The 114,654-nt window shown below is 64.0% G+C and carries 106 protein-coding genes and 1 pseudogene (2 of these 107 running past the window's edge); 34 read left to right on the top strand and 73 right to left on the bottom strand.

Features of this window, described 5'->3' with window-relative positions; translation table 11 throughout:
- From ACX3OZ_RS07720 to ACX3OZ_RS07675, 10 genes are all read right to left on the bottom strand, one after another.
- Positions 1-1,513, bottom strand: the 5' portion of a protein-coding gene (locus ACX3OZ_RS07720) for an ABCB family ABC transporter ATP-binding protein/permease (protein WP_459096991.1). It extends 386 nt beyond the left edge of the window; 1,513 of the gene's 1,899 nt are visible here — the first part of the coding sequence; the start codon lies at positions 1,511-1,513; its stop codon lies off the left edge, out of view.
- A complete protein-coding gene (locus ACX3OZ_RS07715) occupies positions 1,513-1,833 on the bottom strand; it encodes an ArsR/SmtB family transcription factor (protein WP_459096992.1) in 321 nt (106 codons plus the stop codon). The genes ACX3OZ_RS07720 and ACX3OZ_RS07715 overlap by 1 nt, the downstream gene beginning before the upstream one ends.
- A 127-nt stretch (positions 1,834-1,960) precedes the next feature.
- Positions 1,961-3,646 carry a LysM peptidoglycan-binding domain-containing protein gene (locus tag ACX3OZ_RS07710; RefSeq protein WP_459104211.1) on the bottom strand — a complete coding sequence of 562 codons (1,686 nt, stop codon included), beginning with the start codon at positions 3,644-3,646 and terminating at the stop codon, positions 1,961-1,963.
- A gap of 175 nt (positions 3,647-3,821) precedes the next feature.
- The gene (gene cimA / locus ACX3OZ_RS07705; protein ID WP_459096994.1) at positions 3,822-5,438 is read right to left on the bottom strand and encodes a citramalate synthase; all 1,617 of its coding nucleotides are present in this window, start codon (positions 5,436-5,438) and stop codon (positions 3,822-3,824) included.
- Between the two features lie 4 nt (positions 5,439-5,442).
- A complete protein-coding gene (locus tag ACX3OZ_RS07700; RefSeq protein WP_459096995.1) occupies positions 5,443-5,931 on the bottom strand; it encodes a GFA family protein in 489 nt (162 codons plus the stop codon).
- Positions 5,931-6,404, bottom strand: a complete 474-nt coding sequence (locus ACX3OZ_RS07695) for a GFA family protein (RefSeq protein ID WP_459096996.1) — start codon at positions 6,402-6,404, stop codon at positions 5,931-5,933. The genes ACX3OZ_RS07700 and ACX3OZ_RS07695 overlap by 1 nt, the downstream gene beginning before the upstream one ends.
- On the bottom strand, positions 6,391-6,774 hold the full coding sequence (locus ACX3OZ_RS07690) for a VOC family protein (protein WP_459096997.1): 384 nt from the start codon (positions 6,772-6,774) through the stop codon (positions 6,391-6,393). The genes ACX3OZ_RS07695 and ACX3OZ_RS07690 overlap by 14 nt, the downstream gene beginning before the upstream one ends.
- A gap of 110 nt (positions 6,775-6,884) precedes the next feature.
- On the bottom strand, positions 6,885-7,277 hold the full coding sequence (locus ACX3OZ_RS07685) for an endonuclease domain-containing protein (protein ID WP_459096998.1): 393 nt from the start codon (positions 7,275-7,277) through the stop codon (positions 6,885-6,887).
- Positions 7,278-7,435: 158 nt separating this feature from the next.
- Entirely contained in the window at positions 7,436-8,848 is a 1,413-nt protein-coding gene (gene cysS, locus ACX3OZ_RS07680) for a cysteine--tRNA ligase (protein WP_459104210.1), read from the bottom strand.
- 369 nt (positions 8,849-9,217) lie between these two features.
- Positions 9,218-10,219, bottom strand: a complete 1,002-nt coding sequence (locus ACX3OZ_RS07675; protein WP_459104209.1) for a fumarylacetoacetate hydrolase family protein — start codon at positions 10,217-10,219, stop codon at positions 9,218-9,220.
- 133 nt (positions 10,220-10,352) lie between these two features.
- Between ACX3OZ_RS07675 and ACX3OZ_RS07670 the strand changes: the two genes are divergently transcribed.
- A complete protein-coding gene (locus tag ACX3OZ_RS07670) occupies positions 10,353-11,504 on the top strand; it encodes a DUF2865 domain-containing protein (protein ID WP_459097001.1) in 1,152 nt (383 codons plus the stop codon).
- On the opposite strand, the gene gltX is transcribed toward ACX3OZ_RS07670, so the two are convergent.
- The 3 genes from gltX to ACX3OZ_RS07655 form a co-directional block, all read right to left on the bottom strand.
- Positions 11,449-12,774, bottom strand: coding sequence for a glutamate--tRNA ligase (gltX, locus tag ACX3OZ_RS07665; protein WP_459097002.1), 1,326 nt, complete (start codon positions 12,772-12,774; stop codon positions 11,449-11,451). The two genes, ACX3OZ_RS07670 and gltX, sit on opposite strands and share 56 nt — an antisense overlap.
- Positions 12,771-14,438 (bottom strand): NAD+ synthase, encoded by a 1,668-nt coding sequence (locus tag ACX3OZ_RS07660; RefSeq protein WP_459104208.1) that lies wholly within the window; start codon positions 14,436-14,438, stop codon positions 12,771-12,773. The genes gltX and ACX3OZ_RS07660 overlap by 4 nt, the downstream gene beginning before the upstream one ends.
- Positions 14,439-14,558: 120 nt before the next feature.
- Entirely contained in the window at positions 14,559-15,542 is a 984-nt protein-coding gene (locus ACX3OZ_RS07655; protein ID WP_459097004.1) for a hypothetical protein, read from the bottom strand.
- A gap of 225 nt (positions 15,543-15,767) precedes the next feature.
- On the opposite strand from ACX3OZ_RS07655, the gene ACX3OZ_RS07650 reads away from it, so the two are divergent.
- Positions 15,768-16,193: a response regulator gene (locus ACX3OZ_RS07650; RefSeq protein WP_459097005.1), complete on the top strand. Its 426-nt coding sequence runs from the start codon at positions 15,768-15,770 to the stop codon at positions 16,191-16,193.
- Here the strand turns inward: ACX3OZ_RS07650 and ACX3OZ_RS07645 are convergent.
- From ACX3OZ_RS07645 to rpiA, 5 genes are all read right to left on the bottom strand, one after another.
- Positions 16,190-18,091, bottom strand: a complete 1,902-nt coding sequence (locus tag ACX3OZ_RS07645) for a PAS domain-containing sensor histidine kinase (RefSeq protein ID WP_459104207.1) — start codon at positions 18,089-18,091, stop codon at positions 16,190-16,192. The two genes, ACX3OZ_RS07650 and ACX3OZ_RS07645, sit on opposite strands and share 4 nt — an antisense overlap.
- 107 nt (positions 18,092-18,198) lie before the next feature.
- Positions 18,199-19,575 carry a class II 3-deoxy-7-phosphoheptulonate synthase gene (locus ACX3OZ_RS07640; RefSeq protein ID WP_459104206.1) on the bottom strand — a complete coding sequence of 459 codons (1,377 nt, stop codon included), beginning with the start codon at positions 19,573-19,575 and terminating at the stop codon, positions 18,199-18,201.
- A gap of 940 nt (positions 19,576-20,515) precedes the next feature.
- Positions 20,516-21,895 carry a glutathione-disulfide reductase gene (gor, locus tag ACX3OZ_RS07635; protein WP_459097008.1) on the bottom strand — a complete coding sequence of 460 codons (1,380 nt, stop codon included), beginning with the start codon at positions 21,893-21,895 and terminating at the stop codon, positions 20,516-20,518.
- Between the two features lie 111 nt (positions 21,896-22,006).
- The gene (locus ACX3OZ_RS07630; RefSeq protein WP_459097009.1) at positions 22,007-22,534 is read right to left on the bottom strand and encodes a DUF2059 domain-containing protein; all 528 of its coding nucleotides are present in this window, start codon (positions 22,532-22,534) and stop codon (positions 22,007-22,009) included.
- A gap of 14 nt (positions 22,535-22,548) precedes the next feature.
- The gene (rpiA, locus tag ACX3OZ_RS07625; protein ID WP_459097027.1) at positions 22,549-23,250 is read right to left on the bottom strand and encodes a ribose-5-phosphate isomerase RpiA; all 702 of its coding nucleotides are present in this window, start codon (positions 23,248-23,250) and stop codon (positions 22,549-22,551) included.
- Positions 23,251-23,564: 314 nt separating this feature from the next.
- Here rpiA and ACX3OZ_RS07620 point away from each other — a divergent pair, with 314 nt between their 5' ends.
- The 6 genes from ACX3OZ_RS07620 to ACX3OZ_RS07595 all read left to right on the top strand — a co-directional run bounded on the left by ACX3OZ_RS07620 (position 23,565) and on the right by ACX3OZ_RS07595 (position 27,009).
- Positions 23,565-24,098, top strand: coding sequence for a L,D-transpeptidase (locus ACX3OZ_RS07620; RefSeq protein ID WP_459097010.1), 534 nt, complete (start codon positions 23,565-23,567; stop codon positions 24,096-24,098).
- A gap of 102 nt (positions 24,099-24,200) precedes the next feature.
- Entirely contained in the window at positions 24,201-25,214 is a 1,014-nt protein-coding gene (gene moaA, locus ACX3OZ_RS07615) for a GTP 3',8-cyclase MoaA (protein ID WP_459097011.1), read from the top strand.
- 25 nt (positions 25,215-25,239) lie between these two features.
- Positions 25,240-25,914, top strand: coding sequence for a dienelactone hydrolase family protein (locus ACX3OZ_RS07610; RefSeq protein ID WP_459104205.1), 675 nt, complete (start codon positions 25,240-25,242; stop codon positions 25,912-25,914).
- Positions 25,907-26,347 carry a hypothetical protein gene (locus ACX3OZ_RS07605; RefSeq protein ID WP_459097013.1) on the top strand — a complete coding sequence of 147 codons (441 nt, stop codon included), beginning with the start codon at positions 25,907-25,909 and terminating at the stop codon, positions 26,345-26,347. Before ACX3OZ_RS07610 ends, ACX3OZ_RS07605 begins: the two co-directional genes overlap by 8 nt.
- A gap of 25 nt (positions 26,348-26,372) precedes the next feature.
- Positions 26,373-26,606, top strand: a complete 234-nt coding sequence (locus tag ACX3OZ_RS07600) for a DUF4160 domain-containing protein (RefSeq protein WP_459097014.1) — start codon at positions 26,373-26,375, stop codon at positions 26,604-26,606.
- Positions 26,593-27,009 carry a DUF2442 domain-containing protein gene (locus tag ACX3OZ_RS07595; protein WP_459097015.1) on the top strand — a complete coding sequence of 139 codons (417 nt, stop codon included), beginning with the start codon at positions 26,593-26,595 and terminating at the stop codon, positions 27,007-27,009. The genes ACX3OZ_RS07600 and ACX3OZ_RS07595 overlap by 14 nt, the downstream gene beginning before the upstream one ends.
- A 4-nt stretch (positions 27,010-27,013) precedes the next feature.
- On the opposite strand, the gene ACX3OZ_RS07590 is transcribed toward ACX3OZ_RS07595, so the two are convergent.
- Complete coding sequence (locus tag ACX3OZ_RS07590; protein ID WP_459104204.1) at positions 27,014-27,415, bottom strand: VOC family protein; 402 nt, start codon at positions 27,413-27,415, stop codon at positions 27,014-27,016.
- 3 nt (positions 27,416-27,418) lie between these two features.
- Positions 27,419-27,898: an Lrp/AsnC family transcriptional regulator gene (locus ACX3OZ_RS07585; protein ID WP_459097028.1), complete on the bottom strand. Its 480-nt coding sequence runs from the start codon at positions 27,896-27,898 to the stop codon at positions 27,419-27,421.
- Between the two features lie 324 nt (positions 27,899-28,222).
- On the opposite strand from ACX3OZ_RS07585, the gene ACX3OZ_RS07580 reads away from it, so the two are divergent.
- Positions 28,223-29,749, top strand: a complete 1,527-nt coding sequence (locus tag ACX3OZ_RS07580) for a sensor histidine kinase (RefSeq protein WP_459097017.1) — start codon at positions 28,223-28,225, stop codon at positions 29,747-29,749.
- Positions 29,750-29,893: 144 nt separating this feature from the next.
- Positions 29,894-30,862, top strand: coding sequence for an IS30 family transposase (locus tag ACX3OZ_RS07575; RefSeq protein WP_459104203.1), 969 nt, complete (start codon positions 29,894-29,896; stop codon positions 30,860-30,862).
- Between the two features lie 140 nt (positions 30,863-31,002).
- Here ACX3OZ_RS07575 and cobT read toward each other — a convergent pair whose 3' ends face one another.
- Complete coding sequence (gene cobT, locus ACX3OZ_RS07570; protein WP_459096421.1) at positions 31,003-32,025, bottom strand: nicotinate-nucleotide--dimethylbenzimidazole phosphoribosyltransferase; 1,023 nt, start codon at positions 32,023-32,025, stop codon at positions 31,003-31,005.
- 65 nt (positions 32,026-32,090) lie between these two features.
- Here cobT and ACX3OZ_RS07565 point away from each other — a divergent pair, with 65 nt between their 5' ends.
- Both ACX3OZ_RS07565 and ACX3OZ_RS07560 read left to right on the top strand, forming a co-directional pair.
- Complete coding sequence (locus tag ACX3OZ_RS07565) at positions 32,091-32,921, top strand: adenosylcobinamide-GDP ribazoletransferase (protein ID WP_459096420.1); 831 nt, start codon at positions 32,091-32,093, stop codon at positions 32,919-32,921.
- 115 nt (positions 32,922-33,036) lie between these two features.
- Positions 33,037-33,723, top strand: coding sequence for a retropepsin-like aspartic protease family protein (locus ACX3OZ_RS07560; protein WP_459104202.1), 687 nt, complete (start codon positions 33,037-33,039; stop codon positions 33,721-33,723).
- A gap of 142 nt (positions 33,724-33,865) precedes the next feature.
- Here ACX3OZ_RS07560 and dusA read toward each other — a convergent pair whose 3' ends face one another.
- The 10 genes from dusA to ACX3OZ_RS07510 form a co-directional block, all read right to left on the bottom strand.
- Positions 33,866-34,873 carry a tRNA dihydrouridine(20/20a) synthase DusA gene (dusA, locus tag ACX3OZ_RS07555; RefSeq protein WP_459096429.1) on the bottom strand — a complete coding sequence of 336 codons (1,008 nt, stop codon included), beginning with the start codon at positions 34,871-34,873 and terminating at the stop codon, positions 33,866-33,868.
- A gap of 77 nt (positions 34,874-34,950) precedes the next feature.
- Entirely contained in the window at positions 34,951-35,751 is an 801-nt protein-coding gene (locus ACX3OZ_RS07550; RefSeq protein ID WP_459096428.1) for an IclR family transcriptional regulator, read from the bottom strand.
- 40 nt (positions 35,752-35,791) lie between these two features.
- Positions 35,792-36,988, bottom strand: a complete 1,197-nt coding sequence (locus tag ACX3OZ_RS07545; RefSeq protein ID WP_459104201.1) for an aminotransferase class V-fold PLP-dependent enzyme — start codon at positions 36,986-36,988, stop codon at positions 35,792-35,794.
- Between the two features lie 39 nt (positions 36,989-37,027).
- Positions 37,028-37,519, bottom strand: a complete 492-nt coding sequence (locus tag ACX3OZ_RS07540; RefSeq protein ID WP_459096417.1) for a RidA family protein — start codon at positions 37,517-37,519, stop codon at positions 37,028-37,030.
- Positions 37,520-37,535: 16 nt separating this feature from the next.
- On the bottom strand, positions 37,536-38,507 hold the full coding sequence (locus ACX3OZ_RS07535) for an ABC transporter ATP-binding protein (RefSeq protein WP_459096416.1): 972 nt from the start codon (positions 38,505-38,507) through the stop codon (positions 37,536-37,538).
- The gene (locus tag ACX3OZ_RS07530; RefSeq protein WP_459096427.1) at positions 38,504-39,511 is read right to left on the bottom strand and encodes an ABC transporter ATP-binding protein; all 1,008 of its coding nucleotides are present in this window, start codon (positions 39,509-39,511) and stop codon (positions 38,504-38,506) included. Before ACX3OZ_RS07530 ends, ACX3OZ_RS07535 begins: the two co-directional genes overlap by 4 nt.
- 8 nt (positions 39,512-39,519) lie before the next feature.
- Positions 39,520-40,731 (bottom strand): amidohydrolase/deacetylase family metallohydrolase, encoded by a 1,212-nt coding sequence (locus tag ACX3OZ_RS07525; protein WP_459104200.1) that lies wholly within the window; start codon positions 40,729-40,731, stop codon positions 39,520-39,522.
- Positions 40,731-41,594, bottom strand: a complete 864-nt coding sequence (locus ACX3OZ_RS07520; protein ID WP_459096414.1) for an ABC transporter permease — start codon at positions 41,592-41,594, stop codon at positions 40,731-40,733. The genes ACX3OZ_RS07525 and ACX3OZ_RS07520 overlap by 1 nt, the downstream gene beginning before the upstream one ends.
- Positions 41,594-42,535 carry an ABC transporter permease gene (locus ACX3OZ_RS07515; protein ID WP_459096413.1) on the bottom strand — a complete coding sequence of 314 codons (942 nt, stop codon included), beginning with the start codon at positions 42,533-42,535 and terminating at the stop codon, positions 41,594-41,596. Before ACX3OZ_RS07515 ends, ACX3OZ_RS07520 begins: the two co-directional genes overlap by 1 nt.
- Positions 42,536-42,710: 175 nt before the next feature.
- Complete coding sequence (locus tag ACX3OZ_RS07510; protein ID WP_459096412.1) at positions 42,711-44,246, bottom strand: ABC transporter substrate-binding protein; 1,536 nt, start codon at positions 44,244-44,246, stop codon at positions 42,711-42,713.
- Positions 44,247-44,513: 267 nt separating this feature from the next.
- On the opposite strand from ACX3OZ_RS07510, the gene ACX3OZ_RS07505 reads away from it, so the two are divergent.
- Both ACX3OZ_RS07505 and ACX3OZ_RS07500 read left to right on the top strand, forming a co-directional pair.
- On the top strand, positions 44,514-44,963 hold the full coding sequence (locus tag ACX3OZ_RS07505; RefSeq protein WP_459096411.1) for a universal stress protein: 450 nt from the start codon (positions 44,514-44,516) through the stop codon (positions 44,961-44,963).
- A 74-nt stretch (positions 44,964-45,037) separates the two neighbouring features.
- Positions 45,038-46,396 carry an FGGY-family carbohydrate kinase gene (locus ACX3OZ_RS07500; protein WP_459104199.1) on the top strand — a complete coding sequence of 453 codons (1,359 nt, stop codon included), beginning with the start codon at positions 45,038-45,040 and terminating at the stop codon, positions 46,394-46,396.
- On the opposite strand, the gene ACX3OZ_RS07495 is transcribed toward ACX3OZ_RS07500, so the two are convergent.
- The 3 genes from ACX3OZ_RS07495 to ACX3OZ_RS07485 all read right to left on the bottom strand — a co-directional run bounded on the left by ACX3OZ_RS07495 (position 46,393) and on the right by ACX3OZ_RS07485 (position 51,079).
- Complete coding sequence (locus tag ACX3OZ_RS07495) at positions 46,393-47,313, bottom strand: DMT family transporter (RefSeq protein ID WP_459104198.1); 921 nt, start codon at positions 47,311-47,313, stop codon at positions 46,393-46,395. The genes ACX3OZ_RS07500 and ACX3OZ_RS07495 overlap by 4 nt on opposite strands.
- Positions 47,313-48,227 (bottom strand): DMT family transporter, encoded by a 915-nt coding sequence (locus ACX3OZ_RS07490; protein WP_459096408.1) that lies wholly within the window; start codon positions 48,225-48,227, stop codon positions 47,313-47,315. Before ACX3OZ_RS07490 ends, ACX3OZ_RS07495 begins: the two co-directional genes overlap by 1 nt.
- Positions 48,228-48,559: 332 nt before the next feature.
- Complete coding sequence (locus ACX3OZ_RS07485; protein ID WP_459104197.1) at positions 48,560-51,079, bottom strand: beta-mannosidase; 2,520 nt, start codon at positions 51,077-51,079, stop codon at positions 48,560-48,562.
- Positions 51,080-51,334: 255 nt separating this feature from the next.
- Between ACX3OZ_RS07485 and ACX3OZ_RS07480 the strand changes: the two genes are divergently transcribed.
- Complete coding sequence (locus ACX3OZ_RS07480) at positions 51,335-53,314, top strand: putative bifunctional diguanylate cyclase/phosphodiesterase (RefSeq protein ID WP_459104196.1); 1,980 nt, start codon at positions 51,335-51,337, stop codon at positions 53,312-53,314.
- Between the two features lie 37 nt (positions 53,315-53,351).
- On the opposite strand, the gene ACX3OZ_RS07475 is transcribed toward ACX3OZ_RS07480, so the two are convergent.
- Both ACX3OZ_RS07475 and ACX3OZ_RS07470 read right to left on the bottom strand, forming a co-directional pair.
- Positions 53,352-55,208: an ABC transporter ATP-binding protein gene (locus tag ACX3OZ_RS07475; protein WP_459104195.1), complete on the bottom strand. Its 1,857-nt coding sequence runs from the start codon at positions 55,206-55,208 to the stop codon at positions 53,352-53,354.
- Between the two features lie 312 nt (positions 55,209-55,520).
- On the bottom strand, positions 55,521-57,371 hold the full coding sequence (locus tag ACX3OZ_RS07470; RefSeq protein WP_459096404.1) for an ABC transporter ATP-binding protein: 1,851 nt from the start codon (positions 57,369-57,371) through the stop codon (positions 55,521-55,523).
- A 297-nt stretch (positions 57,372-57,668) separates the two neighbouring features.
- On the opposite strand from ACX3OZ_RS07470, the gene pepN reads away from it, so the two are divergent.
- From pepN to ACX3OZ_RS07455, 3 genes are all read left to right on the top strand, one after another.
- Positions 57,669-60,308 carry an aminopeptidase N gene (gene pepN / locus ACX3OZ_RS07465; RefSeq protein WP_459096403.1) on the top strand — a complete coding sequence of 880 codons (2,640 nt, stop codon included), beginning with the start codon at positions 57,669-57,671 and terminating at the stop codon, positions 60,306-60,308.
- 256 nt (positions 60,309-60,564) lie between these two features.
- Positions 60,565-62,181: a sensor histidine kinase gene (locus tag ACX3OZ_RS07460; protein WP_459096402.1), complete on the top strand. Its 1,617-nt coding sequence runs from the start codon at positions 60,565-60,567 to the stop codon at positions 62,179-62,181.
- Between the two features lie 2 nt (positions 62,182-62,183).
- Positions 62,184-62,354: a hypothetical protein gene (locus ACX3OZ_RS07455; RefSeq protein WP_459096401.1), complete on the top strand. Its 171-nt coding sequence runs from the start codon at positions 62,184-62,186 to the stop codon at positions 62,352-62,354.
- Here ACX3OZ_RS07455 and ACX3OZ_RS07450 read toward each other — a convergent pair.
- The 8 genes from ACX3OZ_RS07450 to ccmI form a co-directional block, all read right to left on the bottom strand.
- The gene (locus tag ACX3OZ_RS07450; protein ID WP_459104194.1) at positions 62,351-65,227 is read right to left on the bottom strand and encodes a bifunctional [glutamine synthetase] adenylyltransferase/[glutamine synthetase]-adenylyl-L-tyrosine phosphorylase; all 2,877 of its coding nucleotides are present in this window, start codon (positions 65,225-65,227) and stop codon (positions 62,351-62,353) included. The genes ACX3OZ_RS07455 and ACX3OZ_RS07450 overlap by 4 nt on opposite strands.
- 203 nt (positions 65,228-65,430) lie before the next feature.
- On the bottom strand, positions 65,431-66,846 hold the full coding sequence (locus ACX3OZ_RS07445; RefSeq protein WP_459104193.1) for a sensor histidine kinase: 1,416 nt from the start codon (positions 66,844-66,846) through the stop codon (positions 65,431-65,433).
- A 3-nt stretch (positions 66,847-66,849) separates the two neighbouring features.
- A complete protein-coding gene (locus ACX3OZ_RS07440) occupies positions 66,850-67,521 on the bottom strand; it encodes a winged helix-turn-helix domain-containing protein (RefSeq protein WP_459104192.1) in 672 nt (223 codons plus the stop codon).
- Positions 67,522-67,575: 54 nt separating this feature from the next.
- Complete coding sequence (locus ACX3OZ_RS07435) at positions 67,576-69,126, bottom strand: Do family serine endopeptidase (RefSeq protein ID WP_459104191.1); 1,551 nt, start codon at positions 69,124-69,126, stop codon at positions 67,576-67,578.
- Positions 69,127-69,266: 140 nt separating this feature from the next.
- On the bottom strand, positions 69,267-69,707 hold the full coding sequence (locus ACX3OZ_RS07430; protein WP_459104190.1) for a cytochrome c-type biogenesis protein: 441 nt from the start codon (positions 69,705-69,707) through the stop codon (positions 69,267-69,269).
- On the bottom strand, positions 69,704-71,677 hold the full coding sequence (locus tag ACX3OZ_RS07425; protein WP_459104189.1) for a heme lyase CcmF/NrfE family subunit: 1,974 nt from the start codon (positions 71,675-71,677) through the stop codon (positions 69,704-69,706). Before ACX3OZ_RS07425 ends, ACX3OZ_RS07430 begins: the two co-directional genes overlap by 4 nt.
- Complete coding sequence (gene ccmE, locus ACX3OZ_RS07420) at positions 71,674-72,147, bottom strand: cytochrome c maturation protein CcmE (protein ID WP_459096394.1); 474 nt, start codon at positions 72,145-72,147, stop codon at positions 71,674-71,676. The genes ACX3OZ_RS07425 and ccmE overlap by 4 nt, the downstream gene beginning before the upstream one ends.
- Positions 72,144-73,229, bottom strand: a complete 1,086-nt coding sequence (gene ccmI, locus ACX3OZ_RS07415; RefSeq protein WP_459104188.1) for a c-type cytochrome biogenesis protein CcmI — start codon at positions 73,227-73,229, stop codon at positions 72,144-72,146. Before ccmI ends, ccmE begins: the two co-directional genes overlap by 4 nt.
- Before the next feature lie 123 nt (positions 73,230-73,352).
- Between ccmI and ACX3OZ_RS07410 the strand changes: the two genes are divergently transcribed.
- Positions 73,353-74,420 carry a hypothetical protein gene (locus ACX3OZ_RS07410; protein ID WP_459104187.1) on the top strand — a complete coding sequence of 356 codons (1,068 nt, stop codon included), beginning with the start codon at positions 73,353-73,355 and terminating at the stop codon, positions 74,418-74,420.
- Complete coding sequence (locus ACX3OZ_RS07405) at positions 74,417-76,408, top strand: FAD-dependent oxidoreductase (RefSeq protein WP_459104186.1); 1,992 nt, start codon at positions 74,417-74,419, stop codon at positions 76,406-76,408. The genes ACX3OZ_RS07410 and ACX3OZ_RS07405 overlap by 4 nt, the downstream gene beginning before the upstream one ends.
- Before the next feature lie 15 nt (positions 76,409-76,423).
- Here ACX3OZ_RS07405 and ACX3OZ_RS07400 read toward each other — a convergent pair whose 3' ends face one another.
- The 12 genes from ACX3OZ_RS07400 to ACX3OZ_RS07345 form a co-directional block, all read right to left on the bottom strand.
- A complete protein-coding gene (locus ACX3OZ_RS07400; RefSeq protein ID WP_459104185.1) occupies positions 76,424-77,653 on the bottom strand; it encodes a hypothetical protein in 1,230 nt (409 codons plus the stop codon).
- 64 nt (positions 77,654-77,717) lie between these two features.
- Positions 77,718-78,191 (bottom strand): hypothetical protein, encoded by a 474-nt coding sequence (locus ACX3OZ_RS07395; RefSeq protein ID WP_459104184.1) that lies wholly within the window; start codon positions 78,189-78,191, stop codon positions 77,718-77,720.
- Between the two features lie 58 nt (positions 78,192-78,249).
- Entirely contained in the window at positions 78,250-79,626 is a 1,377-nt protein-coding gene (locus ACX3OZ_RS07390; protein WP_459096388.1) for an ATP-binding protein, read from the bottom strand.
- 14 nt (positions 79,627-79,640) lie between these two features.
- Positions 79,641-80,300: a response regulator transcription factor gene (locus tag ACX3OZ_RS07385; RefSeq protein ID WP_459096387.1), complete on the bottom strand. Its 660-nt coding sequence runs from the start codon at positions 80,298-80,300 to the stop codon at positions 79,641-79,643.
- A gap of 25 nt (positions 80,301-80,325) precedes the next feature.
- Entirely contained in the window at positions 80,326-80,604 is a 279-nt protein-coding gene (locus ACX3OZ_RS07380) for a PepSY domain-containing protein (protein WP_459104183.1), read from the bottom strand.
- Between the two features lie 67 nt (positions 80,605-80,671).
- Positions 80,672-80,866 (bottom strand): type II toxin-antitoxin system HicA family toxin, encoded by a 195-nt coding sequence (locus tag ACX3OZ_RS07375; RefSeq protein ID WP_459096385.1) that lies wholly within the window; start codon positions 80,864-80,866, stop codon positions 80,672-80,674.
- A 2-nt stretch (positions 80,867-80,868) separates the two neighbouring features.
- Positions 80,869-81,111, bottom strand: coding sequence for a DUF1902 domain-containing protein (locus ACX3OZ_RS07370; RefSeq protein ID WP_459096384.1), 243 nt, complete (start codon positions 81,109-81,111; stop codon positions 80,869-80,871).
- A gap of 66 nt (positions 81,112-81,177) precedes the next feature.
- The gene (locus tag ACX3OZ_RS07365; protein ID WP_459104182.1) at positions 81,178-81,942 is read right to left on the bottom strand and encodes a glycoside hydrolase family 108 protein; all 765 of its coding nucleotides are present in this window, start codon (positions 81,940-81,942) and stop codon (positions 81,178-81,180) included.
- Positions 81,935-85,849 carry a baseplate multidomain protein megatron gene (locus tag ACX3OZ_RS07360; protein ID WP_459104181.1) on the bottom strand — a complete coding sequence of 1,305 codons (3,915 nt, stop codon included), beginning with the start codon at positions 85,847-85,849 and terminating at the stop codon, positions 81,935-81,937. The genes ACX3OZ_RS07365 and ACX3OZ_RS07360 overlap by 8 nt, the downstream gene beginning before the upstream one ends.
- Positions 85,827-86,249 carry a hypothetical protein gene (locus tag ACX3OZ_RS07355; RefSeq protein WP_459096382.1) on the bottom strand — a complete coding sequence of 141 codons (423 nt, stop codon included), beginning with the start codon at positions 86,247-86,249 and terminating at the stop codon, positions 85,827-85,829. Before ACX3OZ_RS07355 ends, ACX3OZ_RS07360 begins: the two co-directional genes overlap by 23 nt.
- Positions 86,250-86,574: 325 nt before the next feature.
- Complete coding sequence (locus ACX3OZ_RS07350) at positions 86,575-87,831, bottom strand: Hsp70 family protein (RefSeq protein ID WP_459096381.1); 1,257 nt, start codon at positions 87,829-87,831, stop codon at positions 86,575-86,577.
- 303 nt (positions 87,832-88,134) lie between these two features.
- On the bottom strand, positions 88,135-88,785 hold the full coding sequence (locus ACX3OZ_RS07345; protein ID WP_459096380.1) for a diguanylate cyclase domain-containing protein: 651 nt from the start codon (positions 88,783-88,785) through the stop codon (positions 88,135-88,137).
- 240 nt (positions 88,786-89,025) lie between these two features.
- Here ACX3OZ_RS07345 and ACX3OZ_RS07340 point away from each other — a divergent pair, with 240 nt between their 5' ends.
- Complete coding sequence (locus tag ACX3OZ_RS07340) at positions 89,026-89,487, top strand: mobile mystery protein A (RefSeq protein WP_459096379.1); 462 nt, start codon at positions 89,026-89,028, stop codon at positions 89,485-89,487.
- Positions 89,399-90,067, top strand: a complete 669-nt coding sequence (locus ACX3OZ_RS07335; RefSeq protein ID WP_459104243.1) for a mobile mystery protein B — start codon at positions 89,399-89,401, stop codon at positions 90,065-90,067. Before ACX3OZ_RS07340 ends, ACX3OZ_RS07335 begins: the two co-directional genes overlap by 89 nt.
- Here the strand turns inward: ACX3OZ_RS07335 and ACX3OZ_RS07330 are convergent.
- Entirely contained in the window at positions 90,064-90,519 is a 456-nt protein-coding gene (locus tag ACX3OZ_RS07330) for a YcgN family cysteine cluster protein (RefSeq protein WP_459096377.1), read from the bottom strand. The genes ACX3OZ_RS07335 and ACX3OZ_RS07330 overlap by 4 nt on opposite strands.
- Before the next feature lie 133 nt (positions 90,520-90,652).
- Here ACX3OZ_RS07330 and ACX3OZ_RS07325 point away from each other — a divergent pair, with 133 nt between their 5' ends.
- The 3 genes from ACX3OZ_RS07325 (at position 90,653) to ACX3OZ_RS07315 (ending at position 94,013) form a co-directional block, all read left to right on the top strand.
- A complete protein-coding gene (locus ACX3OZ_RS07325; protein WP_459096376.1) occupies positions 90,653-92,809 on the top strand; it encodes a transglycosylase domain-containing protein in 2,157 nt (718 codons plus the stop codon).
- An 89-nt stretch (positions 92,810-92,898) separates the two neighbouring features.
- Positions 92,899-93,471, top strand: coding sequence for a DUF1214 domain-containing protein (locus ACX3OZ_RS07320; protein WP_459104180.1), 573 nt, complete (start codon positions 92,899-92,901; stop codon positions 93,469-93,471).
- Entirely contained in the window at positions 93,468-94,013 is a 546-nt protein-coding gene (locus ACX3OZ_RS07315; RefSeq protein ID WP_459096374.1) for a DUF1254 domain-containing protein, read from the top strand. The genes ACX3OZ_RS07320 and ACX3OZ_RS07315 overlap by 4 nt, the downstream gene beginning before the upstream one ends.
- Position 94,014: 1 nt before the next feature.
- On the opposite strand, the gene ACX3OZ_RS07310 is transcribed toward ACX3OZ_RS07315, so the two are convergent.
- Positions 94,015-94,659: a CatB-related O-acetyltransferase gene (locus ACX3OZ_RS07310; protein WP_459096373.1), complete on the bottom strand. Its 645-nt coding sequence runs from the start codon at positions 94,657-94,659 to the stop codon at positions 94,015-94,017.
- A gap of 16 nt (positions 94,660-94,675) precedes the next feature.
- On the bottom strand, positions 94,676-95,491 hold the full coding sequence (locus tag ACX3OZ_RS07305; RefSeq protein WP_459104179.1) for a hypothetical protein: 816 nt from the start codon (positions 95,489-95,491) through the stop codon (positions 94,676-94,678).
- Between the two features lie 363 nt (positions 95,492-95,854).
- Between ACX3OZ_RS07305 and ACX3OZ_RS07300 the strand changes: the two genes are divergently transcribed.
- Positions 95,855-97,003 carry a DUF2336 domain-containing protein gene (locus ACX3OZ_RS07300; RefSeq protein WP_459104178.1) on the top strand — a complete coding sequence of 383 codons (1,149 nt, stop codon included), beginning with the start codon at positions 95,855-95,857 and terminating at the stop codon, positions 97,001-97,003.
- A 4-nt stretch (positions 97,004-97,007) separates the two neighbouring features.
- On the opposite strand, the gene ACX3OZ_RS07295 is transcribed toward ACX3OZ_RS07300, so the two are convergent.
- Genes ACX3OZ_RS07295 through ACX3OZ_RS07285 form a run of 3 tightly spaced genes read right to left on the bottom strand, consistent with a single transcriptional unit; the run spans position 97,008 to position 100,245 of the window.
- Positions 97,008-97,346 (bottom strand): DUF1491 family protein, encoded by a 339-nt coding sequence (locus tag ACX3OZ_RS07295; protein WP_459096370.1) that lies wholly within the window; start codon positions 97,344-97,346, stop codon positions 97,008-97,010.
- On the bottom strand, positions 97,346-98,473 hold the full coding sequence (locus ACX3OZ_RS07290; protein ID WP_459104177.1) for a peptidoglycan-binding domain-containing protein: 1,128 nt from the start codon (positions 98,471-98,473) through the stop codon (positions 97,346-97,348). The genes ACX3OZ_RS07295 and ACX3OZ_RS07290 overlap by 1 nt, the downstream gene beginning before the upstream one ends.
- A complete protein-coding gene (locus ACX3OZ_RS07285; protein ID WP_459104176.1) occupies positions 98,470-100,245 on the bottom strand; it encodes a PAS domain-containing sensor histidine kinase in 1,776 nt (591 codons plus the stop codon). Before ACX3OZ_RS07285 ends, ACX3OZ_RS07290 begins: the two co-directional genes overlap by 4 nt.
- 358 nt (positions 100,246-100,603) lie before the next feature.
- Between ACX3OZ_RS07285 and ACX3OZ_RS07280 the strand changes: the two genes are divergently transcribed.
- From ACX3OZ_RS07280 to ACX3OZ_RS07265, 4 genes are all read left to right on the top strand, one after another.
- Positions 100,604-100,897 (top strand): hypothetical protein, encoded by a 294-nt coding sequence (locus tag ACX3OZ_RS07280; protein WP_459096367.1) that lies wholly within the window; start codon positions 100,604-100,606, stop codon positions 100,895-100,897.
- A gap of 339 nt (positions 100,898-101,236) precedes the next feature.
- Positions 101,237-101,446 carry a cold-shock protein gene (locus tag ACX3OZ_RS07275; protein ID WP_459096366.1) on the top strand — a complete coding sequence of 70 codons (210 nt, stop codon included), beginning with the start codon at positions 101,237-101,239 and terminating at the stop codon, positions 101,444-101,446.
- A 105-nt stretch (positions 101,447-101,551) separates the two neighbouring features.
- Positions 101,552-101,893 carry a hypothetical protein gene (locus ACX3OZ_RS07270; RefSeq protein ID WP_459096365.1) on the top strand — a complete coding sequence of 114 codons (342 nt, stop codon included), beginning with the start codon at positions 101,552-101,554 and terminating at the stop codon, positions 101,891-101,893.
- Between the two features lie 68 nt (positions 101,894-101,961).
- Positions 101,962-102,387, top strand: coding sequence for a SufE family protein (locus ACX3OZ_RS07265; RefSeq protein WP_459096364.1), 426 nt, complete (start codon positions 101,962-101,964; stop codon positions 102,385-102,387).
- 1 nt (position 102,388) lies between these two features.
- Here the strand turns inward: ACX3OZ_RS07265 and ACX3OZ_RS07260 are convergent, their stop codons facing one another.
- From ACX3OZ_RS07260 to mbhE, 11 genes and pseudogenes are all read right to left on the bottom strand, one after another.
- The gene (locus tag ACX3OZ_RS07260; RefSeq protein WP_459104175.1) at positions 102,389-103,456 is read right to left on the bottom strand and encodes an acyltransferase family protein; all 1,068 of its coding nucleotides are present in this window, start codon (positions 103,454-103,456) and stop codon (positions 102,389-102,391) included.
- A 53-nt stretch (positions 103,457-103,509) separates the two neighbouring features.
- Entirely contained in the window at positions 103,510-104,016 is a 507-nt protein-coding gene (locus ACX3OZ_RS07255) for a DUF6456 domain-containing protein (RefSeq protein ID WP_459096361.1), read from the bottom strand.
- Complete coding sequence (locus tag ACX3OZ_RS07250) at positions 104,006-104,377, bottom strand: helix-turn-helix domain-containing protein (RefSeq protein ID WP_459096360.1); 372 nt, start codon at positions 104,375-104,377, stop codon at positions 104,006-104,008. The genes ACX3OZ_RS07255 and ACX3OZ_RS07250 overlap by 11 nt, the downstream gene beginning before the upstream one ends.
- A 171-nt stretch (positions 104,378-104,548) precedes the next feature.
- Complete coding sequence (locus ACX3OZ_RS07245; protein ID WP_459096359.1) at positions 104,549-104,974, bottom strand: Ros/MucR family transcriptional regulator; 426 nt, start codon at positions 104,972-104,974, stop codon at positions 104,549-104,551.
- A 126-nt stretch (positions 104,975-105,100) separates the two neighbouring features.
- Complete coding sequence (gene mnhG, locus ACX3OZ_RS07240; RefSeq protein ID WP_459096358.1) at positions 105,101-105,454, bottom strand: monovalent cation/H(+) antiporter subunit G; 354 nt, start codon at positions 105,452-105,454, stop codon at positions 105,101-105,103.
- Positions 105,454-105,750 (bottom strand): annotated as a pseudogene (locus ACX3OZ_RS07235) (cation:proton antiporter); the annotation flags it as partial. The pseudogene ACX3OZ_RS07235 and the gene mnhG, both read right to left, overlap by 1 nt.
- The gene (locus ACX3OZ_RS07230; RefSeq protein WP_459096357.1) at positions 105,747-106,226 is read right to left on the bottom strand and encodes a Na+/H+ antiporter subunit E; all 480 of its coding nucleotides are present in this window, start codon (positions 106,224-106,226) and stop codon (positions 105,747-105,749) included. The gene ACX3OZ_RS07230 and the pseudogene ACX3OZ_RS07235, both read right to left, overlap by 4 nt.
- Entirely contained in the window at positions 106,223-107,785 is a 1,563-nt protein-coding gene (locus tag ACX3OZ_RS07225) for a proton-conducting transporter transmembrane domain-containing protein (RefSeq protein WP_459096356.1), read from the bottom strand. Before ACX3OZ_RS07225 ends, ACX3OZ_RS07230 begins: the two co-directional genes overlap by 4 nt.
- Before the next feature lies 1 nt (position 107,786).
- Positions 107,787-108,164 (bottom strand): Na+/H+ antiporter subunit C, encoded by a 378-nt coding sequence (locus ACX3OZ_RS07220; RefSeq protein WP_459096355.1) that lies wholly within the window; start codon positions 108,162-108,164, stop codon positions 107,787-107,789.
- Positions 108,164-108,589, bottom strand: coding sequence for an MnhB domain-containing protein (locus ACX3OZ_RS07215; RefSeq protein WP_459096354.1), 426 nt, complete (start codon positions 108,587-108,589; stop codon positions 108,164-108,166). The genes ACX3OZ_RS07220 and ACX3OZ_RS07215 overlap by 1 nt, the downstream gene beginning before the upstream one ends.
- Positions 108,586-110,925 (bottom strand): hydrogen gas-evolving membrane-bound hydrogenase subunit E, encoded by a 2,340-nt coding sequence (mbhE, locus tag ACX3OZ_RS07210; RefSeq protein ID WP_459104174.1) that lies wholly within the window; start codon positions 110,923-110,925, stop codon positions 108,586-108,588. The genes ACX3OZ_RS07215 and mbhE overlap by 4 nt, the downstream gene beginning before the upstream one ends.
- Before the next feature lie 203 nt (positions 110,926-111,128).
- Here mbhE and ACX3OZ_RS07205 point away from each other — a divergent pair, with 203 nt between their 5' ends.
- The 4 genes from ACX3OZ_RS07205 to ACX3OZ_RS07190 all read left to right on the top strand — a co-directional run.
- Positions 111,129-113,225, top strand: a complete 2,097-nt coding sequence (locus ACX3OZ_RS07205; protein ID WP_459096352.1) for a S9 family peptidase — start codon at positions 111,129-111,131, stop codon at positions 113,223-113,225.
- 74 nt (positions 113,226-113,299) lie between these two features.
- On the top strand, positions 113,300-113,905 hold the full coding sequence (locus ACX3OZ_RS07200) for a superoxide dismutase (RefSeq protein WP_459096351.1): 606 nt from the start codon (positions 113,300-113,302) through the stop codon (positions 113,903-113,905).
- A gap of 158 nt (positions 113,906-114,063) precedes the next feature.
- Complete coding sequence (locus tag ACX3OZ_RS07195; RefSeq protein ID WP_459096350.1) at positions 114,064-114,609, top strand: response regulator; 546 nt, start codon at positions 114,064-114,066, stop codon at positions 114,607-114,609.
- Between the two features lie 3 nt (positions 114,610-114,612).
- Positions 114,613-114,654, top strand: partial view of a DUF6958 family protein gene (locus ACX3OZ_RS07190; RefSeq protein WP_459096349.1) — the 5' end (the start) only. It continues 258 nt past the right edge of the window; the window shows 42 of its 300 coding nt (coding positions 1-42); the start codon lies at positions 114,613-114,615; the stop codon falls past the right edge of the window.

Genomic DNA, 114,654 nt, shown 5'->3' with positions numbered 1-114,654 from the left:
ACAGTTTCAGGCCGCGCTCGCCGACCGGGGTTTCGTAACCTTTGGGCAGGCTTTCGATGAAGTGACCGACCTGCGCCATGTTGGCAGCGGCGTGGACCTCGTCCGGGGTGGCGCCGGGGCGGCCATATTCGATGTTGTAGCCGACCGTGTCGTTGAACAGCACGGTATCCTGCGGGACCATGCCGATGGCCGAGCGCAGGCTCTTCTGGGTGACGTCGCGCAGATCCTGCCCGTCAATGGTGATCGAGCCGCCGGTGACATCGTAGAAGCGATAGAGCAGCCGGGAAATGGTGGACTTGCCGGCGCCGGTGGGGCCGACAATGGCGACGGTCTTGCCGGCCGGCACTTCGAAGCTGACGCCCTTGAGGATCGGCCGATCAGGATCGTAGTGGAAGGTGACATTGTCGAAGCGGATGGTGGGATTGCTCACATCGAGCGTCCCGGCCGCTGGCTTGTCGGTGATCTCGGGCTCCTGATCGAGCAGGCGGAACATTTCCTCGATATCGGTGAGGCCCTGACGCAGCTCGCGATAGACGAAGCCGATCTGGTTGAGCGGCCGGTAGATCTGGATCAGGAAAGTGTTGAGCAGGACGAAATCGCCCACGGTCAGCGTGCCGCCGATGACGCCATAGGCGGCCATCACCAGGATGACGACGGTGCCGGCATAAAAGATCAGCGCCTGGCCGAAATTGAGGGTGCCGAGCGAGGTCCAGATGCGGACAGCCGAGCGCTCATAGCCGGCCATGGCGGCGTCGTAGCGCTTGGCTTCCATGTCCTCATTGGTGAAATATTTCACCGTCTCGTAATTGAGCAGGCTGTCGATGGCCTTGGAATTGGCATCGGTATCGCTGGTGTTCATGTCCCGGCGAATGGAAATGCGCCAGTTGGACGCCTTGATGGTCCAGACCAGATAGCCCCAGATCACCAGCACCAGCACGCCGAGATAGCTGATCCCGAACATGACGACAAAGATGATGGCCGTCACCACGAACTCGATCATCGTCGGGACGATGTTGAGCATGGTGAAGCGGACGATGGTTTCGATGCCCTTGATGCCGCGCTCGATGACCCGGCTCAGCCCGCCCGTGCGGCGCGCCAGATGGAAGCGCAGCGACAGCTTGTGCATATGCACAAAGGCCTCATAGGCCAGCTGGCGCACGGCATTCTGGCCGACGCTGGCGAACCACACGTCGCGCAACTGCTGGAAACCGGCATCAATCAGGCTGGTGACGCCATAGGCGACCACCAGCATGATCGGGATGGCGACGCCCATGATCAGCGCCGAATTGGGATCGGTGCCATCGAGGGAGTCGATAATGCCCTTGTAGAGGAAAGGAATGAAGGTGGTGGCGACCTTGCTGACGATCAGCGCGGCCAGCGCGATGACGACGCGCCAGCGCAGATCGGCGCGATCGGCCGGCCACATATAGCGCCACAGATTGCGGATAGTAGAGACGATCGAGCCTTCGTCCGCGCTAACGGACGGCTTCTTATCAGCGCTATCAGAGGACATCAGGCGGTTTCCGATTCCAGATTGACTGGCGCGGGGCTGAAGCCCGCGATCATGCCGGCATAGGCGGCCCCGAGGGCGTTCAGCCGGTCATGCTGAACGATGTAGCAATTGCGCGTGCCACGCGGCTTGCGCTCGATGAGGCCGGCGTCGAGCAGCACCTTGATGTGCTGGGACACGGTGGACTGGGCCAGCGTCAACTCGTCAGTGACATCGGCGCAGCAGCACTCGCCGCGCTCCTGCTTGGCCAGGATGCGCAGAATATTGAGCCGCACGGGGTGGCCCATCGCTCGCATGATGGAGGCAATGTCGTCGTCGCGCATGGTCTGTCTGTCTTTAATCGTCATTTGACGATAAAATGGGGTTTCTCGCGCCAATAATCAATGGCCCGCCGAGTGGCGGGCCATGTTGTGCGCATAGTTTTTCGTGTTTTGCGTCCAAACCGCAAAATTAATTCGGCAGCTCGAACACCTGGCCGGGGTAAATCCGGTCCGGATCGCGGATCTGGCCGGTATTGGCCTCATAGATCGTGGTGTATTTGATGCCCTCGCCATAAACGCGGCGGGCAATAGTCCAGAGATTGTCACCACGCCGGATGATGGCCTTGCCCGAAGCAAAGCGCTGGGCATCGGGCGAGCCGACAGCCACCGCAACCAGAGTGGGCACGGCGGGCTCCGCGGATGGCGCCGGCTGGGCCGCAGGAGTTGCGGGGGCAGTTGGCGTGGCCGCAGGCGTTGCGGGCGAAGCGGCTGGCGTGGGCTCGGCAGCAGCTGGAGCGGGCTCTGCCGTGGCCGCAACGGGCGCAGGCGGGGTTGTGGCTGGTGCGGTGGCAGCCGGAGCGGCTGTGGCCGCAGCGGGCGCGCTGGGCTGTGCGGCGGGGGCCGGAGCGGCGGCAGGAGACGTTGCCGGGGCCGGTTCGGCTGGGGCGGCGACGGCAGGGGCGTCAGCGACGGCGACTGGGGCGGCGTCGGCGGGAAGGTCGACCTGGAAGTCAACTTCGGCGCGGGCGGCGACGCTGGCGCTATTGGCTTCGAGCAGGTCGACGCGGACGCGCTGTTGCGGCGCAGTCAGCACCTTGCCGGCTTCAACCAGCCAGCGACCATCGGCGACGATGGTGTCGGCGATGAAGGCGTCATCGACATAGAGGCGGATGGTGGCACCGTTGGGACCAGCACCGGCAAAGAAGGTGCGGTCACCCTCGATTTCGATGGCGTCGATGGTGGGCGGCGCGACGGTAGATGCGACAACGGGCGCAGCCGGTGTCGGGGCAGCGGGAGTGGCTGCCGCAACGGCTGCTGGCGCGTCGGCGGCTGGGGCCGGCGCGACGGAAGGGGTCGGGGCAGCGACGGCCGGAGCCGGCTCAGTGGCGGGCACCGGCTCAACTGCGGGGGCAGCGGCAATCGCGGGCGTTGAGGGCTCGACGGCAGGCGCGGCCGGGGACGCCGTGGACGGCTCGGCTGCCGGTGCAGGCGTTGCTGTGGCAGGGGCTTCGGCCGCAGGGGCCGGCTCCGTAGCAGCGGGTGCGGCGGCAGCGGGTTCGGTTGCCGGAGTGGGCGCAACTGCGGCAGGTGCTGCCGGTGTCGAAGCAGGCGCGACCGGATCGGCGGCGGCCAGTTGGGTGGTGGTTGCGGCGGCGGGGCCCTCGAGGCCCTGCAGCACCTGGCTGATGGCGCCCGGCGTGCTGGCGACGACCAGCGGTTCGCTGGTCTTGTCGTCATTGATGACGACCACGAAGGACTGAGCCGCCTGGCCGGTCTTGCCGACTTCGGCCAGAGTAATTTCGGTGCCACCGGGGGCGATGGGCGCGTCGGGCACCAGTACCCAGTCGCCGCTAGGCTCCACCACGGTCTTGCCCAGCAGTTCGCCGTTGGAGAAAATTTCAACTTCGCTGCCTGGCGTGCCGCTGCCGGCGATGACCACCGAGCCGTCCGGCTCGGCGCGGAGCAGGCCGAAAGTGGCGGCGATCAGATCGTCGGGAACCTCGAGGCCTGGCGCGACATCGAGCGCGGGTTCGCCGACCGATGTTTCGGCGGCGGGCGCAGCATTGGCGGCTGGGGTTGCGGCGTCGGTGGCGGCAACGGCCGTCGGCGGCAGGATCCCGGATTCGACCAGCTTGCCGCGCAGACAGGCGCCCATGCCGTCAGCCGAATTGAAGCAACTGACCACGGACGGACCGGTGAGCACACCGATGATGACAGCAAGGGTAACCGCCGCTGCCCCGATGGTGAGCGCTAGAGGTTTTTTCGGAGCGGTTTCGGCCAGTTTGTCCTCCCGGACCGTTAGGGCAATTCCTGCTGCGCAGGCTGCCCGGTTAAGCCAGTTTTGCTGTCGTGTGCTGCGCCGCTTCAGTTTTCAACAGCTTGTAGGTGATTGATTCATACAGAGCTTCAAAGGACGCATCAATGATGTTGGGCGAAACGCCCATGGTGAACCAGCGCTCGCCGCTACCATCGCGGCTTTCGACCTGTACACGGGTGATCGCGCCCGTGCCGCCATCGAGGATACGCACCTTGAAGTCGACCAGCTCGAGATCTTCGATGCGGCTGGAAAACTTGCCCAGATCCTTGCGCATGGCCAGATCGAGCGCGTTGACCGGGCCATTGCCCTCGGCCACCGACATCAGCAATTCGCCCTCGACGCGCAGCTTGACCACCGCCTCGGTGACGGTGATTTCCTCGCCCTGCGCATTGTGGCGACGCTCTACGCTGGCGCGATAATTTTCCACGGTGAAGAAGCTGGGCAGCGTACCGAGCACTTCATGGGCCAGAACGGCGAAGGACGCATCGGCGCCGTCATAGGAATAGCCGCGCGATTCGCGGTCCTTGACGGTGGCGAGCAGGGTTTCGAGACGCCGGTCATCCTTGGCCAGTTCGATGCCGTGGCGAGCCAGAGCGGTCAGCAGATTGGACTTGCCGGCCTGCTGGCTGACCATGATGGCGCGCTCATTGCCGACGCTTTCGGGCGGGATATGCTCGTAGCTGGAAAAATCCTTGAGCAGGGCCGAGGCATGGATGCCGGCCTTGGTAGCGAAGGCCGAAGCGCCGACATAGGGCGCCTGCTTGAACGGCGCGCGATTGAGGCGGTCATCGAAGGCGCGGGAAATCTGCGCCAGCCGGGTCAGGCGGGCCGCGTCGATGCCGGTTTCGAAGCGGTCGGCATAATAGGGTTTGAGCACCAGGCTGGGGATCAGGGTGATGAGATTGGCGTTGCCGCAGCGCTCGCCGATGCCGTTGAGCGTGCCCTGAATCTGGCGCACGCCGGCTTCGACGGCGGCCAAAGTGTTGGCGACGGCCTGGCCGGTATCATCATGGGCGTGGATGCCGATGCGGTCGCCGGGAGCGACTTCCAGCACCTGGCCGACAATGGCGCTCACCTCGGAGGGCATGGTGCCGCCATTGGTGTCGCAGAGCACGACCCAGCGGGCGCCGGCATCGAGCGCGGTCCGGATGCAGGACAGGGCGTATTCCGGATTGGCCTTGAAGCCATCGAAGAAATGCTCGCAGTCGATCAGCGCTTCCTTTCCGGCGGCGACGGCGGCGGCCACGGTGTCGCGCAAATTGGCGAGGTTTTCCTCGAGGGTGATTTCGAGCGCGGTCTTGACCTGATGATCCCAGGTCTTGGCGACGAAACAAGTGGCGTCGGCCTTGGAATTGAGCAGCGCCTGCACGCCGGGGTCGTTGGCGGCGGAACGCCCTGCCCGCTTGGTCATGCCGAAGGCGGTGAACTTGGCCGTGCTGGTGCGCTTGGTTTCGAAGAACTCGGTGTCCACCGGATTGGCGCCGGGATAGCCGCCTTCGACATAGTCGACCCCCAGCTCTTCCAGCAGACGGCAAATGGCAATCTTGTCCTCCAGCGAGAACTCGATGCCGGCGGTCTGGGCGCCGTCGCGCAGGGTGGTGTCGAAGATGTAGAGGCGGGTTTTGGTCATGAAACTACTCGGGCCAACGTTCGGTGTCGTGGTCAGGATGCTGGTGATTGGTGGATTTGATGGCGGCGGCCCAGGCTTGCTGGTCGCCGGATTCAGTGGCGCCGCCGTTGTCGATGCTGGTCAGCGTGGTGAACCAGGGCACCTGCGCTTCCTGGCCGGTATTGGCATGGGGCGGGAACAGCTCGGGATGGTCGAGCGAACCGATGGTGAGGTTGATGCGGCTGCCTTCGAGATTGTCGTAGAACAGCGGCGTGCCGCAATCGCGGCAATAGCCCCGGTCGACATGCTCGGAACTGCGGAACCGCGCCGGGGTGCCGCGCGTCCACACCAGGGCCTCGCGCGGTGCGGCGACCAAGGCGGCAAAGATATTGCCCATGGCTTTCTGGCACATGCGGCAGTGGCAGATGTGCGCATTGTCCAGCATTTCACTGGTGTGATAGCGCACGGCACCGCATTGGCAACCGCCGCTGACCTCCATGGCATAGCGCTGCATCACTTGGTCTCCCTCGGTGGCCAGTCTTCGGTATCGTGGTCGGGATGCTGGTTGGAATGGATGCCGGCGAGGAAATCGCGCCATTCGTCGCTGGCTTCGGTGCGCTCGGGCAGCGAGGTCAAATCCTTGAAGAAGGGCAGCCGGTCGTGGAGATTGACCTGCAGCACCGGAGCGGCCACCGTCGGATCGTCAAAGGCGCCGATGGCCAGTTCGAGCCCGAAGCGGGTTTCATAGGCCAGCGGCGTGCCGCACTCGCCGCAAAAGGCGCGGCGGGCGGCGTTGGATGACTGGAACCATTTGGGTTCGCCACGGGTCCAGTGCGCATTATGCGCGGTGACCAGCGGGCCGAAAAACCCGCCAAACGCCTTTTGGCACATGCGGCAATGGCAGATCGACGGGCGGCCGAGGCGGGTGACGCTGAAGCGCACCGCCCCGCACTGGCACCCGCCGGTATGGGCCTCAACCGGGGGCATGACACACCGCCTCGATATTGTTGCCATCCGGATCGATCACGAAGGCAGCGTAGTAATTGGGGTGATAATCGGCGCGTAGGCCGGGCGCACCATTGTCGCGCCCGCCAGCCGCCATAGCCGCCGCGTGGAAGGCATCGACCTCGGCACGGCTCTGGGCGGCGAAGGCATAGTGGCGGCCGCCGCCGGGCGTCTGGCTTTCGGTCATCCAGAAATCGGGCTTCTGGCGGCCATAGCCCCCCACCTTGACGCCGCCGGTGTATTGCTCGGGCACCAGTTGCAAGAGCGTCGCGCCGAGAGCGCCCAGGGTCGCGTCATAGAACGCCTGCGACTTGGCCCAGTCCGAAACCAAAATACCAACGTGATCAATCATTTCAATCTCCTGTAGTGGATGGGCCGTCAGTGAAATGTCGTGCTGTCAGGCGGTGTCAGTAGTTGTCGGATTGAAGGGAGAGAGTGTGGAGAAACGGGGAGCCAGCGCGATCAATCATGGGGGACCTCCTGAGCGGGATTGAGGGCGTTCCAGACGGCATCGAGGACAGTATCGGGGCGGGCGAGGATGTCGTGATTCCACAGGCGGAGGAGATGGAAGCCCTGCGCCCGGAGATAGGCATCGCGGGTCGCGTCATAGGTGGAATCGGCGTGCTGGGAGCCGTCGAGTTCGACGATGAGCTTGGCGGACAGGCCGACGAAATCAGCAATGTAGTCGCCAATTGGGAGCTGACGGCGGAATTTGTAGTTCACCAGGCGGCGATTACGGAGGAGCGCCCAGAATTTGGCCTCCGCCTCAGTCGGTTCGTGGCGCATGGTTCGAGCGAAGTTACGCAGACGGGGCGTCTTGGCGGTACGCCATTCGGTTCGCGCTCGCTTTGGCATCGCTGACCCCTCATCCGCCCTTCGGGCACCTTCTCCCTCAAGGGGAGAAGGGGGCATCGTGGCTTCCCCAGCACCGGGCCTCCCCTCTCCCCTTGAGGGAGAGGGTGGATCGGCCGCAGGCCGAGACGGGTGAGGGGTCGCTTCCGCGCGGACCAATCTCACCGCTTCATCTCCCATTTGGTCGCGCGTGCGCCGGCTTCGTCCTTGTAATCCATCAGGGCGATGCCCTGTTCGGACAGAGTGTTGCGGATGGTATCGGCTTTGGCGAAGTCTTTGGCGTTGAGGGCTGCTAGGCGCTCGGCGATGGCGGTGGCGATGTGGGGGGGCTCTTGCCAGCCGTCGTCGGAGGTCAGCAGGCTGTCGAGGCTGAAGCCGAGGAAACGCAGGGTGGCGGCGAGGCAGTGGCGGGCGTTGCCTTCGTCGCGATTGGCTTTCTTGGCGATGACATCCAGCGTCACCGAGGCGCGGTGAAAGTTGAGGTCGTCGGCCAGTTCGGCGATCACCGAGGCGTCGGGGGCGTCGTCGGGGCCGAGTTCGGCGCCGCGGGCGGCGCGTTGCCAGTCGGCCAGCTTGGCTTCGGCCTGTTCCAGGCGCTTGACTGAGAAATCGATCGGTTCGCGGTAATGCGTCATCAGCATGGCCAGGCGTAGCACGTCGCCGATCCAGGCGCGGCCGCCCATGGCGCCGGTTTCCAGCAATTCGTTGATGGTGACGAAATTGCCCAGGCTCTTGCTCATCTTCTGGCCTTCGACCTGCAGGAAGCCGTTATGCATCCAGATATTGGCCATGGCGTGGGTGCCGTGGGCGCAGCGCGACTGGGCGATTTCGTTTTCGTGGTGCGGGAAGATCAGGTCGAGCCCGCCGCCGTGAATATCAAAGGTCTGGCCGAGATAGCGCTCGCTCATGGCCGAGCATTCGATATGCCAGCCGGGGCGGCCGCGGCCCCACGGGCTGTCCCAGCCCGGCTCATTGTCGGCGGACTGCTTCCACAGCACGAAATCGGCCGGGTTCTTCTTGTGGACGTCGACGGCGATGCGGGCGCCGGCCAGATTGTCTTCGAGATTGCGGCCGGAGAGCTGGCCGTAATCAGCCATGGAGGTGGTGTCGAACAGCACTTCGCCGGCGGCCTGATAGGCGTGACCATTGCCCAGCAGCGCGCTGATCAGGGTCTGCATTTCGGCGATATTGTCGGTGGCGCGGGGCTGGATGGTCGGCTCCAGCGTGCCCAAGGCGGCAACATCGGCAAGGAATTGCTGCTCGGTGCGCTCGGTGACGCGGCGGATGGCCTCGTTCAGCGGCAGCTCGGGGAAATCGCGCAGAGCACGGGCGTTGATCTTGTCATCGACGTCGGTGATGTTGCGGACATAGGTGACGTGGCTGGCGCCATAGACATGGCGCAGCAGGCGGAACAGCACGTCGAAGACGATGACCGGACGGGCATTGCCGATATGGGCGAAGTCATAAACCGTCGGGCCGCAGACATACATGCGCACATTGGCGGCATCGAGCGGGGTGAAGACCTGCTTGGCGCGGGTGAGCGTGTTGTAAAGCGTGAGCTGCGGCGTGGTCATAAGCGTCCGTATCCTGGCCATGCGAAATTGCGCTGGCAGACGGCTCTTCGGGTATCAGAATGAGAATGAAGAAAACCGCGCCGCCAACGAGTGGTTAGCAGGTAATAATGCAGCGGTTAATCAGAATGATCTGGCTCTTCATGGGGCCATGATTGGCCGGAGCGCCGGCAGAAATCAAGCCGAAAAGAAAAAAGGGCGGCCCCAAGGGGCCGCCCAAATGCTTTGGAGGCGCTGAGGGGCACCGGAACCGGGCCCCTCACTAGTCGCCCGAGACTGGCACGACGCGCCCCAAGGCCCAACGGCTACACGGGAATGTTACCAGCGCTGGCAACGGGTTAGGCCGAGGCCAGCATGTGGAGATTCACTTAGTTAAACCACCGCTACGGTCTGGACGATATCGCCGAAGACGGCGGTGCCCTCGGCGTTGACGGCGCCGATGCGCACGCTGTCACCGGGCTTGAGGAACGGGGTGCGGGCGCGACCATATTTGAGTTTTTCGACGGTGCGGGCTTCGGCGATGCAGGCAAAGCCGATGCCGTCGCGCTTGATCGGCAGGGTTTCATCGTGCCGGTTGGAGACGGTGCCACCGCCGATAATGGTGCCGGCGGCAAGGGTACGGGTGCGGGCGGCTTCCACGATCAGATCGGCGAAATCGAAATGCATGTCGGTGCCGGCATTGGGCTGGCCATAGAGGGTACCATTGACCTCGATGCGCAGCGGCAGATGCAGGCGATTGTCGCGCCAGGCGCCATTGAGGCTGTCGGGGGTGATGACGATGGGGGCGAAGCTGGTGGAGGGCTTGGCGTGGAAGAAGCCGAAGCCGTTTTGCAGATCGTCCACGACCAGCCGGCGCAATGATACGTCATTGCAGACGGTGATCAGGCGAATGGCGGCTTCGGCCTGGGCGCGGGTGGCGCCCATCGGCACCGGGCCGGTGATGACGGCGACTTCCGCCTCGAAATCGATGGCCAGATCGGGATCGGTGACGCGAATGGGATCGGTCGGAGCCGACAGCGAATCGGAGCCGCCCTGATAGAGCAGCGGCCGGGTGGATTGCAGTTCCTCGTCCTTGCTGCCCTTGAGGCTGCGGACGCGTTCGAGATGGCTGAGATAGCCGGCGCCGTCGATCCACTGATAGGCGCGCGGCAGCGGGGCCAGCGCCTGGGCGGGATCGAAGACCTGGCCGGCAATGGCCCCGGCGTCGAGCTGAGTGGCCAGCGCGGTCAGGGCCGGCACATGGGCCTCCCAGTCATCAAGGGCGGCCTGCAGCGTCGGGGCGATGCGGCCGGCGGAGACGCAGCGGCTCAGATCGGCCGAGAGAACGACGAGCTGCCCATCAGGGCGACCATTGCGGAGCGTGGCGAGTTTCATTTTGGGGACGCAATCTCGGAGTTGTGTGGCCTTGCAGCGCTACCATGGGGCCGGTGTGACCACTATAATGTTGCCAACGGTCCTAGCGTTGTCTTAAGGCCGGGGCAGGCGCAGTTTGAAGAGGATAGCCAGCTTGGGCAGGAACGGCGCACGCGCCCTGATGATGATGGTGCTGGCGGCGGTCTGGCTGAGTCTGGACGTGAACGCGGCCTATGCGCAGGCGGCGCAGTGTCGCCAGCTGGAAGCAGCGCTCCGTCAGTTCGATAACAATGCCTCCTTCCGGCAGATGGGCAATAATTCGCAGGCAGCGCGACAGGCCGCACGCGACGTGCAGCAGATGGAAAGCCGCTATGTGCGCGATGGTTGCAATGATGCGGCCAAGGCCGGGCAGCAGCTGACGCGGCAATGCCAGCAGATTGGCCGCGAAGTGCTGCGCCTGCGCGATGTCGCCGCCGAAGTCGGCCGGCAGGTGGAGACCGCCAATGCGGTGGCCGGGCAGCGCGAAGCGATCCTACAGGAAATGGCGCGCTTTGGTTGCGGCGCCGATCAGGGGTCGAGCGCCACCTTCACCAATCAGCGCCAGTCGGTGTTCGACCGCATTTTCGGCTCCACCTCGGAAGGCGACTTCACCGATGGGCAGATGGTCGATGGCGGCGATTACTGGGGTTATCAGGGCTATCAGACGGTGCGCACCGTGTGTGTGCGCTTGAGCGACGGCTATTTCTGGCCGATCAGCTACGCCACCCTGCCCGACTATGTGAGCAATGACGCCCAGCAATGTCAGGCCAGCTGTCCGACCACGCCGGTGGCCCTCTATTTCTACGACAATCCGGGCCAGGAGCCCGAGCAGATGCGCAACCAATATGGCGAGCCCTATACGGCGCTGGCCAGTGCGTTCCGCTATCGCGACGAACTCGACACCAGCGCCAGTGCCAATTGCAAGGTCGCGCCGCAATCGGACGGGTCGCTGAAGGTGGCGACGCGGCTCGATGGCTCGACGCGGGTGCTGATGGAGGTCAATGGCGTGACCATTCCACTGCCGTTGCGCGATCCGCGCGGGGTGGCTCCGGTGCAGGCGCCGATCATGGCGCCGCTGGAAACGGCAACGCTGGTCAATGTCCCCCTGCCCCGTCCGCGCCCGGCCGGCCCCGGCGAAACGCCGGTGGCCCGCCCGCTTCAGGCGCCGGCCGAAACGGCGCTGCGGCTGGTGCAGTTTGGCGACAAGACCGTCAGGGTAGTCGGTCCAGACACGCCTTACGCCCAACCAGTGGGAGCAGGGACTTAAGCTCGGGTCCGTCGTGACGTCCGGTCAAGGCCAGGCGCAGGGGCAGGAACAGGGCTTTGCCCTTGCGGCCAGTGGTGGCTTTGAGCGCGTCGGTCCATTGGCCCCAAGTGGTCAGGTCCCAGGGCTCGGCCGGCAATAGCGACTTGGCCAGCGCCAGGAAATCGCGGTCTTCATCGGCAATGACCGGCTCCACCGGACCAGTGACCAGCCGCGCCAGATCGGCGATATCGGCGAATTTGTGCAGATTGTCGCGCAGCAGCAGCCAGAGGGCTTCGCCCTCCAGCCCCAGAACCGAGAGTCGGCCGACAGCGCCTTCATAGGGCAAAATGTGCAGCAGGCGGGCATTGAGGCCGTCCAGCTCGGCCGGGTCGAAGCGGGCCGCGCCGTGGGAAATCATCGAGAAATCCAGCCGATTGGCGATTTCGTCGAGGGCTTCATAGGGCTCGATGGGCAGGCTGGTGCCGGTGAGGCTGGCCATGATGGCGATGGCCATCGGCTCATAACCCTCAGCGCGGAAATCAGCGATCGACTGGCTGCCGAGGCGCTTGGAAAAGCCCTGCCCGGCGGCGTCCGTCAGAAGATTGTGGTGGGCGAAAATCGGCACGGCACCGTTGAGCGCCTCGAAGATCTCGATCTGGGTGCCGGTGTTGGAAACGTGGTCCTCGCCGCGAATAACGTGGGTGATGCCCAGCTCGATATCGTCGACCACCGAGGGGAGCGTATAGAGATAGGAGCCATCCTCGCGCACCAGCACCGGGTCGGACATCGAGGCGGTGTTGACGGTTTGCGGGCCCTTGATCATGTCCTCGAACTGCACCGGGCGCCCATCGAGCTTGAAGCGCCAATGCGGTTTGCGGCCTTCGGCTTCGAGGCGGGCACGGTCCTCGTCGGTGAGCAGAAGCGCGGCGCGATCATAGATCGGCGGCTTGTTCATGGCCCGGGCGCGGGCGCGGCGGCGGCCGAGCTCGTCCTCGGTCTCGTAGCAGGGATAGAGCCGGCCAGCGGCGATCAGCCGGTCGCGGGCCGCGTCATAAAGCGCGGTGCGGTCGGACTGGCGCACCAGCAGATCGGGCGTGATGCCGAGCCAGGCCAGATCGACCTCGATGCCATCGGCAAACTCGCGGGTGGAGCGGGCCTGATCGGTATCGTCCATGCGCAGCACATAGGTGCCGCCATGGCGACGGGCAAAGAACCAGTTGAGCAGGGCCGGACGGGCATTACCCAGGTGAATGCGGCCAGTGGGGGACGGTGCCCAGCGAACAATGGTCATAAGAGGTTGCGATCCTTGTAGCCATTGGTGATGGGATAACGACGGCCCAAGCCAAACGCCTTGGCAGTGAGCTTGGGACCGGGCGCCGATTGGCGGCGCTTATATTCGGCAAGATTGACCAGCCGCTCGATGCGCTCGACCAGCGCCAAATCGTGCCCCATGGCAACGATGTCGGCAATAGAGCGCTCGTCCTCGACCAGGGCGGTGAGGATGGCGTCAAGCTGCGGGTATGGCGGCAGGCTGTCCTGATCCTTCTGGTCCGGACGCAGTTCGGCGCTGGGGGCCTTGTCGATGATCGCCTGGGGAATGACCTCGCCGATAGGGCCGAGGCAGTCGCCGGGCCGGTGGCTGTTGCGCCAGGCGGCGAGGCGGTAAACCTCCATCTTGAACATGTCCTTGAGCGGATTGTAGCCGCCATTCATGTCGCCATAGATGGTGGCGTAGCCGACGCCCATTTCCGACTTGTTGCCGGTGGTCAGCAGCATCGAGCCAAGCTTGTTGGAGACGGCCATCAGGATGACGCCGCGCATGCGCGACTGGATGTTTTCCTCGGCGAGGTCAGCCGGGCGATTGTCGAAAATCGGGGCCAGCTCGGTCAGCGCGTCATCGACCGGATTGCCGATGGCGACGATGTCGTAGCGGACGCCCAGCGCCTCGGCGCAGTCCTTGGCGTCCTTGAGGCTGGCCTCGGAGGTGTAGCGGTAGGGCAGCATGATGGTGTGGACGTTTTCAGCCCCCAACGCATCGACCGCCATGGCCGCGACCACGGCGCTGTCGATGCCGCCGGAGAGGCCGAGCACCACCTGCTTGAAGCCGTTCTTGTGCACATAATCGCGCAGGCCGAGCACGCAGGCCAGCCACGGAGCTTCGTCGGTGGTGGTCAACTCGGTGACTTCGCCCGAGGTGCAGGTCCAGCCATTCTCTTCGCGCACCCAGTCCGAGACGATGAAGTCGGTGGCGAAGGACTTGCCCTGGAACACCAGCTTGTTGCCCGGTTCGATGCCGAAGGAGGCGCCGTCGAACACCAGCTCGTCCTGGCCGCCGACCTGGTTGAGATAGAGCATGGGCACATCGTCTTCGGCGACGCGGGCGCGGACCAGATCCTTGCGGACATGTTGCTTGTTGGCCCAATAGGGCGAGCCATTGGGGCACAGCATGATTTCGGCACCGCGCATGGCCAGATGCTGGCACACATTGGGGTGCCAGATATCTTCGCAGATGGGGATGCCGATGGGCACGCCCTTGATCAGCACCGGATCGGCCGGCGGGCCGGCGGTGAAATAGCGCTGCTCGTAGAAGACGTCGGAATTGGGCAGTTCGCGCTTGAGGCGGGTGGCGGTGATCAGGCCGTTCTCGGCGACCAGCACGGCATTGTGCAGGCCGGTCTTTTCCAGCCAGACGGTGGGCAGCACCAGCGCCACGCCAGTGCCGGCAGTGTCGGCCGCCAGATCGCGCGCCGCCTGCATGGCGTCAGCGAGGAATTTCGGCTTGAACAGCAGATCATCCGGGAAATAGCCGGTGAGGAACAGCTCGGACAGCATGAGGATGTCGGCCTTGGCGGCGACGGCGTCGGCCAGCGCGCCACGGGCCAATGCGAGATTGCCGGCGAGATCACCGACCTTGGGATTGAGCTGCGCGAGCGCAATTCGGAGGCGGTCTGTCACGGGGCTGGCCTACGTAGTGGTTGGGCGGATGCCCTGCCATACCCTCCTCCCAAGCGTCACCGCAAGAGGAGAGGTGCCGCACCGAGTGCCGCTGCAGCGATTGTGTTCAGGGCCGGCGGATCAGAACTTGCCGGTGAGTTCGGCCCGCAGGCCGTAGCGGAACAGTGAGGCGTAGGTTGACGGTAGGGTCATAGCGGGTTGGGCAACGCCGCCGGCGGTACCGTTGAACACCGCATCCAGATTACCCTCGAGGTACCAGGCACGGCCGCCCACCCGCAGCGTCAGGTTCTCAGTGGGATGAAAGCCAACCATGGTTTCGGCCATGACGCCGTAACCGCGACCCGAGAGGGTGGTGGGAGCATTTTCGTAAACCGGGACCGGGACGCCGGGGAAATTGAAGCCGCCGCCACCGACCGAGGCGCTGCCGCCGACCGTGCCCGAGACATGAGCATAGGGAATAGCAGCGACTTCGGCCTGAACGTCGAACATGTCGAAGTCAGCAGCAGCCTTGACGCCGAGGCGCAGGGCATGAATGTCAAAATTATCGCGGGCCTCGCCCAGCGACGATGGGTTCCCCAGGCCATCAAACGCCGTGGCGTACTTGCCGGTGCCGATATCGGGAGCATCCTTCCAGTACTGGTAGCCAACCAAGCCGCCAAAGGCGAAGCCGTTTTCCATGGTGCCCAGAGGGAGCCAGCCAAAATCGGCGCCGGCATAGCCGATGCGCGAATTGCGGCCGATATCTCCACCGGCTGCCGGCGAAATATCATAGGTGCCGGTGGTGTGCAGACCCAGCCCTGCCCGGGCGGCAACGTAGGTCTGGGTAGACAGATCCTCGATCTTGCCGTGCAGCTCGCCGATATGGGTCTGATCTCGAACAGACAGGCTCACTGGGCCGAAGGGCGAGGTGAAGCCGGCGTCCTGGCCGCCCCAGGAATACCAATAGGCGGTGCCGAATTCGAAGCGGATGGAATCGTCCGGGTTCTGCCAGCTTTCGGGATAGGCCGGACGCAGTTCGGGGTATTCGACGTAGTCGGCGGCCAGAGCAGGCACGGCCGCACTCAGGGCCAACATGGCTGCGGCGCCATAGAGTGAGCGCTTCATCGAAACCTCCGGGGTCGATACCCATCCTGGGTGACTGGAAAATTTATCGGGCATTAGGGTTAAGTTTCCCCTAAGCGCCAAACCAGCGCCGGGTTGGGACTTTGGTAACCTGAGGCGCGCAGATTTGATCGACCGGCGCATGGATAAGCGCCGATGGGGGCAACTGACTAGGCTCTGAGGAGTTGCCCTGAAGCCAGAAGGCGTAGTGCTGAAAGAGTGTGATGTATGACGCGCAATATACTGGTGGTTGAGGACGAGATATTCGTCGCTACCGAAATGGAACATGTGATCGAGGATATGGGGTTCACCGCCGTTGGCATTGCGGCCGACGAACGCTCGGCGCTGTCGATGGCGGCGCTGGCCGATGTGGCGCTGGTTGACCTCAATTTGCAGGATGGCCCCACCGGCATCCGCATCGGTCGTATCCTGGCGCAGACGCATGGGGTGACCGTATTGTTCATGACCGCCAACCCGTCCCAGCTGGGCGACGGGGTGCCCGGCACGGTGGGGGTATTGCCCAAGCCGGTGACCGACCGCGAATTGCGTGCCGCCGTGCGCTATGCCGTGGCAAGGCACGAGGCCGCCACCGCGACCCCACCTGCCCGGCTGCAATTATTCGACCAGCCCAGCCTACGCCGCGTCGCCAATTAGGACCGCAGCCGGGCCGAGCGCCGCAGGGCTTCCGCCGGCAGATCGATTTCGACGCGCAGGCCATCAGTCTCCCAATGCCGCTCCAGCTTGCCCTGCAACTGGCCTTCGATGCTGAGACCGATCAGGCGGGAGCCAAAGCCGCCGAGATCGCCATCGCTGCCGACCGCGGGGCCACCCCGCTCCTTCCAGGTCAGATGATAGCGCTCGCCATCGGCCCGGCCGGTTAGTTCGACCTGCCCGCCGGCTGCCGATAGCGCGCCATATTTGGCGGCGTTGGTGCCCAGCTCATGAAACAGCAACGCCAGCGGCGTGGCGGCGCCGTCGTCAATGGTGGCATCGTCGCCGTGAAACACCAGGCGGTCATTGTCGCCCTGCCGATAGGGCTGCATGAGGCGGAGGATCAGTGATTTGAGCGAGCCCTTATTTTCAGGGGCGCGGGACACCTGACTATAGGGGCGCACGAAATCATGGGCTTCGCCCAATGCGTAGATGCGCTGGCGCAATTCGTCGGCAAAGCCCTTTACCTCCGGCCGGCTGCGCGCCGAGAGGCTAATGATGCCGGTGAGCACGGCGAAGATGTTCTTGATGCGGTGGCTGAGTTCCTGGGCCACCAGCTCGCGCTCATCCCCGGCTAGCCTCGATTGATGGATATCGGTGGAGGTGCCGATCCAGTGGACGATGCTGCCGGCGGCATCGCGCAGCGGCAGTGCCTGGGCCAAAATCCAGCGATACTCGCCACTGTGATGGCGCAGGCGGTGTTCGTGCTGATAGGGCTCGCCGCTGGCCAATGCTTGGCCAAATGTCTGCAGCGTCCCTTCCCGGTCGTCGGGATGGAGCAGGTCGGGCCAGGCAATCCCACCGCTCGGACCGGGCGGCAGGCCGGTGAATTCGGTCCAGCGGGCGTTGAAATAGTCGTAAACACCCTCGGGGTTAGTCGACCACACCATTTGCGGCACCGCGTCGGCCAAGGTGCGGAAGCGCAATTCGCTATCGGCCAGGGCCTCAAGGATCTGGTGCTGCTCGGTGACGTCGACGACGACGCCGGGGAAACGGCTGGGACGCCCGTCACTGCCCATGCGGGGGCGGCCAGTGGCGACCACCCAGCGGATGCTGCCATCGAGTCCGACCAACCGATATTCGCAATTGACGGGTGTCCCATTGGCCAGGGCGGTATTGATGTCCGCGGTGACCCACGCCTTGTCATCGGGATGGATGGCATCGAGAAACGCCTCGATCGGCAGGCCGAGGCCGGCGCGCAGTGGATCGAGATTGAACATCACCGCAAATTTGTCGTCGGCGGTGACCAGGTTCTCGCGGACATCCCAATCCCAGGTGCCAATCAGGTTGGAGCCGCTCAGGGCCAGCGACAGCCGCTCCTCGCTGCGCGCCAGGGCATGTTCGGCCAGCACGCGGCTGGTGGTTTCGATGACGATGCACAGCGTGCCCAGCGGGGTGCCATCATCGTCGAGCAGCGGGCTGTAATGGAGGTCCATCCAACCGGATTCCAGATGACCGTGGCGGTTGAGCACCAATTCATGATCGCGCAGAATCAGCGATTTCCCCGCCAGGCCCAGAGCGATCTTGTCGTTGTTGAATTCGGCGATCTCGGGCCAGGCCTCGACCGAGGGCTTGCCGAAAATGGCAGGGTGGCGGTCACCGGCGAAGCCAGCATAGGCGTCGTTGTAGATCAGGATGCCATCGGCCCCGATCAGCATGACCATCGGCGAGGACGCGGCCAGCATCACCCGGACGGCGCCTTTGAGACTTTCAGGCCAAGCGGGGATCGGACCGAGCGGGGTAGAGGACCAATCGAAGTCATTGGCCAGCTTGAGCGTCGGGTCCTGCTCCAGGCGTGCGCGGGTCTCAGTGCTGGCGGTCGGGAACAGGGAGCTTGGCATGCGCGACTTTCGTGAGGGGACGACGACAAGGCGCGCAGGCTGCCTTGGCAACACCGCGCGCTGTTTTGCAACGCGCGGCTTCATCACGAGTTCAATAGGCGGCCGAATTATTCTCCGGCGGCAAGGCTTTGGCGCGGCGGGGTCTGGGCGTGAACTTCCTCAGCGACGAGGAAGGCCAGCTCCAGCGCCTGGCTGGCGTTGAGACGCGGGTCGCAATAGGTGTTGTAGCGATCCGACAACGACGCTTCGGTGACAGCGGAGACGCCGCCGACGCATTCGGTGACATCGTCGCCGGTCATTTCGATATGCACGCCGCCGGCATAGGTGCCCATCTCGCGGTGGATCTCGAAGAAGGACTTCACTTCGGACAGCACGCGGTCAAAGGGGCGGGTCTTGTAGCCGGTCGACGCCTTGATGGTGTTGCCATGCATCGGATCGGAGCACCAGACGACGGTGCGGCCGGCCTTCTGGATGGTCTCGATCAGGCGCGGCAGATGATCGGCGATCTTGTCGGAGCCGAAGCGGCTGATCAGGGTGATCCGGCCGGCTTCGTCAGTCGGATTGAGCCGGTCAAGCAGGCGCAGCAGGTCGTCGCTGCTCAGGGTTGGGCCGCATTTGATGCCGATCGGATTGTGGATGCCGGCGAAATATTCGACATGGGCCGCATCGGGCTGGCGGGTGCGATCACCGATCCACAGCATGTGGCCGGAGGTGGCGTACCAGTTATTGGTGATGGAGTCGCGACGGGTCAGCGCCTCCTCATAGCCGAGCAGCAGGGCTTCGTGGCTGGTGAAGAAGCTGGTTTGGCGCAGAGCCGGCGTGTTGTCGGGGTTGAGGCCGAGCGCGCCCATGAAGGTGATGGCGTCGTCGATCTTGCGCGCCACTTCCTCGTAGCGCGGATACCAGTTGGAGCCCTTCATGAAGCCCACGGTCCATTCATGGATGCGGGTCAGTTCGGCATAGCCGCCCATGGAAAAGGCGCGCAGCAGATTGAGCGTGGCCGCCGACTGGCGATAGGCCATCAGCATGCGCTCGGGATCGGGCACGCGCGAGGCTTCGGTGAAGGCGATGTCGTTGATGATATCGCCGCGATAGGAGGGCAGTTCCACACCATCGATGGTTTCGGTATCGGCGGAGCGCGGCTTGGCGAACTGGCCGGCGACGCGACCGACCTTGACCACGGGCTTGGAGGCGCCATGGGTTAGCACCACCGCCATCTGCAGGAAGACGCGGAAGAAGTCGCGGATATGGTCGGCGCCATGCTCGGCAAAGCTCTCGGCGCAGTCGCCGCCCTGCAGCAGGAAGGCTTCGCCCCGGGCAACGGCGGCCAGGCGGGTCTTGAGGTCGCGGGCTTCGCCGGCAAACACCAGCGGCGGGAAGGTGGCGAGCTGGCGCTCGGCGGCGGCCAGGGCGACGGGGTCAGGATAGGCCGGCACCTGGGAAATCGGCTTGCCGCGCCAGCTATCGGGGGTCCAGGTGGTCATGTTCGGAGTTCCTAACGCAGGTCACAGTTTACCTTTGAGGCGGCAATACCAAGGCTGGCGATGGGGGACAAGGGCCAAGGCAACCGCCATTGGTCGCACGAAGGCGCCGGGCGGTCCGAAAACCCTCGGTTGATGAACGAGCGGAGCCCCGAGGCGGCTGTCGCCTCGATGTAATTTAAGTAGTGAGACGGCAATCGCCTCGGGGCGTCGGGTTTTTCTCGGAAGGCAGACCGCAAGCCCCAGCATGGACCCGTAGCCCCATGCCAGAAAGCCCCATCCGCGCAGCCCAGGGCGGAGCGCGACCTCCCCCCTCCCGACCGTCAATCCGGACACCGGTCGCTGCAGCGCCGCTCGTATCCCGGAAGATGAGGGGAGTATGCGGGAGGAATTGGGAGGGGGGATAAGATGGATAAGTGGCGGGGCACTGCCACCTCCTCACACCCGAGCGTCACCCTCGGGCTTGACCCGAGGGGGTTGCACTAACCTTGCCGCCGGAAGTGTAGAGCCCTCGGGTCAGGCCCGAGGGTGACGTCGTGGTGGGGGAGGAAAGAGGTGCGATGCGGGGGCATTACGCCTGTTGTAGCATGGCACCCCTCACCCGACCCTTCGGGTCGACCTCTCCCCTGAGGGGCGAGGTGATGGGGTGGCTCGCCGGCAAACGGGGCTGGGACGCGATGGTGGTGGGAAGATGGATCACCGGGACAGGCCCGGTGATGACGGTGGGAGGGATCAGGGTTGAGGCGTGCCAAACTCACGGAGTCCCCTTCTCCCCTCGTGGGAGAAGGTGCCCGAAGGGCGGATGAGGGGGCGGCGGGCGGTCCGCACATATTGAAGCATGGGCGAGCGCAGCCCCCTCACCCTGACCTTCCGCTGAACGCGTCAGGTCGGTCCCTCTCCCACAAGGGGAGAGGGGTGGCTCCACTCATGGGAGCGCCCTGCCCTAGCCGCCGATTTTTTCGCCGTTGCGGTAGGTGTAGCTGGGGGCCTTGAAGGTCACCAGTTCTTCGGCTGCCGACGGGTGCAGGGCCATGGCGCGGTCGAAATCGGCTTTGGTGGCACCCATGCCCATGGGGATGGCGACGAGCTGGATCATTTCACCAGCGCCCGGCCCCAGGATGTGGCAGCCCAGCACCTTGCCGCCATGGGCGCCGACGATCAGCTTGAGCACCATGCGTTCGGTGCGGGTGGAGAAGGAATTGATCATCGGGCGGAAGCGGGCGACGTAAACGTCGATATCGCCATGGGTGGCGGCTTCGGGCTCGGTGAGGCCGATGACGCCGAGTTCGGGCTCGGAGAATACCGCGGTCGGGATCAGCGAGTGATCAACGGTCAGAGGATTGTTGTTGAACACGGTTTCGGCAAAATACCAGCCCTCGCGGATGGCGACCGGGGTCAGCGCGGCGCGGCCGGTGACATCGCCGACGGCATAGATGGACGGCACCGAGGTCTGCGAAAAACTGTCCACGGCGATGTGGCCGCCGGGGGTGAGCTTGACGCCGGCCTGTTCGAGGCCGAGGCCGGCGATATTGGGGCTGCGGCCGGTGGCGAACATCACGGCGCCATAGGGGGCGGTGACGCCGTCGCTGAAGCTGACAGTAATATCGTCGCCGGACTTCGACAGCGACGTGATGGTGGTCTGGTAGATCAGCTTGATGCCGCGCTCGGTGAGGCCGGCTTCGAGGCCACGCCGCATGTCTTCGTCAAAGCCGCGCAGCACGCAATCGCCGCGATAGATGATGGTGGTGTGGACGCCCAAGCCGGCAAAGATGGTGGCGAATTCCACCGCGATATAGCCGCCGCCCTCGATGAGAATGGAATGCGGGAGCGCCGGCAGGTCGAAGGCCTCATTGGAGCTGATGGCCAGTTCGGCGCCGGGAATGGCGGGCATGAAGGGGGTGCCGCCGGTGGCGATCAGCAGATATTTGGCGGTCAGCTCGCGGTCGGCGCCTACCAGGCGCACCGAATTGGGGCCGGTGACGACAGCGCGGTCGCGGATGATCTCGACGCCGGGCTTTTCCAGATTGGCCACATAGGCGTTTTCGAGGCGGGTGATTTCCTTGTCCTTATTGGCGACCAGGGTGGGCCAATCAAAGGAAGCATCGACCTGCCAGCCAAAGCTGCCGGCGACATCGAAAAGATCGTTGAAGCGGGAGGCATAGACATAGAGCTTTTTGGGCACACAGCCGCGAATGACGCAGGTGCCGCCGACGCGATATTCCTCGATGATGGCGACCTTGGCGCCATAGGTGGCCGCCATGCGGGCGGCGCGGACACCGCCGGAGCCGGCTCCGATGACAACAAGATCATAGCTATCGGTCATGCGGGCGGCTCCTGTACGATCATCGTCATCTACCGATGAATATCGGTTGGCAAATCGCATAAAAAAAGACCCCGCACAAGGCGGGGTCGGATTTACTGGTCGGCGGTGCGCTTAAACTTCAAAGCCCTTGGCGCGCAATTCGGCGCGAACCTTGGCGAAGAATTCGGAGCGGGTGCTGTTGGTGAACACCTGCAGCACGGCCTGCAGATCGGAATTCACCTCGGTATTGGCCTGCGCCAGCTTCTTGCCGGTGGGCGATTCGTAGAAGGCCACGATCTGCTGCAGCTCTTCGACGGAGAAGCGCACGGCATAGACGCGGGCAAACTGGTCGAGCAGCTCACCCTTGCGCGCCTTGTAATCTTCCAGAACCTTGCCGACGGCCTCGTCGGTCTCTTCCATGATCTCGGGATTCTGCGTCACGATCTGGCGCATGGTGCCGATACCGATTTCGACGAGCGTGATCTCGTAAACGGCAGCGCGGTCGGTGAGGTCGATATATTTGCGGGCGAGAGCCAGTTGTTCCGGCGGAACCTCCTGGGCCATTGCCGGGGCGGAAACTGCGATAATGGCGGCGCTCAGCGCCACCGCCAACAGCGCCTTGGCGCGCGTCATAACACCGGTCATCGTTGAAAAACCCATCTTGTCCCGATCCATCAATTCGTTTTGCCCAGCGTTTTTACGCCATCCGGGGTCGCCACATAAGCCGTCTTGCACATTTTGAGGAACAGCCCGTGCTGGACCACCCCGGCGATGTCGAGCAAGTCGCGCGATAGCGCTTCTGGCTGCGAAATGCGGCCAAAAAAAGCATCGAGAATGAGGTGACCGCCATCGGTAACGAAGGGCGTGCCCGGCGCCGTCTCGCGCAAGGTCAGCCCGCCCTCGGCGCCGTGGGCCGCAATAATTTCGGCAACGGCGCGGCGCGTGGCGCCCAGGCCGAAGCGGTTGACTTCCACCGGCAGCGGAAAGCGGCCGAGCGTGGGCACCAGCTTGGAGCTATCGGCGATAACGATCATGGCGTCGGAAGCGGCCGCGACGATCTTCTCGCGCAGCAGCGCCCCGCCACCGCCCTTGATCAGATTGAGATGCGGATCGATCTCGTCGGCACCATCGATGGTCAGATCGAGCCGGTCGAGCGTTTCGAGATCCGACAGGGGAATATTGAGCGCCCGGGCCTGGCGTTCGGTGGCGTCGGAGGTGGGCACACAGATGCAGTCGAAACCGGCGGCGACTTCCTGACCCAGCAGGTCAACGAAGTGACGGGCCGTCGAGCCGGTGCCAAGCCCCAGCCGCATGCCGGGCCGCACATCGGCCAGCGCCATCGCCGCAGCCTGTCGTTTCAGTTCCTCGCTCATCATCGCCTCGCGTGTTTCTGCGTTGGGGCTTTGCCGGGGGTTGGGCGGCATGTCAATGCCACACAAAGGCGGGGATCACGGATTGGTGAATGATAACTGTAACTTGCTAGCAACACAATTTTGCGAAGGTGGCTTGAGTGTGGCGTTTTGGAGGCACCTGCCTCTTTTCGCTATTTCGCAATGAGCGTAAGCAACCGCAATATTTAGCGCGGGCGAATCATGTGCCCGTTCTGTTTCAGAGGCCAAGTCGTCCTATGTTCAATTTGAAGTCAGCGGTAGCGATCGGGCTATCGATACTGTTGTCGGCGGCGGCAGCGATGCCAGCCCATGCAGAGCTTGTCTATAATCCCAACAATGGCAACTGGGTGGAAGCCTCGGAAATGCCGGTGCGCGGCACCCGCGCCGGAAGCCCGGTCCGCAAGGAAATCGTTGAATACAAGACCAACCACAAGCCCGGCACCATCGTCATCGAGACCGATGAGCGCCGGCTGTATCTGGTGCTGGATGGCGGCAAGGCGATGAAATACGGCGTCGGCGTCGGCCGCGACGGCTTTACCTGGTCGGGCTCGCACAAAATCACCCGCAAGGCGGAATGGCCCGGCTGGACGCCACCGCCGCAGATGCGCAAGCGCGTGCCGGATCTGCCGGCCTATATGCCCGGCGGCCCGGATAACCCGCTCGGCGCCCGCGCGCTGTATATCGGATCGACCCTTTATCGCGTGCATGGCACCTCCGAGCCATGGTCAATCGGCCAGGCCGTCTCGTCGGGCTGCATCCGCCTGACCAATGACGACGTGACCGACCTCTACGAGCGCGTGAAGGTTGGTGCGTTGGTGGTGGTGAACCACTAGCGCCGGCCTGTCCGCAGGGGACTACGAAAGGACTGCCCGTTGGGTGGTCCTTTTTTATTGTCAGTGCTTTGAAAGTGACGCGAGAGGCGGTAGCGTCGGCCCATGACCGCTCCCCTACCCCCTGCCCGCCCGCTGGTTGACCGCTATGGCCGGCATATCTCCTATCTGCGCATTTCGGTGACCGACCGCTGCGACTTCCGCTGTGTCTATTGCATGGCCGAAGACATGACTTTTTTGCCCAAAAAGGACGTGCTGAGCTTTGAGGAAGTGGAGGCCATTGCCGGTGCCTTCATCGCGCGCGGCGTGACCAAGCTGCGGCTGACCGGGGGCGAGCCGCTGGTGCGGCGCGACATCATGGAGCTGGTGCGCAGTCTGGGCGCGCGCATCGGGCATGGGCTGGAAGAGCTGACGCTGACCACCAATGGCAGCCAGCTGGGCAAGCATGCCCAGAGGCTGTTCGCGGCCGGGGTGCGGCGGCTCAATGTGTCGCTGGATACGCTGGACGCCGAGCGCTTCCGCGCCATCACTCGGCGCGGGCGGATCGAGGATGTGCTGGGCGGGATCGACGCGGCGCAGGCGGCGGGGCTGGCGATCAAGATCAATATGGTGGCGATGCGCGGCGTCAATGACGATGAAATCGAGCCGATGATGGCCTGGGCGCATGGGCGCGGCATGGGGCTGACGCTGATCGAGGGCATGCCGCTTGGCGAAGTCGGCATTGACCGGGTGGACAGCTATCTGCCGCTGCGCGAACTGCGCGACCGGCTGGCGCAGCGCTATACGCTGACCAAGCTGGACAAGCGGACCGGTGGGCCGGCGCGCTATGTGCAGGTGGCCGAGACCGGCGGCGTGCTCGGTTTCATCACCCCGATGAGCCATAATTTCTGCGAAAGCTGCAATCGGGTGCGGCTGACGGCGACCGGGCAGCTTTATCTGTGCCTGGGGCAGGACGATCAGGTCAATCTGCGCGATGCGCTGCGCGACGGTGGCCCGGAAGCGCTCGACACGGCGCTGGACCATGCCATGCTGATCAAGCCCAAGGGGCACGATTTCGTCATCGACCGGGCGCGGCCGGAGCCGGCTTTGGGCCGGCATATGAGCGTGACCGGCGGCTAGAAATTCAACACCACGGGAGGCAGCAATGGGCGAACGCATTACACTGACGGCCAGCGACGGCTTTATCCTCAATGCCTATCGCGCCAAACCGGCGGGCACGCCGCGCGGCGGTGTGGTGGTGATCCAGGAGGTCTGGGGCCTCAATCATTTCGTGCGCGACGTGGTCGACCGCTATGCCCGCCACGGCTTTGTGGCGGTGGCGCCGGCAATGTTCGACCGCGTCGAATTTGGCTATGAGAGCGACGATTATTCCCCGGCCCAGTTCGCGGTCATCGGCGAGCTGATGAAAAAGTTCAACCACCAGATGGCGCTGGTCGACGTGACGGCGGCTATCGGCGCGGCCAAGGCCGGCGGCAAGGTGGGCATTACCGGCTATTGCTTTGGCGGGGCGGTGAGCTGGCGCGCGGCGCATCACGGCATGGGGCTGAGCGCGGCCTCGGGCTATTATGGCGGCGGCGTGCCGAACTATATCGATTTGGCGCCGATCATCCCCACCGAAATGCATTTCGGCGATCAGGACACCGGCATTCCGCTCGAGCAGATCGAGATGCTCAAACATCGGCACCCGGAGGCGGATATCCATCTCTACCCCGCCGCGCATGGGTTTTGTAACGACCAGCGGCCGAGCAACTTCAACGCGGCGGCCTGCACCAAGGCCTCGGCCCGCACGCTCGATTTCTTCCGCAAGCATCTTGGGTAGCCTGCGGCCACACCGCGACTATCTCGACGACGAATGGCGCGGCCTGCAGGCGGCGCCATTGTCGTCGCGCAAGGCAATGCTGGTCGCTATGCTGGTGGACGCCTATGTCGACCGGCTGTTTGCGGCGGAGCCAGCGGCCGAGGATATTCTGGTGTATCGCGCAGAACTCAGCGCGGCTTCGCCGGCCCTCGGGCTGATCCTGGCGCTATGCGCCCGCCGGCCGGGTTATGAACTAGTGACGGAAGCCGTTGCGGTGCCGCTGGCCGATTATGGCAAGCTGGCGGTCGCCGATTTCATGGTCAGTCTTTACAACCACCACAGCGTGCAGCGCCTGCTGCTGGTCTCGCCGGATGGTGCGCGCCACGACATGCTGGAGACGCTGGGCGAAGCGATCGGGGCGCTGGATGGGTCGACACACGCGAAACTTGAATAACCCAACAAGTTAGGTTATTTTGCAGATGATCACCTTGCTGCGTGCCGCGGGCATGCGATTTGTCATCTACACCAACGATCATGAACCCGCGCATCTGCACGTCTATGGCGAGGGAGAAGCGCGGATCAGCATTCTGGAGGTTGTGGTGATTTCCAATCGCGGCATGAGCAAGCGCGATCTGGTGCGGGCATTGAACGTGGTTCTGGAGCATCGCGAGATGTTCCTTGGCAAGTGGTACGAGATCCATGGACGAAATTGAGTATGAGGACCGCGACTACGAGGCAGCAACGCAGCGCGGCAGCGCGGAGCGGACGCTTGCGCCCATCCCCTCCTCCGTTCGCTTCGATGCAAGTTCAGGCCGGCTGTTGGTGGAATTCACCAATGGCGCGGCGCTGCTGGTGCCTGCCCGGTCGTTGCAGGGGCTTGAGGATGCCAGTGATGCCGAACTGGCCGAGGTCGAACTGGCCGGCGAGACCGGCCTGCATTGGGAGAGCCGTGACGTTGACTTCACCATTACTGGGCTGATGCAGGGCATTTTCGGCACGGCGCAATTCATGCATGCCCAGCGTAAAGGCGGCCAATCCCGATCCCCAGCCAAGGCAGCAGCGAGCCGGGCCAATGGCGCCAAGGGCGGCCGACCGCGCAAGGCCGACCAATCCTGAGGCACTAGCGCCCCGCGGCGCGCTCCACCAGTTCGACGATGATGCAGTCGGGGTCGCGGATGAAGGCGATGCGGCCCAGCAGGCTGGCGTTGACGGCGGCGCGCGGTGGTTCGAGGATATCGACGCCGGCGGCTTCGAGCTTTTCGATCATGGCGTCGACATTGTCGTAGGCGAAGGTCAGATGGCGCATGCCGGCTTCATGGGGCGGCACGTCGCGCGAGCGGGCGATGTGGGCGGCGGGACAGGCAATTTCCAGCATGCCGCTGCCGCTATCGAGGAAAGCCATTTCGCCGCGCTCACCCTGCTTGCGCAGGACGAGCGTGAGGCCAAGCAAATCACAGTAGAAGGCGATGGTGCGGTCGAGATTGCTCGACGTCATGCCGACATGTTCAAAACCAAGCAGCATGGCCTATTTGTCGTCGTCGACAACAAGAGCAAAGTCCAGCGGCAGCGCCGTGGTGTATTTGATCTGACCCATGGCGAAAGCCGAGCTGACATCGGTCAGGTTAATCTTGCCGATGAGCTTTTTATAAAAGGAATCATAAGCGTGAATGTCAGGAACGACGACGCGCATCAGGTAATCGACATCGCCGCTCATGCGATAGAATTCGACCACTTCTGGAAATTCATCGATGACGCCGGCGAATTTGCGCATCCAGCCGTCATTATGCTCGTTGGTCTTGACCGAGACGAAGACGGTAACGCCGACATTGACCTTGACCGGATCGAGCACCGCGACGCGGCGCTGAATGACGCCATCTTCTTCCATCTTCTGGATACGGCGCCAGCAGGGGGTGGTGGACAAGCCAACCTTGCGACCGATTTCAGCCACCGGCATGGTGGCATCCTTCTGCAGCAGCGTCAGAATTTTTCTATCGATCTTGTCCAAAGCCATTTTGTCTCCAAGAAATCAGATTTCCATTTTCGGCCTAATGCAATCCGAAATTCGCTGGATACCTGCCACATTTGCGCAAGATAAGCAATAATGTTGCGCGAACCAAGTGATACGGCCCCATCCACCAATTGTTAACGCATAACCGCGAACCGGCCAAGCGCGCCAGCGCCGGCTGGCAGCATGCTGGCACTTTGCCCACACTATGCTGGCGATCTCGGCCCCGAGTTTCACCAGCCGTTAACTACGCGCTCGCTAGTGTCATAGCCGAGCGTAGCGAATGCGTTTTTTGTTCGCAGTTGAGTAATGAGTACGAGTCCCATGACGTCGCAGCCGGCTGTCATCGATGATGTCCGTTCCCAGATGGGACGAGATGGCAAGCGCACGGCGCAGAAAACCGTGCTCGATGCCCGTCAACGCCTGACCTCCAGTTCAGGTACCCGCGCCGATTTCGATTTTGAACTGATGCATGACTATGCGCAGTCCCGCCTCAATGCGGCGCTGCCGATGGCGGCGATCATTTCCATTCTCTCCATCGTCGCCAGTTTCTGGGTGCCGGTGGTGTTCACCTCGCTCTGGGCCGGGCTGGTGATCCTGAGCCTGCTGATCGTCGTGCTGATGGCGCAGCGGTTCAAAAACAGCGACCCTACCAAATTCAACGCCAGCCAATGGACCACCAGCTTTGTTGCCGGCGAAACCGTCTATGGCCTGGCCTGGTCGACGCTGGCGCTGTTTACCCTGGTGGCGCAGCCGGAGATGATGACGCCGGTGATCTTCGCCATGGTGCTGGTCAGCGTCGCCGCCAATTCGGTGGCGACCCACACCCTGCCCCCGGCAACACTGATGAGCACGCTGCCGGTGACGGTGACGGTTTCGATCAATCTGATCGCGCTGGGCGGCACGCTGAACTACACGCTGGCGGCGGTGGTGATCTGTGGCGAATTCTTCTTTGTCTATCTGGCGCGGCAGCTGCATGGCACCGAACTCGAAACCATCATGCATCAGGCCGAGAAGGATGCGCTGATCGGCGAGCTGGAAGAAGCACGGCAGATGTCGGACGAGGCAAGGCGCCATGCCGAGCAGGCCAATATCGCCAAATCGCAATTTCTCGCCACCATGAGCCACGAGCTGCGCACGCCGCTCAACGCCATTATCGGCTTTTCCGAAGTGCTGAAATCGGAGCTGCTGGGCGGCCATATGGTGCCGCAATACAAGGAATATGCCGGCGACATTCACGCCAGCGGGCAGCATCTGCTGAATTTGATCAATGAGCTGCTCGACCTCAGCCGCATCGAGGCCGGCAAATATGAGCTGAATGAGGAAGTGGTGTCGCTGGTCGATATCGCCGAGGACTGCCGCCGCATGATGGAATTGCGCGCCAAGTCCAAGGGGATCGAACTGATCTACAGCATCGGCGACAATCTGCCGACGCTATGGGGCGACGAACGCGCCATCCGCCAGGTGGTGCTGAACCTGCTGAGCAACGCCATCAAGTTTACCCCCCAGCATGGCAAGATCGTGCTGGTGGTGACGCGCAGCGGCGACGGCGGGCAATATGTGTCGGTCAAGGATAATGGGCCGGGCATCCCCGAGGCCGAAATCGAAACCGTGCTGTCGTCGTTTGGCCAGGGCTCGCTGGCGCAGAAAACCGCCGAACAGGGCGCGGGGCTTGGCCTGCCCATCGTGCAGAAGATCATGGAGCTGCATCAGGGGCGGTTCGACCTGTTCAGCAAGCTGCGCTTCGGCACCGAAGTTATTGCGACCTTCCCGCGAGCGCGGGTGATGGATGCGCTGGCCCCGGTGGTGGAGAAGAAGAATCGGCTGGAGATTTACTCCCAGGCTGGCTAGGGGCTTCGCCCCGGGCCATTGGGCTCTCCGATCTCATCCCAATCACCGTGTCACCCCGTCCTTGAGCCGGGGCCCAGCCCCAGATCTCAAGATGGGTCCCCCTGAGTTCACAAACGAAGTGCAACACCTGACACAGGTGATGCCATGTCCAGTTACCGCCAGTTATCCAGCGCCGACCGCTTCCGGATTGCCCAGCTTCTCGCCGCCGGGCAGTCGTACCGGCAAATCGCTGCAGCTCTGGATCGCCAGCCGTCGACCATCGCCCGCGAGGTGAAGCGCAACAGCGGTGTGCAGATCGGCTATCGGCCAGACTATGCCCACCAGCTCACCGCAGCCCGGCGCTGGAGCGGGGCTCGCCTCGAGCGCGACGCCGGCTTGCGCAGCATCGTGCTCGATCGGCTGGCGGCCGGCTGGTCGCCCGAGCAGGTGGCCGGTCGCCTCGCCCATGAGGCGGGTAGCCGGATCATCAGCCACGAGACCATCTACCGCTTCGTCTATGCCCAGCTCAAACGCAGCAATGATCGCCGCTGGCGCTTCTATCTGCCGCGCGCCAAATATAAGCGCGGCTGGCGCACCAAGGGCGGCTGGCCGCGCCAGGCTGGGCGCTGTTCGATCCATGACCGCCCCGCGGCCATCGCCGCCCGCAGCCAGGCCGGCCATTGGGAGGCCGACACCATGCTGTTCTCCCAAACCGGCCAAGCCATCCTGGTTGTCCATGAGCGCCACACCCGGCTCACCCTGGCACTGCGCCACGATAGCCTGAAGGCCGAGCCCGTCGCCATGGCGCTCACCGCCCTGCTCGAACCGGTGCCCAAACCCCTGCGCCGCTCCATCACCTTTGATAATGGCACCGAGTTCAACCGCCATCAGCGCATCGCCAGCCAGCTAGGTCTGGACACCTTCTTTTGCGATTCCCATGCCCCCTGGCAGAAGGGCGGGGTGGAAAACGCCATCGGCCGGCTGCGCAAAAACCTGCCCCGCCAGACCAATCTCGACAGCTTGCCGGCCGACAGCCTTGATGCCATCCTCGCGCACCACAACAACACCCCCCGAAAATGCCTCGGCTTCCGTACCCCCCGCCGAGGCCTTCATCCCGTTGCACTTCAAATGTGAATCCACCCCCGGCTCAAGGCCGGGATAACATCGGGGGTGGGGAGAGGTTGGTGGTGCCTCAGCTCTCTCTGCATGAGGTAGGCCTCCTCACCCGACCCAAAAGGGTCGACCTCTCCCCCGAAGGGAGAGGTAAAAGAGGGCTAGCCCTCTTTGCCGCTGATGGCGGCGCTGTCGAAGGTCGCCATGTTGTTGTGCAGGTGCAACGCGGTTTTGGCGAGCACGGCGGCCAGGGCCGCGCCGCTGCCTTCGCCGAGGCGCATGCCGAGGTCGAGCAGGCCTTTTTGACCCATCGCTGTGAGCGCGCGGGCGTGGCCGGTTTCGGCGGACACATGGGCGAAGAGGCAATGGTCGATGGACGCCGGATTGACGGCGTGGGCGATGGCGGCAGCGCTGGTGGCGACAAAGCCGTCGATGATCACCGGGACCTTCTGGTGGCGGGCGGCGATCAGCGCGCCGAGCATGGCGGCGATTTCGCGGCCGCCGAGGCGGGCGAGGATGGCCAGCGGGTGATCGAGCTCACCGGCATGGCGGGCCAGCGCGCGGTCGACAGCATCGGCCTTGCGGGCGAGGCCGGCATCATCGACGCCGGTGCCACGACCGACCCAATCGGCGCCAGTGCCGCCATAAAGCGCGGCGAAGAGCGCGGCGGCGACGGTGGTGTTGCCGATGCCCATTTCGCCGATGCAAATCAGATCGGGCTTACCGGCAATGGCTTCCATGCCATAGGCGATGGTGGCGGCGCACATCTTGTCGTCGAGCGCGGCTTCCTGGGTGATGTCGCCGGTGGGCAGTTCCAGCGCCAGTTCAAACACGCGCAGATTGATTTCATGCAGTGCGCAAATCTGCGAGATCGCTGCGCCGCCATTGGTGAAATTGGCGACCATCTGCGCGGTCACGTCGCGCGGGAAGGCCGAGACGCCCTGATCGGTGACGCCGTGGTTACCGGCGAAAATCGTGACCATCGGATTGTCGAGCCGGGGTTGCGCCCTGCCCTGCCAGCGCGCCAGGAATTCGACCAGGCCTTCGAGGGCGCCGAGCGAGCCGGCGGGCTTGGTCAATTGCGCATCACGGGCACGGACGGCGGCAACGGCGGCCTCATCGCCATCGGGCGCGATGGTCAGGAGCTCGATGACATCGGCGTAGGCAGGGCTGAGCGGGGGCATGGCGAGTCACGATGGTTCAGGATAGGAAGGTGCCGCCTTGTTGCCGATTGCGGGACGAAAAGCAATTGAACGCCGATCAGCCTTCCGTTGAACCCAGCGAACCAAGCGGCCCGCGCACGCCGGCTGGCGGCATGGGTTTGCGTGACGATTTCATCATGGCGCTGCGGTTTTTCTCGCGGCTGCCGACGGGCAATACGCCACATCAATTGCCTGATCTGGGACGGATCGCCATGGCGCTGCCGCTGGCCAGCGTGGCCATCGGCATCGGCCCGGCGCTGCTGCTGGTCGGGGCCAGCCTAATCGGCTTGCCGAGCTATTTTGCGGCGGCGCTGGCGGTGGCGGCGATGGTGATCGCCAGTGGGGCGATGGCCGAGGATGCGCTGGCCGATGCCGCCGACGGGCTGTTTGGCGGGCACAGCATTGCCCGGCGGCTGGAGATCATGAAGGACAGCCGGCACGGCACCTATGGGGTGGCGGCGCTGAGCCTGTTTTTGCTGCTGCGGGTGACGGCGCTGGGGGCGGTAGCCACGGTCAATCCGCTGGCGGCCGCGGCGATCTGGCTGGCGGCGAGCATTGTCGGGCGCTCCGGGGCATTGTGGCTGGCGGTGGCCTTGCCGCCGGCGCGGGTGGATGGCGCATCGGCGACGGCGGGGCAATTGCCGGGGCGGAATTTTGCCGTGGGCGCGGTGTTTGCATTGGTGCTGCTGTTTCTGCTGGCGGGGCCGGCGACCAGTATCCTCGGGCTTGGGGCGGCGTTGGTGCTGGCGCTGCTGGTGATTGCCGGCTGGACGGCATTGTGTCGGCGCCTGGTGGGCGGACAGACCGGCGATCTGATCGGGGCGCTGGGGGCGCTGGGGGAGATTGCGGTGCTGACCGGGTTGCTGGTGTTTGTGTAACTTTCACCGTGACATCGAGCGGTGGAGAGCTCCGCGACAACGGTGGTCTTGAATTTGCCCTGCTCAGCGGCTTTATCGTATTGATGGCACTTGGAAACCGGCGAGAGGCGCAGGCATGATCTTTATCGGCATTGCGCTGGTGATCGCAGTGGGCATTGCCCTGCTGATCAGCGCCGACGCGGGGAGTCTGGTGGGGCTGACGCAGGCGCAGACCGGGCAATTGATTCCGCTGCTGGTGATCCTCATCGTGTTTGCCGGCGGGCTGTTTACGCGGCGGCGCAAGGCGAGCGAGTTGCTGGGCGGGGTATTGCTGTGGGTCGGCATCTTCAGCATCGCGGCGCTGAGCTATGCCTATCGCGACGAGCTGACCGGAATTGCGGCGCGGGTGGCCGGGGAATTGCGGCCCGGCATTGCGGTGGTGGATTCGGCGCAGGGGCTGGCGACGTTCCGGCGCGGACTGGGCGGGCATTTCGAGATCAATGCCACGGTGAACGGGCATACCACGCCGATGATTTTTGATACTGGCGCCAGTGCGGTGGTGCTGACCATTGCCGATGCCGAGGCGGCGGGGATCGACACCGACGGGCTGGCCTTCACCCTGCCCGTCTCGACGGCCAATGGCACCGGGCGCGCGGCGCGGGTGCGGCTGGAGCGGATTGTGGTGGGCGGCATCGTGCGCGAGGGCGTGGTGGCGTTTGTCACCGAGAGCGGCGCGCTGGACACCAGCCTGCTGGGGATGACGTTTCTGGAAACGCTGAGCCGGTATAGCGTGACGCAGAATTCGTTGGAGTTGGCGGATTGAGTTAGCCGCAATTTTACCCCACCCACCGTGTCACCCCGGCCTTGAGCCGGGGCCCATCCACCGATCGCGCGGGTGGGGACAATCTCAGGATGGGTCCCGGCTCAAGGCCGGGATGACATCGAGGTTGTGGAGGGAGTAGCGCTTAGCTGGCTTCGGCCAGGCGCGGGCGATCCAGCGCTTCCATGGCGCGGAGCATCACGGAGGAATCGGCTCCCGGCTTGCAAGCGTCGACGCTCATGATCTGGCGGAAGTGGCGGGCGCCGGGGAGGCCGTTGGCGAGGCCCAGCATGTGGCGGGCGATGGCGTTGAGGCGGGTGCCGTGTTCGGCGGCCTGGCGGTCGGCATAGGCGGCCATTTCGGTCATCACCGCTTCGAGGGTGATCGGCGCGGCGGGGGCCTCGAAGAACAGCTGGTCGACGTCGGCCAGCAGCATCGGATTGTGGTAGGCGGCGCGGCCGAGCATGACGCCATCGGTGTGGGCCAATTCGGCGACGGCGGCGTCGATGGTGTCGAGGCCGCCATTGATCAGCACCGGCAGCGGCGTCAGGCGGGCGCGCAGGCGGTGCACGCGGTCATAATCCAGCGGCGGGATGGTGCGGTTTTCCTTGGGCGACAGGCCCTTGAGCCAGGCCTTGCGGGCATGGACATAAAGCGCGTCGACCTTGGCTTCGACCATGGCGTCGGCGAAACGGTCGAGGCTTTCCTCGATGTCTTGATCATCGATACCGATGCGGCATTTGACGGTGACCGGGCGGTCGGTGGCGTCGCGCATGGCGCGGACGCAGTCGGCGACCAGCGCGGGTTCGGCCATCAGGCAGGCGCCGAAGCGGCCGGACTGCACCCGGTCGGAGGGGCAACCGACATTGAGGTTGATCTCGGCATAGCCGAACTCTTCCGCGATCCGGGTGGCCTTGGCCAGTTCAGCCGGATCGGAGCCACCCAATTGCAGGGCGACGGGGTGTTCGGCGGCTTCGAAATGCAGATGGCGATGCGCGTCGCCATGGACGATGGCGGCGCTGGTGACCATTTCGGTGAACAGCAGGGACTCGCGCGTCAGCAGGCGATGGAGCGTCCGGCAATGTCGGTCCGTCCATTCCATCATCGGGGCTACCGAAAATCTGCGCGCAGGATAAGGCAAGGCTGGTCCCATAATTCTGGCCGTCATCGCTTCATATCGCGGATGGGGGCGCAATTGGCAAGGAACAGGCGGGGGATGGCAGCTATGCCTCAGCGCTGGCGGAGCCAGCCGAGGCGGCTTTCGACGCGGTGGGCGCTGGCGCGGACCAGGGTGATCAGATCGGGGTCTTTCTGCTGCACTTTGTGCTCGGGCACCACAATGGACATGGTGGCGTGGCAGCGGCCGGCGCGGTCGAGGATCGGCGCGGCAATGCAGGCGACAGCGAAATCGGATTCGCCGGCCTGAATGGAGAGGCCCTGCGCCAGTGCTTCATGGGCGTTGTCGGCCAGCACCTGCGGATCGGTTTCGGCCTGGCCGGTGGGCGAGACGCGGGCCGAGCGGGCGAAGATGGTCAGCAGCTCGTCTTGCGGCAGATGGCCGACCAGCAAGCGGCCCGAGGCCGTCCAGTTGAGCGGGCTGCGGGTGCCGATGCGGGAGCTGACATTGAACTGGCCGCTGCCATCTTCCATCGCCAGCACCACCATCATGTCCTGATCGCGGCCACAGATCTGCACGGTCTCGCCCGACTGGCGGGCCAGTTCGTGCATTTCCTGGGTGGCGGCGCTGAGCAGATCGAGGCTGCGGGCGTAGCTCAGGCCGTAGTGATAGAGGCGCGGCCCGAGCCAGATCTGGCCATTGCTGTCGCGGTCGAGCAGGTCTTTGGCCACCAAATCGTCGATGATGGCATAGATGGTGGAGAGCGGCGCGCCGACAGCGCGGGCGATTTCATAAGCGGTGCTCGCCTGCTCGACCTGCTGCAGATAATCGAAAATCTGCAGCGCCCGGTCGATACCGCTGGTGCGGGTCCGGCGGGCCGGCTCGGTCTGGCTGTCTATCTCGGTCACCGTCACGCTCCGGCCGCTCACCTAAAGTCCGTACCCCTCTACGCTGTCAGTCGAGCCACTTCAATATCGCGGCTTCCTGGGCCAGCCAGCGTTCGGCCAGGGGCGTGTGGATCAGCTCGTTGGAACGCTGGGCGCGCTCCAGCTCCTCGATCAGGCGTTCGGCGACAATGGCTTCCTCGTTGGGGTGCAGATTGCACGGATCGAGGAAGAAATGGCCATGCTCGGCTTCGTGGTCGCGGACGATGACCGGGCGGTCGCCGCGCGCCATGGCGCTGGCGAAATCCCAGGCGGTGATGCGGGCCAGTTCCGGGTCGATGACGACCTTGAGACGATCCAGCGGATTGTCGGTGGGATCGGGCACGATGGTGGCGGTGATGCCGGGACGGCCTTCAAGGGTTTCGACCCACAGGTCGAGCGCCTGGCGTTCGCGGGCGCGGATGCCGGCGTGATCGCGGGTCTTCCAGGCTTCGAGCGCGGCAATGACGCCGACAATGCCTTCCTTGCCGATCTTCATGCCGCGACCGATGCCACGGTTCTGCAGGTAGATATTGCGGATGAATTCCTTGTCGCCGGCGCAGATGCCCGAGGTGGGGCCGCCGAGGAATTTGTGGCCGGAATAGAGCGCGACGTCAGCGCCATCAGCGAGGAATTTGTGCAGATCGTATTCGGAGGCGGCGTCGACAATGACCTTGACGCCACGGGCGTGGCAGACTTCGGCAAAAGTCTTGAGCGGGATCTGGGCGTAGTCGACCACGTGATGGGAGACGACATAGACGGCGGCCACGGTGCGCTCGGTGATGGCGCCGGCCAGCTGATAGGCATAGGCGCTGGTCGCCTGCCCCACCGGCACGACCTTGCCGCCGGCAAGGCGGATGGCCTGTTCCACCGGTGCGCCATAGCTGACCATGTGGCCGGCCTGGATCAGCACTTCATGATTCAGCGCGCCGGTGTCGGGGAGCTGCTCGATGGCCCACAGATTATCGCCGGTGATGGCGGCAGCAACAGCGAGGCTGATCGCCGCCGAGCAGGAGGCGGTGACGAAGCCGGCTTCGGCGCCGGTCAGCTCACCAATCACCGTGCTGGCGCGGCGATGTAGATCACCCATCTCGACGAACTGGTTCAGCACGCGGGTGATGGCGTCGACGGCCTGCGGCACCACGATGGAGGCGCCCAGCGAGGTCATGGTGCCGGAGACGTTGATTACCGGGCGAAGGCCCAATTCGGCGCGAATATCCTGGGTCATTGGTTCACTCTTTATGGGCGCTGCGGAGCAATATGGGGGTTAGTCGAAGGCGACGACGGCTTCAATCTCGACGGTGATCTGGTTGGGCAGCGAGCCAAAACCCACTGCCGAGCGGGCATGCACGCCGCGCTCGCCAAACACTGCATTCATCAGGTCGGAGCAGCCATTGATGACGGCGGGATGTTCGCCGAATTCGGGCGTCGCATTGACCATGCCGAGCAGCTTGACCACGCGGCGCACGCGGCCGAGATCGCCCAGCGCGGCCTGCATCACGGCGATCAGATTGATCCCGGTGAGGCGGGCATGGGCATAGGCCTGTTCCACCGACACATCGGCGCCGACCTTGCCGGTATAGAGCGTGCCGTTGGGTTCGGTGGGGCCCTGCCCCGACAGGAACAGCAGCTTGCCTTCGACCACATGGGTGACGAAATTGGCGATCGGAGACGGCGCTTCGGGCAAGACAATGCCCAGAGCCGCCAGCCGGTCATAGGGGGTCGCATCCGGGCGCTGAACCAGCTCGGAAATGCTCATAACAGACTCCAACTAACTAAAGCTCGCCCTGGCGAATGCAGGCGACATGATGATTGCCGCCGATATGCTCGACCGGCGGGATGATGTTGGCGCAGGCGTCGATGGCCACCGGGCAGCGGGTGCGGAACACGCAGCCCGAGGGTGGATTGATCGGCGAAGGAATGTCGCCCTGCAGCGGCACGTGGGTGCGCTTGCGCGTCGGGTCCGGCACCGGCGCGGTGGCCAGCAAAGCCTTGGTGTAGGGATGGCGCGGCTGGGCATAGACCTGGCGCGAGGGGCCGCGCTCCATCACTCGACCGAGATACATCACCACGACTTCGTCGCAGAGATATTCCACGACGCTGAGATCGTGGGCGATGAACAGCATGGTGAGGCCGAGATTCTGCTGCAGCTCGCCGAGCAGGTTGAGCACCTGCGCCTGCACCGAGACGTCGAGCGCGGACACCGGCTCGTCGGCGACGATGAAATCGGGCTCGACCGCCAAAGCGCGGGCAATGCCGATGCGCTGACGCTGGCCGCCGGAGAATTCATGCGGGAAGCGGCGCGAATAGTCAGGCGACAGGCCGACCAGATTCAGCAATTCGGCGACGCGGTCCTGCCGCTGCTTCCCCCGAGGATAGCCGCGCGCGTCGAGGGCTTCGCCAATGATGGCGTCAATGCGCATGCGTGGGTTGAGGCTCGAATACGGGTCTTGAAAGACGATCTGCAGGCGCTTGCGCCACTGCTTCATCTCGCGGGCTTTCAGCGCGAAAATGTCGGTACCGTCAAAGATCGCCTGCCCCGAAGTGGGCTCGACCAGACGCAGGATCGAGCGACCGGCGGTGGTCTTGCCCGAACCGGATTCGCCGACCAGGCCAACGGTGGTGCCGCGCCGAATGTCAAAACTGACATCTTCGACGGCGTGGACGATCTGGCCGTTGCGACCGGCAAAATGCTTGGTCAGCCCACGGACGCTGAGCAGCGGGGTTTCATCGCTCGGCTGGGTCATAGCTCATGGCTCCTGATGCAGCGCGAAAAGGTTTCCGGGCCAGCCGGGATCAAAGGCGGCAGCGCGGTGCGGCAAGCCGGGATGGCCATCGAGCAACGCGGCTCAAAGGCACAGCCGGGGGGCAGATTGGTGATCGGCGGCACCGAACCGGGGATGGAATAGAGCGCGCGGCGCGCCCCATCTTTGCCCAGATCGCGGGTGGCGTCGGGGGTGCAGGCCAAGAGGCCCTTGGTATAGGGGTGGGTCTGATGCGCGAACAGCGAATTGACCGGCGCCTGTTCGACCACGCGCCCGCCATACATCACCACGACATCATGGGCGACTTCGGCCACGACGCCCAGATTGTGGGTGATGAACAGGATCGACATGCCGAACTGGGCCTGCAGCCGCTGCAGCAGATCGAGGATCTGCGCCTGAATGGTGACGTCGAGCGCGGTGGTCGGCTCGTCGGCAATCAGCAAGGAGGGATTGCAGCTCAGCGCCATGGCGATCATGACGCGCTGGCGCATGCCGCCGGACATCTGGTGCGGATAATCATCGATCCGGCGCGCGGCGTCAGGAATTTCGACGTGCTTGAGCATTTCCAGCGCCTTGGCGCGGGCCTCGCTGCGGCTCACCGGGGAATGCAAAGCGATCATCTCGCCGATCTGGTCACCCACCGTGTAAAGCGGGTTGAGCGAGGTCATCGGCTCCTGAAAGATCATGGCGATTTCGTTGCCACGAATGGCGCGGAACTGCTTGGGGGCGAATTGAGCGAGGTCGTGCACCTGTTCGGCGCGGTCGCGGAACAGGATTTCGCCACTCTCGATGCGGCCCGGCTTGGCCAGCAGCCCCATGATGGAGAGGCTGGTCACCGACTTGCCGGAACCGGACTCGCCGACCACGGCCAGGGTCTTGCCGCGCTTGAGATCGAAGGTCACGCCATCAACGGCCTTGGCCGTGGAGCGCTTGCTGACGAACCAGGTCTTGAGGTCGCGGACCGACAGGATGGTGTCGGGGGCCAGAGGTTCGCTCATGCAGGGCCCCCGCAAGTCGGGCAGCTATGGCCAGTGGCCGCCGGCTGGTGGCGACTGGCGGTGACCGCCTCGGCGCCGAGGATGGCGTAACGCGGCTCGAAGGTTTCGTACAGCGTGCTCTTGGCGCCCTGGCTGTCGGTGACGGTGAGATCGCCCTTCACCAGATCGAACAGGGTGAACTCGGCCGGCTTGCCCACAGTGAGCAGATTGTCGGCGGGCTTGTTGATGGCGCGCTTGGGGGCGGTGGAGGAGGCGATGATCACATCCTCGAATTCCATGCCGACCGAGAGCAGCTTGCTCATGGTCGTTGCCATGTCCCACACCGAGGTGTCGAGCGAGCGATTGTGCAAATCGGTGGAAATGGTATTGGGCTTGAGGCCACGCGCCAGCGCTGCCTTGCCCACATCGAAGGAGAAGGACGCACCGCCATGGCCGACATCGAGGATGATGCCGCGCTTGGAGGCTTCTTCGGCGAGGTTGTAGAGATCCTCATCTTCGATGATGGAGCCGCCCTGCTTGCCGTTGAAGCAATGGGTGACGATATCGCCCTCGGTCAGCAGACCCAGCACGTCATCATAGAGCGGGGGCGGCTCGCCGACATGGACCATGACCGGCAGATCGAGCACGCGGCTGAGCTTTTTCGCCAGCTTGAGCGGCACCAAATCCCAGCCGCCGGAAATCACCGCGCTGGCGCGGACCTTCAGGCCGACGATAACGTCGCGGTTTTCCTTGATCACGGCAATGGTGCGGTCGATGTCGATCGAGCGCATGTCCTGCAATTCGGTCACCCGGTTGCAGGCGACCAGACCGATGGAGCCCAGATTGAGGAAGGCGTAGATGTTCTCGCGCGCCGGCTCGATGATGAATTCGCGCAGACCGTGGAAATTGGCTTCGCCGGCGGAGCCCGCATCAACGATGGTGGTGACGCCGCGCGCTGCGCCGCCCTGCTCGGGGCGGATGGAAATATCGGTGCCGCCATACCAGACGTGGGCGTGCAGATCGGTCCAGCCGGGCGAGATGAAGGCGCCGTTGGCTTCTACCAGTCTGGCGCTGTCGGCGGCGATATTGGCGCCGACATCAAGGATCGCGCCATCGGTAGCCACCAGCACGTCGAGGACGGGCGGCAGGCCGGGCTGGGCGAAGCCGATGGGCTTGGCGCCCTTGATCAGCAGGTTCTGGGCTTGGGGTTTGAAGCGGTTATCGAACATCAGACATCCTTGGCGAGGCGCGGATCGAGGAAATCGCGCAGACCGTCGCCGACGAGTTGCAGAGACAAAACGGTGATAATGATGGCGCCGCCGGGGAACCACATGATCCAGGGGGCCTGTTCCATATATTGGCGACCGACCGAGATCATGGTGCCCCAGGTGGGGATATCGGGCGAGATGCCGACACCGAGGAAGGAGAGACCGGCCTCGGCCAGAATGGCGTTGGCGAAGATGAAGGTGGCCTGCACCAGCAGCGGCGAGGTGAGGTTGCGCAGCACGTGGCGCACCAGGATCACCGGGGTCGGCACGCCCAGCGCACGAGCCGCTTCGACATAGGGCAGTTCGCGGATCACCAGCGTCGAGGCGCGCACGACGCGGGCCAGACGCGGGGCATAGACCACGCCCAGCGCGATCACCACGTTATTGGCCGAAGCCCCCAAAGCCGCCACCAGCGCGATGGCCAGCAGGATATCGGGGAAGGCCATCATGGCGTCGATCAGGCGCGACACCGGGGTATCGAGCTTGCGGAAAAAGCCCGACATCAGCCCGAGAAACACGCCGATGATCGAGGCGAAGATCACCACCGCGAAGCCGACCAGCAGCGAGGTGCGGCCGGAATAGAGCACGCGGGTGAGCACGTCGCGGCCCAGATCGTCGGTGCCGAACAGATGGAGCAGGCTGGGGCCCTGCATACGGTCACGCACGGCCAGCTTGGCTGGGTCATAGGGGGAAATCCACGGCGCCAGCAGGGCCAGCACCACAAAGACCACCACCACGATCAGCCCGACCATGGCGGCGGGGCGGGTTGCCAGCTTTTGCAGCAGATTGGGTTCGCGCAGGGCGGGAGCAGCAATGGTACTCATTAGTAACGCACCCGCGGGTCAACGATCAGATACAGCATGTCGATGGCGAAATTGACCAGCACATAAAGCCCGGCCACCACCAGCAGCGCGCCCTGAATCACCGGGTAATCGCGGCGCAGCACGGCGGAGACGATGAGGCTGCCGACGCCGGGCAGGCTGAACACGGTTTCGGTGACGATGGCGCCGGAAATCAGCAAAGCGGCGGTGAGGCCGATGACGGTCAGGATCGGGATCAGCGCGTTCTTGAGCGCATGCTTGACCACGACGCGCCACTCGCTCATGCCCTTGGAACGGGCGGTGCGGACGTAATCATCATTGAGCACGTCGAGCATGGAAGCGCGGGTAAAGCGGGTGATCAGCGCCGAGCTGACCAGACCCAAAGTGACCGCCGGCAGCACCAGATGGTTCATGCGGGTGCCAAAACTGGCGCCGGGACCGCCATAGCCGGAGGTATCGAACCACCCCAGCTTGACCGCAAACATTTGCATGAAAATCAGGCCAAGCCAGAAGCTGGGAATGGAGGCGGCGAACATGGCGAGCGCCGTGGCGGCCTGATCGAACACCGAACCGCGCCAATAGGCCGACAGCACGCCCACCGGCAGCGCGATCAGCGTGGCGATGGCCAGCGAGAAAATGGTGAGGAAAAATGTCGGCTCGGCGCGCTGCATCAGCGCTTCCGTCACCGGCATGTTGAGAAAGATCGACTGGCCGAAATCGCCGCGCAATATGCCGCCGACATAGCTGAGAAATTGTTCGGGGATCGAGGCGTCGAGCCCCAGGCGCTGGCGCAGGCTGGCGATATCGGCAGCGGTGGCATCGGGTCCGAGCATCACGGCGGCAGGGTCACCGGGGGTAACACGCACAATGACGAAGACGATGGTGACCACCAGCGCCATCACCACCAGCATGCCGAAGATGCGATTGAATGCGGAGCGGATCATGAGATTGGTTCGGTTCCTGCTGAAAGCGTTGCAAACCACTATGTCATCCTGAGATCGCGCCCGCTCGGGCATTTCAGGATGGGCCCCGGCTCAAGGCCGGGGTGACATCGGGGTTGTGGCACGTTCAAAAACAATCCCGCCGCGGCCAGAGCCGCGACGGGTAGGTCGGGAGGACCTATTCAGTCAGATAGGCGTTCCAGAAATACGGCCACGGCGCCGGCGTCACGCCGTCCAGAGCCGGGTTCTGTGCGGCCAGGGCGTTGAAATTGCCGACCTTGTAGCCGGGGATCTCGTCATAGATGACCTTCTGGACATCGACGAACAGCTCGACGCGCTTGGCCGGATCGCTTTCCGCGTTAAACGCCTCGACGACGGCATGCTTGGCATCGCTGACCCACCAGCCGGGGCTGGTGTCGGACATGATGCCCATCAGCGACGGCTCAGGCAGGAAAGGGCTGTGGGTGATGTAGATGTCCCACTGCGACGGATCGGCACGGTTGGTGGTCAGGGTTGCCCATTCCACCACGTCCAGCTGCACCTTGAAGCCAGCGGCTTCGAGGTATGCCTGAGCCACGAGTGCCATCTTGTAGTGGAACTCATACTGACGGCTGGTCAGGATGCGCAGCGGCTTGCTGCCATCATAACCGGCTTCGGCCAGCAGGGCCTTGGCGGCTTCGGTGTCGCCCATCGGCTTGTAAGCCTCGGTGCCGACTTCGGAGTGCCAGACATAGCCTTCCGGATACCAGGCAGCATCGATCGAGAAGAAGTCTTCCGAACCGAAAGCGGCCAGCATCATGTCTTCCGGCGCCAGCGCAGCCTGGATGGCCTTGCGGATGCGGATGTCGGAGTTGAGGCCTTCCTTGGTGTTCATCATGAACACCGGCCAGCCGAACGGAGCCAGCACCACCGGTTCGGTTGCGCCATCGCTGATCTGCTGGAAGGACTCGACCGGGAGCTGGTCGACATAGTCGTACTGGCCAGCCATGGCGGCGCCGATACGGGTGTTGGGATCGGGCACCGGAACGAAACGGATTTCGTCCAGATACTGGTTGCGGGCGCCGCCGTAACCGTCGACTTCGCCGCCGAGCGACTGGTAGCCGTCAAAACGCACGAGCTGGATATACTGATCCGGCACGCGTTCCTGCAGCTTGTAGGGGCCAGTGCCGATGAAGCTGGTCAGCGGGTCCTGCGCGGCATTGGCGGCCGGGATGATGATCGCAGCGGCGTTGTTGAACGACAGCAGCGGCAGCAGCGGCGCGTAAGGCTTGGACAGGGTGATGGTGATCGTGGCGTCATCGGTGGCGACGACCGAAGTGATGACTTCGGCGGCCTGCTTGCCGCGCGTGGCGATCTTCATCCAGCGATCGAGCGAGGCGACGACGTCGACCGAGGTCATGACGCTGTCGTCATGGAACTTGATGCCGGGGCGCAGCGGGATGGTGTAAACCGTGCCGTCTTCGGAAATCGTCGGCATGGCAGCGGCCAGCAGGGGCGTCGTGCCCCACTTGGCGTCGAATGTGTAGAGCGTCTCGAACATGTGCTGGGTGACGATGCCAACCAGGTCAGCGGTCGAGGCCATCGGATCCAGCGTCGGCGGCTCGCCGATGGTGGCGACGTCGATGATGCCACCAGCCGTCTGGGCGTAGGCCAGACCATTTGCCGAACACAATGCGACCAGGCTCGTAGCCATGGCCAATGCGAAATGCTTCATTTTTGCTCCCCTCCAGATATTCCCTAATATTGGAATATATACTGTTGTTGCGGATGATGCTCGCATCTGAGTTTTTGTCCGTCAAGGGCGTTGTCCGTGCGGTGTGGACAAACGCCGTCGCTGGAGGGGGCGGCCGGGAGCCAGCGGCGCGACCGAAATGGCCGTGTTGCGCCTTGCTCGACGGGGATCGACGGGCGCATGATTTGAATCAAGGACGGGCCGGCCGGATGGGCATAGGCTGAGGACCACAATCGAAAGGAAAGCGCCATGTACTCACGCATAGTTGTCGGCATTGATGGATCGGAACTGGCCACCAAGGCGCTGCGCCATGCGCTGGAATTGGCCAAGCAGACGGGCGGTCGGCTGTATGTGGTGATGGCGACCGAGCCGTCGATGATGGTGGTGGCGGGCGCCGAAGCCATTGGTGCCGGCACCGGCGAGATCATCGCGCAACTGGAGGAATCCAAGGCGACTTTCGCCAGCGAAACGCTGGCCGAAGCCAAGATTGTGGCCGAGGCCGATGGGCAAAGCATCGAAACCTTCCACATGCCGTCGAGCACCGCAGCCGATGCGATTCTGACGACGGCGGAACGGCACGGCGCCAGCCTGATCGTCATGGGCTCGCATGGTCGCCGGGGCCTGGGCCGGCTGCTGCTCGGCAGCCAGGCGGGCGAAGTGCTGGCGCACAGCACGATTCCGGTGCTGGTGGTCAAGTAGCACTAACATGTCAGTTCTGGCGTAAAGGGGCGATTTCCAGTATGGCGGCGGGTGAGACCATTTGAGACCGCGCCATGCCCCTGCCCCGCCTCATCGCCGTCATCGATATTGGCAAGACCAACGCCAAACTGGTGCTGATCGACGCCACGACGCGCCAGCAAGTGGCGGCGCGTAGCACGCCCAATGTGGTGCGGCGCGATGGGCTCTATCCGCATGCCGATGTCGCCATGCTGTGGGAGTTCATCATCGCCAGCCTCAAGGCGTTGCAGGACGAGCATGGGGTGGATGGGATTTCCATCACCACCCATGGCGCAACGGCGGCGCTGCTAGCGGGGGACGCGCTGGCGCTGCCGGTGCTGGATTATGAGCACAATGGGCCCGAAGTGACGGCGGCGGCCTATGCAAAGCTGCGGCCGGAATTTGCCGAATCATTGTCGCCGCGCCTGCCCAACGGGCTCAATCTGGGGGCGCAGCTGTTTTGGCAGTCGCAGGTGTATCCGGCTGATTTTGCTCGGGTAACGGCGATCCTGACCTATCCACAATATTGGGCTTGGCGGCTGACTGGCGTCTTGGCGAGCGAAGTGACCTCGCTGGGTTGCCACACCGATTTGTGGGCACCGGGGCGCGGCGAATTTTCCAGCATGACGCAGGCGCTGGGCTGGGCGGAGCGCTTTCCGCCGGTGCGACCGGCGGCGTCGGTGCTGGGCAATGTGCTGCCCGAGGTAGCGGCGCTGACCGGGCTGGCGGCTGGAACACCGGTGACCTGTGGCATTCACGATTCCAATGCATCGCTGCTGCCGCATCTGGGCGCCCATTCAGCGCCTTTCACCATTCTGTCGACCGGCACCTGGGCCATTGCCATGACGGTGGGCGGCGACACCGGCGGGCTGGACCCGGCCCGCGACAGCCTCGCCAATGTCGATGCCTTCGGGCGGCCGGTGCCGACGGCGCGCTTCATGGGCGGGCGCGAATTCGATCAATTGGTGCCGGAGATTCGTGAGCCGAGTACGGACGATATTGCGCGGGTGATTGCGCAGGATATTCGGGTGCAGCCTAGTTTTATGGCTGGTGTGGGACCCTTCCCCACGGCAGCCGGGCATTGGACGCAGGAGCCCGCGACGGCAGAGGAACGGACGGCGGCCGCGTCGCTTTATCTGGCGCTGATGACGCGCGCCTGCCTTGAGCTGTGCGGACTGGGCTGCGAAATCATCATCGAGGGGCCACTGGCGCGGAACGCGCTGTTTGCGCAGGCGCTGGCCCGTCTGACCGGCGTGACAGTAACCACATCCGGCGACGCGACCGGCACCAGCCTGGGTGCCAGCATGCTGTTTGGCGCGGGCACTGGCCATGCCGTCGCCGGCACGGCGGTGACGCCGCTGGATGCAGCCGGATTTGACGCCTATGCGCAACGCTGGCGGGAGGCGATTGGCTAGCGCTCCGGCAGTTCGTCGATTGAGGTGGCGGCTTTGTGCAGGCTGCGTTCGCGGAGCCAGATGTAGAGGCCGCTGGCAATGATGATGCTGGCGCCGAGGAAGAACCAGCTGTCGGGCGGTTCGTTGAAAATGATCCAGCTGGCCAGTGCCAGATAGAGCAGCGGCAAATAGTTGAACGGCGCCAGCGTGGCGGGCGTGGCGTAGCGATGGGCCACCGAGATCAGCATATGACCGACCATGCCCACCGTACCGGCGGCAAAAAAGGCGATCCAGGAAATCGGCAGGCTGGGCCAGACCCAATCGGTGAAGGCGACCGGGGAAATCAGCAGCAGCGCGGTGGTGCCGGCATAGAATTGCTGGGTCATGGCACTATCGACGCCGGCCAGCTTGCGGGTGAAAATCGAAAACAGCGCGCTGAAGAAGGCCGCCGCGATGCCCAACAGGGCCGCGGGGTGGAATGCCTCGGTGCCCGGCCGCACGATGATCAGGATGCCGACAAAACCGACCATGATGGCGAGCCAGCGGCGCCAGCCGACGATTTCGCCCAGCAGCGGGCCTGACAGCGCGCAGATCATCAGCGGCGCCGAGAACACCAGCGCGCCGGTGATGGTGAGCGGCAGATAGCGCATGGCGAGGAAATTGCAGCCGGTGGTGCCGAGCAGGCAGAGGCCGCGCGCCACTTCCAGCCGCCAGTTTCTGGTGACGAAGATTTCCCGGCCCCGGATCGGCAAGAGCAGCGTGACGATCAGCATCACATGCACGCCATAGCGGACGAAGACGATCTCGGTGGTGGGCATGCCGGTGAGCGACAGCCACTTCGCCGAAACGTCGAGGAACACCAGAATGGTCTGCGACAGCAGCAGGATGAGGATGACCTTGTTGGCATTTTCCTCGATGCCGGCTACCGGGCTGGCCATCAGTGTTCCTCCCCGATCAGCGGGGCCGGCTTGGACAAAGCGCGCTCACGCAGCCAGATATAAAGGCCACTGCCGATGACGACGGGCGCGCCGATATAGAGCCAGACATCGGGGGGCTGGTTGAAGATGAGCCAGCTCGCCGCCGCCATGAAGATGATCTGGAAATAGGAAAACGGCGCTAGCACCGAAGCTGGCGCAAAGGCACTGGCGACCGCGACCAGCTGGTGCCCGACAAAACCAAACACCCCGACGGCAAAGAAGGCGACCCAGACCGAGGGATCGCTGGGCCAGCTCCAGTATGGCAGGGCGAAAGGCAGCAGGATGGCCGTGGCCACCATCCCGACATAGAATTGCTGGGTTGCCGGGGAGTCGCGCCCGGCCATGCGGCGGGTCAGCAGGAAATAAAAGGCGGTGAACACCGCAGCAGCCAGACAGAGCAAGGCCGCCGGATGGAATGCCTCAGTGCCCGGATGCACGATGATCAGAACGCCAAGAAAGCCGACAAAAATGGCAGTCCAGCGGCGCCAGCCGACGGTCTCGCCCAGCAATGGCACCGACAAAGCGCACAGCAGTAGCGGCATGGTGAAGGCGATGGCCGAGGTGACAGTGAGCGGCAAATAGCGCAGGGCGATAAAATTGCAGGTGGTGGCGCCGAGCAGCATGAGGGCGCGTAGCACCTGGGTGCGCAGGCTGGCCGTGCGTAGCAGTGCCCAGCCGTTTTGCGGCACATTGATGCCGAGCACCAGAGCCAGATGCACCGCATAGCGCAGGAACACCACCTGCGCGGCCCCCATACCGCCCAGCGCCAGCCATTTGGCTGAGCTGTCGATGCCGGTGAACATGAAATAGGCCACGAGCATGAGCCCAATGGCCAGCAGGCGGCGCTCCTGGATCGGCGCGATGAAGGTCGACATGGCAAGTCCGAAGGGGCGCGCAGAACGGCGCGACATGGTTCGCTAGGGTTGGAAGATGGCGGGGGCTATGTCAATGCAGGAGCGGGATAAATCTTGTATGGAAGTAGGCAGCGCCACGGTTCGCGCCAAACCCCGGATCGTCACCCTCGGGCTTGACCCGAGGGCGTTAACGGCGTCGCAAGAGCCCTCGGGTCAAGCCCGAGGGTGACGAGTGGTGGTTGTGGGTGTCGGCGCCTCCAAAACACAGCGAGCGCGCGGGAACCACGACACCCCCACCCCGGCCCTCCCCTCAAGGGGAGGGAGCGCATCGGGGCTCGCCGGGGCCGGCAAACCTAAAACGTCTCGCTGAGGTTACGCAGTTGTAGCGAGCGGGCTAGGTCGGCGGATGTGGTGGTGGCGCCGTGGCGGGGGGTGAAGGTCAGCTGGGTGGGACGGCCGGGCAACAGGGTGAGGGCGTTGTCGGAGAAATAGCCGGGCAGATCGACACTGGCGGTGACGAAGAGGGCTGGCTTGTCGGTGGCCAGCATCAGGACCGGCTGGCCGGCGCGGTCGGACCAGGTGGCGGTGATATGGGGTCGAGCTAGCTCGTAAGCCTTGTAAGGCTTGGGGAAATAGTCGTTTTCGCCCAGTAGCTTGCCGGCGGCGTCGCGCCAGGAGAAGAACAGGAACTCGTCGGCGGCCAGATCGTCGAAGGTGACGCTGGCCAGCTCGATGGCGGCGTCCTGGCCGATGGCGGCATTGCCGGAGAAGACGACGCGATCACTGCCGCCGACTTGCACGGCGCGGACTTCCAGCGCGATGCTGACCGGGCGGGCGGTGTCGTTGATGGCTTTGAGCACGATACGGGTCGGCGGCGCGCCCTCGACCGGGGTGCCGCGCGAATTGGTGGCGATGTCGTCGTGGACCGGGACGGCGACGACATTGACCGGCAGGAAGAAGCGCCTGGCCATATATTGCAGCAGCTTCCACTGCCCGCCATAATCCAGGCTCGACCAGCTGGCGACGGGCCAAATGTCGTTAATCTGCCAGAACAAGGTGCCCATGCAGCGTGGCTTGGTCGAGCGCCAATATTCGATGGCGGTCTTGATGGCGAGGCCCTGCTGGATTTGGCTGAGGAACACCATCTGGTCGAAATCGCGCGGGAAGCGGAAATAGCGCGTCATGGTTTCGAGAATGCGGGCATTGCCGCCGGCATTGCGCTGGTGGTTTTCCATCACCGGGGAGGATGGGTTGCGGTCCTTGGGCTCGGCAAAAGTCTCGATGACATTCATCGAGGTGAAGGACTGAAAGCCGAATTCGGAGGCGAAGCGCGGATTTACGGTGCGATAGGCCTCGAAGCTTTTGGCCGAGTGCCAGACGTCCCAGTAATGGGTGTCGCCGCGTGTATCCATCTGCCAGCCATCGGAGAAATCGAGATAGCCCATCGAGGGCGACGACGGCCAGAAGCGGCGGGCCGGGTCTTCGTCCTCGACGATATTGCCGAGCATGGAATTGAGGCGATCGTAATTGGCGACATAGCGCTCGGGCGCCGCCTTGGTCTCGGGATACCAGTGCAGCGAGCCGATGACTTCATTGTCGCCGCACCACAGGGCAATGCAGGCGTGGTGGCTGAGGCGGCGCACCTGCTGGGTGATTTCGGTGCGCACATTGTCGAGGAAGGGGCGGTCGGACGGGTAGCTCATGCAGGCGAACATGAAATCGTGCCAGATCAGGATGCCCAGCTCGTCGCAGAGCTCGTAGAAATAATCCGGCTCATACTGACCACCGCCCCAGATGCGCAGCATGTTCATATTGGCGGCCTTGGCGCTGTCCAGCAGGTCGCGGATGACGGCGGGGGTGATGCGCGAGGGGATGGCGTCGGCGGGAATCCAGTTGGCGCCGAGCATGGAGATGTCGCGGCCATTGATGCGGCATTTGAAGCTGTGGTCGATCTCGTCTTTTTCGACGATCCATTCGAGCTTTCGCAGGCCGATCTGGCGGGTGGTCTTTTCGCCTTCGAGATTGGTCACCAGCTCATAGAGCGGCTGTTCGCCCTGCCCGGCTGGCCACCACAGTTTGGGATTATGGATGGTGAGGTTGTGGGTGAAGAGGTTTTCGCCCGGCTGAACGATCAGCTTGTCGGCAATCACCTGTCCGTCGATGTGGTGCTCAAGCTCCACCGAACCGTGAGCGAAGGCGAAAAGGCGAGTCTTTATCGAGAGTTCGACCGAATTGCTGCCATGGGCCTGGTCGACCTGGACGCTCTCCTGGCGGGCGAGGCGCGACTTGCGCAGGCTCATGGTGCCATAGATGCCGATGGGCATCAGGCAGATGCCCCAATCCCAGCCCGCATGGCACGCCGCCTTGCGGATGAAGTTCATGTGGATGCCCTTCAAGCCATTGGTCTGGTAGTTTTTGGTGAAGGGAATGGGGAAAGGATGCGCGTCGGCACGGGCCTTAGCGACGTCGGGGGCGATGTCGAATTCGATGCGGAGGGTGTTGTCGCCGATCCGAACCTTGCCGGTGACGTCGATGTCGTTGCGGACGAAACTGTTCTGCGTTTTGGCGATGATTTCGCCGTTGAGCAGGATGGTGGCGATGCAGTCCACTTCGGCAAGGGTCAAGGTGAGGTAGCCGTCGATATCGGCGGCGCTGGCGGTGAAATTGCGCTCGACCGTCCAGGCGGCTTCATTGACCCACAGCACCGGCTTTTCGTTCTCGCCGAAATAGGGATCGGGGATGTGGTCGGCGGCCAGCAATGCGGCGTGCACATCGCCCGGCAGGGTGATCGGCGCGGCAATATCGCGCGTCGGTGACGACAGGGCGAACGCGCCGCTCAGATCAAGGGCGGAATAGGTGGCGGGCATGGCCATGACGTCTCCTCGCGGCATTTGCAACGTTGCCGAATTGGCAGGATCGTGCAGCCGGCGGCCCGGCGCAATCGATTGCAATCGGTTCTAGCCGGTCTCACGCGGCCTTCCAATGGGGGGCGCGAGGGATATTTTTCGGGAATTTATACTGGAACCATGAATCTATGTGCAGTGAACGACAGATCCGATGCATGTCGTTTACATTTGTATTAGGGTTTGCCCGACTATGTTCAGGTCGATGAGTAAAACTGGTCGGCGATGTCGGCAGTAAAACGGTTAGTGCAGTTCTTCGCCGTTCCAGACAACCCAGCTCTGGTCCAGGCACAAGCACGCGCCTTCAGCCGCCAGGTGCCGCTCATGTATGCCATCCTGCTGCTCAACTCTGTGGTGCTGGCCGGCAACTATCCGCAGGCGCCTGATCTGCTGCGCCTCTATGTTCCCGGTTTCCTGGCGCTGCTCTGTCTGCTGCGGATTTTGCGGTGGTGGCGCATGCGGCTGCGCGACCTGTCCTATCAGGAGGCGCGGCGGCTATTGCGCAGCACGGTGGTCATGGCCGCCGTGCTCGGATTGGGCTTTTCCAGCTGGGCGCTGAGCCTTTACCCCTATGGCGATGCGTATCAGCAGTCGCATGTGGCGTTCTATATCGGCATTACCAGCATTTGCTGCGTGTTCTGCCTGATGCAGATGCGCGGTGCGGCCATCATGCTGGCGCTATGCGTGCTGATCCCGTTCAGCGCCTTCTTCCTCACCAGCGGCAATCCGGTGTTTGTCACGCTGGCGCTCAATCTGATCCTGGTCGTCGGGGCGCTGATGACCATTCTGCTCAGCAATTATCGCGACTTCGATGCGCTGGTGGCGTCACGCGCCGAAATGGAACGCAAACAACAGGAAACCCAGCGCCTGTCGGACGAAAACCAGCTTCTGGCCAATGTCGACAGCCTGACCGGACTGCCGAACCGTCGCTCGTTCGACCGGCAGCTGGAGCAGGCGCTGCACCACGCCGCGGCTGATGGCCGCCAGATTGCGGTAGCTCGGCTGGACCTCGACAGCTTCAAATCGGTCAACGACATTTTTGGCCAGATTGCCGGCGACGCGGTGCTGTCCGACGTGGCCTTGCGCATCAATGCGTTGCGCCAGCCATCGACCTTTGTCGCCCGGCTGGGCTCGGATAATTTTGCCCTGATCCTCACCGAGCCAGCCGATGCTGCGGCGCTGCAGCGTTTTGGCAAGACCCTGACGGCGGCGATGCGACCGGCGTTCGAGACGGCGCTTGGCACCATCCATCTGTCGGCAACAGCCGGCTTTGCCGCGTCCAAGCCGGGCGACACCGCCTATGCGCTGTTCGATCGCGCCGATTATGCCACCTGGCTGGCCAAGCGCGAGGCGCGCGGGCGTGCCATCGTCTTTTCCGGCAAGCACGCAAATCAGCTCAGCAAGGTGCGGCGCATGGAGCATGCTCTGCACACGGCCGACCTCGACGCGGAAATCTACATCCTGTTCCAGCCGCAATTCGACATCGTGCAGAACCGGACCACCGGCTATGAAGTGCTGGCCCGCTGGAACAGCCCGGAGCTGGGGGAAATTTCGCCCGGCGAATTCATCCCGATGGCCGAGCGGATAGGGGTGATTTCCAAGATCACCCAGACCGTGCTGCGCAAGGCGCTGCTGGTCTCGGAAAAGCTGCCCCAGCCGCTGCGCCTGTCGGTCAATCTGTCGGCCGCCGATCTGGGATCGACCACGACCATCGAAGCCATCGTGACGCAGCTTCAAAAATCCGGCACGCCCTGTCGGGTGGATTTTGAGATCACCGAAACGGCGATCATGCGGGATCTGGTGCAGGCCAATGATGGGCTGGTGGCCCTGCTGGCGCTGGGGTCGCGCATCGCGCTGGATGATTTCGGCACCGGGCATTCGAGCCTCACCCATGTGCAGAAGCTGCCGCTGGACCGCATCAAGGTCGACCGCAGTTTTGTGGCCGAGGTGACCAATGACGCGACCAGCCGGGCGATCATCAGGACCACTATCGATCTGTGCCGGAACCTGGACATTTCCTGCGTGTTCGAGGGCATCGAAACCGAGGAACAGCTCGACGCGCTGCTCGGCATGGGCGGCACCGTGATGCAGGGCTATCTGTTCGGCCGACCGATGAGCGAAGCAAAGATGTTCGAGCATGTGGATGCCGAGGCGCGCAATGGCCGCCAGTCCTATCGCCGCCGCTTGTTTGGCAATGCGAGCTAAAGGCGCCGCGAGCTAGGCCCGCGACGCCGCTTTCAAGTTATTGCGCCGCCTCGAGATCGAGGAAGCCGCCGGATTGGCGTTCCCAGAGCTGGGCGTAATGCCCCCCAGTGGCGAGGAGCTGGGCGTGAGTGCCCTCCTCGACAATCTGGCCCTGCTCCAGCACCACCAGGCGGTCCATGGCGGCAATGGTGGACAGGCGGTGGGCGATGGCGATCACCGTCTTGCCCTGCATCAGCGTGGTCAGCTGCTCCTGGATCGCCGCTTCCACTTCGGAGTCCAACGCCGAGGTAGCTTCATCGAGCACCAGAATCGGGGCGTTCTTGAGCAGCACGCGGGCGATGGCGACGCGCTGGCGCTGGCCACCCGAGAGCTTGACGCCGCGTTCGCCGACATGGGCGTCGTAGCCCGTGTTGCCCTTGGGATCGACCAGCCCCATGATGACATCATGCACCTTGGCCTGTTCGGCGGCCCGGACCATTTCCTCATCACTGGCCGATTGGCGGCCATATTTGAGGTTTTCGCGGACCGAGCGATGCAGCAGGGAGGTGTCCTGGCTGACCAGACCGATGGCCGCGCGGACGCTTTCCTGCGTGACGTTGCGGACATCCTGCCCGTCGATGCGGATGGAGCCGTCCTGCACGTCGAACATGCGCAGAGCGAGGTTCACCAGCGTCGACTTGCCCGAGCCGGAGCGGCCGACAAGGCCGATCTTTTCGCCCGGGGCAATGGTCAGGTCGAAGGCATCAATGACGCTGCCGCCCTTGCCGCGCCAATAGTTGAAGCTGACCTTGTCGTAAGTCAGCTCGCCCTTGGTCACCGCCAGCGGCTTGGCTTCCGGCACATCGAGCATGGTCAGGGGCTGGGCGATGGTATCCATCGAGTCCCTGATATTACCGATCTGGCGGAAGATGTTGGAGCCGATTTCCAGAATCCAGCCGCTCATATTCATGATCTGCAGGGCAAAGGGGATGGCGGTCGCCACGGCGGCGGCGGACAAGGTCCCTTCGTTCCAGCCTGACAGGGCCAGCCAGGTGACCGAAACCACCAGACCGGCATTCAGCATGAACAGGGTCGACCACATATAGGTGAACACCCGCATCAGCTTGCGAAAGCTGACCGCGTGGTCATTGACCGAGTCCGACACATAGCGGTCCTCATGACCGCCAGTAGAGAAGGTCTTGAGGGTCTGGATATTGGTGTAGCTGTCGACAATTCTGCCGGTCATCACCGATTTGGACTCCGAGAGTTCCTCGGAATAGCGGGCGATGAGCGGCATGGTGATGGTGAAGAGGATGGCATAAAACAGCAGCCAGACCCCGATCGGCACCAACAGTACCGGGTCGAGCTGGGCCAGCACGATGATGGCCACGATCACAAAGACCAGCGCATACCACGCCGCATCGATGGTCAGGTTTACCCCGATTTCGATGGCCTCGCCGGCCTGCATGATCTTGTTGGAGATGCGCCCGGCAAAGTCGTTCTGGAAGAAGGTCCAGCTCTGGCGGATCACATGGTAATGGCTCTGCCAGCGCACCAGATCGACCAGATTGGGCACGATGGCGTGGTTGCGGATCAGGGTATCGAGCAGGAAGGTCAGCGGCCGCACAAGCACGACGACGAAGATCATCCACAGGAAGGTTTGGCCGTGCAGGGTGAAGATGTCGCCCGGATTGGTGGTGGCCAGCATGCCGACCACAAGGCCGACAAACACCGGCATCAGCGCATCGGCGACCGAGCCGATGGACACCAGCACGATGCGGGTGATGAAGGCGGCCCGGAACTGGGCGATGAAATAGGTAACGAAAGGTCGGAGACCCATGGGCGGCTGCCGGTTTTCGGCGAGCGCGATGGGCGAGTAGCGATGGTCGAAATAGTCGATGACGCGGTTGAACATTATGAGCTCATTCTTGTGAGCCGCGCCTGACGGAGAGGTTCTTCTACTCAGGTCAGGTTCGGTAACGATCGGAGGGTTTGCAGGGACCGGCGGCACCGGGCTGGTGGTGGCCATTGGCTCGGATCGTGATGATGTCACCCATTGGGGTTCTCCTTGGTTGATCGCTGTTGCTCCCCTCCCCCTTGAGGGGAGGGGTTGGGGGTGGGGGTGTCGTGTTCCCCACCAGTTCCGTGTATTTGGAGGGCACGACACCCCCACCCTAGCCCTCCCCTCAAGGGGGAGGGAACAGATCGCGCTAGCGGCTGGCGCAGATCACTGCGCTGCCTCTTCGGGTTGGTCGGCGTCGATGAAGCCGCCGGATTGGCGGTTCCACAGGCTGGCATAGATGCCGTTGGTGTCGAGCAGCTGGGCATGGGTGCCCTGCTCGACGACGCGGCCTTTGTCGAGCACCACCAGCCGATCCATCATGGCGATGGTGGAGAGCCGGTGGGCGATGGCGATCACCGTCTTGCCGCGCATCAGCAATTGCAGCTGGCCCTGGATGGCGGCTTCGACTTCGGAGTCGAGCGCGGAAGTGGCTTCGTCCAGCACCAGGATCGGCGCGTTCTTGAGCAGCACCCGGGCGATGGCGATGCGCTGGCGCTGGCCACCGGAGAGCTTGACGCCGCGCTCGCCGACATGGGCGTCGAAGCCCACCCGACCCTGCAGGTCCGACAGTCCGCCGATAAAGGCGGTGGCCTCGGCCAGTTCGGCCGCTTCCAGCATCATCGCTTCGGTCGCGTCGGGGCGGCCATAGACGATGTTGTCGCGCACCGAGCGGTGCAGGAGCGAGGTATCCTGGGTCACCACGCCCACATTGGCGCGCAGGCTGTCCTGCGTCACCCCGGCGATATCGTGGCCGTCGATCAGGATGCGGCCATCGGCGCGGTCGTAGAAGCGCAGCAGCAGGTTGACGAGCGTGGACTTGCCGGCGCCGGAGCGCCCGACCAGCCCGATTTTCTCGCCCGGACGGATATGCAGGTCGAGATGATCGATCACGCCGGAGGTCTTGCCGTAGTGGAACGAGACATTCTCGAACTTGATGTCACCCTTGACCTCGGGCAGCGCCTTGGCGCCGGGCACGTCGGAAACGACGCGCGACACCGAGAGCGAGGAAATGCCATCGCGCACCGTGCCGATATTCTCGAACAGCGCCGACATTTCCCACATTACCCACTGGCTCATGCCCTGGAAGCGCATCACCAGACCCAGCGACACTGCCAGCGAGCCGGGCGACATCACGCCCTGGAACCAGAGCCAGATGCCGGTCGCCGCCACGGCGAACAGCAGCAGCGCGTTGGACCACAGCACCGACACATTGAGGATGGTGAACAGGCGCATCTGCCGGTAGGCGGTGTCGAGGAAAACATCCATCGACTCCTTGGCGTAGGTCTCCTCACGATTGGAATGGGAGAACAGTTTTACCGTGGCAATATTGGTGTAGCTGTCGATGATGCGGCCGGTCATCACCGAGCGGGCATCGGCCTGGGCCTCGGAAATCTTGCCGAGACGCGGGATGAAATAGACCATCATCGACACATAGGCGACGAGCCAGACCAGGAATGGAATCGCCAGCCGCCAATCGGCCGAAGCGGCCAGGAACACCGCGCCGGTGAAGTAGACGACGACATAGACCAGCATGTCGAGCAGCTTCATCACCACTTCGCGGACGGCGAGCGAGGTCTGCATCAGCTTGGCGCCGATGCGGCCGGCAAACTCGTCCTGGAAGTAGCTCATCGACTGGCGAATGAGATAGCGATGGCTCATCCAGCGGATGCGCTGGGGGAAGTTGCCGAGCAGGGTCTGATGCATGGTCAGCGTCGACAGCAGCGCAAAAGCGGGCACGACGAAGACGACCATCGCCCCCATCAGCGCCAGCTTCCAGCCGTCGGTCTGCATGAAGGTTTCCTTGTCGGCATCAGCCAACCAGTTCACCACATCGCCGATAAAGCCGAACACCACGATTTCGCCGAGCGCGACGGCCGCGGCGGCAAAGGCCATCAGGCCCAGCCACTTCTTGGCGCCGTGCGAATAATGCAGGCAAAAGGCCACCAGCCCCTTGGGCGGCTCAACCGGATCGCCGGGGGGATAGGGGTCGAGACGTCGTTCAAACCAACGCAGCATGGAAATACACCAAAAAACGGCCAGGAGCGGCTTCGCGCTTATGACATCGGGCCAGCGACAGAAGCTGGCAGCAGTGCCGTCTGATACCGATCGGGAAACTAGGATACCTGCTCGATACACCGGCAATGATGCAGAGGAGCAGTGTGCGCGCTGCAAGCCCCTCCCCAATGCCGTCCCAATTGGCGTAGAAGAGTGGACCGAAGCGGTCGCTGGCCGATCAGGATACACGAATGCGCCGAATTGACTGTTGCGGCGCTGCCACAATCGATTTCAGACCGACGATTTGACGGACCCACCATGCGCACCGAAACCGAACACACCATCTACCTCAAGGACTACGCCCCGGCCCCGTACCGGATCACGGCGATCGACCTCGATTTCAGGATTTTGGCTGAGGGCACGCGGGTGCGGGCGCTGCTGAGCGTCGAGCCCAGCCCGGGCACTGCGCCGGGCACGCCGCTGGTGCTGGATGGGGATGAGCTGACGCTGGCCTCCATCGCCATCGACGGCGCGCCGCTGGTGCTGTCGGCCTATGCGGCGGATGGCAATGGGCTGACCCTGTTCGAGCCGCCGCTGACCCGTTTCGTGCTGGAAACCGAGGTCAATCTACAGCCCGAGGGCAATACCAAGCTGATGGGGCTGTATCGCTCCAGCGGCACCTGGTGCACGCAATGCGAGCCCGAGGGGTTCCGCCGCATCACCTATTATCTCGACCGGCCGGACAATCTGGCGGTTTTCAAGGTGCGGATGACGGCGCCGCGCGATCTGGCCCCGGTGCTGCTGGCCAATGGCAATCTGCTCGAGGCGGGCGATGCGGGCGACGGGTTGCATTATGCGGTGTGGGAAGACCCCTTCCCCAAGCCGGCTTATCTCTTTGCGCTGGTGGCGGGCGATCTCGGCTCGATCTCCGACAGCTTCACCACCGGTTCGGGCCGCAAGGTGGATCTGGCGATCTATTGCACCCATGGCAAGGAAGACCAGTGCCACTGGGCCATGGATAGCCTCAAGCGCTCGATGGCGTGGGACGAACGGCGCTTCGGCCGCGAATATGACCTCGACATTTTCAACATCGTCGCCGTGTCCGATTTCAATTTCGGGGCGATGGAGAACAAGGGGCTCAACATCTTCAACGACCGGCTGGTGTTCGCCAAGCCGGACACCGCCACCGATGGCGATTATGACGGCATCGAGCGGGTCATTGCGCACGAATATTTCCACAACTGGACCGGCAACCGCATCACCTGCCGCGACTGGTTCCAGCTCTGCCTCAAGGAAGGGCTGACGGTCTATCGCGACCAGGAATTCACCAGCGACGAGCGTTCGCGGGCAGTGAAGCGCATCTCGGATGTGGTGACATTGCGCCGGGCGCAATTCCCCGAGGATGGCGGCCCGCTGGCGCATCCGCCGCGCCCGGACCAGTATCGCGAGATCAACAATTTCTACACGACGACGGTCTATGAAAAGGGCGCCGAAATCGTCCGCATGCTGGCGACGCTGCTCGGCGAAGCAGGCTTCCGCAAGGGCATGGACCTGTATTTCGAGCGGCATGATGGACAGGCGACGACCATCGAGGCGTTCCTTGCCGCCTTTGCCGACGCCAATGCGGTCAATCTCGATCAGTTCAAGACCTGGTATCTGCAAGCTGGCACGCCGAAGCTGAGCGTGGACGAGCACTACGACGCCGAAGCGCAGACCTATACGCTCAAGCTCAAGCAGGAGACGCTGCCGACGCCGGGCCAGCCCAGCAAACAGCCGCTGGTGCTGCCGATCAAGTTCGGCCTGATCGGGCCCAATGGTAGCTCGATGCAGTGGAGCGGGGTGAGTGGGGCCGAGGTGCGCGACGATCTGATCGTGTTCGATGGCGCCAGCGCCGAGGTGGTTTTCACCGGCGTGGCCAATCGGCCAGTGCCGTCGCTGCTGCGGACCTTCTCCGCGCCGGTGATCCTGGAAACCAAAGCGACGCAGGACGACCAGCTGTTCCTGGCGCGGCATGACAGCGATCCGTTCAACCGCTGGCAGGCGTTGCAGGATGTGGGCATGGCGCTGGCGGTGGATGCAGTGCGCGGCACGCTATGGAACACGGCAGCCGTGGCGGCATTGACCGAGGCCATGGCAGAGACACTGGCCAGCGACACGCTGGACGATGCCTTCAAGGCGCTGGCGCTGACGCTGCCCGATGAACAATCCATCGGCCGCGCCATCGGCCAGGATATCGACCCGACGCTGATCCATACCGTGCGCGAGGCCTTGCTGTCGGCGGTGTTCGCGCCGCTGCAGCCGCAGTTGCTGACCGCCTATAGCAGTCTAGCCAGCACCGCTCCCTATGCCCCCGACCCAACCAGCACCGGCCGCCGGGCATTGCGCAACCGCGTGCTGAACCTGCTGGTGGCCAGCGAAGCCGCCGGCGCCGACCTGCTGGCAGGCCAGCAATATGCCAACGCCAGCAATATGACCGACCGGCTCTCGGCATTGGCCACCGCCGCAGCCGCCGGAATCCCGGACGCGCCAACCATGCTGGCGGATTTCCGCACACGGTTTGGCGGTGATCCGCTGGTGCTCGACAAATGGCTGACGGTGACCGCTGCCGCGCCGCGCGATGAAGTGATCGAGGCCATGCAGGCGATCCTCGCCGATCCGTCCTTCCCCAAGACCAACCCCAACCGGCTGCGCTCGCTGGTCGGCACTTTTGCCATGAGCAACCCGACGCAGTTTGCCCGGGCCGACGGCGCAGGCTTCCGTTTCGTCGCCGATTTCGTCGCCGAGGTGGACAAGATCAATCCCCAGGTGGCGGCGCGGGTGCTGACCGGTTTCCGCATCTGGCCGATGCTGGAAAGTGGTCGCCGAGCGGCCGCCAAGGCAGCGCTGACCGCGTTGCAAACCAACGCCACGCTGAGCCGGAACACCGCCGATATCCTGACGCGCATGCTGGCCGGCTAGGCCGACCGCCATGGGGGCCGCTGCCACGCAAAGCAGCGGCCTTCTGGTTTCTAAAGCTTTCCCTAAAGTCCAGCTAAATACCCGAGGCTGTGGAAGAATTTTTCTTTCACCGCTAAGTGATTCAGACGACTCGTGATTTTGCTGATCACCCTCGTGGGGCCATGATTGGGGGTCTGGACACGCGAGTCACCCTGATTCATTGTTTGTTAAAGGGCAAATCGGGGCGAGGATAAAACCTCATATGATGGAGAATTCCATGCGGTCGGCGGAGACATCCGGCGCCAGCGTTACCGGATTCGGTACGGGCGAAGGCAAGGCGGACAATCGCCGGCACATGAGCGAGCGCCAGACGCCCGCACACCGCGTCTTCGGCTTCGCCTATTCTCCCATCACTGTCGCCGTCGCGCTGACCGCGCTGCTATCGGCCACCCTGTTCGTCATCTACGACGCGGCGCGTACTTTCGATGACGTTCGCCGCGACCTATCCAGCATCGGCGGCGCGCTGGTTTCCGAGATGGTCACACTGGAGCCGGACAGCGTCATCACCAGTTCGAGCGAGCGGTTGGCCAGCATGGCCAATCTGGTCGCCATACCGCAGCGGGCGTCAGTGGAGCTGCAGGGGATTTCGGGGCTCGAAACCGAGCAGGTCCGAGCCTGGATGAGCATTGCCCAGCGCGGCGCGGCAGCGTTCGGGCTGGCCGCCTTGTTCGCCCTGTTCACCATGCGTCGCCGCAGCGACATGCCCGACATGGTGCAGCGTCACAATTATCAGAAGCTGGCAGCAGCCATTCCAATGGGCGTGGCCTGCTGGACCCAAGCGGGCCGACTGATCGCCTGCAATGAGCAATATCGTCACCGGCTTGACCGCAGCACCAGGGCGCTGACCTATCCTGAGGCGTTGCAACGCCTGACCGCCGGCGGTTCGATCAAGCTGGTGGACGGCGTCGATGGCAGCAAGGTGCTGGAACTGCGCTGCGAAACCGGCGCCTGCCTGTTGATCGAAGAACGCCCGCTGGGCGATGGCGCCTTCATGACGCTGATCAGCGACGTGACCGAAGCCAAAAAAACCGTCACCATGCTCGACGCCATTCGCCAGGAGCAGCGACTCCTGGCGCGACGCTATCACGAAGAAAAACTCAAGGCGGAAGCCGCCAGCCGCTCCAAGACCAATTTCCTTTCCCATCTCAGCCATGACATTCGCACCCCGCTCAACCACATTATCGGCTTTGCCGAGCTGATGCGGCACCAGACCTATGGGCCGCTGGGCGATGCGCGCTATGCCGACTATGTGCAGTCGATCAAGAGCTCGGGCGAGCATTTGCTAGCCTCCTTCGCCACCATCCTCGATCTGGTCGAACTCGAAAGCGGCCAGAAGGCGCTGCGCAGCGATCCGGTCTCGGTCGATGAGCTGCTCGATAGCGTGGTTCAGCGCTTCCGTGGGCAGGCAACGCGGGCCGGTGTGGCCTTTGTGCAGGGCGCGCCGAGCGGAGCCGTGGTGCTGGGCGACCGGCTGGGGCTCAGCCGCATGGTGGCCAATATCGTCGACAACTCGCTGCGCTTTACCCCCTCGGGCGGCCGCATCACCCTGGCGTCCTTCGCCGCGCGTGATGGGGTCGTGGTGGAAGTCACCGATACCGGGCTGGGCATGAGCGAGGAGCGCCTTGCCAGCCTGTCGCAGCCTTTTGCCCTGGGCGACGCCACCTTTACCCGCGAGGGCGTGGGTCCGGGGCTGGGCATTTCCATCTCGCGCGCCATTGCCGAACTCAGCGGCGGCAATCTCGCCATCGACTCCAGTCCGGCGCTCGGCACCACGGTTGCCATCTCCCTGCCGCTGGCAGCGGCAGTGGCTACGCCTGAAATGCAGGCAGCCTGACGATGAACCGGGAATGGCACGAAGCGCATCCGATGCCGCCCAACGCCAATCTACAGCAACGCATCACCTGGCACATCGCCCACGCCGCCGCCTGCGGCTGCCGGGACATTCCCGAAAGCGTCAAGCAGGCGCTGGAAGAACGGGGCACAGGGGTGCCGCCGAAGCGGGATTAGAGTCCGCGCGCTTTTTCATACCAATGCGCCGCCGCGACGCTGACTTCGCTGCGCATCTGCGCCAGATCCAGCTCGAGCCGCCCGAAATCGGGGTAATGCGTCAGCCCGGCCAGCAGTTCCTTGAAGGCATCGGTCCAGGCTTCGTCCTTGAATGGGCTGATCAGGGCCGAACTCATCACCTGCAGCACGGTGGCATAAGTCTCGTGGATTTCTGCCAGCGTTCTGCCTTCTGGCACGAGATTAACGTCACTTAGCTTGCTCAAAACCCGGGCCGTCGGCGCTTGCGGCAGCGCGACAATGCTGCCGGCGACCAGTTGGGCTGATTGGGCGATGAATTCGAGGTCGACCAGACCGCCCTCGGCCAGTTTGAGATCAAAGGGGTGGCGCGCGGGACGCTCCTTGGCCATCAGCGCCCGCATGGACACCACGTCGTCGATGGTCTTGGCGATATCGCGCGGGCGGGACATCACGGCGGCGATGGCGGCGTCGACGTCGCTGGCCAGATTGCCATCGGCGGCGATAACGCGGGCGCGGCTCAGCGCCAGATGTTCCCAGGTCCAGGCATTGTCGCGGTGATAGGCGCTGAAGCCGGTGAGGCTGGTGGCCAGCGGGCCGGCATTGCCGGAGGGGCGCAGCCGCATATCGGCCTCGTACAGCACGCCCTCGGCGGTGGGCGAGGTGACGGCGGCGACAAGGCGCTGGGTGAGACGGGTATAATAGTGATTGGTGGTCAGCGGCTTGTCGCCGTCGGACTCGGTCTCGGGCGCATCGTAGAGCAGGATGAAATCGAGGTCGGAGGTGACGGTCATTTCGCGGCTGGCCATCTTGCCGAAGGCCAGCAGGGCGACGCGGCCACCGACCAGCTTGCCATGGCGACGCTCGAACTCGGTGCGGACGCTGCCCAGCAGGCGATTGACCAGGGTTTCGGCCAGCGCGGTGAACTGCTCCCCTGCCCCATTGGCGCCGACCGTGCCGGAGAGCAGGCCGGCGGCGATGAGGAATTTCTGCTCCTGGCCGATGATGCGGGCGCGGTCGATGATTTCCTCATAGGAGCGCGACTCGGCGAGGAAGGCGTCGACCTTGGCGATCAGCACGTCGCGATGGGTCACGTCATTGGCGAAGGCCGGATCGATCAGCCCATCCATGACATGGGCGCGATGGATCACCGCTTCGGCCATGCGCGGCGCCGAGGCCATCAGTTGCACCAGCAGAGTCAACAGATTGGCGTGGCCGCGCAGCAGCGCGAACAGCTGGATGCCGGCGGGGAGGCGCGACAGGAAATTGTCGAATTTGGCCAGCGCCTCATCGGCATTGCCAGCCCCGCCCAGTGTGGTCAGCAATGCCGGCAGCAGCTCGGTGAGGTGGGCGCGGGCGGCGGCGGCGCGGGTGGCGGGATAGCTGCCATAATGCCATTTGCGCACGGTTTCGATGGCTTTGGACGGATTGGCAAAACCCATGCCGGAGAGGGTTTCCAGCGTACCCGGATCGTCGTCATGGCCGGTGAAGACCAGATTGCCCTCGCCGCTGCCCAGGGTGGCGCCTTCGGTGAACAGCTCGGAATAATAGGTAACGACGCGTTCGAGCGCGGCGCGATACTCGGTTTCGAACTGGTGCAGGTCGGGCTCGCCCATCAGCAGCCCGATGGTGGCGACTTCCTCGGGCGTGGCGGGCATGATGTGGGTCTGCTCGTCGCGCAGCATTTGCAGCCGGTTTTCGACGGCGCGCAGATACCAATAGGTCTGGGTCAGCTCGGTGGCGGTGCGCGGCGAGATCCAGTTGGCGTCGGCCAAGGCGGCTAGCGCATGGGCAGTCGGCTTGACGCGCAGGCTCTTGTCACGGCCGCCGGCGATAAGCTGCTGGGTCTGGGTGAAGAACTCGATCTCGCGGATGCCGCCGCGGCCGAGCTTGACGTTGTGGCCTTCGACGCGGATATCGCCGACATTCTTGGTGATGTTGATCTGGCGCTTCATCGCCTGGATATCGGCGATGGTGGCGAAATCGAGATGCTTGCGCCAGACATAGGGCGCCAGTTCACGGAGGAACGCTTCGCCCACCGTGCGGTCGCCGGCACAGGCGCGGGCCTTGATCCAGGCGGCGCGCTCCCAGTTTTGACCCCGGCTTTCATAATAGGCCAGCGCAGCATCAAAAGAGATGGCGACGGGGGTCGAGCCGGGATCGGGGCGCAGGCGCAGATCGGTACGGAACACATAGCCATGCGCCTGCCGGTCTTCCATCAGCCCGACCAGCTTTTGCACGATGCGAGAGTAGATTTTGGTCGCTTCGCTGGGATCGGCCAACACGCCCTTGTCGGGATCGTAGAAGGCGACGATGTCGATATCGGAGGAGTAGTTCAGCTCCTGCCCGCCATGCTTGCCCAGCGCGAAAATGGCGAGGCCGGAATTGGCGGCGGTGGCCTGTTCGGGCGGGATGGTCAGCAGGCCCTTGTCGGCGGCGCGGCGCAGCAGCAGGTTCAGCGCGGCATCGAGCGCCGCGTCGGCGAGGTCGGACAGCGCAGCGGTGGCTTGTGCCGTGGTCCAGGCGCCGCCGGTTTCGGCAATGGCGGCCAGCAGAGCGGTGCGGCCCTTGGCGATGCGCAGCACCGGCGCGAGGGTTTCCTCGTCGGTGGCGCTGCGGCCGGTGGCTTCCACGGTGTCGATGATGTCGGTGAAAGCGCCATCGGCGCTATCGGCGAGGGTGGCCACCAGCCAGTCCGCATTGGCCTCGGCCAGCGCCAGCAGATAGGGAGCGGCTTCGAGCAGGGGACCGAGCGTCGAGGCGGTGAACACCGCCTCCTGGTCGGATGGGAGATCGGCGCACCACGCATCAAAGCGCGGCGTGGCGATGGGCGGCAGGGCGGCGAGCTTGATGACCATGGGTGAGGGATAACGTGGCGGAGGGGGATTGAGCAAGCGGGGGCTGACGCTGTTTTCCTTCTCCCCTCGTGGGAGAAGGTGCCCGCAGGGCGGATGAGGGGGCCTTACCCACGAGCATTGAAGCATGGGCGGGCGCAGAATTGCTGTCCCTCTCCCACAAGGGGCGAGGGGGATCCGGTGGGTGGGAGAGGGTTGGGGGGCGCCTAGGCGCCTGGCAGATCAATCACCGCCCGCACCCCCGGCGCGTTGTCTTCGATGCGGAAGCTGCCGCCGTGGAGGCGCGCTACGGCGTCGACCAGTGACAGGCCGAGGCCGGAGCCGGGTTCGGAGCGGCTTTTTTCGAGGCGGACGAAGCGTTCCAGCACCCGCTTGCGGTCGGGCTCGGCGATGCCGGGGCCGTTGTCGGCGACTTCGATGAGTACTCGGCCAGCGTCGCGGCGCAGGCCGATGGTGATGCGGCCCTGCCCTTCCCCATCGGGCCGGGCGTATTTGATGGCGTTTTCCAGCAGGTTCACCATGGCCTGGCCGATCAGTTCGCGATTGGCGCGCAGATGCACCGCCTCGGTGATGGCGGTTTCGATAACGATGTTCTCGTCTTCGGCCACCGGGCCATAGAGCTCGGCAACGTCGGCGACTACGGCGCTGACATCGACATCGGTCAGCGCGCCGGAGGGCGCCCCGGCCTCGGCGCGGGCGATCATCAGCAGGGCGTTGAAGGTCTGGATCAGGCGGTCGCTCTCGGCGATGGTGGTTTCCAGCGCCTGCTGGCGGGTTTCGTCGCTGGCGCCGTGGCGCAAGGCGGTTTCGGCCTGATTGCGCAGCCGGGTCAGCGGCGTCTTGAGATCATGCGCGACATTGTCGGTGACCTCCTTGAGGCCCTGCAGCAATTGCTCGATGCGGTCGAGCATGGCGTTCAGATTGGTGGCGAGGCCATCGAACTCGTCATTGCGCTTGGTGATCGGCACCCGCTCGGAGAGGTTGCCGGACATGATTTTGGTGGAGGTATCGCGGATGGTGTCGATGCGCTTGAGCACGCGGCGCGCGGTGATGCCGCCGGCGATGGAGGAAAACAGCACGATGCCGAGCACGCCGAGCAGGAAGCTCTGCACGATGATGGCGGAAAAGCCGCGCCGCTCGACCACGTCGCGGCCCACCACCAGCCGCATGCCATTGCTCAGCTCAACCGAGCGCACCACGGCAAAGCCGGTCTTGGCGCGGCGGGGGCGCGCGTCATTATCGGGCGGGTCGATGAAGGGATTGGCGCGCTCATAGTCAAAGCTGTAAATGCCCGGCTCGATCAGCACTTCAGCGGGAATGTCGGTGACATTGCCAAGCAGATAAAGCCCGCTGGCATCGCCGAGAAAATAGACGCCGGGGCCCGGAGTGCGCGACAGGCGCTCGACGGCAAAAGCCAGACCGCGAATGCCCTGCGAAGCCTCAATGCGCTGCAAGACCTGCATTTCGCTGGCGATATCATCGGCCTGCTGGCGCTGGATCGACACGCTGGACTGCCAGGTGATGAAGGCCAGCAGCAGGATGGCAAACAGCGAAAAGATCAGGATGAACGTTGCCGTCAGCCTGACCGTGGAGGTGCGCCAGAGTTGCCAGAAGCGGTTCAATTCCTACTCGCGGATCATGTAGCCGGCGCCGCGCACCGTCTGCAGCAGCGGGCTGGCATGGCCCTTGTCGATCTTGGAGCGCAGCCGCGACATGTGGACGTCAATGACGTTGGTCTGCGGATCGAAGTGATAATCCCAGACATTTTCCAGCAGCATGGTGCGGGTCACCACCTTGCCGGCATGCTTCATCAGATATTCGAGCAGGCGAAATTCGCGCGGCTGCAACAGGATGGTTTCGCCATCGCGTTCGACCTTGCGCGACAGCCGGTCGAGCGTCAGCCCGGCCACTTCATAGCTGGTGGCGGCTTCGGATGGACTGGAGCGGCGGGCCAGCACTTCGACGCGGGCCAGCAGTTCGGTAAAGGCATAGGGCTTGGTGAGATAGTCGTCGCCGCCGGCGCGCAGACCGGTCACCCGGTCATCGACCTCGCCCAGAGCGGAAAGGATCAGCACCGGAGTCTTGTCGCCTTCGGCGCGCAGGGATTCGATGATGGACAGGCCATCGCGGCGTGGCAGCATGCGGTCGACGATCAGCACATCATAATCCATGCCCGAGGCCATGGCGTAACCGGTTTCACCGTCGGCGGCGTGGTGGGCGATGTGCCCGGCCTCATCGAGCGCCTGAATGAGGTAGCTCGCGGCCTCCCGATCATCTTCGATCAGCAATATTTTCACCGCGACGCTCCCCTATAGAATCGACCCCGGGGCGAACCCCGGGGCCATATTGACTTACTCGCTCAGCGGCAGGCCGATAAAGCGATCATTGCCGTCGCGGCTGGCCTTGACCAGGGCGGTATTGCGCCCTTGGGCCTTGACCGCGTCAAGCGCTGCCTCGAATTCCTCGAGCGAACTCACCGGCGTGTTGTTGATTTCAAGAATGGCATCGCCAACGGCAAGGCCCTTCTTGGCAGCTTCCGATTCAGGATCGACATCCTGGATCAGCAGACCGCCCGAACCGTCAGCGTTCGGCACGAGGGTCAGGCCAACGCTCGATTCGGCCGGTACAGGGACTGGCGGCACGGGGGCCTGGCTCTGGTCGGCAGCGGCGGCCTGCTCCTCATTGAGCGTGCCCAGCTTGACCGAAAGCTTGGTCTCGGCGCCATCGCGCCACACGGTCAGCTCAACGGTGGAGTCGGGAGCCTTGCCGGCAATGGTGCGGCTGAGGTCGAGTGCGTCATCAATCGGATCGCCATCAACGGCGGTGACGATGTCGCCCGACTTGAGACCAGCAGGACCGGCAGGGCCGTCTTCAGCGATGTTGCTGACGATGGCGCCCTTGGCTTCGGCAAGGCCAACGCCATCGGCGATGTCGCGCGTGACGTTCTGGATGCCGACGCCGAGGTAACCTCGGGTCACGGTGCCGCTATCGATCAGCTGCGCCACGATGCCTTTGACGGTTGCCGCCGGAATGGCGAAGGCGATGCCGACATTGCCGCCATTGGGCGAATAGATGGCGGTGTTGACGCCAACCACTTCACCCTTGGTGTTGAAGGCCGGGCCACCCGAGTTGCCGGTGTTCACCGCCGCGTCGATCTGCAGGAAATCGCCATAGCTGGAGCCGCCGATATTGCGGCCCGAACCGGAGATGACGCCGACAGTCACGGTACCACCCAGGCCGAAGGGATTGCCCACGGCCACTACCCAGTCGCCGACGCGGCTGGATTCGGTCTCGAAATTGACGAAGGGCAGATCGGTGCCCTCGATCTTGAGCACGGCCAGATCGGTGCGCTCGTCGGTGCCGACGATCTCGGCAACCTGTTCGGTGCCGTCTTCGAACACCACGGTGACCTTGGTCGCGTCGGTGACGACGTGATTATTGGTGACGATATAGCCGTCAGCCGAAATCACGAAGCCGGAACCGGCTGCCATGAACTGGCGCGGTGCCGGAGCATCGCCGCCGCCGCGGCCGCCACGCTGGCCGAACTGATCGCCGAACTGGTCGAAGAAGTCCTGGAACGGATGGCCTTCAGGCAGGTCGGGGAAATTGAAATTGAATTCGCCGCCCCGACCGCCACGCTGCACTACGCGCGGGCTTTCCTGGGCTTCGACGAGGATCGAGACCACGGCGGGCTTCACCGCTTCCACCAGATCGGCAAAGCCGGCATGCGGCTGGGCGGTCGGGGGCACAACGATCTGCGCCGCGTTCTGCAATTGGGCCTGGGCATTCGCCGTCTGGCCGGTGAATACAAAGGCGGTGGATACGCCACCGATACCGACCAGCAGCGCCAGGGCAGAGGCCCCGAGCCATTTTCTGGTACGCTTCATAATGGTCGAGCTCATGTGCGTTATTCTCCTAGGGCAAGCCCTCAACGGCTTATGCCCCTAGATATGGAATACCGCGCCTTTCTGACAGGTTGCGCCAACATTAAACCTTGGCAATGTTGACGGCGGGAATGGGGCGGGGAGAAAGAGCCCGTGCGCTACTTCAGCTCGTCCAGTGCGGCCTGTTCTGCGGCGCTCAGGCCGGACTCGACCGCCCGCTTGCGGCGACCGAGCACGAACAGCGTGCCCAGTCCGCCCAGCAGCAAGACCGGCGCGGCGATCCAGAGCAGGATGGTGTGGCCGCCGAGGCGCGGATTGAGCAGGACATATTCGCCATAGCGGTCGACCAGAAATTGCCGCACCGCCTCGTCGCTATCGCCGGCCACCAGCCGCTCGCGCACCAACACGCGCAAATCCTTGGCCAGATCGGCGTCGCTGTCATCGATCGACTGATTCTGGCAGACGAGGCACCGCAGGCCGGCGGAGATATCGCGGGCGCGTTGTTCCAGCACCGGATCGGGCAAGACTTCGTCCGGGCTGAGCGCGGCGACGGGAGACGCCAGGCACAAGACAAGTAGGAAAGCGCGCAGCCAGATCATTGTGCTGGCTCCGCGACCGGTCGGGCCGCCCGGCGCGGGGCGCCGACGCGCCGCTTGCGGTCGGTCAGCGACAAGAAGCCGGCAAAGGCCATCAGCAGCGTGCCCAGCCAGATCAGGGTGATGTAGGGCTTGTGCCAGACGCGGACGACATGGGTGTCGGCCAGCGGTTCGCCGAGCTGGAGATAGAGCTGGGAGAAGCCATAGGTTTCGATGGCCGCTTCGGTGGTCGGCATGCCGCTGGCGACATAATTGCGCCGGTCGGCCACCATGGTGCGGGTCCCGCCATCTGGCGAGACGATGGTGAAGCGCCCCTCTTCAGCGACATAGTTAGGGCCAGCGACCTGCTGGAAATCATCGAAGGCGATGCTGTAGCCGGAGAGTTCGGCGATCTCGCCCGGATTGAGCGTGGTGACCAGCTCGGTTTCCCAGGCTGTGGTCGCGACGATGCCGAGAACGGTGACGCCAACGCCGAAATGGGCGATGGCGGTCGACCAGGCCGAGCGCGGCAGGCCGATCAGCCGGCGGGCGCTTTCGCTGAGCGGAATGCGCCCGATTTTACCGCGATCAATCAGTTCAGCCACGGCGCCAAACGCCACCCAGAAGCCGAGCAGCAGGCCGATCGGGGCCAGCGAGATCGACACCCCGCCCAGCGCCGAAATCAGAATGGTGGCGAACAGCGCCAGCGCCGCCGCCCCCATCAGACGCTGCGCTGCACCGACGATGTCGGCGCGCTTCCACGCCAGCAGCGGCCCAAACGGCAGCACCAGCAATAGTGGCGCCATCAGCACGCCGAAGGTGAGATCAAAGAAGGGCGCACCGACCGAAATCGTGGTGCCGGTCAGCGCATCGAGCAGCAGCGGATAGAGCGTGCCCACCAGCACCGCGCCAACGGCGGTGGCGAGGAACAGATTGTTGAGGATCAGCGCGCCTTCACGGCTGACCGGCTGGAATAGGCCGCCCTGGCGCAATGCGGCGGCGCGGAAAGCGAACAGGAAGAACGCCCCGCCGATGACCAGCGCCAACAGCGCCAGGATCACCATGCCGCGCGTCGGATCGCTGGCGAAAGTATGCACTGAGGTGAGGATGCCGGAGCGCACCAGGAAGGTGCCGAGCAACGACAGCGAGAAGGTAATGATGGACAGGAAGATCGTCCAGATCTTGAGCGCATTGCGCTTTTCCATCACCAGCGCCGAATGCAGCAGCGCCGTGCCGGCCAGCCAGGGCATGAAGCTGGCATTTTCCACCGGGTCCCAGAACCACCAGCCGCCCCAGCCGAGTTCGTAATAGGCCCAGTAGGAGCCCATGGCGATGCCCAGCGTCAGCAAGGTCCAGCTCAGCATGGTCCAGGGCCGCACCCAGCGCGCCCAGGCTTGATCGATGCGGCCCGAAATCAGCGCGGCGATGGCGAAGGAGAAGCAGATCGAGAAGCCGACATAGCCGGCGTAAAGCAGCGGCGGATGGATGGCGAGGCCGATATCCTGCAGCACCGGATTGAGGTCATTGCCCTGCATCGGCGCGGGAAACACCCGGGCAAAGGGATTGGAGGTGAACAGGGTGAAACCGGCAAACGCCGCCGTCAGCAGGCTTTGCGTGGCCAGCACCAGCGCCAGCAAATCGCTGGGCAGGCGCCGGCCGAAGGCCGCAACCATGGCGCCAAAGGCCACGAGGATGAGGATCCACAGGACCATCGAGCCCTCGTGATTGCCCCAGACCCCGGAGATCTTGAAAATCAGCGGCTTGAGCGAATGGGAATTATTCACCGCCAGCAGCAGGCTGAAATCGGAGGTGACGAAAGCCTGGATCAGCGCCGCGAAGGCCACTGCGACCAGGACAAATTGCAGGATGGCCGCCTGGCTCAGCACCAGCGCAATGCGCTGCCCCGAGCGCCAGAACGCGTAACCGCCAACCATGGAAATAGTGGCGATGGCAAAAGCAAGAATGAGGGCGAAATGGCCGAGTTCGATGCTCACTGCGCCGTCTCCGGCCGCCATTCGCCGCTGGCCTTCAATGCCTCGACGACTTCCTTGGGGACATAATTCTCGTCATGCTTGGCCAGCACATTGGTGGCGGTAAAGCTGCCGTCGGGCCCCAGGCTCCCCTCGGCGACCACGCCCTGCCCCTCGCGGAACAGATCGGGCAGAATGCCGGTGTAGCGGGCGGCCACGTCCTGCGCCCCATCGGTCACCACGAAGTGGTTGTCCTGACCTTCGCGCACCCAGCTGCCATCCTTGACCAGTCCGCCAAGGCGGATCGGCTGACCGGCTGCTACTTCACGGGCGGCGATATCGGATGGCGAATAGAAAAACACAATCTGGTCGCGCAGCGCCACCAGCACCAAGGTCGTCGCCAGCGCCAGCACCAGTGCGAGCCCGGCAATCAGCCCCAGCCGCTTCTGCTTGCGCGACCAGCCCTGCTTGCGAATAGTATTGGGCATGGTCATGGCTGCACTCCATTGAGGGTGAGGCCGGCGCCGAGCGCCAGCGCATCGATGTCGCCCCGGTCGAAGGTCTTGGGATAAGCGGCGACGGCGTCGTCATAGGCGGCCTGGGCCTGTTCCGTGTCACCCAGCACCAGATAGGCCCGCAGCAACTGCGTCCATTCTTCAATGCTGCCGCCCTGCGTGGCAAGGCGATCGGCAAGCCCGCCGACCATCTGGGTGATCATCTCGGTTTCCTGCGCATTGGCCGGGGCAACCCCGCCATTCTGCGCCACGGCCAGCCCCTGCTGCGCCGCTTGCAGCCAGGGCTCATCGCCCTTGGACAGCGCCAGCGCCGCCTGCCACGCGGTGACGGCGGCCGGGAAGTCCTCGGCGCGGGTCAGCTCAGCAGCGATATAGAGACGAGACAGCACATGGTTGGGATCGGCTGCCGCCGCCGCAAGCAGCAATTGCATGGCCTCGGGCGAACCGGCGCCATCGGCATCCAGCATCAGCGCCTCGGCGAGGCTGGTCTGCAGATCGGGGGTCGCGCCGCCCAGTTCGATCATCCGGCGATAGGCCCGCGCCGCATCGGCATAGCGGCCCATATCGAGATAGGCCGGGGCAACCACTGTCCAGCCGCGCAAATCATCCGGATTGGCGGCAAGCTCCGTCTCGATCCGGGCAATGGCCGCGTCGAGATCGAAGCTCTGCTCGACCGCTACCGCGCGACCGGCCAGCGGCTGGCTCGGCAATTGCGGGCTGCCCAGCCAGGCATAGAGGCCCAGTGCCAGCGCGGCGACGCCTACCAGCCCGACCAGCAGCGATGTCCGACCGAAATCCGGCCCGCTGCGGACGACACGCCCGGCCTCGGCTTTGAGTCGGAGGATTTCGCGGGCCAGTTCGCCCCGCGCCGCCTCGGCTTCAGCAGCGCCGAGCTTGCCCGCCGCCACATCGGCGTCGATCCCGGCCAGCACAAGGCGAAAATGACTGTTGGCATCGTCCAATTCGGGGATGCTTACGTTGACCGCACGCCAGCCCGCTGCGTAAAAAAGTGCAGCGCATGCTATGACGGTAACGGCGATGGCAATGAACCAGAAAATCATGGGCCCTGGACGCTTGACGCCGGCTCGCGGCAAGGAAGCCTCATCTATAAGCGCAACGGGGCAAAAAACCATCGAAACACGCATTTGCGAGGCGGACGCATTGCCACAGGCCACCATCGGGGCATGAGTGGGACCCACGCCGACTTTGCCATTATCGGATCGACGCCCCAGGCCCGGCTGGTCGCGGGGCTGCTGGCGTCGGTGCATGGCAAGAGCGTGGTCTTCGCCGGCGAGAGCCAATCGGCCTATCGCCTGCCGCGCGGCATCGACCTCTCGGTCGCGGCGATAACCCGGCCGGAAAGCTGGGCGCTGCTCAAGGCCAGCCTCCCCGAAAGCCTCAAGCTGCTGTCGCGCATTGGCGGGCGCCGCGCCTGGTCGCGCATCGATCCGATCCTGTTCGCCGAAGCGGCCCCCGGCAAGGAGGCGCTAGCTCACTTCCGTCACATGGCGCTCGCCTTCGGCCACGCTGCCGAACGCGTGCCGCCCAGCGCCATCGGCCCCGGCCGCCACGGTGTGCTGCTGCGCGACGCGGTGCTGCTGCATCGGCCGACGCTGGAGGCTGGGCTCGACCAATGGCTTTATCAGCACGGTGTGCGGCGCGTTGTGACGGGCGAAGCCCTGCAACTTCGGGCGGATGGCAGCGCCGCGCTGGTGGGCGGGCATGACCCCATCGAAATCACCCAGACCGTGCTGGCCGACGACCCCGCCATCATCGCCCACCTGCCCATGGCGCAATGGCCGGCATTGCTGGCACGGCAGCTGACCAGCACGATTTTCACTGAGCCCACCCGGCCGATTGCCGCGCCGGTGATGCAGCAGCTCGATACCGGCCTGCTGCTGATGCAGCAGCAGGGCAAGCACGGCATCGCCGCCCTTGGCCCCGGTGCGATCGATCCCTTTGCCACGGCGCTGGGCCTGTTGCTGGGACGCGAGCGGGATTTCCGCCAGGCCGGCCAATCGAGCTACGAAACCATCGTCACCAGTGATGCGGCACCGGCCGTCGGCCGTGTTGGCGGTAGCGGCCCGGATGTGCTGGCCGGGTTCGGCCCTAGCGGCGCGTTCCTTGCCCCGGCCATTGCCCGCTGGCTTTGCGGCACGGCCAACGCAGCGGAAAATGCCTGGCTCGGCGCCCGCCTGGTCGGCCGCGACGCCACCGCCGCAACAGTGACCGAATGCGGGGTCGGCGCATGACGGATCAGCCCCATCGGCTTGGCACCGACACCAATCATCTCCTACAGGGCAGCGCCATCGATCGCACGCAGCCGCTGCAGTTTCGCCTCAACGGGCGCAGCATTGCCGGGTTTGCCGGCGATACGGTGCTCAGCGCCCTGCTCGCCGCCGGCATCGACACGATTGGCCGCCGCGACCATGCACCGCTCGCCCTGTCAGCACGCCATGCGCCGACCATCAGTTTCGCCGCGCTGGCCGGTGATCAGCAGCGTGCCCTGCCGATGGAGCGGACCCCGGCTACCGACGGCGCCGACTATGTCACCACCGCCCGTCAACTGAGGCGCAATCCCCTCGCGCGCCTGCTGCGCCGTCGTGGGCGGACATTGGGGCTGGACCTCGATCGGCCCGATGCGCTGGCCCATCCATGGTCTGGTCAATCCGGTGAGCCCGGACCCATTGCCGATCTGGTGGTGGTTGGCGGCGGCGTTGCCGGCATGGCAACGGCGCTGGCCGCCGCCAAACGCGGCCTGCGCGTCGTGCTGGTCGAAGCCGCGCCGCAGCTCGGCGGCAAATCGCGTCTGTTCGGCACCCAGGATGGCGAAGAGACCCCGGACCAGACCATCGCCCGGCAGCGCGCTGCCATCAGCCAGACCGACGCGATCACCGCGCTGACCAGCGCCGAAGTGTTTGCCCTGCGGCCCGGCGTGGTGCGGCTGCATCAGGTGGACATGCGCGACGGCCTGCCGAGCGGCCGGGTCATCGACATCGCCGCGCCGCGCATCGTGCTGGCTACCGGGGCGCTGGAGCGCCTGCCGCTGTTTCCCGGCAATCGGCTGCCCGGTGTGGTCGGCGCATTGGAAGCGTTTGAGCTGGCACAGCTCTATGGTGTGTGGCCCGGCCGCTCGGTCCTGATTGCCACCAGCAGCAGTCCCGCCTATCGGCTGGCCATGCTGGCCACCGACGCTGGCGTCACCGTGCCGCGCATCGTCGATTCCCGCCCCCGCCCGCAATCGCGTTTCATCGAATTCGCCAAGGCCTATGGCATCACCCAGGCGGCTGGCACCATCGTGGCAACGGCCGCACCGGCCGCCAAAGGCACAGGCCTTGTCATCGCCCCGCAACTGGCACTGGACGCGTTTACCCGCACGGAGCCAGAATTGAGCGTTGACCGACTGGTGGTCTGTGGCGGTTGGCAGCCGGACCTGACGCTGTGGCACATGGCGGGCGGCGAAAGCGCCTGGGACGCTGGTCACGCCAGCCTGCAACCGCGCCAGGGCCCAGCGGGCATCGCGCTCGCCGGCAGTGCCGCCGGCTGGCTCAGCCGCCGCGCCTGCCTAGCCAGCGGCGGCGATGCGGTCGATGCCCTGCTCGAGCGCGAGCGCCTCCCGGTTGAGGATGTGCTGATCGATCCCATCTATGAAACGCCTGATGCGCCCGCTGCCATTGGCGCAGTGCCCGACGAGATGGCGCAGCCGGTTTTCCTCGATGCCGGCCGGCGCTATATCGAGCGCCCCCGCAGCATCGTCTCGCGGCGGCCCACCTGGCTCCCCTTTGCGCCGAAACCCGCCGGCTGGTCGCTGGCCGACACGCCGCAGCCGCTCGATATCGCCGATATCGCCGCTGGCGTGCAGCTCGGCGCCATTCCTGCGGCCAGCGCTGGCATCGTAGCGCAGGAGCGCGTCGCCATGGTGGTGATCACCGGCGACGACGCCGAGCCCCGATGCGGCCCGGCCATCCCCCTGCCCCTGCCGCCCAGCTTCCTCACCGGCCGCCACGCCGAGGCCCAGCTGTTTGTCATCGCTCCCGATGAGGCGCGGCTGCTCGAAGTGGGCGCACTGATCTACGCCAATGCTGACGAGACCGACCCACTCAGCGCCATCGGCGTCGTGGTCCGCATCATCGGTGACAAAACCATCGCTCTAGTGCGGGGATCGGCCGGACAACACGCCAGCCTACGTGAACCCGGCCGCGCCATCGCTATAAAGTTGATTGAGAATTTTCGTGGGTAAGATGTTGGGGGAGCGTTAACTCCGCCGCTCAGCGGCCACCCGGGCCCGGCGCAGCGTGTCGGCATATTCGGGATTGAACCGTATTTCGGCCATCTTGATGCCGGCATCGAGCCGTGCGCCGATCACCGGATCATTCGGATGCTGCCGTATCAGGTCGAGATTGCGCTGGAGGTGGACTTCCAGCGCCTGCCCGACCTGGCTCCAGGCCTGTTCAAACACGGCATTCAGCGCCAGCGAATCCCGGCATTCGCGCACCGTTGCCAGCAGATAGACGCCATTAATGGCCGCCAAAATCCGGTCATCATCGAGCCGGTCGCTGCCTTCGCGGCCCCGGCGCATGGCCTGATTGAGATCGGCGACGACATCGCGCAAACGCGGCTCGATCCGGTCGGAAACCTGCTTGGTCACCGCCGACAGCACCGTCGCCCAGCGGCTGCCGCGGGCGACTTCGATATAGCCGGTCAGCGAGCGCACCAGCCGGTGAAAGCGGTCGAGGCTGCGGCATACCAGATCAATATCGGCAAATGGCCCCATCGGCTGGAGCACATGCAACTGGTTCTGCGCCTGCGCCAGAATGGCGTCGACCACCGGGCTGAAACCCAGCCGGATCACGGCCGCTTCGGTGGCGTTGCCCGACAGCTTGATGATGGTGGTGATGAGCCGGGTGGGATTGGCGATCTGGCCGACCGCTGCGTGGAACAGCAGAGCCGCCAGCGGCGGGTCCTGCAACGGCATGGATTGCAAGGCGGTGCCCAGCGCGCCGTCCTCGGCGATAGTGTTGACGGCCTTGCCAAAGGCGCGCGCCTTGATCAGCAGAGCGCGGCTACGCAGCGCCAGGATCATGACCGGCAGGGCATCGCGGGCTTCGCTGCTGCCCAAAGTGGCGCGCAGGCGACGATCTTTTTCCGGATCGGCGGTAGCAATAGCCAGCCCGTTGCGCATCCGCGTCAGTACCTCGGGCATGACAGCCTCGAGGTCCGCTGCCGAGAAACTACCCGCGGCCACAGCCGCTTCAGGGATCAGATCGGGGCAGAGGTCGCGGGTGACCCAGGTCCAGCCCGCATCAGCATGGGAACGGGCGACCGAGCCGGCAAAAGAAAACGGCACGGGCTCCTCGACCAGCACCGGATCGATGATGCCGGCAAACGGCCGTGCCGCCGCACGGACGCCGCGGCGGGTTGCGGCGGAGGCCGTCGGTTCACTCTGATTGGCAGCTTGGGACATTAACGCAGTGGGTTTGGACAAGTCTTCGGTCCAAACCTAACCTGCGTTGGTAAACAATCCTTATCTGCAGCAACGGCTATTGCGGTCAGGCGGCGCCCTGCACCACTGCCCAATTGCCGTTCTGCTCGCGGCAGGCGGTGCCCTTTTTCACATAGTCCTGGCCGCCGGCCTTGACCGTGTGGGTAAAGTCCCGGCAATCGAGATTGTTGACGCGGACATAGGGGCCGACCGCGACAGTGCCTGTGGTGCCCTTGTCGCCGGCCCACTGGCGCGGCGCGCCGGGGCGGCCGAACTGCAGCGCATAGAACTGCGCGCTATTGGCTTCCGCCGAATCCTTGGGCGTCATCACCCGCAAGGCGGCCGCATCGACAAAGCCATTGGCCACGCTGGTGGTCAGCAGGGCCTGCTGCGTGGTCTGCGCCGGCGTCGCCACCAGCGGCTGGGTGATCACCGGAGTCGCCACCACGGGCGCCTGCGCCACCTGGGTCGGACCAGTGCTGGAACAAGCAGCCAGGGTCAGGGCAAGCAGCGGCGTAGCAAGAAGGGCGATACGGTTCATATTGTGCAATCTCGTGGTCGTTGAAAAGCTCATGTTGTCGTAATGCGGCGAAAGTGCGTCAGGTTGCATTGGGCCGCGCCAAGTTGCCGAGCCGCGCCGTGGGCAGGCGCAATTCCGCCGATAGCCCGCCCAGCGCTGAACGCTTCAAGGCCAGGCTGCCGCCATACACATCTACCAGTTCCTTGACGATATCGAGCCCCAAGCCGGTGCCGGGCGTTTTCTCGTCCAGCCTGACACCGCGGCGCAACACTTTGTCGGCGTCTTCGTCGGTCAGCCCCGGCCCGTTATCGTCGATGCGGATCAACAGCATGGTGCCGATCTCGCCCCGCTCGCTGGACAATCGCACCTCCACCTGCCCGCCGGACCATTTGCAGGCATTATCGAGCAGATTGCCCGCCATTTCCTCCAGATCCGCCTCATCGCCGCGGAACCAGGGCAAAGCGACATCGGGCTGCTGGAAGGCGACATTGACCTCGGGATGGATCTTGCCCATCACCCGCGTCAGCCGCTGCAGGATCAGGCTCGCGTCGGATTTTTTGCCCACCACCGAGGTACGGGCCGCCAGCCGCGCCCGCTCGAGATAGGTGGACACCATGGTGCTCATCTTCTCGCTCTCGGACAGCACCACGCCGGCCAGCGCGCCCTTTTTGCTCGCGGCCTCATTGCGCAGCACGGCTATGGGCGTCTTGAGCCCATGCGCCAGATTGCCGACCTGATTGCGCGCCCGCTCGATGATCTGCGCATTGGAGCGCAGCAATTCGTTGACCTCTTCGGCCAGTGGAGCAATTTCGCGGGGATAGGTGCCGGTCAAAGCGACGCTTTCGCCTTCGCGCACGCTCTCGATGGCGGCACTCAAGCGGGCGATGGGCCGCATGGCGAAACGGGCGACAATGCCGCTCATGATGGCCAGCATCACCCCCACCGCGCCCAGCACGACGAAGGCCTGGCCGCGAAACTCACCGACCTGCTCCAGAATTTCGCTGAGATTGCCGGAAACCACGATCTGGTAGGTGGTCGGTGCCAGCGTCACCGCCCGCTCCACGACGCGGAGCCTGGTGCCGAAAGCGTCGTCCATGATGCCGGTGCGGCGGCCCCGGCCATCGCCGGCACTGGTCAATGGCGGCAGATCGATGCCGACCACCGAGGTTGACAGATTATACAGCGTGCCATCGGCATCGCGGATCGCCCAATACCAGCCCGAGCGCGGACGGTCGAAGCGCGGATCGCTCAGCACGATCTCGTCGCTCAGCGGATCGCCTGTTTCCAGCAAGGCGCCGGCGAGGCTTTCGACATGGAAATCCAGCGTCTGCGCCAGCGAGTTGTCGAGCGCCCGCGAATAGAGATCGGTCAGCAGAAAGCCGGTCGCCACCAGCGCCAGCACCAGCCAGCCGGCGGAAAGCCAGAACAGCGACGCGGCGATGGAGCCCTTACGCACTCGCTGCGACCGCCCTAATCTTCCGCGATCTGATAGCCCAGCCCGCGTACGGTCTGGATACAGTCGTCCGGCAGCTTCTTACGCAGGCGGCCGACAAACACCTCGATGGTGTTGCTGTCGCGGTCGAAATCCTGATCGTAGAGATGCTCGGTCAGTTCCGTGCGCGAAATCACTTTGCCCTTGTGATGCATCAGATAGCTCAGCAGGCGCAGTTCGTGGCTGGTCAGTTTCACCGACTGGCCATCGACCGTCACCTTGCCCGAGCGCGCATCAAGCCGCACCGCCCCGGCAACAATTTCATTGGAGGCCAGCCCCGCCGCGCGCCGTACCAGAGCGCGGATACGAGCCAGCACTTCTTCCATGTGGAAGGGCTTGGCGACATAATCGTCGGCGCCGGCGTCGATGCCCTGCACCTTGTCGCTCCAGCGGTCGCGCGCCGTCAGCAGCAGCACCGGCGTGGTCTTGCCGGCGCGCCGCCACTCTTCGAGCACCGACAGCCCGTCCATTTGCGGCAAGCCGATATCGAGCACTATGGCGTCATAGGGTTCGGTATCGCCGAGAAAGTGGCCTTCCTCGCCATCGAACGCCACGTCGACCGCATAGCCGGCATCCGTCAGCGCGTCCTTGAGCTGTCGATTGAGATTGGTGTCGTCTTCGACCACGAGAATACGCATGCTGGCCCCTTGGCTGCGCTGTCGGTTACTGCGCGCTCAGAACCAGGTTCTGTGCGTCCCCATCGGGGCTCAGTACGCCAATAACATAGACGAGCCTGCCGCCTTCGTCACATACCTGAACCGAGAGGATGTCGGCATTGCCATCGACGCCGGCCGAGGCCAGCACCGCATCGAGCGACATGATCTGACCAGAGGACACCGCATCCTGAATCTCGCGCTTGTCGAGGCAGGCCTGCGCATAGGCCGATCCCGTCGCGGCCAGCCCCAAGGCCAGCGCCACGGCGATCGGGGCAAGGGATTTCATGATCAAGGTTTTCATGAGAGCAACCTAGAGCGACGTTGCTGAATGGGACATGAATGAGGCAAAGCGGTCAAAAACCCTTCGGAAGCCCGGCCTGCTTCAGCGTTTCGTTCGCCGTATGCCGCGACTTGGTGCCGGAGTCGATGGTGAAGTATCGTTTCGTCACCGGGCTATACCAGATCTCATGATCACCGCGCCCCTGCCTGACAAAATAACATCCGGCGGCGATGAGCAGGGCTTTCAACTCACGCAGAAAGCCCGCCACGGCTAGTAGGAAGGGTTGGGCAGGCGCGAAAACTGCTCAGCCAGCAGATGCACCGGGATTTCGGCCAGCTCGGAGTCGATGCCGTTGAGTTCGATCAGATCAGTGATCGCGGCAAGGACCTTGACGTTAAGTGCTTCAATCGTGTCGGCCTCAACGCTGAGACCGTCGATATCCGTGCTGGACGCGACCCACACCAGAGCCTCGCTGTCCCATTGAGCTCGAACAACAATCGACGCGTGCTTCACTTCAGCCCCTTTAAAATGGCGTACCCGCAATATCGGGTACGCGGAGCTGTGATGCAAGGCGGGTCCTCACGCCCGCCCGATATCGCCCTTCAATCCCTTGCGCAGGAACAGTACCGCCAGCGCTTCCATGATCAGATGCCCGGCCGAGGCGCCGTCGAGCGCCGGCAGGTCGATGCCCACCATCTGCGCCAACCCGGCCAGCAGCATGAATGCGGCGACGATGTAGGTCTTGTAGCCGTTGAGAAAGTCCATGATGTCACTCCAGTTGAGAGGTTTGACGGCCGGGTTTGCCGTACCAGCCATGCCCATCGCGGTCCGGCGAACCGACGCGACGCGCGCGGTCCAGCCCTTGCCGAACACGGCGAAACTCGTCAGCCGATTGAGAAAACCGAGCCGCCGGTCGCACAGCGCGCCGATCAGCACACCGACCCCCTTGCGCCTGCCATAGGCCCCAACCGCCGCCAGCGTCAGCGGCCCGATCTGACCATCGGCGACCACACCCAGCTCAGTTTGCAGCATACGGATGGCCCGATCCGGCCCGGAATTGACGGCGAAATCGAACAGCGCCAGATCAGGCCCCGGCGGCAGTTGGTCGGCCCGGCAACGATCCCAGTAACTGGCGCGATAAATCCGCGCCGCTTCAGGGCGCTGCAAATCCTTCACCGCGCTTTTGGGCAGCTCCCACCACGGCGACACCTGGCGCCAGCGCGCCAGCGTCTTGTGGGTGATGCCCAGATTGGTTGCCCCACCGGGGTCGGCAGGATGGTCGGCATAGCCGCCCTCGTGCCGCAGCACCTCGTCGAGGCAAATATCGAACCGGATTCTAGCCATGAAACTCTCCCCTTGCGACATGACCAGCGCCCAGCACCGGGCTGAGCTGGCTCACCGTGAAGGCGAACGCCGCCGGCGTCACGCCGAAATCCGTCACCTGATCGGCAGCGGTGTACACGGCCGTCGGCGCCGTCACGTCGAGCGTCCGCAGCGCCGTCGCCCCGTCAAAAATCACCATTTGACAGCGCTCGGGTACCGGCTCCATCGGGCTTTCCGCCACGCCCCAGCCGTCGCCATCGCCCCGACTGCGCCGCACCCAGTCGAGGGCAATATCGCTACCCCCATTCCGCCGCGCCCGCAGATGCACCGGCGACAGTGGCAAAGCCGGCGCCACGCCGGTTACCAGCGAAAGCGCCACACCCTCAATATCCGCTCCACCGGCATAGACGCGAAAGCCGCGCGCCTCGCCCAGCCAGCCCGGCTCCACCGGCAAGGCCAGCGTCCGCGCATCCAGCAGCATCACCCGCCGCCCCGGCGATACCATGCCGATGGCCGGTCCGGTCCCCTCCAGCCCGCGCAGTAACTGCCGCAGCCGATAGCGCCCCGCCGCCACCAGTTCGGCCTCGGCAAAGCCCAAAACCTCCCAGTCGCCCGCGTCAGTTTCCACCGCCAGCCGATTGCTGCCCGCCAGCACCGCCAACTTTTCCGCCGAAGCCAGATGGCCCGCCACCAGGCTCACCTCAAACCCGTCGCCCACGTCCCATACCGCAGCCGGACCCGGCCGCAGCGCACTCACCACGCTGCCAAGCACAGCCCGCCGCCCCAGCTCCGCCAGTGTCGCGCCAGTCACGTCATCGACCAGTTGCACGCTGCCCGGCCAGGGCTGCGCATAAGTGCCCACCACCAGCCGCGACCGGGCAAAATCGCCCGGTAGTGGCGGCAGATGCGCCAGCGTCACCACCGGCAGCGACCGCACCATCGGCCCGCCACCCGCTGCCAGCGGCCGATCAATCCCGGTCGCCACCGCATGGCCCGCCGGCAGGCTGCGCGCCGTCACCCGCCGCGCCAGCCCGTCACGAATTTCGGCAATTTCGAACGGCCCCTCCGCCTGACCCTCGATCTCCACCAGATCGCCCGGCTCCAGCTCCAACGCCGCCGGTGGCAGGCTGAAATCCAGCGTTTCGCGCCTTGCATTCCGCCCATCGAGCAGCCGTTCGGCCGCCAGCCGCGCGCCCGAGCCGTCCAGCGTCAGCGCCGTGCTCTCGCCCACCAACGGGCCATCCGCATGGCTCAGCGCCGTCACCGTGCCGGTCAGATAGTCCCGCTCACGGTCGAGATAGCTCAGCGCCAGCCGTCCCGGCGCCTCCGCCGGATCGACCCGCCGCCGTGTCAGCGTCGCCGCCTCCCCCGCCGCCAGCCCATCCGCCGCCAGCGTCACCGCCGTACCGCGCCGCGCCATACCCAGATGCAGCCCAGCCACCCGATTGCGCAGGCTCAGCCCCGTTGCCCCCAGCAGCGGTTCCAGCGCCTCCCGCGCCGTCGTCGCACTGCCCAGGACCAATCCGCTGGCGAAAGGCGCCGCCGGCTCGGCGCTCAGCGCCACGCCATGATCGGTCGCAATCGCCACCGCCAATTCGTCACTCGCCAGCCCGCCCAACCGCCCGGTCAGCCAGTGCCCATTGCGATGGTTCGGCCCATCGGCCCACACTGCCGTGAGCGCCGGAAATGCCGGATAGGGCCGCGCGTCCCAGGTCCAGTGATAGATGCGGCTCACATCCACCATGCCCGGCGGATTGTTCTGGGGATCGCGCCACCACGCCTGATGCGCCCGCAACACCTGCCGCTGGATCAGCGGGTCAGGCGTGCCGCTCGAAAAATACGGACGCCCACCTTCGGCGCTTTTGGGGTCGCCAAAAATATTGGGCTGGTTGGCCCCCTTATCGACGGCCCCGCAGCCGAGTTCGGTGAAGATGACCGGCTTGCTGCCCGGCACCCACGCCGTCGGGCTCGCCTGCCGCACCCCACCGGGCCGGTTGTGATGCGCCCGGCTCCACCAGCTGCGAATATCCTTGTAGCGCCACACCCACGGCTCGCCATAAGCGCCGTCGCTGATCGGGCTGCGCGCCTGTGCCTGCCGGTCGGCATCGCTGGCATAATACCAGTCAAACCCTTCGCCGCCCGCCACATTGCCGGCCAGATAATCAAGGTCGTAGCCGCTCGCCGACAGCCCGGCATCCGCATGGCCCTGCCCATCGCGCCAATCGGCCAGCGGCATGTAATTGTCGATCCCCACCGCATCGATATGCGGCGAGGCCCAGAGCGGATCGAGATGGAAAAACTTCTCCCCACCGCCCGGCTGATAGCCCGAATATTCGCTCCAATCGGCGGCATAGGTCAGCACCATGCCCGCCCCGACAATGGCCCGCACCTCGCCCGCCAGCCCCACCAGCGCCGTCACGAACGGAAAGCTGTTGCCCGCCCCGCGCACATTCGTCAGCCCGACCATTTCCGAGCCGATGATCAGCGTATCGACCCCACTCGCCTTGGCCACCTCGGCATAATGCAGCACCATCTGCCGATAGCCCGGCACAAAACCCGCCACCTGCGCCGCTGCTGCCGCCGTTTGATCCGGCGATCCCGCCCGCCCCGGCGCCGGATGACAGGTGATGCGCCCACGCCAGGGATAAGCCGCCTGCTCGGCCCCGCCATACGGGTCCGGCAGTCCATTGCCGCCCGGTACATCCATCATCACCAGCGGGTAGAGCGTCACCTTGAGCCCGCGCGACTTGAGATCGGCAATCGCCGCCAGCACTGACGCGTCCGATGGCGTGCCGCCATAAGCCGCCCCGCCGCCATGCTGCGACACCACCGTCACATTTCCGCGCCCCAGCCCCATCACGCTCCACGGCGCGCCCAGCACATCGCGCTCCGCCGCCTCGACACGCGGCCCGATGGCGCAGTGCCCGCAGCGCAGATCATCACCGAACCAGGCCACCACCAGCGCCACATGTTCAAGGTTCGGGCACAGCGCCACCAGCTCATCGATCGACGCAGTCCAGTCGCTCACACTCGCCGACACATGGGTATTTTCACCCACGGTCTGCCCCGGCCCCACCAGCCGCACGCGCGGACTGGGGTCATAGCCAAATTCAGTCGCCCCCGGGATCACCGTCACCGCCCGAATATTGGGCTCGAGCTCCCCCACCACCCGGCACAATTCCACCGATAGCTGCGGTATCCGGTTACCAAACCGGTTGAGGGGCAATTGCTCGACCACCAAATAACACAGCCCGCGATAGGCCGGCGCTTCGCCCTGCGTCGCCTCGATCAGCCCATCGGGCAACTGGTCCTCCGTGCCGCGATAAAACCGCAGCGTCAGTCCCTCGGTATCGAGCAACTGCCCGTCGGCCCAGATCCGCCCCAGCCGCCGCACTTCGCCCTCGCAAAATGCCACGGCAAAGCTGGCGCCGACCACATCCTCCTGTTGCTGGCCCATCCCCTTGGCCCCGGCATTGTCGCCCGCCAATAGCTCCAGCTCGTCACACCAGGCGGCGGCAAATTGCGGCCCGCGAAACCGATCCGGATCGGAGGCCGACATCAAAGTCGCCTCCACCCCATTGGGCCAGATCAACTGCTGGCCCTTCAACAAAGGCCGCTCATCCACATCGCAGACGGCAAAAATCCCGCTCTCGCCCCGCACCATGATGGCGAGCGCTTCACTCATGGTTTCGCCCACCAGCGCGATGGGCGAAATCTTCTGCGCTGCCAGCCCGCGCACCCATTCGGCGCCGGTGCGGGTCTTGCCGCAGCCCCGCCCACCGAGAAACAGCCAGGTCGTCCAGTCGCCCTCGGGCTCTTTCTGCTGCTCATAGGCCCAGCGGTTCCAGTCGTAGAACATGTCCACCACTGCTGCCTCGGACAGGGCCTCGACCTGGGTCTTCCCGTCAGCGGCGCTTATATTGATCAATGCGCTTGGCCAGCTTGTCGCGCAGATCGCGCATGTCGCGCTTCTGCGGCACCATTTCTGCCTTCACCTCATTGCCGGCCATGCTGGCCATCTTGTCGAAATTCTTGATCAGTTCCGTCAATTGCTGTGCCTCCTTGTCGCCCAATGTGTCGCCGCTGGCATTGCCCAGCTTGGTCACCTGCTTTTCCAGCACGGCGAACAGCCGCGCCATCGTCGAATCCTTCCGCTTGGCCAGGCTCGCCTGCCGCGAAATCCAACGCTCCTTGCGGCAGCGATATTCCAGCGCGCCCTTGGTGATGCCGAAGCGCAGGCAGATCTGCACCAGCGTTTCAATACTCTGCTCATAGGCACGCCGAATCTCCACCCAGTCGCGGGTGTCGGCAGATTTTAACGCTGTCATGAAAGGCCCCGGCTCGTCTGTGGGTCGGTGGCTTGCCACCACCTGACCCAATTTCCCGACCATGCCTGAACTATACCCCATCACCGTGACGCGGGGATAAGATGGATAAGTTTTTTGGTGGACGACCATAGATCGTCACCCCACCACCGCCCGTCACCCTCGGGCTTGGAAGGGATGATCCCGCAATCGTCCCCAACGCCGCCACACCCCCGATGTCATCCCGGCCTTGAGCCGGGACCCATCTTGAGATGGAGTCACCCGCGCGATCTCAGGATGGGCCCCGGCTTTCGCCGGGGTGACACCGTGTTTGGGGCGAGATTTTCCCTCACCCAAACTTCCGCTTCGCATCCAACGCCAGCCCGAGCCCCACGCTCCCCAGCACATCGGTCCGCACCAGCTCCGCCTCTGGAAACAGCGCCCGCAACCGCCCGGCAATCGCCGGCACCTGCGTCGAGCCCCCCGTCAAAATCAAACTGTCGATATCCCCCGCCGTCACCCCTGCCCGCGTCAGCGCTTCCCCAATCGTCGCCTCGATCCGCCCCACCGCCAGCCGCAGCGCCTCGGTCAAATCCGCGATGCTCATTGCCGTCTCGATCCGCCGGTCCCGCACCGGAAACACAAATTCCGTCGCATCCGCATCCGACAGCGCAATCTTGGCCGCTTCCACCGCGCCGACCAGCCGATGCCCCAGTCGATCCTCGATCAGCTCCATCATCAGCTCCACCCGCCCCGGCGCCTGCGCCTCGCGCTTGGTGCCGCGCAAATCGCGCAGGGTCTGCGCCGTATAGAGCCGGTTGATCCGGTGCCAGGTCGACAAATCATAATACGGCGCCACCGGCAGATGCCGCTTGCCGTCCAGCGTGCGCGTGCCCAGCCCCAGCTCCGGCATCACCTTGGCCATCGACAGCAGCCGGTCAAAGTCCGTCCCGCCGACATGCACACCCGCCGTCGCCAGAATATCGCCGCCGCGCTCCGCCGCACGGGCCCGCTCCGGCGACACCCGCACCACCGAAAAATCCGACGTACCACCACCCAGATCGACAATCAGCGCCAGCCTCTCGCTCGTCACCTGCCGCTCATAGTCCAGCGCGGCGGCAATCGGCTCGAACTGAAAATCGATGTGGCGAAACCCCTGCGCCCGCACCGCGCCTTCCAGCTGATCCTGCGCGGCCCGGTCCGCTACCGTATCATCATCGACAAAATGCACCGGCCGGCCGCAGACCACGCTATCCACCACGCCGCCCAATTCGGTCTCGGCCCGGCGCTTCATCTCGGCGATGAACATGCCCAAAATCTCGACAAAGCCATAGCTGCGCGCCTTGACCCGCGTGGTGTCCCCGATCAGCGCCGTGCCCAGCACGCTTTTGAGCGAGCGCATCAGCCGCCCATCGGCGCCGCTGACATATTCCGCCACCGCCTGCCGGCCGAAATGGACGGTGTCATCCTCAAAGCCGAAAAAGATCACGCTGGGCAGCGTCTGCCGGCCATCCTCCAGCGCCAGCAATTGCGGCACGCCGGCGTCATCGAGCCGGGCAAAGGTGGAATTGGACGTGCCAAAGTCGAGGCCGCAAACAAGGGTCATGGCATGCCATCCATAATGGGGACCGCGCCCAACGGCGCGCAAAGGACGGCTGTCTTAGTGGGTCAGGGGAAGACTGGCAACAGGCGGCGGCCTCCGCCGCCCCGGCCGTCTGTGTTCAGACCTCGCCCCACCCACCGGCCCTCCCCTCGCCCCTTGTGGGAGAGGGACAGGATTTCTGCGTTCAGCAGAAATCCAGGGTGAGGGGTCCTGCGCCCGCCCATGCATAGATGCTTGTGGAAACGCCCCCTCATCCGCCCCTTCGGGGCACCTTCTCCCACAAGGGGAGAAGGAAGGGGTGGGTGCCTAAGCCGCCTTGCGCCGCTTCTGCGTCGGGCGCAAATCGACGCCTTCGATCCGGCTCATGCCCTTGCGCTGCGCCTTTTTCAGCGCTTCGGCGGCGGCTTCGAAAAACTTGCGGTCGTAATGACCCTCTGGATTGATCACCGCCAGCCCCTGGCTGATGGTGACGATACCGGCATGACTTTCCTTATGCGCCAGCGACAGTGCCTTCACTGCATCGGCGATCTTGGCGGCGGTAGCCCGCGCCATCAGCACCGGCAGGTCCGGCAGCACGATGACAAAGCTGCTCCGCCCCATCCGCAAACAGGTGTCGGTCTCGCGCGGCAGCGTCGCCTTGATCGCCCCCAGCACCGAGAGCAGGCAATCATCGGTCACGGCGCGGCCATAGGCGGTAAAATAATCGGCGAAGCGATCGACCTCGATCACCAGCAGGCTCATCGAGACATTGCGACCCGCCGCCAACCGCCAGCCCAGCGCCAGTTCCTCGTCGATCCGCGCACCCAGCCGGGGCTTCATGCCGATGGAGCGGGCAATTGCCGCCTGCCCATAAGCCGGCACTCGCTCCTGTCGCACAGGACGCATCGCCCCCAGCGCCACGCGCACGCGGGCCCAGAAATGTTCACTTGAGTCTTTGGCAGTCGCGATATCGGTCATGTTGCCGCCTATCCTGGGCTCACGCACCGCCCGATCTGGCCACAACATGGTTAATGCCGTGTAAAGACCTAGAGCTGCGGCATCCCAAACAAGACCCAATGCGAAGCTCCTGAACGAGGCCATGGCCTGATGTTCAAGCTATAAAACCAGGCCATAACCTGGTAACGATAGATTAAATGACAGGTTATAACCTGGCAAGTAACGCATAAAAACCAGGTCATAGCCTGGCAAGGAGCAGAAATGGCTTGGAACCGCAGGCTTCACCGAGCCCGCCTCAGTCTGGACCAGAAACTGGCGGCATTGCAGCCCGCCACTCAGTATCAGCCCCCGCCCAAGGGCTGGATACGCGCCCTCAGAGACGCGCTGGGTCTGTCATCTGCCCAGCTCGGCGACCGACTCGGCGTACGCTCGCAGTCGCTTGATGACATGGAGAAAAGCGAGGCTGCCGGCACCATTACCCTGGCGACGCTTCGGCGCGTCGGCCAGGCCATGGATTGCACCCTGGTCTATGCGCTGGTCCCCAACACTTCCTTGGAGGCCATGGTGCAGCGGCGCGCCGAGAGCTTGGCCGCCGCCGCCATAACCGGCGTGTCGCACAGCATGGCGCTGGAAGATCAGCAGGTCGCCGCCCCGCTCCGGCAGCAGGTCGACGACTATATCGAGGACCACATCTCCGAACGCGATCTTTGGCGACAGCCGTGACCGACATTTTTGCCGGCCCCGAAGGATCGACACCCCTCGCCCCGAGGATCAAAAGGGACTGCGCCAGAGCTGGATCATCACCCGGCAAGACCTTAACGCGGCCGAGCAAGCCAATATCCTGGCCGGGCGCGCCTGGGCGCTGCGCAGCCGTATGGCCTTGACCAGCGAACCCTACCTCGCCCGCCTGCATCAGCGCATGTTCGGCGAGGTCTGGTCCTGGGCCGGAAAATGGCGGCGTGTCGAAACCAATATTGGCGCCCTGGCCCACGACATCCCGGTCCGGCTGCGGCAGTTTCTGGACGATATGGATTATTGGCTCGCCCACAACACCTATGGCCCCGATGAGCTGGCGACCCGCTTCCACCATGGCCTGGTGTCGATCCATCCATTCACCAACGGCAATGGCCGGCACACGCGCCTGGCGGCGGATTTGCTCTGCCGCCAGCTCGGCGTCGAGGCTTTCACCTGGGGTCGCCACAGCATCGACCTGCCCAGCGCTACCCGGCAGGCCTATCTGGCTGCCTTGCGCGCCGCCGACCAGCACGATTTCGCGCCGCTACTGGCCTTCGTTCGCTCCTAGAGCTTCTCGGGCGGTTCCCATTCGGGCCAGTCGACCGCGTGGTTCTCCCATTCGCCGGGCGCCACGTCCTGTTCGGCAAAGGTCCGGCCCCGGGCCGAGACGCCGACATCGATCACGGTTTGCGGATCGCCCGACACCAGCGGGTGCCACCAGGCCAGGCCCTTGCCCTCGGCGATGCGGCGATAGGCGCAGGTGGTGGGGATCCAGGGGATTTCGCGCACATTCTGCGGCGTCAGCTTGATGCAGTCGGGCACCTTGGCCTGGCGGTTGGGATAGTCGGTGCAACCGCAGGTATCGCCGTCGAGCAACTGGCAACGCACGTCCGAGGTGATCAGAATTCCGGTGTCTTCATCCTCGAGTTTGATCAGGCAGCAACGGCCGCAACCGTCGCAAAGGGATTCCCACTCCGCGGTGGTCATTTCTTCGAGGGTTTTTTCGTCCCAAAAGGCCATCTTAACTCGCTGCTGGTAAGTCTGTTGCCGGAATGCCCTTGCCGGCATCCAGGAGCAATCATATTCCAGCGATGCTGTTGCGTTGATCGCTGGCGGCGGACAACAGTCCGCCAAGGTGAGCTGAGGACGACTGGTGCAGGATCCGTTCTATACCAAAGAAAAGCGCAAGAAATCCTCCAGCATGCTGGCGGCCGACGCTTGGCTTGATTCTTCGCTCTACGAATTCTGGCAGGCGCTCGGTCGAGGCTATACCCGCTTTCAGGACTTCATGTCGATCTTTCACGTTGCCGGCATTAAACGCCTGTTCGTGGAACTGGTTAGCGACGGCTTCTCATTCTTGGCCATCGGCTGCGTGCTGATGACGGCGCTGGCCCTGCCGGCCTTTGACGCCACCGCTTCGGGCGAGTTCAACAAGGCAGAAGATTATTCAGTCGTCTTCCTTGATCGCTTCGGCACCGAGATCGGCCGGCGCGGCATTCGCTCCGACGATACCGTGGCGCTGGCCGACATGCCCGACTATCTGATCAAGGCTACCCTGGCCACCGAAGACCGGCGTTTTTATGACCATTTCGGCATTGACGTGGTCGGCACCCTGCGCGCGCTGATGAGCAATGCCGCTGGCGACAATTCCACCCAGGGCGGCTCCTCAATCACCCAGCAGCTGGCCAAGAACCTGTTCCTCTCCTCGGAAAGAACGCTGGAACGCAAGATCATCGAAGCGTTTCTCGCGGTCTGGCTGGAGTGGCACTACACCAAGGATGACATCCTCAAGCTGTATTTTGACCGCGCCTATATGGGCGGCGGCAATTTCGGCGTCGTCGCCGCCTCGGACTATTATTTCGACAAAAAGGTGCAGGACATCAACCTGGCCGAAGCCGCCATGCTGTCCGGCCTGTTCAAGGCTCCGACCCGCTACGCACCGCATGTTGACCTCGCCGCCGCGCGCGGCCGCGCCAATCTGGTGCTGTCCAACATGGTCGCGGCCGGTTTCCTCACCGAAGGTCAGGTCACCGCCGCCCGCCGCCATCCGGCGACCCCGGTCAGCCGCGCCGCCGATGCCAATTCGCCGAACTACTTTCTCGATTGGGCCTTCGAACAGTCCAAGCGCCTGATCGAAAGCCACAATCACGCGTCGAACAATTTCGTCGTCCGCACCACCATCGACACCACGCTGCAAAAATATGCCGAAGAGGCAGTGGTCTCAACCGTGCTGGAACAGGGCGAACAATATGACGTCAGCCAGGCCGCCATGGTGGTCACCGACACGGTCGGCGCCATCCGTGCCATGGTCGGCGGCACCGATTACGGCAAGAGCCAGTTCAACCGCGCCATCGTCTCCACCCGCCAGCCCGGCTCGGCCTACAAGATTTTCGTTTACTCCGAAGCCTTCGAACAGCTCGGCCTTACCCCGACTGACATGATCACCGACCGCCCGGTCTGCATCGGCGACTGGTGCCCGCAGAATTATGGCCGCAACTACAAGGGCACCGTGACCCTGGCCAGTGCCTTCGCCCAGTCGCTCAATACTGTGCCGGTAACCCTGTCGATCAAGACCGGCCGCGAGCCCATCGCCGCGCTCAGCCACCGCATGGGCCTGCAGGCCGACTATCCGGTCACCCGCTCGCTGGCTCTGGGCGTCGCCTCGGTGTCGGTGCTGGACATGACCTCGTCCTATGCCGTGCTGGCCAATCACGGCTACAAAACCCCGGCCTTCGGCATTACCCGCATGACCACGCTGGGCGGCGAGCTGGTCTATGAAGCCGATCCCGATGCGCCGCGCGAACGGGTGTTGAGCGAAACCACCGTCGCCAACATGAACTCCATGCTGCGCGGCGTGGTCACCGGCGGCACCGGCCGGCGCGGCGATGTGCCCGGCGTGCCCGTGCTTGGCAAATCGGGCACCACATCATCCTATCGCGACGCCTGGTTCTGCGGCTTTACCGGCAATTACGTCGCCGCCGTCTGGTTCGGCAATGACGATTACCACGCCACCAACAACCTCACCGGCGGCACCCTGCCGGCCATCGCCTTCCAGAAATTCATGGCCTATGCCCACACCAATATCGACATCAAGCCGGTGTTCGGCGTCGATTTCGCCATCACACCGGTGGTGGTTGCCGACACCGATCCAGCCCTCGAAGAAGACCTGGTCCAGCGCCCCCCCAGCCTGACCCAAGGCGCCGCCCGCAAACTCGTCGACCTCGCCAACCGCCTGGCCGCAACGCTACGCACCGCCACCACCCCGCCCACCGCTCAGGCGAGCATTCCCGCGCCGACGCAGGGGCTATGACCGATCTCCCCCCCTTGCTACAAGCGGGGCAGCCACTTTGCGCGCAGGTTTCGCCCATGCCGACTATTGCATCTCCGAGCCGCTGAACCGTGCGCTTCGTATTCCATCTGCTGCTGATGATCGCCGTGGCGCTGAGCGTCGGGTTCGGCCTCAGCTACTATGCGCTCACCGATGGCCGGCTGTTCGGCGTGGCGCAGGTCGGGCCGTGGGCTGCCTGGCCCGATGTCGGCGCCGCCGCGCCCAATCCCTATACGCGCGGCCATTTGGCTCGTACTGCGGCGCTCGAACTTGGCCAGGCCGAGGGCCTGCAATTTACCGCCAGCAGCGATAGCAGCGGCCAGCCACTGACGCGCGACTGCAGCTATCGCGTCGATGGCAAGACGCCGCTCGCCAATTTCTGGACGCTGGTGGCGCTGGATGAGGCGGGCGTCAATATCGCCGCGCCCGATGCCGCCCCCGCCACCCGCAGCAGCAGCATCGCCCGGGCCAATGATGGTTCCATCCTTATCAATCTCGGCACCCGCCTGCAGCCGCAGAACTGGCTGGAGCTGACCGGCGACGGCCCGTTCAAGCTGGTGCTGACCCTCTACGACACCGCCGCCTTCTCCGGCTTTTCCAGCGATGCTTCGATGCCCGTGATCATCCGGGGGGATTGCGAATGATCCGCTTGTTGATGTGGCTGCTGGGTGGCGTGGTGCTGGGTGGAATTATCCACATCGTCGTCATCCTCACGCTGCCCGCTCTGGCCGAGCAATCGGTATGGACCCGTGTGGCGGAGATCGAGGCCGATAACCGCGTGGTTATCCTGCCGCCGGTTGCGGCCGGCGACCCCAATCCGCTCGGGCTCGATCCGGCGCTGGTCTATGGCCTGTGCCGTGTCGATCTCGCCAATGGCCCGGCCTATGTCAGCGGTGTGCTACCGGACGCTTTCTGGTCGGTGGCGCTGTTCAACCAGTCCGGCATCGTCACCTATTCGACCACCAATCGCGACGGCATCGGCCAGACGCTGGAACTGGGCATTTTCAACGCCGCCCAGACCCGCCTGCTGGCCCAGCAGGAACTCGACATTGCCGAGGGCCTGCTGGTGGTTGAGGCCGCCAGCAACAAGCTGCTGATCCTGGTTCGGCTCGCCCCGCCGCACCAGGCGATGCGCCAGCGTTTCGAGCAGGAATTGGCAAAAGTGACTTGCGGTACGCGGGGCTAAGTCAGAGGCCCGCGTCGTAGGCGGCTGCGGCGGCCACCAGCGCATCCAGATCATCTGCGCTCAGCAAGGGCCGCAGCGCTTCGAACTTGGCGCGTTCCCATCGGTAGATGCCCAGCCCCAGCAGCGTCTCGACACTGGCGGCGGCGAAGCGCTGGCGCAGCGGCACGGCGGGGTTCCCGGCGACGATCATATAGGGCGCGACATCCTTGGTGACGATGGCGCCCGAGGCGATCACGGCGCCCTCGCCGATGTTGACGCCGGGCATGATCATGGCGCGCATGCCGATCCAGGCGCCGTCACCAATCACCGTATCACCCTTGCCAACATAGGATTCGACGATGGTTTCAGCGAAAGGATAGAGGCTGAACCAGTCCATGCGATGGGTATGGTTGCCCCCCATCAGGATCACCGCTTCGGCACCGATGCAGACATAGTCGCCGATATGCAGCTGGTCGATCTCCCAGCGCGGCTCCCAGCGGCCAAGGCTGAAGGCGTCGCCATAGTGATAGCGCACCACGCTGTCTTCGAACGAGCCGGTCCAGGCATTGCTGTAATAGCTGTTCTGGCCGCGTATATGAATGTTGGGATTGCGCACGGTCTCATGCAGATATTCAACAATCGACCAATGTTTGATGGGCGTATTCACGTCGTAGCCAAGTCCATTATTTGGGCAGCACGATTTCCGTGTCGCCGATTTTTTGAAAGCGCGATGGGATAACCAGACCAGTGCCGGGTCGGTTGGCGCCAGCATTGGCGCAGAAATCCCGGCTATTGGCGCGGCTGACAAAGCCCGATAGCCGCCGCAGCGCATCATCCACCGCCAGCGATTGCTCATGCGGGGTTTCGACCAGCAGGCTGTCGAGCGCGTAGTCATAGCTTTGATAGCGATAATTCAGAGCGCGCACAAACCAGGCGATGAAGGCATCATTCTCATATTTTCGTGCGGCAAGATTGTCACCGGTGGTCGGCGGCAGACCATTGCGCAACCCTTCATAGGCAATGGCGCGCTGCCGGTCGATCTCGACCACGGCGCAGATAGCGGCAAAAGTGGTCGGCAGTGTCTCGATATCGGCGCTGATATGGCGACCCACCGTCGAATAGCGCGTGCGCGACGACTGATATTCGGTGCGCTGCAGCCAGGCGTAATAGCGGTCGGCGGTAAAGGCCCCGTCCCGGGGCGGCGAAATCCGGGTGCGCTGCAGTTCAACCGCGCTGTCAAATTGCCAGTCCTTGGCATGCGCCGCGACGAGGAAGCGCCAGACGCGGTCATGCATCTCGGTTTCCTGATCGGTCTGGTTGAATTGTGACACCGGCTCCTTGCGATTGCGCGCATTGCGCTCGCCGGTCGCGGGCATCGACACGTCATGAATATAGCTGGGCGCGGCGCGGCCGAAATCGCCGACCGGTCGCGCGCTCGAGCAGGCAGCCAGCACTGTCACCAGCGCCACGACGCCAGCCCAACGAATAATCTTATCCACGCGTCTGCTTGTTCCGCGTCGAATTAAGCCGCTTGCTAGGTGGCGGCGGCGTCTGGCGCTCATAGCGCACCCCAGTAAACATCAATATCTGGGCGTCACCGGGCTGTTGCGGCCCAATTTTGGTGGCTTTCGGCCACTGATCGAATTTGACGAGCTTTCCCAAGCCAGCCTCCAATTTGCTCGCTCCCCCATTCCCATTGGAGGCCACGGTTCGTGTTTTCCATCGGCCGGTGCGACGCCCCTCGCCCTCCCGCCGATGTCCGCATTAAGAGATCGTCAAGGTTAACAGTCTGCTAACGAATTAGCGGCAAGAGTGGAAGCACATCAAATGCGATGCGATTCAGCTTAGACGGTCCCCGAGACATGCTTGGTTTTCAGCCTTACGAGACGTTTCAACTGCTTATCGAGACGGGCGGCGTCGACCGGACGAATACTCTGCTGATCGCGGCCTGCGACGCCTATGCGCGGCGCGGCAAACCGACCCCTCCCGAAATGGAACAGTTCGAAGCTCTGGCCGGCCGGCTATTCCCGATTGCCGGCGCCCAGGCTCGCGCCAAGGGCGCTGCCATTCTTGGCCGCGCCGAAATGCTGTCGGCACCGCTGGAACAGCTGGTGGTCGACAATATCGGTGAGAACCTCAACACCTTCCTGGCCGGGGCCACGGAATTGTCCGAGCCGACCATGCTCGACATCATCGCCCGCTACGATGTGCCGGCTGCAGCCACCATCGCGGCCCGCGCCGACCTCACCAATGTGGTGCTGGCCAAGCTGTTCCAGATGAATTCCCGCAAGGTTTACCGGGCCCTGGCGGCCAATACGGCCATCGTGCCACGCGGCGCTTACCTCAGCGCGCTAGCCCGTTCCGCTCAGATGGATCACATGGTCGCCGAGGCGCTGGCCCAGCGCAGCGACTTCGATACCGCCCTGCTCGCGCCGGCCTTCTTCGATCTGTCCGATGCCGACCGGGTCAAGGTCATCCAGGCTTTTGCCCATCGCGAAACCCCGGTGGCGCCGATCCGCAAGACCATCGAGCAGCTGTCGGTGGCCAATGCCGAACTGACCCAGGCGCTGATGAAGCTGTTCTCCGAGAACCGCCGCCCGGAAGTCACCCGCCTGCTGTCGCAGATTACCGGGCTAGATGAAGTCCGCTGCGGCCAGATCGCCCATGACGTTACCGGCGCTTCGCTGTTCGTCATCCTGCGCGCCTTTGGCTGCACTGCCTATGACGGGCTCAAGGTGCTGATCCACGCCACCAGCCACGACAGTGAACGCTCGCGCACGCTGGCCGATTTCGCGACGCTGTTCGGCAATGTGACGCCAGAATCAATGGCTTATCTGATGAGCGCTTGGCGCGGCGAGGTGAATTTGCTCGAGCTGAACAAGGCCGAATACAGGCCTTTCATCGACACCAGCCGCCGCACACCGGCCGCCTCGCTGGCTCCGGCGCATAATCCAATCGTCGATCAGGCCATCGAAGCCCTCGCCCGCATCGGCGCCCGCCGGGCGAGCTAGCGGCTTACGGGGAAACCACTTCGATCCCCGGATCATCGCCGCGCAGATCAAGGCTCAGCACCCACAGATCGGGGTCGAACTCGATCTCGCGGGCAATGCGGTCCCTGACGTCATGTGCCGCGGCATGGCTGAAACGGCGCTGGAACATCAGGCTGGCATCTTCTCGGCGGCTCGCCATCGGGGCCGGCATGAATAGCGAGCGCGTGCCATCGAGGTGATCGACCTCGATAAACACCTGCCCGGCGATCGGGTCGCCACGGCGCGACACCACGCACATATTGCCCAGATCATTGTGGCGCCGCACGAAGACGCCGCACCACAAATCGCTGCGGAGCGAACTCACTAGATATCCGCGCCGGCCTGCCGCAACAGACCCACCAGATCAGGCTTCACCTGTCCGGTCACCCTGTAGCTATGGAAATTCTCGAACTCGCGGATGGCCCGCGCCGTGGCGTCGCCCGGATGGCCATCGATCGAGCCGTGATAGAAGCCGAGGCTGGCCAGTCCGCTCTGGATCGAGCTGACCAGCTGCGTGTTATTGGCCGGCGCGACATTGGTCGCCGCCAGCATCTGGGCGGGCACCGCTTCGGGCTGCACCGCCGTTACCGGTCGCGGCGCACTCATCGGCTCAAGTGACGCCACCTGCACCGGAGCCGGCATGGGCTGCGGGCTGGGCGTTGCCATCAAGGGAAGCGCCGGGATCTGCTGAGCCGTGGGCGCGGTGCCTCGGCCACCATCAACGGCAGCAACGATAGAATCAATGGTCTGGGCGGCGGCATTGCCGATGGTGTCCACCGCCTGATCGACGGGCGACAAATCGGGCAGGCGCGCCACGACACGATCCGGCTGCGGCGCCGGCTGTACCACGGCGACCTGCTGCACGGGCGCTGGCGCTACCGGCGCTTGCTGGGCCACAGGCACCCGGCCCGACGCATCGGCGCGCATGATGGCGTCGATCACATCGCGGCTGAGCGCACCCGTCGGCGCCATGCCATTGCGGGTCTCGAACAGGCGAATCGCGTTGGCGGTCATCGGACCGTAAAAGCCATCGACGGTGCCGTTGAATATGCCGAGCTCGAACAGCTTCTTTTGTACCGCGAAGGCATCGGGGTTGCCGACGGGCGCATCGGGAAGTGCCCTTGGCGCAACGCTGCCGGTGGTTTCCTGAACGACCGGCGTCGCAGCCTGGCGCATCGGCGCCGGCATCGGCTCGGGCGCCAGCTGGGGCTGGATCACCGCCACCGGCACATCCATCGCCGGGGCGAAGAATGGCGAGGGGTGGCGTTCGGTCTGGAAATACAGGGCGTTGCTGGCCGCCAGCGCGGTCAGCGTGACCATGGCCAGCAGGCCCGTCGAGGCCAGTGGCGCGCGCATATACTGCGCCATGGTCCAAAGTCCTGCGCGGCCGAGCGTGGCCGCAACGGCGCTGCCCGCCGCGAGGGGCAGGCGAGAGAAGGTGGTTGCCGTCATTGCGCTTTTCTTTTTTCGTCTTGCCATGAATATGTCGGAGCGGCGGGCGGCTCTTTACGGAGTGGAGTGATGGACGCAGTCTCGCCGGTCTTTATTGCCGGACCGTTTATAGGAAGCAAAACAGTCACGGTTGTCCCCGCTCCAATTTCAGACATGGCCCGCAGCGTGCCCTGATGCAAGTCCACCAAACCCTTGACGATGGACAGACCGAGCCCGGTGCCCTCATAGCGGCGCGCCAACCCGTCCTGAGCCTGGAAGAACGGCTCGCCGATCCGGCTCAGTGATTCGGGCGCCATGCCGACGCCGTGGTCGCTGACCGACAGATTGAGGTTCTGGCCCTGCCGCTTGAGGCTCACCGTCACCCGGCCGCCCGGCTGGCTGAACTTGACGGCATTGGACAACAGGTTGAGCAAAATCTGCCGGCAGGCGCGCTCATCGGCGACCAGCATCGGCAGCTGGCTGGCGATATCGGTCACCAGCGACACCTGCTGCTTCTGCGCCATGGCCTCGACCATGCTGAAGCAGGGCTCGATCATGGTCTCGACCACGAAGGGCTCAGTCTGCAGTTCAAACTTGCCGGCTTCGATCTTGGACATATCGAGCAGCATCCGTACCACTTCGATCAAATGCTTGCCGCTCTGATGGATCAGGCCGGCATATTCCCGATGGGTCGTCGACAATTCGCCGCCGATGCCGCTGGTCATCATTTCGGAAAAGCCGACCACGGCGTTGAGCGGGGTGCGCAATTCGTGACCGATGGTGGCCAGGAAGCGCGATTTGGCATTGGAGGCCTCCTCGGCGGCGCGGCGCGCCTCGCTCATGGCGATCTCGTTATCCTTGCGACTAGTGATGTCGCGGAACAGCGCCACCACCTCATGCCGCTGTCCGGCGGTCTCCGCATCAAGCACCGGCGAAAAGCTGATTTCCACCCAGATGAAATGCGGCACAGCGGTCGCGGCGTGGGCATCGTCCTGGCGCATCCGCACCTCGATGATCCGCGACTGCCCACCCTGATTGGCATCGGCAAACGCCGTCAAATAGGCAGGGCGGTCCAGCACATGCAGGCGCTCGCCCAGCCCGCCACCCGACAATTCATAGCGACGGCAGCCGAACAGCTGCTCGGACGAGCGCGAAGCCAGCAGGATTTCTCCGTCGCTGGAAAAGCGGATAACGCCGTCTTGCACATGCTCGATCAGGTGGCGATAGGCCGTCATCTGGGCCTTGTCATAGACTTCATAGCCCGCATTGATGCGGTTGCCGCTGTGGACCACCACACCCGCGCAGCCAATAAAAGCCGCGCCGGCAGTGCCCAGCAGCACAGATGCGTCCACCGGAATGGCCGGCACGCCAAAGGCGGCGGTGATGCAGGCCAGTGCCAGCACGCCGGCAAACATAACCCAGCTCTGGCGCCGCAATTGCTGACGGCCGAGCAAGGACGCCATGATCGGCGCCAGCACGGCGATGGCCAGCCCGGCATCGCCCAGCCGGCTGTCGGCCAGCGTCAGAATGCAGCCCATGACCAGCATGGCATAGACCTGCCCGGCTGCGGCCTGCTCGAACAGCTGACGCTGATGCAGTGCCAGCGTGGTCATGCCAGCTGCCAGCCCGATTGCCGCGATGGCAAACGGCACCGGGCTACCGGTCACCAGCCAATAGACAGCAAGCGGCATGCACAGCGCGCCGAGCAGAATCAGGATGCGGGAATTATTGGCGAGCGTCTTGCGGCGCAGCATTTCCGGCCGGTGACCGCCCCCGGCAACGGCCAGGGACATCTCTTTGCTTGCGCTGAAAGAGAACAGGCTACGCATACGCATTACTCACTATCACGACGCCAGCAGTTATGGAGCCTGGTGCTCCAGAACGCCTGAATGGGTTTCAGGTCTTGTTGCCCCTACCCTGCCGTCCAAGAGTTGAAGGCGAGCTTAAATCTGCGGCTGTGGCCGGCCTGCGGCGGCTCTGTACCGGGCCTTTCACGGGTTAGAGTAAACAAGGCGTTGCCCTGCTCGCGATGGCGGTCGGTGGTATTTGTGTAAAATTTTATCGAAATGCCCCAATCCGGCTTAACGGGGGCTGCTTAATCTGGGTCATGCAGGCCGAGGCAGGTCTGCGACACAGGTTCTGGATAAAGCAATGTTCGTAGTGGTTCGCTCCGTTTTCTGGCTGACACTCGCCTATATGGTGATCAAGCCCGGCATCGACTTGCCCGACGCCAGCGCGCTGTCGGCGCAGGCGATGGAAGCCGGCAGCCGCGTCGTTGCCGAACAGATCCAGAGCATCGAATGCGACAATTTCCAGTGCGCCGGCGGCAAGGCCATTGTGGCGGCAGCACTGCAGGCCTCCCCGTCCGTCGGTCTCCCCATGCATGTGCAGCCGGCGAACAATTCGGCCCCCATTCCCCGGCCCCGGCCGGACTGGGCGGGATAACAGGAGGCTCGGCCTCCGAACGAAACCCAGCGGTCGCGTCACTTCCCCAAGCGACGCACTCCAGCGACCCTGGCCCTGCCGCAAGCACGCTGCCCCGTGCTTGCGGCTTTTTCCTTTGTGCAGGCGGCCAAAATCGCCACTGATTCGTCCTGCCTTGCTATCGCCACCAACAGCACCTATATGTCCGTCATACGTTTGAGCTACATGGCTACCTGACCCCCCGGCTTGCCGGTCTTAGATACCCCCCTGTTTTTGAGAGCGTTTATCCCTGCCCGGCATGTGTCGGGCAGCAATGATGCTTTCTGGCTATGCCAGGGCACTACCTAAGAGAGACTATCCATGATCACCGGCACCGTAAAATTCTTCAATTCCACCAAGGGCTTCGGTTTTATTTCGCCTGAAGACGGCAGCAAGGACGCTTTCGTCCATGTGTCCGCCGTCGAGCGCTCCGGCCTCAACGGGCTCTACGAAGGTGACAAGGTCACCTATGAGCTCGAGACCGGCCGTGACGGCAAGGCTTCGGCCACGAACCTGACGCTCGTTCAGTAAACGACGTGCCGGGCCCGCCATCGGCGGGCCTGGCAACCGCCTCAAGGCCAACAGGCCGAGGCGCAGATAAGGCCCCGCGCATTTGCCCGGGCCAATAGAGAAACAATGACATACCCAGACTTTCACGCTCGCGCCGAGCTTTACCTCGGCAGCGACTGGCACACTGCAGCTGCGCAGGGTGCTCGCTCTTTTGCTACTGCAGCCCAAGCTATCCGCTTTGCCCTCGAAGAAGCCGCTCCTGTGAGCCTTCGCGGCGCCAAGCTCCTGATCGGCGACGCCTCTTTTGAGCGCGACGAACTTGCGGCGCTGTATCGCAGCCCCGATTTCCCGTTGCCTCGCAAGGGCGATATCAAGCGCTCACGCGCTCGCCGCGCCCGCAATCGTCGGGCTGCCCAGACGCCGACGCGTACGCGCATCGGCCGGGCCAACCACGCGGTCATGGCCTAGGCCATAAACCACCAGAGCGGCACACGCCGCTCTGGTAAAGCCGCCCTGCTTTGACTAGATATCCGCTTATGAGCGAACCCCAAGCCTTCCAGGACATTGCCGACAATCTTTCCTTTCTTGACGATTGGGAGGACCGACTGAATTACGTCATCGAGCTTGGCCAGGCCCTTCCGCAGATGCAGGAAACCGACAAGACCGCCGACAATAAGGTCAAGGGTTGCGTGTCAAATGTCTGGCTGGTGTCCAGCGCGGACCGCTCTGACGGGGCTCCCATCATGACCTTCCGCGGTCAGTCGGATGCCATCATCACCAAGGGCCTGGTGGCGGTCCTCATCGCGCTCTATTCCGGCCGACCGGCCGCGGAGATCGCCAAAACCGATGCTGTTGCCTGGTTCAAGAATATCGGCCTGAGCGAGCATCTGGGCATGCAGCGCTCCAATGGCCTTGTCGCCATGGTCAACCGCATCAGGCGGGAAGCCGCCGAGTTGCTGTAGCCTATTCGGCCGCCTGTGCCACCGGCGCTGGACGCCGTGCGCCGAGCAAGGCGCTGAAATAGCGCAAGGCCGGCTGCTCGACGAAACGATACAGCAGCAAGCCGGCGATGGTGCCCCCGGCAATCGATACGGCGGCGACGAAATAGTCAGCCCACAGATCGGCCGGGTCCAGCAGCTTGAAGGCCAGCCCCGCCAGAATCGCCACCTCATAGATGTGGACCAGATAGATCGAATAGGACGCGTCGCCGATCCGTTCGAGAATGGCCACGCGTGGCAGCCGCGGCTCAAAGTGGATTCCCAGCAGCACCAGCGCCGAGGCGAACAGCACAAAGCCGGCAAAGGCCAGGCCGTCCTCCATCACCCCGCGATCCACGGCGAAGCCTTCGATCAGCCCGGCCAATCCCAAAATTAGCGCCGCATAGAGCGCCAAACGCGGCAGCGTGCCGATGCGGTCGCGGAGAGTCGCCAGGCCCAACCAGGCCCCGGCACAAAAAGCCAGTGGCATGAAGCTGGTGTAAAATTGGGGAATGGCCGGCTCGGGCTGCAGCAGCGCGCCCGTCACCGCCAGTGCGGTGAACGCGATCGTCAGCCACAGCACCCGCGCGCCAGCGCCAAAAAATGCCAGCAGCGCGAAACAGACATAGAAAAAGACTTCGTAGTTCAGCGTCCAACCCAGTTTGTAGAGCGGGTGGAGGCCTTCGCTCACCGGGTTGTAAAACGGGATAAACAGCAGCGACAGCAGCAGTTGGCCGGTGTCATAGACCGTGGTCTTGAACAGCTGCGGCGCCAGCAGCGCCAATGCGGCGGCGATCAGGGTGGCGCCCCAATACATCGGAACGATGCGGATGACGCGGCGACGCAGGAAATCACCCGCCGAAAAGCGCCCTTCCCCGGTCACCGCGACCATGATGAAGCCCGAAATGACGAAGAACAGGATGACGCCGAGCCATCCCAGCCGGCCATAGCCGATATGGTGTTCGACGATCGGATAGAGCAACGCATGCGACGCCAGCACGAAAATGGCCGCCAGGCCGCGCAAATACTGGATGGAGATGAACTTCTGCCGCATGGCGTTTTCTACCACGCCTGGTCACGCGCCGATTATTACGGATCATTGCATAGTTAAGGACTGTTCTCTGCGATCAGCGGCAAGCGGGCCTCAAGCCAGCCCTGCGTCGTCCCACTACCCTTGCCCCTCGCCTGTGCTGACAGACCAAATTGGGCGGCCAATTGCTCAAGCCCGATGCGCAGCACCAGCTTGGCGCTGCGTCGCGGCCAGCGCCGCTCCGTCTCGATCAGTTGCAGGCCCTTACCCAGGCCGTAAACATCGAACAGCACGCCCCAGCAATCGGCGGGCAACATGCCGGCCAGCTTGCTAAGCGCGAGCCGCGCCTGGGCAGCGCCGTCGCTGGCGCTTTCCACGCCATTCGCGCCGCCGCTACGGCCGCCAAGTCGCGTCGGATCATATGACATGGTGACACGCGGCGCGAGTTGCGCCCGCTGGATCAGCCGTTCGAGGCGCGCAGCCGCTGCCAGATGGTGCGCCGCCAGAAAGCCGGTATCGCCCTGCTCCCGCCCCGTCGCCAGCCGAGACAGCACCGCCTCGTCGTCCCTGAGCTTACGCGGCATGGCGGATCTCCTCCATGCCGGCTTCGATCTGGTGCTCGAGCCCCTCCACCTCGGCATCAAAGCGCGGATCATCGCGCATATCTTCGATCAAGGCACAGGCATATGAGACAGTTGTCCTATCCCGGCCAAAAGCCTCGCCAATCTCGGTCAGGCTGCGCCCGAGCACGACATGAGATAGATACATGGCCAACTGGCGGGCCCGCGCGGCCGGCAAGCGGCTGCGGCTTTTGTGGGTAAGCAGCCGAATAGGCACGTTTTTCTGGCGCGCTACCAGAGCGATGACATCATCGCAGGCGCGTTGCGCGCTGGGGCGCCCAGCAGCGGAGCGGCGCTTGGAGAAGCAGGTGTGGGCGTCGTGCATTGGCATGCCTCATCGCATGAAGGAATTTATTCCTACATACTGCGACAGGGAAAGCCAGACGGGGATAAGTGCGAACTACAAATTCAAACGGCCGCTCTTGGGAGCGGCCGTTTGAACCTCGTTGTCGCCGGGGTCCAGATGGACGCGACGTTTCGTCGTGTAGTGCCTGGATCAGGCAGCAGCCTTGCGGCCGAGCCCATTATCCTTGGCCAATTTGGAGCGCGTTGCCGAATAGCTGGGCGCGACCATAGGATAATCCGTGGGCAGGCCCCACTTCTCGCGGTATTCTTCCGGCGACAGATTGTAATGCGTACGCAGGTGACGCTTCAGCGACTTGAACTTCTTGCCGTCTTCGAGGCAAATGATGAAGTCGGCGGAAACAGACTTGCGGATCGGTACTGCGGGTTTCAGTTCCTCGACAGGAACGGCAACCTCGTTAGACTGCAGACCACGCAAAGCACCATGAACCTCAGCGATCAGCTTGGGCAGATCGGTAACGCTCACAGAGTTGTGGCTGACATAGGCTGAGACGATTTCGGTGCTGAGCTCGATAAGATCGTGCTCGTAACCGGTCGTCGAGCCGGCGGTGTCACTCATATTTCAACCTTTCGCATTCTTTTCGGGCCATGACGAGGGCAGTCACGACCACGATAGATTATTATGACTGTTTAGTGTCGTCCGCAACCCGACGGGCTGCAATTAACATGTTACCAATATGGCAATTCATGCGCCGAGATTTCGGCTTCTTTTAGACTTTAGTTCATCAACGACCGTATTGACGGGTAATTGATCAGTGGCGCGATAATTTGCTCTTGCCAGCAGGTGCGCCGAGACTGGCGTTGTGAGCAAAAGGAAGACGAAACCGATTATCGCCCGTAACGCTATGCCAAAGTCGAAGCACATCAGCGCCACGGCCAGCATTACCAGCCCGCCCCCGACTGCCCCGGCCTTGGAGGCGGCATGCATGCGAGTATAGAGATCGGGCAGTCGTAGTACGCCGATAGCCGCCAGCAGGCTGAAGACCGCCCCCAGCAGCAGGATCAGGCATCCGGCATAGATGGCAATATCAGCAATCATGGCGTGTCACCCGACGATGGTGTGGCGCGCGACAGGATATAGCGCGCCAGGGCGACGGTGGAGAGGAACCCCAGCAGCGCCAGCGCGATGGCAATATCGAGATAGAGATAGAGCCCGGTGCGAATGGCGATGGTGCCGACAAAGCCCATAGCCACCACCGTCAGCAGGTCCAGCGCCAGCACCCGGTCGGCCAGGGTTGGCCCGAGAATGATCCGCACCACCGAGATCAGCAACGCCAATCCCAACAACAGCAAGGCGATCAGCGTCGCCAGTGACAATGCATCTGCCGGTGTCATGCAAAGACCTCCTGCACCTTGGCTTCGAAACCACCGGCAATATCGGCGATCAGGGCCTCGCGCGTGTCGAGCGTCAGGGCGTGGACGTAGAGCACACTGCGATCCTCGCTGACATCGACGCTCAGCGTGCCGGGGGTCAGCGTAATGAGATTGGCCAGCAGGGTAATCTCGGCATCGGATTTCACGCTCAGCGGGAAGGCGATGATGGCCGGGCGCAGGGCCGCCTTGAGATTGGGGGTCAACACCACGATGGCCACGCGCACGGCGCTGATCGCCAGCTCGCGGAGAAACAGCACCGCCAGCGCAACGATGCGGCCGAGTCGCCGCAGGGTTTTCGGTGGCGCCACGATATTGCGCAGCGGAAATATTGCTACGGCGGCAATGGCAGCGCCGAGCAGCAGGTTCAACCCGCTGAAATTGCCGGTAATGCCACCCCAGGCCAGCGCCAGGACAAGAATAAGCGTGATCGGTTTCATGGCGTGCCTCCAGCCAGCCCGATAGCAGTGACGTAGCGCGCCGGATCCAGCAGGTCGGGTGCGCCGGCATTCAGCGCCTCAAACAGCCCGTTCGGCCATAGCCCGGCGGCGACGACAATGGTCACCAGCGCGCCGGTGGCGCCGAAGCGCAGCCAGGCTTCGGAGCGCAGCAGCGCCGGCGGTGCGCTTACGCCATCGGGCACAGCACGCCAGAAGATATGCGCCCAGAGCCGGGCGCCGGCGATCAGCGTCAGCACGGCATTGACCAGCAGCGCCAAGGTCATCAGCCCACCAACCCAGCCGGCCTCAGCCAAGGCCGCCTGCACCAGCAGCAGTTTGGGCCAGAAGCCGAGAAAGGGCGGTACGCCGGCCGTCGCCATCACCATGATGAAGAACAGAATGGAGAGCGGCGCGCTGGCCGCATAAATCCCGCCCATGCGCCGGGAATCAGTTTCACCGGTCAGACGTTCAACAAGGCCCGCCACCAGATAGAAGGCCGTCATCGTCAGAATGGCGTGGAACACATAGAGCCCGGCCCCGCTCACCCCGGCCAGCGAGGGAATGGCGATACCGGCCAGCACCGCGCCAACGCCGCCGATCAGCATGAAGCCGACAGCGCGCCGCAGATTGGTTTCGGCGATGGCGCCCAGCGGCGCGATCAGCAGCGTGCCGATGGCGATGGTGACCAGCACCGGCTCCAGCAGGTCCCGACTGGCCGGCAGCAGCACCACCAGCGCCCGCATCAGCGCGTAAATGCCCACCTTGGTCAGCAGGCCGGCAAACAGCGCCGAAATCACCGCTGGCGGGGTGTGATAGGCCGCCGGCAGCCAGGCATTGACCGGGAAGGCCGCCGCCTTCATGCCGAAGGCCAAGAGCAGCAGCGCCGCCACCCCGGCCATGGCGGCGGGATTGGCCGAGGGCGCCACGCGCATGATGTCGGCCATATTGAGCGTGCCGATCAGGCCATAGAGCAGGCCGAGCGCCAGCAGGAAAAAGGTGGTGGCGAGGAAATTGATGAAGCCATATTTCACCGCGCCATCGAGCTGGATCGGCTTGCCGCCCAGCACCATGAGCCCGAAGGAGGCAATCAGCATCACCTCGAACCAGACATAGAGATTGAACAGATCGCCCGTGAGGAACGAGCCGGTGACACCGGCCAGCAGCAGCAGCACCAGCGCGTGGAAGCCATCGCCACCGTCGCTCAGGCCGCGTTCGCCCTGCGCATAGACCAGCACCACCAGGGTCACCACCGATGCCGCCAGCGCGAAACCGGCGCCAAAGATATCGGCGGCAAAGCTGATGCCGAAAGGCGGCAGCCATTTTCCCATGGTCATGCTCAGCGGGCCGCTTTCGACGACGCGGACCAGCAGGTTCACTTCGCAGGCCATGACCGCGAGGACGATCAGCACCGCCAGCATGAAGGTCAGCCCGCCCGCCTTGCGCAGCATCAGCGCCATGGCGGCGCCCAGCAGCGACAGCGCCAGCGGCAGTACCACCACCCAGTCGGCGGCAGCGGTTACCGTGTCGATCATCGCCGGTGGCAGCACCAGTTCTTCCATCTCAATAACTCAGCGGCGGGTTGGGCTCGTTCACCGGCTCAGCGACGCGCATGGCGTCGGTGTTGTCGGCATCGAGGCTCTGATAGGCGCGGAAGGCCAACACCAGCAGGAAGCTGAACATGGCAAAGCCGATGACGATGGCGGTCAGGATCAGCGCCTGCGGCAGCGGATTGGCAATCGGGCCGGCCGGCTGCGCCAGCCCTGCCGGAACAATCGGCGCGGCTTCGCGCGTCAGCCGTCCGGCGGTGAAGATCAGCAGATTGACGCCGTTGCCGAAGATGGTCAGGCCGAGCAGCATGCGGATCACCGAGCGCGACAGCAGCAGGTAAATGCCCAGCGCGATGAAACAGCCCACCAGGGCCGCCAGTACATAATCCATTACTTGGCCTCCCCGCCGTCGCCTTCGAGCCCCAGCGCAATCGCCGCAATGGTGCCGAACACCACGAGATACACCCCGATATCGAACACCATCGGCGTCGACAGCGGCACGACGGCCTCGCCCAGTTCGAGATAGAGCCAGATGCTGGTCATGAAGGGCGAACCGGTGAACAGCGACAGCAGCCCCGACAGAGCCGCAATGAACACGCCGAAGCCGGCAATGGTCAGCGGATCAACCTTGAGCGCCCGCCGCGCCTCCGCAGCGCCCAGCGCCATGCCGAGGACGGCGATGGAGGACGCGGCGATCAGCCCGCCGATGAAGCCGCCGCCCGGCTCATTGTGGCCGCGCAGACAGACATAGATGGAAAACACCAGCATGATGGCGACGATCAGCGGCGCCATGGTGCGGAAGATGACGGTATTCATGGCTTCACCTTGCGCCGGCGCAACAGCGCCGTGATGGCGATGCCCGCCGCCATCACCACGGAAATCTCGCCCAGCGTATCAAAGCCGCGATAGTCCACCAGGATGACGTTGACGATATTGGAGCCGTGGGCGATGGGCACGCTGGTGGCGGCGAACAGGTCGGACAGGCGCGTATCGAGCGTGCCCGACAGTACCACCATCAGCAGCAGGCTGACGCCCGCGCCGCAGACCAGCGCCAGCGTGCCGTCGCGCGCCAGATCTTCCCACGGGCGAGGATCGCGCTCATCGAGCCGCAGCCGCGTCATCACCAGCGCCAGGATCACCACCGACAGCACTTCGACCATGAACTGGGTGAAGGCCAGATCGGGCGCGCCGAACAGCAGGAAAATCAGCGCCACCGCCGTGCCCTGAATGCCCAGCGCCATGATGGCCACCAGCCGGCTGCGCGCCATCAGCACCGCGCCCAGCCCGATCAGCGCCAGCGCGACCACGCCCCACTCGTAGAGCCGTAGCTCGGGCCAGCGTAGCTTGGCCGACCAATCGCCCAGTTCAGCGATCGGCAACAGCACGTCGTAGCCGCGGAGCAACAGCAGCGGCAGGATCAGCGCCAGCGCCAGCGCGCTGAACACCACCACGAGATAAATCTCCAGCCGCCCGTGATGCAGCATGCGCGTCACCGCACCGGAAAAGCGGATCAGCCCGAACATCAGCGCGTCGAATACCGTGTCGGCCGTCCAGCCCAGCCAAGCCTCGAAGCGCCGCAGCACGGTGCGCAACGCCGCCGCCTGCCGATAGACCAGCACACCCAGGCCCCAGGTGGCGATGGACAGCCACAGCAGCGGGCTGGTGGGGTTGATCGCCAGCGACAGATGGCTTTCCACTGCTTGTCCGGCAATCGCCGAGGCGGTAGGCGCCAGCAGGGTCTGCCCCAGCCAATCGGTCATCACCGCCGCGACAATGCCCATACCGCCGAGCAGAATCGGCCCGACCAGCATGGCGAGCGGGGCTTCATGGGCCGGCTTCGGCGTCGGCAGCACGGGGCCGAGGAAGGGTTTGACCAGGATCAACATGGCGACGCCCGCCAGCAGGCCATTGCCGGCCAGCAGCACCAGCAACACGGCCACATCCGGCCAATGCCAGCTCATGAGGCCCAGATACATTTCTTCCTTGGCGAAATAGCCCAGGGTCAACGGCAGGGCGATCATCGCCAGCGCGCCCAGCGCCGCGCCGATGAAGGTCAGCGGCATCTTGTCGGCCAGCCCGCCCAATATGGTGATGTCGCGCGTCCCGGCCTCATGGTCGACAGCGCCGACCACCATGAACAGCCCGGCCTTATACAGCGCATGCGCCACGAAATAGAGCACCACGGCGGCAATCGCGGCCGGTGTCCCTAGCCCGAGCAGCAGCACCGACAGACCCAACGACGCCACGGTGGTCTGGGCCAGCATCTGCTTGAGATCGGTCTGGCGCAGTGCACCCAGCGCGCCCCACAGCAAAGTCGCGCCGCCGAAGCACACCAGAATAGTGGTCCAGGCCGGCGTGCCGCCCAGCCATGGGGTGGTGCGTGCCAGCAGATAAACCCCGGCCTGCACCATGGTCGCCGAATGCAGGAACGCCGAAACCGGCGTCGGCGCTTCCATGGCGTTGGGTAGCCAGACATGGAATGGCAGTTGTGCCGATTTAGTGAAGGCGGCGAGCAGGAACAGGCCCAGCACCAAGCCGTAGAACCCGCCATTGCGCACGGTGTCGTCCAGCGCGCTCAGCTCCCACACGCCGGTCAGCTGATGCACCAGCACCGCGCCCGCAAGCAGGGCCATGCCGCCAATATTGGTGATCACCAGCGCCTGGATCGCCCCGCGACGCGCCGCCTGTCGGGTGTGATCAAAGCCGATCAGCAGGAAGGAAGTGACCGAGGTCAGCTCCCAAAACATGAACAACGCCAGCATGTTGTCTGACAGCACAAGGCCCAGCATCGCCCCCATAAAGGCGAGCAGGAAAGCCAGGAAGCGGCCCAACTGCGGGTGGCCTTTAAGATAGGCCCCCGAATAGAGCACGATCAGCGTGCCGATGCCGGAAATGGTCAGCGCGAAGGTGAGGCTCAGCCCGTCGACGAAGAAGGACAGGTTGAGATCATAGGCGGGCACCCAGCCAATGCGCGCGGCGACCGAGCCATTGGCCAGCACCGGATCGATCAAACTCAGCAGAAACAGAAAAATTCCGGCAGGAACCAGCGCCAGCACCCAACCGGCAAAAGGCTTGGTCAGCCGATGCACCAGCGGCGCCAGCACAGCGGCAACAAATGGCACAATCGCCACGAGCGCTATGCTTGCATCCATTCCAGGCCCCAACCGAAAATACCCCCGCCGACCGACTCTTCGGGCCCGCGTGCGGCAAGACCTTACTCATTGATCATCCTGCAACAAGTCAAAACGGCCCACAAAGTCCGAGTTGTGGGGAAAACACCTTCCCGGCGCCCAACCCTTTCTTTCATTTGCCGGCGCGCCTATGTGAATGGACCTGCCGCAGCTGGACCCGCCCCATGACCAAAGCCACCCCACCCGTCGCCGCCCGCAAGCCCCACGCCGTCACGTTCCACAATATCGCGCGTAACGACCCATATCATTGGCTGCGCGCGGATAATTGGCAGGAGGTGATGCAGAAGCCCGAAACGCTGGACGGGGAAATTCGCGCCTATCTCGACGCCGAGAACGCCTATTTCAACGCTGAATTCGGCGAACCGACCGCCGCGCTGCAGGACACCATCTACAAGGAAATTCGTGGCCGCATAAAAGAAGACGATAGCGGTATCGCCTCGCCCGATGGCCCCTTCGCCTATAATTCGCGGATGCTTGAAGGCAAGCAGTACCCGCAGATCGTCCGCACCGCGCGTGATGGTGGCCCCGAAACCGTGCTGCTGGATTGCAATATCGAGGCTGGTGACAGCTATTTCGGCTTTGCCGGCGCCGAGCATGACCGCTCGCATCGTTATCTCGCCTGGGCCGCCGACCGCGCCGGCTCGGAATATTATGACATCGTCATCCGCGATCTCGACACCGGCGAAGACAGTGCCGAAATCATCACCGAGACCGCCGGCTCCTATGTCTGGACCAATGATTCCAAGGCGATCTACTACACCGAGTATGACGACAACCACCGCCCCTACCGGGTGCGGCTGCACGTCATCGGCACCGATCAGGCCAATGACAAGATCATCTTCGAGGAAGCCGATCCCGGCTTTTTCGTCGGCGTTGGCCGCACGCTGTCGGACAAGTTCATCGTCATCGACGCGCATGATCACCAGACCTCGGAATGCTGGTTGATCGATGCCGAGCTGGGCGGCGAACCCCGTCTTGTGGCGCCGCGCCTGACCGATCGCGAATACGACATCGATGAGCGCCATGGCGTGCTCTATATCCGCACCAATGCCGATGGTGCCGAGGACTTCAAGATCGTCACCGCGCCGGTCGACAATCCGGGTGCCGCAAACTGGGTCGATCTCGTGGCCCATCAGCAAGGCGTGCTGATCCTCGATACCGTGGTGATCGAGAACCATCTGCTGCGGTTGGAGCGCTTTGAGGGTCTACCGCGCATCGTCGTGCGCGATCTGCGCAGCAATGCCGAAGAGACGGTGCGGTTTGACGAGGAAGCCTATGCGCTGGGCATGTCGGTCGGCTACGAATTCGATACCTCGGTGTTCCGGCTGACCTATTCGTCGCCCACCACCCCGTCGCGCACCTATGATGTCGACCTCAATACCGGCACGCGCAGCCTGCTCAAGGAGCAGGAAGTGCCCTCGGGCCATAACCCGGACGATTACGAGACGCGCCGGCTGTTCGCCACCGCTTCCGATGGCGAATTGGTGCCGGTCACTGTGCTGTATCGCAAGGGCACCAAGCTCGACGGCTCCGCTCCGGCGCTGCTTTACGGCTATGGCGCCTATGGCATGTCGATGCCGGCGGCCTTCTCCATCTCGGCGCTGTCGCTGGTCGATCGCGGCTTTGTCTATGCCACCGCCCATATCCGTGGTGGCATGGAAAAGGGCTATCGCTGGTATGTGCAGGGTCGCCGCGAGCACAAGTCAAACACGTTCACCGACTTCATCGCTGCCGCAGAAATGCTGATCGAACAAGGCTTTACGTCCAAGGGGCGTATCGTGGCGCAGGGCGGTTCGGCCGGCGGCATGCTGATGGGAGCCATCGCCAATCTGCGGCCGGATCTGTGGGCCGGCGTGCTGGCGCAGGTGCCGTTTGTCGACGTGCTCAACACCATGCTGGATGAAACCCTGCCGCTGACCCCGCCCGAATGGCCGGAATGGGGCAATCCGCTGGCTTCGGCCGAGGATTATGCCCGTATCGCTGCCTATGCACCTTATGAGCAGGTCGCGGCGCAGGACTATCCGCCGATTTTTGCGCTGGCCGGGCTGACCGATCCGCGCGTCACCTATTGGGAGCCGGCCAAGTGGGTTGCCAAGCTGCGCGCAACCAAGACGGGCACCGCACCATTATACCTCAAGACCAACATGGACGCCGGTCATGGCGGCGCTTCCGGGCGCTTCGATCGGCTCAAGGAAACTGCGATGTGTTACGCCTTTGCGCTCAACGCGGTCGGTTTGGAAGGATCATTCGCCTCCAAGTAATTGTTGTGTCGTCACATTCGGCCTATACCAAGGGCTGAATTTCCTCAGCGTCTAATCCCAAAACGGAGGCCATAATGTCCACCAAGTTTACTCTGCCGCCCCTGCCCTACGCCTATGATGCGCTGGGCCCCTATATGTCGGCGGAAACGCTTGAGTTCCACCACGACAAGCACCACCAGGCTTACGTCACCAATGGCGAAAAGCTGCTGGAAGGTTCGGGCCTGGAAATCCTGCCGCTCGAGGACATCGTCAAGGAGTCCTTTGGCAAGAATGCCGGGCTCTTCAACAATGCCGGCCAGCATTACAATCACGTGCATTTCTGGAACTGGATGAAGCCCAATGGCGGCGGCAACAAGCTGCCGGGCGCTCTGGCAGCCAAAATTGATGAGGATCTGGGCGGCTTTGACAAGTTCCGCGCTGATTTCATCGCTGCCGGCACCACCCAGTTCGGTTCGGGCTGGGCCTGGCTGTCGCTGAAGAACGGCAAGCTGGAAGTCACCAAGACCGCCAATGGCGAATCGCCGCTGGTCCATGGCGGCCATCCGCTGCTTGGCGTCGACGTGTGGGAGCACTCCTATTACATCGACTACCGCAATGCCCGTCCGAAGTATCTCGAAGCCTGGTTCGACAATCTGGTGAACTGGGAACATGTCGAGCTGATGTTCGACGAAGCCAAGTAGGCTTTTCTAACACTACAGACGCCCGCTAGTGCCCTGCACTGGCGGGCTTTTTTGGGTCGCAACGTTATTTCCCCCCATGAATTAGCCATTTCCGGAACCCGGCTCTTCTGCGAGTCGTTGGCCCGTGATAACGGTTCGTTTACTATTAGGGGATGCCAGTGTCCGAGCCGACCAAGGTCGTTGCCATCATTGCGGCTAATCCGGCGCTATCGTCTCTTTTGGCGATGGTGGTGGCCGGCGACTCACATCTCAAGGTGCGGCAGTTCGACAGCGATATCGACCTGATCGCCTATATGCGCCTGGCGCCGGTCGACATGCTGGTCTGCGATTTCGACCGTGAGGGTCGCCCGGCCTATGAGATGGTCGAAGGCATCCGCCTCAATAATTCCCTTATAAGTCAAGACGTTCCGGTGATTGCGCTGACCCGCACCATCACCCCGCCGATGCGCCATCAGGCGATCAGCGCCGGGATTGACGAGGTCATCATCAAGCCGATGTCGCCGCGCCATTTGCTGCAGCGCATCCAGGCGCGGCTACGCAATCGCAGCGTGGTCGGCCTGCTGGGCGGCTATCGCGGGCCGGACCGGCGCAACCGCACGCCGCTGCCGACGCCGCATCCGGTGCCGACGCGCCGCAATACCGACAACGTCGTGCCGTTGTTTCCCGACCGCCGCAAGCCGCGCCATCCGGGCCTCGAAGGCTAAGCCATGGCCAAGGACGACGGCGATAAGTATCTGATGGAAAACGGG

The organism is Devosia sp. A369 (genome assembly GCF_054489345.1).
This window is presented reverse-complemented; position numbering and strand designations above follow the sequence as displayed.

Coding starts and splice junctions, on each gene's coding strand:
- ACX3OZ_RS07515 (WP_459096413.1), bottom strand. CDS start 42,535: ATGATCCGCTCCGCATTCAATCGCATCTTCGGCATGCTGGTGGTGATG.
- ACX3OZ_RS07685 (WP_459096998.1), bottom strand. CDS start 7,277: ATGCCAAAGCGAGCGCGAACCGAATGGCGTACCGCCAAGACGCCCCGT.
- ACX3OZ_RS07315 (WP_459096374.1), top strand. CDS start 93,468: ATGATCCGCTTGTTGATGTGGCTGCTGGGTGGCGTGGTGCTGGGTGGA.
- ACX3OZ_RS07620 (WP_459097010.1), top strand. CDS start 23,565: ATGCCAGCCCATGCAGAGCTTGTCTATAATCCCAACAATGGCAACTGG.
- ACX3OZ_RS07345 (WP_459096380.1), bottom strand. CDS start 88,785: ATGACCGATATCGCGACTGCCAAAGACTCAAGTGAACATTTCTGGGCC.
- rpiA (WP_459097027.1), bottom strand. CDS start 23,250: ATGATGAGCGAGGAACTGAAACGACAGGCTGCGGCGATGGCGCTGGCC.
- ACX3OZ_RS07470 (WP_459096404.1), bottom strand. CDS start 57,371: ATGCTGCGTTGGTTTGAACGACGTCTCGACCCCTATCCCCCCGGCGAT.
- ACX3OZ_RS07600 (WP_459097014.1), top strand. CDS start 26,373: ATGATCACCTTGCTGCGTGCCGCGGGCATGCGATTTGTCATCTACACC.
- ACX3OZ_RS07505 (WP_459096411.1), top strand. CDS start 44,514: ATGTACTCACGCATAGTTGTCGGCATTGATGGATCGGAACTGGCCACC.
- ACX3OZ_RS07475 (WP_459104195.1), bottom strand. CDS start 55,208: ATGTTCAACCGCGTCATCGACTATTTCGACCATCGCTACTCGCCCATC.
- gor (WP_459097008.1), bottom strand. CDS start 21,895: ATGACCGATAGCTATGATCTTGTTGTCATCGGAGCCGGCTCCGGCGGT.
- ACX3OZ_RS07365 (WP_459104182.1), bottom strand. CDS start 81,942: ATGGCTAGAATCCGGTTCGATATTTGCCTCGACGAGGTGCTGCGGCAC.
- ACX3OZ_RS07575 (WP_459104203.1), top strand. CDS start 29,894: ATGTCCAGTTACCGCCAGTTATCCAGCGCCGACCGCTTCCGGATTGCC.
- ACX3OZ_RS07545 (WP_459104201.1), bottom strand. CDS start 36,988: ATGACCCAGGATATTCGCGCCGAATTGGGCCTTCGCCCGGTAATCAAC.
- ACX3OZ_RS07690 (WP_459096997.1), bottom strand. CDS start 6,774: ATGATTGATCACGTTGGTATTTTGGTTTCGGACTGGGCCAAGTCGCAG.
- ACX3OZ_RS07340 (WP_459096379.1), top strand. CDS start 89,026: ATGGCTTGGAACCGCAGGCTTCACCGAGCCCGCCTCAGTCTGGACCAG.
- ACX3OZ_RS07630 (WP_459097009.1), bottom strand. CDS start 22,534: ATGGGTTTTTCAACGATGACCGGTGTTATGACGCGCGCCAAGGCGCTG.
- ccmI (WP_459104188.1), bottom strand. CDS start 73,229: ATGATTTTCTGGTTCATTGCCATCGCCGTTACCGTCATAGCATGCGCT.
- ACX3OZ_RS07540 (WP_459096417.1), bottom strand. CDS start 37,519: ATGAGCATTTCCGAGCTGGTTCAGCGCCCGGATGCGACCCCCTATGAC.
- ACX3OZ_RS07395 (WP_459104184.1), bottom strand. CDS start 78,191: ATGAACCGTATCGCCCTTCTTGCTACGCCGCTGCTTGCCCTGACCCTG.
- ACX3OZ_RS07645 (WP_459104207.1), bottom strand. CDS start 18,091: ATGCCAAGCTCCCTGTTCCCGACCGCCAGCACTGAGACCCGCGCACGC.
- pepN (WP_459096403.1), top strand. CDS start 57,669: ATGCGCACCGAAACCGAACACACCATCTACCTCAAGGACTACGCCCCG.
- cobT (WP_459096421.1), bottom strand. CDS start 32,025: ATGCCCCCGCTCAGCCCTGCCTACGCCGATGTCATCGAGCTCCTGACC.
- dusA (WP_459096429.1), bottom strand. CDS start 34,873: ATGGGACCAGCCTTGCCTTATCCTGCGCGCAGATTTTCGGTAGCCCCG.
- ACX3OZ_RS07205 (WP_459096352.1), top strand. CDS start 111,129: ATGACCAAAGCCACCCCACCCGTCGCCGCCCGCAAGCCCCACGCCGTC.
- ACX3OZ_RS07355 (WP_459096382.1), bottom strand. CDS start 86,249: ATGACAGCGTTAAAATCTGCCGACACCCGCGACTGGGTGGAGATTCGG.
- ACX3OZ_RS07640 (WP_459104206.1), bottom strand. CDS start 19,575: ATGACCACCTGGACCCCCGATAGCTGGCGCGGCAAGCCGATTTCCCAG.
- ACX3OZ_RS07590 (WP_459104204.1), bottom strand. CDS start 27,415: ATGCTGCTTGGTTTTGAACATGTCGGCATGACGTCGAGCAATCTCGAC.
- ACX3OZ_RS07270 (WP_459096365.1), top strand. CDS start 101,552: ATGACATACCCAGACTTTCACGCTCGCGCCGAGCTTTACCTCGGCAGC.
- ACX3OZ_RS07675 (WP_459104209.1), bottom strand. CDS start 10,219: ATGAAACTCGCCACGCTCCGCAATGGTCGCCCTGATGGGCAGCTCGTC.
- ACX3OZ_RS07700 (WP_459096995.1), bottom strand. CDS start 5,931: ATGCAGCGCTATGCCATGGAGGTCAGCGGCGGTTGCCAATGCGGTGCC.
- ACX3OZ_RS07330 (WP_459096377.1), bottom strand. CDS start 90,519: ATGGCCTTTTGGGACGAAAAAACCCTCGAAGAAATGACCACCGCGGAG.
- ACX3OZ_RS07520 (WP_459096414.1), bottom strand. CDS start 41,594: ATGAGTACCATTGCTGCTCCCGCCCTGCGCGAACCCAATCTGCTGCAA.
- ACX3OZ_RS07350 (WP_459096381.1), bottom strand. CDS start 87,831: ATGACCCTTGTTTGCGGCCTCGACTTTGGCACGTCCAATTCCACCTTT.
- ACX3OZ_RS07655 (WP_459097004.1), bottom strand. CDS start 15,542: ATGAAGCGCTCACTCTATGGCGCCGCAGCCATGTTGGCCCTGAGTGCG.
- ACX3OZ_RS07500 (WP_459104199.1), top strand. CDS start 45,038: ATGCCCCTGCCCCGCCTCATCGCCGTCATCGATATTGGCAAGACCAAC.
- ACX3OZ_RS07225 (WP_459096356.1), bottom strand. CDS start 107,785: ATGGAAGAACTGGTGCTGCCACCGGCGATGATCGACACGGTAACCGCT.
- moaA (WP_459097011.1), top strand. CDS start 24,201: ATGACCGCTCCCCTACCCCCTGCCCGCCCGCTGGTTGACCGCTATGGC.
- mbhE (WP_459104174.1), bottom strand. CDS start 110,925: ATGGATGCAAGCATAGCGCTCGTGGCGATTGTGCCATTTGTTGCCGCT.
- ACX3OZ_RS07230 (WP_459096357.1), bottom strand. CDS start 106,226: ATGAAACCGATCACGCTTATTCTTGTCCTGGCGCTGGCCTGGGGTGGC.
- ACX3OZ_RS07285 (WP_459104176.1), bottom strand. CDS start 100,245: ATGTCCCTGGCCGTTGCCGGGGGCGGTCACCGGCCGGAAATGCTGCGC.
- ACX3OZ_RS07215 (WP_459096354.1), bottom strand. CDS start 108,589: ATGAATACCGTCATCTTCCGCACCATGGCGCCGCTGATCGTCGCCATC.
- ACX3OZ_RS07255 (WP_459096361.1), bottom strand. CDS start 104,016: ATGCCGCGTAAGCTCAGGGACGACGAGGCGGTGCTGTCTCGGCTGGCG.
- ACX3OZ_RS07490 (WP_459096408.1), bottom strand. CDS start 48,227: ATGTCGACCTTCATCGCGCCGATCCAGGAGCGCCGCCTGCTGGCCATT.
- ACX3OZ_RS07450 (WP_459104194.1), bottom strand. CDS start 65,227: ATGGTCATCAAGCTCGCCGCCCTGCCGCCCATCGCCACGCCGCGCTTT.
- ACX3OZ_RS07435 (WP_459104191.1), bottom strand. CDS start 69,126: ATGAGCTCGACCATTATGAAGCGTACCAGAAAATGGCTCGGGGCCTCT.
- ACX3OZ_RS07275 (WP_459096366.1), top strand. CDS start 101,237: ATGATCACCGGCACCGTAAAATTCTTCAATTCCACCAAGGGCTTCGGT.
- ACX3OZ_RS07430 (WP_459104190.1), bottom strand. CDS start 69,707: ATGATCTGGCTGCGCGCTTTCCTACTTGTCTTGTGCCTGGCGTCTCCC.
- cimA (WP_459096994.1), bottom strand. CDS start 5,438: ATGACCAAAACCCGCCTCTACATCTTCGACACCACCCTGCGCGACGGC.
- ACX3OZ_RS07495 (WP_459104198.1), bottom strand. CDS start 47,313: ATGGCCAGCCCGGTAGCCGGCATCGAGGAAAATGCCAACAAGGTCATC.
- ACX3OZ_RS07510 (WP_459096412.1), bottom strand. CDS start 44,246: ATGAAGCATTTCGCATTGGCCATGGCTACGAGCCTGGTCGCATTGTGT.
- ACX3OZ_RS07580 (WP_459097017.1), top strand. CDS start 28,223: ATGACGTCGCAGCCGGCTGTCATCGATGATGTCCGTTCCCAGATGGGA.
- ACX3OZ_RS07610 (WP_459104205.1), top strand. CDS start 25,240: ATGGGCGAACGCATTACACTGACGGCCAGCGACGGCTTTATCCTCAAT.
- ACX3OZ_RS07650 (WP_459097005.1), top strand. CDS start 15,768: ATGACGCGCAATATACTGGTGGTTGAGGACGAGATATTCGTCGCTACC.
- ACX3OZ_RS07265 (WP_459096364.1), top strand. CDS start 101,962: ATGAGCGAACCCCAAGCCTTCCAGGACATTGCCGACAATCTTTCCTTT.
- ACX3OZ_RS07385 (WP_459096387.1), bottom strand. CDS start 80,300: ATGCGTATTCTCGTGGTCGAAGACGACACCAATCTCAATCGACAGCTC.
- ACX3OZ_RS07260 (WP_459104175.1), bottom strand. CDS start 103,456: ATGCGGCAGAAGTTCATCTCCATCCAGTATTTGCGCGGCCTGGCGGCC.
- ACX3OZ_RS07695 (WP_459096996.1), bottom strand. CDS start 6,404: ATGCCCCCGGTTGAGGCCCATACCGGCGGGTGCCAGTGCGGGGCGGTG.
- ACX3OZ_RS07405 (WP_459104186.1), top strand. CDS start 74,417: ATGACGGATCAGCCCCATCGGCTTGGCACCGACACCAATCATCTCCTA.
- ACX3OZ_RS07480 (WP_459104196.1), top strand. CDS start 51,335: ATGTCGGCAGTAAAACGGTTAGTGCAGTTCTTCGCCGTTCCAGACAAC.
- ACX3OZ_RS07380 (WP_459104183.1), bottom strand. CDS start 80,604: ATGAAATCCCTTGCCCCGATCGCCGTGGCGCTGGCCTTGGGGCTGGCC.
- ACX3OZ_RS07200 (WP_459096351.1), top strand. CDS start 113,300: ATGTCCACCAAGTTTACTCTGCCGCCCCTGCCCTACGCCTATGATGCG.
- ACX3OZ_RS07250 (WP_459096360.1), bottom strand. CDS start 104,377: ATGCACGACGCCCACACCTGCTTCTCCAAGCGCCGCTCCGCTGCTGGG.
- ACX3OZ_RS07280 (WP_459096367.1), top strand. CDS start 100,604: ATGTTCGTAGTGGTTCGCTCCGTTTTCTGGCTGACACTCGCCTATATG.
- ACX3OZ_RS07290 (WP_459104177.1), bottom strand. CDS start 98,473: ATGACGGCAACCACCTTCTCTCGCCTGCCCCTCGCGGCGGGCAGCGCC.
- ACX3OZ_RS07715 (WP_459096992.1), bottom strand. CDS start 1,833: ATGCGCGACGACGACATTGCCTCCATCATGCGAGCGATGGGCCACCCC.
- ACX3OZ_RS07220 (WP_459096355.1), bottom strand. CDS start 108,164: ATGGATTATGTACTGGCGGCCCTGGTGGGCTGTTTCATCGCGCTGGGC.
- ACX3OZ_RS07485 (WP_459104197.1), bottom strand. CDS start 51,079: ATGGCCATGCCCGCCACCTATTCCGCCCTTGATCTGAGCGGCGCGTTC.
- ACX3OZ_RS07535 (WP_459096416.1), bottom strand. CDS start 38,507: ATGACCCAGCCGAGCGATGAAACCCCGCTGCTCAGCGTCCGTGGGCTG.
- ACX3OZ_RS07460 (WP_459096402.1), top strand. CDS start 60,565: ATGCGGTCGGCGGAGACATCCGGCGCCAGCGTTACCGGATTCGGTACG.
- ACX3OZ_RS07560 (WP_459104202.1), top strand. CDS start 33,037: ATGATCTTTATCGGCATTGCGCTGGTGATCGCAGTGGGCATTGCCCTG.
- ccmE (WP_459096394.1), bottom strand. CDS start 72,147: ATGACCATGCCCAATACTATTCGCAAGCAGGGCTGGTCGCGCAAGCAG.
- mnhG (WP_459096358.1), bottom strand. CDS start 105,454: ATGATTGCTGATATTGCCATCTATGCCGGATGCCTGATCCTGCTGCTG.
- ACX3OZ_RS07410 (WP_459104187.1), top strand. CDS start 73,353: ATGAGTGGGACCCACGCCGACTTTGCCATTATCGGATCGACGCCCCAG.
- ACX3OZ_RS07455 (WP_459096401.1), top strand. CDS start 62,184: ATGAACCGGGAATGGCACGAAGCGCATCCGATGCCGCCCAACGCCAAT.
- ACX3OZ_RS07595 (WP_459097015.1), top strand. CDS start 26,593: ATGGACGAAATTGAGTATGAGGACCGCGACTACGAGGCAGCAACGCAG.
- gltX (WP_459097002.1), bottom strand. CDS start 12,774: ATGACCATTGTTCGCTGGGCACCGTCCCCCACTGGCCGCATTCACCTG.
- ACX3OZ_RS07710 (WP_459104211.1), bottom strand. CDS start 3,646: ATGGGCGCCTGTCTGCGCGGCAAGCTGGTCGAATCCGGGATCCTGCCG.
- ACX3OZ_RS07300 (WP_459104178.1), top strand. CDS start 95,855: ATGCTTGGTTTTCAGCCTTACGAGACGTTTCAACTGCTTATCGAGACG.
- ACX3OZ_RS07245 (WP_459096359.1), bottom strand. CDS start 104,974: ATGAGTGACACCGCCGGCTCGACGACCGGTTACGAGCACGATCTTATC.
- cysS (WP_459104210.1), bottom strand. CDS start 8,848: ATGACCACGCCGCAGCTCACGCTTTACAACACGCTCACCCGCGCCAAG.
- ACX3OZ_RS07525 (WP_459104200.1), bottom strand. CDS start 40,731: ATGTTCGATAACCGCTTCAAACCCCAAGCCCAGAACCTGCTGATCAAG.